92 protein-coding genes, 1 tRNA gene and 1 riboswitch (1 of these 94 running past the window's edge) are annotated in these 115,064 nt (G+C 71.0%); of the genes, 54 read left to right on the top strand and 39 right to left on the bottom strand.

The features are described from left to right. Nucleotides 1-901 carry the 3' portion of a nucleoside triphosphate pyrophosphohydrolase gene (locus tag J2Z30_RS44435; RefSeq protein ID WP_044574186.1) on the top strand. The gene continues 122 nt to the left of window position 1, outside the view, so 901 of the gene's 1,023 nt are visible here — the last part of the coding sequence; its start codon lies beyond the left edge, outside the window; its stop codon occupies nt 899-901. A 134-nt stretch (nt 902-1,035) separates the two neighbouring features. Then, complete coding sequence (locus tag J2Z30_RS44430) at nt 1,036-1,455, top strand: DUF6479 family protein (protein WP_044574189.1); 420 nt, start codon at nt 1,036-1,038, stop codon at nt 1,453-1,455. Between the two features lie 28 nt (nt 1,456-1,483). Here the strand turns inward: J2Z30_RS44430 and J2Z30_RS44425 are convergent, their stop codons facing one another. The 7 genes from J2Z30_RS44425 to J2Z30_RS44395 all read right to left on the bottom strand — a co-directional run bounded on the left by J2Z30_RS44425 (nt 1,484) and on the right by J2Z30_RS44395 (nt 7,527). Next, nucleotides 1,484-2,254: an enoyl-CoA hydratase/isomerase family protein gene (locus J2Z30_RS44425; RefSeq protein WP_044574192.1), complete on the bottom strand. Its 771-nt coding sequence runs from the start codon at nt 2,252-2,254 to the stop codon at nt 1,484-1,486. A gap of 24 nt (nt 2,255-2,278) precedes the next feature. Further along, complete coding sequence (locus J2Z30_RS44420) at nt 2,279-3,415, bottom strand: cytochrome P450 (RefSeq protein WP_044574195.1); 1,137 nt, start codon at nt 3,413-3,415, stop codon at nt 2,279-2,281. Between the two features lie 276 nt (nt 3,416-3,691). After that, on the bottom strand, nt 3,692-5,044 hold the full coding sequence (locus J2Z30_RS44415; protein WP_044574198.1) for a cytochrome P450: 1,353 nt from the start codon (nt 5,042-5,044) through the stop codon (nt 3,692-3,694). Nucleotides 5,045-5,053: 9 nt separating this feature from the next. After that, a complete protein-coding gene (locus J2Z30_RS44410; RefSeq protein ID WP_044574202.1) occupies nt 5,054-5,644 on the bottom strand; it encodes a GTP-binding protein in 591 nt (196 codons plus the stop codon). Then, nucleotides 5,619-5,990 carry a DUF742 domain-containing protein gene (locus tag J2Z30_RS44405; RefSeq protein WP_044574205.1) on the bottom strand — a complete coding sequence of 124 codons (372 nt, stop codon included), beginning with the start codon at nt 5,988-5,990 and terminating at the stop codon, nt 5,619-5,621. Before J2Z30_RS44405 ends, J2Z30_RS44410 begins: the two co-directional genes overlap by 26 nt. Further along, on the bottom strand, nt 5,987-6,388 hold the full coding sequence (locus J2Z30_RS44400) for a roadblock/LC7 domain-containing protein (protein ID WP_044574208.1): 402 nt from the start codon (nt 6,386-6,388) through the stop codon (nt 5,987-5,989). The genes J2Z30_RS44405 and J2Z30_RS44400 overlap by 4 nt, the downstream gene beginning before the upstream one ends. Next, a complete protein-coding gene (locus J2Z30_RS44395) occupies nt 6,385-7,527 on the bottom strand; it encodes a sensor histidine kinase (protein WP_044574211.1) in 1,143 nt (380 codons plus the stop codon). Before J2Z30_RS44395 ends, J2Z30_RS44400 begins: the two co-directional genes overlap by 4 nt. A gap of 651 nt (nt 7,528-8,178) precedes the next feature. Between J2Z30_RS44395 and J2Z30_RS44390 the strand changes: the two genes are divergently transcribed. The 9 genes from J2Z30_RS44390 (at nt 8,179) to J2Z30_RS44350 (ending at nt 18,795) form a co-directional block, all read left to right on the top strand. Then, on the top strand, nt 8,179-9,456 hold the full coding sequence (locus J2Z30_RS44390; protein WP_044574214.1) for a cytochrome P450 family protein: 1,278 nt from the start codon (nt 8,179-8,181) through the stop codon (nt 9,454-9,456). A gap of 185 nt (nt 9,457-9,641) precedes the next feature. Beyond that, nucleotides 9,642-10,643, top strand: coding sequence for a LysM peptidoglycan-binding domain-containing protein (locus J2Z30_RS44385; RefSeq protein WP_044574217.1), 1,002 nt, complete (start codon nt 9,642-9,644; stop codon nt 10,641-10,643). 254 nt (nt 10,644-10,897) lie between these two features. After that, a riboswitch (cyclic di-AMP (ydaO/yuaA leader) is annotated at nt 10,898-11,065 on the top strand. 6 nt (nt 11,066-11,071) lie between these two features. Continuing rightward, on the top strand, nt 11,072-11,758 hold the full coding sequence (locus J2Z30_RS44380) for a LysM peptidoglycan-binding domain-containing protein (protein ID WP_044574220.1): 687 nt from the start codon (nt 11,072-11,074) through the stop codon (nt 11,756-11,758). A gap of 275 nt (nt 11,759-12,033) precedes the next feature. After that, nucleotides 12,034-13,314, top strand: a complete 1,281-nt coding sequence (gene eno / locus J2Z30_RS44375) for a phosphopyruvate hydratase (RefSeq protein WP_044574223.1) — start codon at nt 12,034-12,036, stop codon at nt 13,312-13,314. A 104-nt stretch (nt 13,315-13,418) separates the two neighbouring features. Continuing rightward, a complete protein-coding gene (locus J2Z30_RS44370) occupies nt 13,419-13,901 on the top strand; it encodes an FtsB family cell division protein (RefSeq protein ID WP_044574226.1) in 483 nt (160 codons plus the stop codon). 70 nt (nt 13,902-13,971) lie between these two features. Next, a complete protein-coding gene (locus J2Z30_RS44365; protein ID WP_044574229.1) occupies nt 13,972-14,520 on the top strand; it encodes a DUF501 domain-containing protein in 549 nt (182 codons plus the stop codon). Beyond that, nucleotides 14,517-15,476, top strand: a complete 960-nt coding sequence (locus J2Z30_RS44360) for a Ppx/GppA phosphatase family protein (RefSeq protein ID WP_044574232.1) — start codon at nt 14,517-14,519, stop codon at nt 15,474-15,476. The genes J2Z30_RS44365 and J2Z30_RS44360 overlap by 4 nt, the downstream gene beginning before the upstream one ends. A gap of 394 nt (nt 15,477-15,870) precedes the next feature. Continuing rightward, a complete protein-coding gene (locus J2Z30_RS44355; protein ID WP_044574234.1) occupies nt 15,871-17,250 on the top strand; it encodes an NAD(P)/FAD-dependent oxidoreductase in 1,380 nt (459 codons plus the stop codon). A gap of 231 nt (nt 17,251-17,481) precedes the next feature. After that, complete coding sequence (locus J2Z30_RS44350) at nt 17,482-18,795, top strand: SAM-dependent methyltransferase (RefSeq protein ID WP_044574237.1); 1,314 nt, start codon at nt 17,482-17,484, stop codon at nt 18,793-18,795. A 112-nt stretch (nt 18,796-18,907) separates the two neighbouring features. Here J2Z30_RS44350 and J2Z30_RS44345 read toward each other — a convergent pair whose 3' ends face one another. Together J2Z30_RS44345 and J2Z30_RS44340 are read right to left on the bottom strand one after the other, a co-directional pair. Next, nucleotides 18,908-21,457, bottom strand: a complete 2,550-nt coding sequence (locus tag J2Z30_RS44345; protein ID WP_044574240.1) for an ABC transporter permease — start codon at nt 21,455-21,457, stop codon at nt 18,908-18,910. Nucleotides 21,458-21,541: 84 nt separating this feature from the next. Further along, on the bottom strand, nt 21,542-22,315 hold the full coding sequence (locus J2Z30_RS44340) for an ABC transporter ATP-binding protein (protein WP_107073551.1): 774 nt from the start codon (nt 22,313-22,315) through the stop codon (nt 21,542-21,544). A 412-nt stretch (nt 22,316-22,727) separates the two neighbouring features. Here J2Z30_RS44340 and J2Z30_RS44335 point away from each other — a divergent pair. Together J2Z30_RS44335 and J2Z30_RS44330 are read left to right on the top strand one after the other, a co-directional pair. Further along, a tRNA-Leu gene (locus J2Z30_RS44335) sits at nt 22,728-22,810 on the top strand. Between the two features lie 185 nt (nt 22,811-22,995). Beyond that, entirely contained in the window at nt 22,996-23,892 is an 897-nt protein-coding gene (locus J2Z30_RS44330; protein WP_044574246.1) for a Bax inhibitor-1/YccA family protein, read from the top strand. Nucleotides 23,893-24,046: 154 nt separating this feature from the next. On the opposite strand, the gene J2Z30_RS44325 is transcribed toward J2Z30_RS44330, so the two are convergent. Then, nucleotides 24,047-24,277 (bottom strand): DUF4287 domain-containing protein, encoded by a 231-nt coding sequence (locus J2Z30_RS44325; RefSeq protein ID WP_037954490.1) that lies wholly within the window; start codon nt 24,275-24,277, stop codon nt 24,047-24,049. 119 nt (nt 24,278-24,396) lie between these two features. Between J2Z30_RS44325 and J2Z30_RS44320 the strand changes: the two genes are divergently transcribed. Next, complete coding sequence (locus tag J2Z30_RS44320; RefSeq protein ID WP_044574249.1) at nt 24,397-24,738, top strand: hypothetical protein; 342 nt, start codon at nt 24,397-24,399, stop codon at nt 24,736-24,738. A 216-nt stretch (nt 24,739-24,954) separates the two neighbouring features. On the opposite strand, the gene J2Z30_RS44315 is transcribed toward J2Z30_RS44320, so the two are convergent. The 3 genes from J2Z30_RS44315 to J2Z30_RS44305 form a co-directional block, all read right to left on the bottom strand. Further along, on the bottom strand, nt 24,955-25,887 hold the full coding sequence (locus tag J2Z30_RS44315) for a hypothetical protein (protein ID WP_044574251.1): 933 nt from the start codon (nt 25,885-25,887) through the stop codon (nt 24,955-24,957). Between the two features lie 314 nt (nt 25,888-26,201). Beyond that, complete coding sequence (locus J2Z30_RS44310) at nt 26,202-27,422, bottom strand: acetyl-CoA C-acetyltransferase (protein WP_044574254.1); 1,221 nt, start codon at nt 27,420-27,422, stop codon at nt 26,202-26,204. 734 nt (nt 27,423-28,156) lie between these two features. Further along, the gene (locus J2Z30_RS44305; RefSeq protein ID WP_044574257.1) at nt 28,157-29,188 is read right to left on the bottom strand and encodes an SGNH/GDSL hydrolase family protein; all 1,032 of its coding nucleotides are present in this window, start codon (nt 29,186-29,188) and stop codon (nt 28,157-28,159) included. A gap of 197 nt (nt 29,189-29,385) precedes the next feature. On the opposite strand from J2Z30_RS44305, the gene J2Z30_RS44300 reads away from it, so the two are divergent. Continuing rightward, nucleotides 29,386-30,771, top strand: a complete 1,386-nt coding sequence (locus tag J2Z30_RS44300) for a cystathionine beta-synthase (protein WP_044574260.1) — start codon at nt 29,386-29,388, stop codon at nt 30,769-30,771. Between the two features lie 311 nt (nt 30,772-31,082). Here the strand turns inward: J2Z30_RS44300 and J2Z30_RS44295 are convergent, their stop codons facing one another. After that, nucleotides 31,083-31,532 carry a hypothetical protein gene (locus J2Z30_RS44295; protein WP_044574263.1) on the bottom strand — a complete coding sequence of 150 codons (450 nt, stop codon included), beginning with the start codon at nt 31,530-31,532 and terminating at the stop codon, nt 31,083-31,085. Between the two features lie 123 nt (nt 31,533-31,655). Between J2Z30_RS44295 and J2Z30_RS44290 the strand changes: the two genes are divergently transcribed. Both J2Z30_RS44290 and J2Z30_RS44285 read left to right on the top strand, forming a co-directional pair. Continuing rightward, entirely contained in the window at nt 31,656-33,035 is a 1,380-nt protein-coding gene (locus tag J2Z30_RS44290) for an acyl-CoA synthetase (RefSeq protein ID WP_044574266.1), read from the top strand. Between the two features lie 86 nt (nt 33,036-33,121). Next, on the top strand, nt 33,122-33,397 hold the full coding sequence (locus tag J2Z30_RS44285) for a hypothetical protein (RefSeq protein WP_044574269.1): 276 nt from the start codon (nt 33,122-33,124) through the stop codon (nt 33,395-33,397). A gap of 20 nt (nt 33,398-33,417) precedes the next feature. Here J2Z30_RS44285 and J2Z30_RS44280 read toward each other — a convergent pair whose 3' ends face one another. Continuing rightward, nucleotides 33,418-34,197, bottom strand: coding sequence for a helix-turn-helix domain-containing protein (locus J2Z30_RS44280; RefSeq protein ID WP_044581838.1), 780 nt, complete (start codon nt 34,195-34,197; stop codon nt 33,418-33,420). A 350-nt stretch (nt 34,198-34,547) separates the two neighbouring features. On the opposite strand from J2Z30_RS44280, the gene J2Z30_RS44275 reads away from it, so the two are divergent. Continuing rightward, a complete protein-coding gene (locus tag J2Z30_RS44275) occupies nt 34,548-35,981 on the top strand; it encodes a tetratricopeptide repeat protein (protein ID WP_308280264.1) in 1,434 nt (477 codons plus the stop codon). A 21-nt stretch (nt 35,982-36,002) separates the two neighbouring features. On the opposite strand, the gene J2Z30_RS44270 is transcribed toward J2Z30_RS44275, so the two are convergent. The 5 genes from J2Z30_RS44270 to J2Z30_RS44250 all read right to left on the bottom strand — a co-directional run bounded on the left by J2Z30_RS44270 (nt 36,003) and on the right by J2Z30_RS44250 (nt 41,025). After that, nucleotides 36,003-37,505: a purine-cytosine permease family protein gene (locus J2Z30_RS44270; protein WP_372453408.1), complete on the bottom strand. Its 1,503-nt coding sequence runs from the start codon at nt 37,503-37,505 to the stop codon at nt 36,003-36,005. A gap of 15 nt (nt 37,506-37,520) precedes the next feature. Next, nucleotides 37,521-38,459 carry an ABC transporter substrate-binding protein gene (locus J2Z30_RS44265; protein WP_044574275.1) on the bottom strand — a complete coding sequence of 313 codons (939 nt, stop codon included), beginning with the start codon at nt 38,457-38,459 and terminating at the stop codon, nt 37,521-37,523. A gap of 106 nt (nt 38,460-38,565) precedes the next feature. Continuing rightward, nucleotides 38,566-39,243: an ABC transporter permease gene (locus tag J2Z30_RS44260; protein ID WP_044574278.1), complete on the bottom strand. Its 678-nt coding sequence runs from the start codon at nt 39,241-39,243 to the stop codon at nt 38,566-38,568. A 1-nt stretch (nt 39,244) separates the two neighbouring features. Further along, nucleotides 39,245-39,886: an ABC transporter permease gene (locus J2Z30_RS44255; RefSeq protein WP_020870770.1), complete on the bottom strand. Its 642-nt coding sequence runs from the start codon at nt 39,884-39,886 to the stop codon at nt 39,245-39,247. After that, complete coding sequence (locus J2Z30_RS44250) at nt 39,883-41,025, bottom strand: ABC transporter ATP-binding protein (protein WP_044574281.1); 1,143 nt, start codon at nt 41,023-41,025, stop codon at nt 39,883-39,885. Before J2Z30_RS44250 ends, J2Z30_RS44255 begins: the two co-directional genes overlap by 4 nt. A gap of 161 nt (nt 41,026-41,186) precedes the next feature. Here J2Z30_RS44250 and J2Z30_RS44245 point away from each other — a divergent pair, with 161 nt between their 5' ends. The 3 genes from J2Z30_RS44245 (at nt 41,187) to J2Z30_RS44235 (ending at nt 44,422) form a co-directional block, all read left to right on the top strand. Then, nucleotides 41,187-42,722 carry an aromatic amino acid ammonia-lyase gene (locus J2Z30_RS44245; protein WP_044574283.1) on the top strand — a complete coding sequence of 512 codons (1,536 nt, stop codon included), beginning with the start codon at nt 41,187-41,189 and terminating at the stop codon, nt 42,720-42,722. A gap of 31 nt (nt 42,723-42,753) precedes the next feature. Next, on the top strand, nt 42,754-43,695 hold the full coding sequence (locus J2Z30_RS44240; RefSeq protein WP_245389155.1) for a MurR/RpiR family transcriptional regulator: 942 nt from the start codon (nt 42,754-42,756) through the stop codon (nt 43,693-43,695). Between the two features lie 139 nt (nt 43,696-43,834). Then, nucleotides 43,835-44,422, top strand: coding sequence for a hypothetical protein (locus J2Z30_RS44235; protein WP_044574286.1), 588 nt, complete (start codon nt 43,835-43,837; stop codon nt 44,420-44,422). Nucleotides 44,423-45,025: 603 nt separating this feature from the next. On the opposite strand, the gene J2Z30_RS44230 is transcribed toward J2Z30_RS44235, so the two are convergent. Both J2Z30_RS44230 and J2Z30_RS44225 read right to left on the bottom strand, forming a co-directional pair. Further along, complete coding sequence (locus J2Z30_RS44230) at nt 45,026-46,381, bottom strand: type III PLP-dependent enzyme domain-containing protein (protein WP_044574288.1); 1,356 nt, start codon at nt 46,379-46,381, stop codon at nt 45,026-45,028. A gap of 112 nt (nt 46,382-46,493) precedes the next feature. Further along, nucleotides 46,494-47,510 (bottom strand): MDR family NADP-dependent oxidoreductase, encoded by a 1,017-nt coding sequence (locus tag J2Z30_RS44225; RefSeq protein ID WP_044574291.1) that lies wholly within the window; start codon nt 47,508-47,510, stop codon nt 46,494-46,496. Nucleotides 47,511-47,740: 230 nt separating this feature from the next. On the opposite strand from J2Z30_RS44225, the gene hutU reads away from it, so the two are divergent. The 4 genes from hutU to hutI all read left to right on the top strand — a co-directional run bounded on the left by hutU (nt 47,741) and on the right by hutI (nt 53,410). After that, nucleotides 47,741-49,417: a urocanate hydratase gene (gene hutU / locus J2Z30_RS44220; protein ID WP_078956839.1), complete on the top strand. Its 1,677-nt coding sequence runs from the start codon at nt 47,741-47,743 to the stop codon at nt 49,415-49,417. 158 nt (nt 49,418-49,575) lie between these two features. After that, nucleotides 49,576-50,763, top strand: a complete 1,188-nt coding sequence (locus J2Z30_RS44215; protein WP_107073552.1) for an allantoate amidohydrolase — start codon at nt 49,576-49,578, stop codon at nt 50,761-50,763. After that, entirely contained in the window at nt 50,760-52,187 is a 1,428-nt protein-coding gene (locus J2Z30_RS44210) for a formimidoylglutamate deiminase (RefSeq protein ID WP_044581843.1), read from the top strand. The genes J2Z30_RS44215 and J2Z30_RS44210 overlap by 4 nt, the downstream gene beginning before the upstream one ends. Before the next feature lie 44 nt (nt 52,188-52,231). Then, nucleotides 52,232-53,410 carry an imidazolonepropionase gene (gene hutI / locus J2Z30_RS44205; protein ID WP_044574300.1) on the top strand — a complete coding sequence of 393 codons (1,179 nt, stop codon included), beginning with the start codon at nt 52,232-52,234 and terminating at the stop codon, nt 53,408-53,410. 107 nt (nt 53,411-53,517) lie between these two features. Here hutI and J2Z30_RS44200 read toward each other — a convergent pair whose 3' ends face one another. Next, entirely contained in the window at nt 53,518-54,465 is a 948-nt protein-coding gene (locus J2Z30_RS44200) for an RNA polymerase sigma factor SigF (protein WP_044574303.1), read from the bottom strand. A gap of 253 nt (nt 54,466-54,718) precedes the next feature. On the opposite strand from J2Z30_RS44200, the gene J2Z30_RS44195 reads away from it, so the two are divergent. From J2Z30_RS44195 to J2Z30_RS44170, 6 genes are all read left to right on the top strand, one after another. Beyond that, nucleotides 54,719-55,087, top strand: coding sequence for an STAS domain-containing protein (locus tag J2Z30_RS44195; RefSeq protein WP_020870782.1), 369 nt, complete (start codon nt 54,719-54,721; stop codon nt 55,085-55,087). A 183-nt stretch (nt 55,088-55,270) separates the two neighbouring features. Continuing rightward, nucleotides 55,271-55,798 (top strand): ATP-binding protein, encoded by a 528-nt coding sequence (locus J2Z30_RS44190; RefSeq protein WP_044574307.1) that lies wholly within the window; start codon nt 55,271-55,273, stop codon nt 55,796-55,798. Between the two features lie 170 nt (nt 55,799-55,968). Beyond that, the gene (locus J2Z30_RS44185; RefSeq protein WP_078956840.1) at nt 55,969-56,727 is read left to right on the top strand and encodes an LPXTG cell wall anchor domain-containing protein; all 759 of its coding nucleotides are present in this window, start codon (nt 55,969-55,971) and stop codon (nt 56,725-56,727) included. Nucleotides 56,728-56,753: 26 nt separating this feature from the next. Continuing rightward, the gene (locus tag J2Z30_RS44180; RefSeq protein WP_044574309.1) at nt 56,754-57,791 is read left to right on the top strand and encodes a COG1470 family protein; all 1,038 of its coding nucleotides are present in this window, start codon (nt 56,754-56,756) and stop codon (nt 57,789-57,791) included. Further along, the gene (locus tag J2Z30_RS44175) at nt 57,788-58,855 is read left to right on the top strand and encodes a hypothetical protein (protein ID WP_044574311.1); all 1,068 of its coding nucleotides are present in this window, start codon (nt 57,788-57,790) and stop codon (nt 58,853-58,855) included. The genes J2Z30_RS44180 and J2Z30_RS44175 overlap by 4 nt, the downstream gene beginning before the upstream one ends. A gap of 1 nt (nt 58,856) precedes the next feature. Next, nucleotides 58,857-60,260, top strand: coding sequence for a hypothetical protein (locus J2Z30_RS44170; RefSeq protein WP_044574314.1), 1,404 nt, complete (start codon nt 58,857-58,859; stop codon nt 60,258-60,260). 95 nt (nt 60,261-60,355) lie between these two features. Here the strand turns inward: J2Z30_RS44170 and J2Z30_RS44165 are convergent, their stop codons facing one another. Then, complete coding sequence (locus J2Z30_RS44165) at nt 60,356-61,882, bottom strand: peptide MFS transporter (RefSeq protein WP_044574317.1); 1,527 nt, start codon at nt 61,880-61,882, stop codon at nt 60,356-60,358. 326 nt (nt 61,883-62,208) lie between these two features. Between J2Z30_RS44165 and J2Z30_RS44160 the strand changes: the two genes are divergently transcribed. Next, nucleotides 62,209-62,889, top strand: coding sequence for a response regulator transcription factor (locus tag J2Z30_RS44160; protein WP_020870789.1), 681 nt, complete (start codon nt 62,209-62,211; stop codon nt 62,887-62,889). Between the two features lie 22 nt (nt 62,890-62,911). After that, nucleotides 62,912-64,162, top strand: a complete 1,251-nt coding sequence (locus J2Z30_RS44155) for a sensor histidine kinase (protein ID WP_044574320.1) — start codon at nt 62,912-62,914, stop codon at nt 64,160-64,162. Between the two features lie 24 nt (nt 64,163-64,186). Here the strand turns inward: J2Z30_RS44155 and J2Z30_RS44150 are convergent, their stop codons facing one another. Beyond that, nucleotides 64,187-64,714 carry a GtrA family protein gene (locus J2Z30_RS44150; protein ID WP_044574322.1) on the bottom strand — a complete coding sequence of 176 codons (528 nt, stop codon included), beginning with the start codon at nt 64,712-64,714 and terminating at the stop codon, nt 64,187-64,189. Nucleotides 64,715-64,876: 162 nt separating this feature from the next. Between J2Z30_RS44150 and J2Z30_RS44145 the strand changes: the two genes are divergently transcribed. The 4 genes from J2Z30_RS44145 to J2Z30_RS44130 all read left to right on the top strand — a co-directional run bounded on the left by J2Z30_RS44145 (nt 64,877) and on the right by J2Z30_RS44130 (nt 69,537). Then, nucleotides 64,877-66,019 (top strand): 5-(carboxyamino)imidazole ribonucleotide synthase, encoded by a 1,143-nt coding sequence (locus J2Z30_RS44145; RefSeq protein ID WP_078956841.1) that lies wholly within the window; start codon nt 64,877-64,879, stop codon nt 66,017-66,019. Next, nucleotides 66,016-66,540: a 5-(carboxyamino)imidazole ribonucleotide mutase gene (gene purE / locus J2Z30_RS44140; protein ID WP_044574329.1), complete on the top strand. Its 525-nt coding sequence runs from the start codon at nt 66,016-66,018 to the stop codon at nt 66,538-66,540. The genes J2Z30_RS44145 and purE overlap by 4 nt, the downstream gene beginning before the upstream one ends. 158 nt (nt 66,541-66,698) lie before the next feature. Then, nucleotides 66,699-67,937: a dipeptidase gene (locus J2Z30_RS44135; RefSeq protein WP_044574331.1), complete on the top strand. Its 1,239-nt coding sequence runs from the start codon at nt 66,699-66,701 to the stop codon at nt 67,935-67,937. A gap of 172 nt (nt 67,938-68,109) precedes the next feature. Next, complete coding sequence (locus J2Z30_RS44130) at nt 68,110-69,537, top strand: alkaline phosphatase family protein (RefSeq protein ID WP_044574334.1); 1,428 nt, start codon at nt 68,110-68,112, stop codon at nt 69,535-69,537. Nucleotides 69,538-69,600: 63 nt separating this feature from the next. Here the strand turns inward: J2Z30_RS44130 and J2Z30_RS44125 are convergent, their stop codons facing one another. Together J2Z30_RS44125 and J2Z30_RS44120 are read right to left on the bottom strand one after the other, a co-directional pair. After that, nucleotides 69,601-69,969 (bottom strand): VOC family protein, encoded by a 369-nt coding sequence (locus J2Z30_RS44125; RefSeq protein WP_044574336.1) that lies wholly within the window; start codon nt 69,967-69,969, stop codon nt 69,601-69,603. Between the two features lie 64 nt (nt 69,970-70,033). Next, nucleotides 70,034-71,374, bottom strand: a complete 1,341-nt coding sequence (locus J2Z30_RS44120; RefSeq protein ID WP_044574338.1) for a UDP-glucose dehydrogenase family protein — start codon at nt 71,372-71,374, stop codon at nt 70,034-70,036. Nucleotides 71,375-71,539: 165 nt separating this feature from the next. On the opposite strand from J2Z30_RS44120, the gene J2Z30_RS44115 reads away from it, so the two are divergent. Next, on the top strand, nt 71,540-72,715 hold the full coding sequence (locus J2Z30_RS44115) for an acyl-CoA dehydrogenase (protein ID WP_281062834.1): 1,176 nt from the start codon (nt 71,540-71,542) through the stop codon (nt 72,713-72,715). Between the two features lie 102 nt (nt 72,716-72,817). On the opposite strand, the gene J2Z30_RS44110 is transcribed toward J2Z30_RS44115, so the two are convergent. Further along, a complete protein-coding gene (locus J2Z30_RS44110; protein WP_209469107.1) occupies nt 72,818-74,113 on the bottom strand; it encodes an LCP family protein in 1,296 nt (431 codons plus the stop codon). A 107-nt stretch (nt 74,114-74,220) separates the two neighbouring features. On the opposite strand from J2Z30_RS44110, the gene J2Z30_RS44105 reads away from it, so the two are divergent. Continuing rightward, a complete protein-coding gene (locus J2Z30_RS44105) occupies nt 74,221-74,793 on the top strand; it encodes an acyl-CoA thioesterase (protein ID WP_107073348.1) in 573 nt (190 codons plus the stop codon). 70 nt (nt 74,794-74,863) lie between these two features. On the opposite strand, the gene J2Z30_RS44100 is transcribed toward J2Z30_RS44105, so the two are convergent. Then, nucleotides 74,864-76,321, bottom strand: a complete 1,458-nt coding sequence (locus J2Z30_RS44100) for an LCP family protein (RefSeq protein WP_044574348.1) — start codon at nt 76,319-76,321, stop codon at nt 74,864-74,866. Between the two features lie 222 nt (nt 76,322-76,543). Between J2Z30_RS44100 and J2Z30_RS44095 the strand changes: the two genes are divergently transcribed. Beyond that, entirely contained in the window at nt 76,544-77,560 is a 1,017-nt protein-coding gene (locus J2Z30_RS44095; RefSeq protein WP_044574352.1) for a glycosyltransferase family 2 protein, read from the top strand. A 118-nt stretch (nt 77,561-77,678) separates the two neighbouring features. Here J2Z30_RS44095 and J2Z30_RS44090 read toward each other — a convergent pair whose 3' ends face one another. The 4 genes from J2Z30_RS44090 to J2Z30_RS44075 all read right to left on the bottom strand — a co-directional run bounded on the left by J2Z30_RS44090 (nt 77,679) and on the right by J2Z30_RS44075 (nt 83,470). Then, nucleotides 77,679-79,142 (bottom strand): LCP family protein, encoded by a 1,464-nt coding sequence (locus J2Z30_RS44090; RefSeq protein WP_372453407.1) that lies wholly within the window; start codon nt 79,140-79,142, stop codon nt 77,679-77,681. Between the two features lie 231 nt (nt 79,143-79,373). After that, nucleotides 79,374-81,065, bottom strand: a complete 1,692-nt coding sequence (locus tag J2Z30_RS44085) for an LCP family protein (RefSeq protein ID WP_044574358.1) — start codon at nt 81,063-81,065, stop codon at nt 79,374-79,376. 227 nt (nt 81,066-81,292) lie between these two features. Further along, complete coding sequence (locus tag J2Z30_RS44080) at nt 81,293-82,411, bottom strand: LCP family protein (protein WP_052701529.1); 1,119 nt, start codon at nt 82,409-82,411, stop codon at nt 81,293-81,295. 306 nt (nt 82,412-82,717) lie between these two features. Next, nucleotides 82,718-83,470 carry a TIGR03089 family protein gene (locus J2Z30_RS44075; RefSeq protein ID WP_044574364.1) on the bottom strand — a complete coding sequence of 251 codons (753 nt, stop codon included), beginning with the start codon at nt 83,468-83,470 and terminating at the stop codon, nt 82,718-82,720. 128 nt (nt 83,471-83,598) lie between these two features. Between J2Z30_RS44075 and J2Z30_RS44070 the strand changes: the two genes are divergently transcribed. Both J2Z30_RS44070 and manB read left to right on the top strand, forming a co-directional pair. Then, entirely contained in the window at nt 83,599-85,239 is a 1,641-nt protein-coding gene (locus J2Z30_RS44070; RefSeq protein ID WP_044574367.1) for a peptidoglycan recognition protein family protein, read from the top strand. 71 nt (nt 85,240-85,310) lie between these two features. Further along, on the top strand, nt 85,311-86,417 hold the full coding sequence (manB, locus tag J2Z30_RS44065; protein ID WP_078956842.1) for a mannose-1-phosphate guanylyltransferase: 1,107 nt from the start codon (nt 85,311-85,313) through the stop codon (nt 86,415-86,417). Nucleotides 86,418-87,143: 726 nt separating this feature from the next. Here the strand turns inward: manB and J2Z30_RS44060 are convergent. The 4 genes from J2Z30_RS44060 to J2Z30_RS44045 form a co-directional block, all read right to left on the bottom strand. Next, nucleotides 87,144-88,055: a DNA-3-methyladenine glycosylase family protein gene (locus J2Z30_RS44060; RefSeq protein WP_078956843.1), complete on the bottom strand. Its 912-nt coding sequence runs from the start codon at nt 88,053-88,055 to the stop codon at nt 87,144-87,146. Between the two features lie 368 nt (nt 88,056-88,423). Continuing rightward, nucleotides 88,424-89,785, bottom strand: a complete 1,362-nt coding sequence (locus J2Z30_RS44055) for a coenzyme F420-0:L-glutamate ligase (RefSeq protein WP_044574374.1) — start codon at nt 89,783-89,785, stop codon at nt 88,424-88,426. Beyond that, nucleotides 89,782-90,768 carry a 2-phospho-L-lactate transferase gene (cofD, locus tag J2Z30_RS44050; protein WP_044574378.1) on the bottom strand — a complete coding sequence of 329 codons (987 nt, stop codon included), beginning with the start codon at nt 90,766-90,768 and terminating at the stop codon, nt 89,782-89,784. Before cofD ends, J2Z30_RS44055 begins: the two co-directional genes overlap by 4 nt. A gap of 49 nt (nt 90,769-90,817) precedes the next feature. Beyond that, nucleotides 90,818-91,339 carry a cysteine dioxygenase gene (locus J2Z30_RS44045; RefSeq protein WP_044574380.1) on the bottom strand — a complete coding sequence of 174 codons (522 nt, stop codon included), beginning with the start codon at nt 91,337-91,339 and terminating at the stop codon, nt 90,818-90,820. 714 nt (nt 91,340-92,053) lie between these two features. Here J2Z30_RS44045 and J2Z30_RS44040 point away from each other — a divergent pair. The 3 genes from J2Z30_RS44040 (at nt 92,054) to J2Z30_RS44030 (ending at nt 98,242) form a co-directional block, all read left to right on the top strand. Next, nucleotides 92,054-92,317, top strand: a complete 264-nt coding sequence (locus J2Z30_RS44040; RefSeq protein WP_004952403.1) for a WhiB family transcriptional regulator — start codon at nt 92,054-92,056, stop codon at nt 92,315-92,317. 292 nt (nt 92,318-92,609) lie between these two features. Then, nucleotides 92,610-96,665, top strand: coding sequence for a glycosyltransferase family 2 protein (locus tag J2Z30_RS44035; RefSeq protein ID WP_044574395.1), 4,056 nt, complete (start codon nt 92,610-92,612; stop codon nt 96,663-96,665). After that, the gene (locus J2Z30_RS44030; protein WP_044574397.1) at nt 96,662-98,242 is read left to right on the top strand and encodes a DUF5719 family protein; all 1,581 of its coding nucleotides are present in this window, start codon (nt 96,662-96,664) and stop codon (nt 98,240-98,242) included. Before J2Z30_RS44035 ends, J2Z30_RS44030 begins: the two co-directional genes overlap by 4 nt. 157 nt (nt 98,243-98,399) lie before the next feature. Here J2Z30_RS44030 and J2Z30_RS44025 read toward each other — a convergent pair whose 3' ends face one another. Then, nucleotides 98,400-98,819: a metallopeptidase family protein gene (locus J2Z30_RS44025; protein ID WP_044574399.1), complete on the bottom strand. Its 420-nt coding sequence runs from the start codon at nt 98,817-98,819 to the stop codon at nt 98,400-98,402. Between the two features lie 340 nt (nt 98,820-99,159). On the opposite strand from J2Z30_RS44025, the gene J2Z30_RS44020 reads away from it, so the two are divergent. The 7 genes from J2Z30_RS44020 to J2Z30_RS43990 all read left to right on the top strand — a co-directional run bounded on the left by J2Z30_RS44020 (nt 99,160) and on the right by J2Z30_RS43990 (nt 108,725). Continuing rightward, nucleotides 99,160-99,609 (top strand): DUF3499 domain-containing protein, encoded by a 450-nt coding sequence (locus J2Z30_RS44020; protein WP_020870815.1) that lies wholly within the window; start codon nt 99,160-99,162, stop codon nt 99,607-99,609. A 398-nt stretch (nt 99,610-100,007) separates the two neighbouring features. Continuing rightward, nucleotides 100,008-101,624 (top strand): L-lactate permease, encoded by a 1,617-nt coding sequence (locus tag J2Z30_RS44015; RefSeq protein WP_044574401.1) that lies wholly within the window; start codon nt 100,008-100,010, stop codon nt 101,622-101,624. A 171-nt stretch (nt 101,625-101,795) separates the two neighbouring features. Next, nucleotides 101,796-103,154 (top strand): phosphomannomutase/phosphoglucomutase, encoded by a 1,359-nt coding sequence (locus J2Z30_RS44010; RefSeq protein WP_044574403.1) that lies wholly within the window; start codon nt 101,796-101,798, stop codon nt 103,152-103,154. Between the two features lie 1,583 nt (nt 103,155-104,737). After that, complete coding sequence (locus J2Z30_RS44005) at nt 104,738-104,920, top strand: Trm112 family protein (protein WP_037954286.1); 183 nt, start codon at nt 104,738-104,740, stop codon at nt 104,918-104,920. Nucleotides 104,921-105,019: 99 nt separating this feature from the next. After that, nucleotides 105,020-106,357, top strand: coding sequence for an SIS domain-containing protein (locus J2Z30_RS44000; RefSeq protein ID WP_044574405.1), 1,338 nt, complete (start codon nt 105,020-105,022; stop codon nt 106,355-106,357). Nucleotides 106,358-106,498: 141 nt separating this feature from the next. Then, entirely contained in the window at nt 106,499-107,695 is a 1,197-nt protein-coding gene (manA, locus tag J2Z30_RS43995; RefSeq protein WP_044574407.1) for a mannose-6-phosphate isomerase, class I, read from the top strand. Nucleotides 107,696-107,801: 106 nt separating this feature from the next. Further along, complete coding sequence (locus J2Z30_RS43990; RefSeq protein WP_044574409.1) at nt 107,802-108,725, top strand: cation diffusion facilitator family transporter; 924 nt, start codon at nt 107,802-107,804, stop codon at nt 108,723-108,725. An 884-nt stretch (nt 108,726-109,609) separates the two neighbouring features. Here J2Z30_RS43990 and J2Z30_RS43985 read toward each other — a convergent pair. After that, the gene (locus tag J2Z30_RS43985; protein WP_044574413.1) at nt 109,610-111,772 is read right to left on the bottom strand and encodes a fructose-specific PTS transporter subunit EIIC; all 2,163 of its coding nucleotides are present in this window, start codon (nt 111,770-111,772) and stop codon (nt 109,610-109,612) included. A 617-nt stretch (nt 111,773-112,389) separates the two neighbouring features. Between J2Z30_RS43985 and ahcY the strand changes: the two genes are divergently transcribed. Both ahcY and J2Z30_RS43975 read left to right on the top strand, forming a co-directional pair. Further along, nucleotides 112,390-113,847: an adenosylhomocysteinase gene (gene ahcY, locus J2Z30_RS43980; RefSeq protein WP_044574415.1), complete on the top strand. Its 1,458-nt coding sequence runs from the start codon at nt 112,390-112,392 to the stop codon at nt 113,845-113,847. 136 nt (nt 113,848-113,983) lie between these two features. Beyond that, the gene (locus J2Z30_RS43975) at nt 113,984-114,601 is read left to right on the top strand and encodes a hypothetical protein (RefSeq protein ID WP_044574417.1); all 618 of its coding nucleotides are present in this window, start codon (nt 113,984-113,986) and stop codon (nt 114,599-114,601) included. Nucleotides 114,602-115,064 lie beyond the last annotated feature (463 nt).

Genomic DNA, 115,064 nt, shown 5'->3' with positions numbered 1-115,064 from the left:
GCGCGGTGCCCACCGGGTGCTCGCCGGCGATCCGGACCATCCGCAGCTGCCCTATCTGCGGGATGCGGGCGTCGAGGTGGAGCCGGGCGCCGCGCCGGGCGCGCGCGAGCTGGTCGACTACTGCGTGGCGGAGGGCGGCCGCACGGCCGTCGTGATCACCTCGGCCGAGGGCGAGTCCGAGCTGACCGACGGGCTGGCGCGACTGGCCGGATCCGGCCGCGAGGCGATGCCGGACCTGGAGCTGCTGCCCGGTTCCTACGATCTGCCGGGCGCGCGGCTGCTCGATCTGGTGCAGGTCATGGATCGGGTCCGCGCCGAGTGCCCGTGGAGCGGCACCCGGACCAACGAGGAGCTGGTCAAATACGGCATCGAGGAGGCGTACGAACTCGTCGAGGCCATCGAAGAAGGCGACCGCGAGGCGCTGCTCGAGGAGCTCGGAGATGTGCTGCTCCAGGTCGTCTTCCACGCCCGGATCGCCCAGGACGACCCCGAGCACCCGTTCTCGATCGACGATGTGGCGGGCGGCATCGTGGACAAGCTGATCCACCGCCATCCGCATGTCTTCGGCGACGAGGCCGCCGAGACCCCGGAGGACGTCCGGCGCCACTGGCTGCGGACCAAGGCGGCCGAGAAGCGGCGCGATTCGGTCACCGAAGGGGTGCCGCTCGGTCAGCCCTCGCTCGCGCTGACCGCCAAGCTGGCCTTCCGCGCCCGGATGGCCGGGCTCGACGTGGCCCTGCCGGACGGGGCGGGCATCGGCTATGAGCTGCTGGCGCTCGCGGTGCGCGCCGAGGCGGACGGCGTGGACCCGGAGGCGGCGCTGCGCGCGGCGGCCCGCGCCTACCGTGACGCGATCCGGGCGGCGGAGGGGTCCGCGGCGGAGGGGTCCGCGGCACGGTGACGCGGGGGCTCCCCGGCGGCGCGAGGCTCCCCGGTGACGCGCGGCTCCCCGGTGACGCCCGGCGGTGCCGCGGGGCCGGGTGTGACCCCGAGGGGCCGGAGTGATATCCGGTCGGGTCCGGGTACCCGGCCGCCATGGATACGTACACCGAGGATCTCGCCGTGACCCGGGACCTGCTGGTCGGGACGGGGCCGTTCATCGTCGGGCTGGTGGTCGTGATCCTGTGCTTCGGGGCCGTGTGGTGGGGGATACGGCTACGGGCCCGTGAGCCGGTTCCGCCCCAGCAGCCGCAGCGCCGCGCCGGTTCCTGGCAGAAGGCCCAGGAGGCCGACCACGAGGCGCGGGCGGCGGGCCGTGGCCCGGGGCACCAGGACGACCAGGACAGCGTCGGCTATGTCACCCAGAACCGCGAGCCCGATGAGCTGCAGCGGGACGGCAGCCGCCGGTTCCCGTCCGAGCTGGGCGGCCCCGGGACCCGCGACTCCGGCAAGCGCGGTACCGAGGACCGGCCCAACTGGCGCGAGGGCGGCAGCGGCTCGTTCGGCAATGGTTGAGCGCCGGCCGTGAACCGGCGGCGAATCCCTACCTCCGGCGCTCGGACTTCTCGCGTCCGGCCGCGACCACGGCCGTCAGCAATTCGGCGTCCAGCAAGGTCGTGTCGCCGAGTCGGGAGGCGGCCGAGTAGGAGTTCAACAACGTCTTGGTAGCGCGCAGGGCCGCGGCCGAGCGCCGTATCACGGGTCTGGACCACTCGTCGATCGCGTCGTCCAGTTCGATTTCGGGCACGACTCGGTGGAGAACGGAGAGCTGTTCCGCACGGGCGGCGTCGAAGCTGTTCCCGGTCAGGATCAGCTCGCGGATCCTGGCGGCGCCCGCCTCGTGCAGCAGCCGTGGCAGCGAACCGCCCCAGGCGGCCGGGATGCCGAGGGCCAGCTCGGGCAGGCGGAAGCGGCTGTCGGACGCGCCGATGCGCAGATCGCAGAAGAGGGCGAGGGCCAGACCGGCCCCCATGACCTGTCCGTGCAGCCGGGCGATGGTCACGGCGGTGGTGGTGGCGAGCGCGTCGCATACTCTGCGTGCCTTGCCGCCGATGGTCCGCAGCCTCGATGCGGTGGGGTCGTCGGCCAGTTGTCCGGTGAATTCCCGGCGGTCTCCGCCCAGGCAGAAATCGGGGCCGGCACCGGAGAGTACGACCACCCGTATTTCCGGCCGATCGTGCACTTCCTCCAGCACCGCGAGAAGGTCGTCGAGGATCTCCTCGCTGATGGCGTTGCCAGTTTCCGGACTGTTGAGTTCCACTCGTAGTTCGGGTCCGTTGCCGGTGATGTGCAGGGTCTTGCGGTCCTTGAACATGGCAGTCCTCGCGTTCGGCGTCTTTCAGCGCTCGGTCACATGGAGCGCGGTGAGTCGCCGGAAGGCGACCCGGGGCTCCCAGACCGGAGGAGTGGTGACCCGGAGGGTCGGAAAACGCCTGATGAGGGACTCCAGCAGAACTGTGGCCTCCAAGCGGGCCAGGGCCGCTCCGATGCAGTAATGGATTCCGCCACCGAAACCGAGGTGACTTCCCGCGCGGGTGATGTCGAAGGTGTCGGGGTCGGTGTGGTGGTCCGGGTCGTGATTGGCGGCGGCGAGCATCACGTGCACCACTTCGTCTCTCGATATGCGAAAGCCGGAGAGGACCGTGTCCTCGGTGGCGACCCGGGTGGTCAGATGGATCGGCGGGTCGTAGCGGAGCACTTCCTCGACGGCCTGTGGCACCTGCTCGGGGTGGGACCGCAGCCAGGCCAGGGTCCCGGGGTGCTGATCGAGCAGCCACACCATGTTGGAGAGCAGGGTCGAGGTGGTCTCCAGCGAGGCGATGACGATGAACATCACCAGGTGGTACAGGGTTTCGTCGGCGACGGCGCGGTCCGGCTCGATCTCGTCCCAGACCCGGATCCAGTCGGAGAGGACATCGTTGCCAAGGGCCTTTCGGCGCTCCCGGATGACCGGGGTGAAATACTCGCGTAGACCGCCTGCGGCCTCGTTCGCCTGGGCCAGTTGGCTCTTGGAGGGCAGGAGTTCCTGGGCGTACGCCTGACCGTGCGTCAGGGACTTGAGCAGGTCGTGATCGGAGTGCGGAAGGCGCAGCCAGTGGCTGATTGTCGCCGCTGGCATTTCTTCGCCGACCATGGTAGCGAAATCCGCTTCCTTGGTGGTGCGCAGCTGCTCGGCCAGCCGGTCGAGCAGCGTATCGGCGATGCGTGAGACGGGGCCCCGAAGGGACTCCAGAGTGCTGGTGTCGAAGATGTTCCCCAGGGACCTCCGCTGGAGAGTGTGCAACGGCGGATTCAGCCCCTGGAGAGTTTGGCTGAGCATATGAGCGGCGGGCGCGGTCCAGCGATTTCCAGGGCCTTGCCGCGCCCGCCATTCAGCATCAAAAGTCGCCCATTTCTTGCTGCGCAACACGTGATCGCAGATGTCATGGGAGAGGAGGAGATAGCCGCCCCAGGGTGCGGGTACGACATCTCCCATCGCTTTGAGTTTCGCGTATATGGGGTAGGGGTTCGACTGTCCACGCGATGAGCGCAGGCGGGACATGAGTGAAACCACGGAACGTCGGTCGACCATGGTGCCGGCAGCGACAGATTCCACAATGACTCCTTCAAGTCCACATACCCCGGGTCGCCATTTATCTTATTTCGTGCGGATTACCCAGAGTGATGTATGGATCACGCGAATCCGCGATTGGTTCTACCCCCGTGATTGAACATTCATTCAGGGCGAAATAAGTTCGAATTGTGGACAACATCACACCTTCCACCAGGCCAGGAAGGAGCTCCACCAGCTACCCTTCTCCGGCTTTGTCTGGGGACGGCTGTGCGGGGTGGCCGAAGGAGTCTGCCGCTGTTCGGGCGGGGCTGCGGCGGACCGCTGCGGCTGCACCGGGACGAAGCGGGCGGGCAGTGCGGCAAGCGCTCGGTGGAACGGGCCCGGACGCCAGGTCAGGCTGTCCACCGGCACCGCGAGCTCGATGTCGGGGAGCTGGTTGAGCAGCTTCTCGATGGCCGTCACGGCGATGAGCTGAGCGGGGTCCTTGGCCGGGCAGGCATGCGGTCCCGCGCTCCATGCGAGATGGGCCCGCTTGCTCAGGAACTGGCGGGACGTGGAAAGCTTGGGATCCGTATTTGCCGCAGCGAAGCTGATGAGAATCAAATCACCGGCATCGAGTTGGGCGTTGCCGAATTCCGTGTTCTGTACCGGATAGTGCGGGGCATAGTTCGCCATCGGGGCTTGATTCCACAGGACGTCGTCGATGGCGTCCTCCACCAGCAGCCCACCGCCCGAATACCGTTCGTCGGTCAGTATCAGGCAGAGGCCGTTGGCGATGAGATTCCGCTGTGGTTCGGTACCCGCCGAGATGAGCATGACGAGCTGATGAATCATCTCCTCGTCGCTCAGTTTGGCGGCATGTTGCATCAGCCGGGACGTGACGTCGTTACCCGGCTGTCGCCGCTTGAGCGAAACGAGCTCGATGAGGCCCTGGGTCAACTCTTCGTTGGCCTTTTCCGCGTCGACCCCGCCGTCGAAGATCCCCGAGGTACCGAAGACCAGTCGGTCACCGATTTCCGGCGGACAGCCCAAAAGCTCGTTGAAGACCAGGAGCGGCAGCATCTTGGCGTAGTCGTTGAGCAGATCGACCGTGCCGCGGGCACTGAATTGGGAGATGAGATACGAGGCGACCTGCTCGACATGGCGGCTCAGCCAGTGCGGGTCCACCCCCGCCAGGCTGTCCGTTACCGCCTGGCGTAGCCGCATATGCTCCGCACCGTCGGTAAACAGACAGTTCGGACGATATCCCAGCATGGGCACAACCGGACTGTTCTGGGGGATTTTGCCCTCGTTGAAATCCCGCCAACGTCGGGCATCCTTGGCGAAGGAGTCCGGGTTCTGGAGCACCTGGAGGGCCGCCGAGTAGTCCGTGACGAGCATGGCGTTCACACCGGGGGACAGCTCGACCGGGGCGATCGGCCCATACGACCGCAGATGCGTATAGAAGGCTTCCGGGTCGGCCGCGAACTCGGGCCCGTGCAGCGGTACCCGCTCGCCACCTCGGTGGGCTGGGCAACCCGGTGGCGGTGCCGGGAAGTCCGATTGGGTCATTACTTGCTCCTAGCGGGTACGTTCCTGTAGGTAGCGAACAAGCGCCATCAGCGCATTGGCCGATGACTTCTGGTCACGTGCGTCACAGGTGACGACAGGCGTGTCGGGTAGCAGATCCAGTGCCTCGCGCAATTCGTCGTCGGGGCGGTCCGGCGTGCCGTCGAAGTGGTTGACGGAAATCGCATAAGGCAGTCCGTAGTGCTCCACCAGGTCGATCACCGGGAAGGATTCCTTGAGCCGTTCGGGATCGACGAGGATCAGTGCCCCGAGAGCCCCTCGAGTCATGTCCTCCCACACCTGGACGAAGCGCTCCTGTCCGGGCGTGCCGAAGAGATACAGAACAAGTCTGTCGCTGAGCGTGAGCCGGCCGAAGTCCATGGCCACGGTGGTCGTGGTCTTGCCCCGGGTGCCCATGAGGTCGTCGATATGGGCTCCGGCCTGAGTCATCCGCTCCTCGGTGCGCAGCGGAGGAATCTCGGACATGGTGCCGATGAACGTCGTCTTTCCGACCGCGAAATGCCCCACGACCAGGATTTTGGCCGCGATCTGCACCGCTTCGTTCAGATAGACGTCATCATCCGAAACGGGCCTGGAGCCCATCCAGCACCTCCTGAAGGAGCGAAACGTCGACAAGCTGCGCGGGAGGCGCGGGTGCGCGGGTGACGAGGTATCCGTCCGAGGAGAGGTCGGACAGCAGGACCTTCACGATGCCGATCGGAAGTCCCATGTGTCCGGCTATCTCCGCGACCGAGAGGTAGCCACCCGAGCACAGCTCCAGGAGCCCGCGCTTCTCCGGGTCGAGATGGCTGGGGGGTCTCTCTTCGGAGGCGGTGACCAGCGTGATCAGGTTGAACTGGTCGTTCTCCGGAAGCCCTCGACCGTTGGTGATGACGTACGGTCGCACTAATTGAGCGGATTCGGGCTCCTGCTCGCCTGGCGCCGTCATGCCTGAATTCCGGAGTTTTCGCGAGGTGGTGTGCTCAGCGCCTTGCCGAGCTGCCCGACAAGCTGCTGCATCCGGAAGGTGATGTCGGCCATGTCGACATCCGGCGCCGAGGAGACCGCCAGATACGCGCCCTCACCCGCGGAGATGAGGAAGACCCAGCCACCGTCGAACTCGACCAGGGTCTGGCGCCATGTCATATGGGGGCCACCGCAGAAGCCGGCCATGGTGCGGCTCAGCGACTGGATGCCGCTCATCGCCGCCGCGACGGTGTCGGCCTCGTCCTTTTTGACCTCTTGAGAACGGGCCATCAGCAGACCGTCGGCGGAAACCAGGATCGCATGACGAGCCCCTGGTACTTCCAGGGCGCTCTCAAGCATCCATGACAGGTCGTTGTTCACTGAGGATCATGCCCTTCCCTGTTCGGGGTTGCTGCTGAGCGGCCGGACTGAGTGCCGCGCTGGAACGCGCCCATGATCGATGCGGTTTCCTCGCTCGTCCGGGCCGCGGCATTGGCGTCCGCTCTCGGGACGATGGAAATCGCGCCCTTACGGCGACGCTTGGGCAGGCCCCCGGCGGTGGAACCGCCCACGGTGGAACTGGTCATGGTGGAACCACTCGGCTCCGGCTGCTCGGCCGCTGCGGGAGCTTGGGTCGTCGGCTGCTCTTCCGGCTCGGGCATATTGGTCAGAAGGTCCTCGGGGAGAAGCACGACCGCGCGCACACCACCGTACGGAGAGGCCGAATCGACGGACACCGTGAAGCCATAGCGCGCGGCGAGCACACCGATCACCGCGAAACCGAACTGCGGCGGATTGCCCAGTCCCGTTACACCGGTGGCGTGTGTGGCCGAGAGCAGCTTGTCCGCCCGGTTCTTCTCCTCCTCGTTCATACCGACGCCGGCGTCGTCGATGATGACGCAGACGCCCTTGGGGACGGTGCGAATGGTGATGTCGATGGGCGAGTCGGGCGCGGAGTAACTGGTCGCGTTGTCCAAAAGCTCGGCCAGCGCCAGCGCGACCGGTTCCACGGCCCGGCTGACCAGGGCGAAATTGCTCTGCGAGCGGATTTCCACCCGGGTGTAGTGACGAATGCGGCCCTTGGCGCTGCGCACCACGTCGTAGACGGAGGCGACGGCTCGCTGCCGGCCCAGCCAGCCGTCACAGAGCACCGCGATGGACTGCGCACGCCGACCGAACTGCGAGTTCATGTGGTCGATCTCCAGGAGGTCCTGGAGAAGCAGGTGCTCGCCGTACTTGTCCTGTGTCTTGGAGATGGCCAGCTGCTGCTCGTTGGCGAGGCCCTGAAGGGTACGCATGGCGGACTTCAGCGCGCTCTTGGTGGCCTCTTCGGCACGGTTGTGGGCCTCCTGCACCGCCTCGGCGTAATTGTTCTCGAGGTCGGCCGCACGTTTCTCTAGCTCCGCCTTCTCCTGGCGCAGATTCGCTCTTGCCTTTCGCCCGCGGATAATGGTGGTTGCGGCGAGAGGCGTGCCAGCGATCAGGGCCCAGAGCGCTGGATCCTGTAGATATTGCGTCATTGAGACTCTCTTTAAACGACTAGACCGCCAGGGACTTTAGGGAGGTGTGGTGCGTTATGCGTCTGGAATGGTCGGGGCGGCGGTAAGTCAGCGCCCGTACGGCGCCCGCGGGTTCCGGGGACATCGCACTCGTCTTGCCGACGGCAGCGCACAGGCGTCGGTGCGCCGGAACGGCTCCGTATGCCCGACTGGCGGCATAATGCTCCTCAGAGTGGGGATCCTCTCGGCGTGATGTGCCGGATCGCCGTGTGTCTTACGCGCCCTTGGCTCGCCTGGCAAGCGCGGTGATCGTATCACCGGTATCACTGGGCCCCGTGCATGTGCCCCAGTCCCATTCGATCATCTGACGCCGTTTCAGCCACACCGCCAGTTCACCGCGTTGGCCGACGTCAGGGCGTGTCCCGGGGGTTCGTAACGGGGCGGCGCGGGCATCCGCCGAACGGCGGTCCCAGCCATCAGATATCCGGGCATTCGACCCCGGCTGTGTGTGGGTGGTGAAGGGTGTGTGGAGATGAATTGGGAATTCCACCAGGCATTCATCCCGGTCATGACTCTCTTATTCTCTTTGTTCTGCTTATTCCCTTATTTCTCTTGTCTGCCGTTACTTCCGGCAGACCGGGAGAGAGCGACCCGCGCCGGTATCGTCGGGGGGTGTCGGAACAGCCCCGTGACAGCTCCGCTCCCACCCTCTTCACCTGGGAGTTCGCCAGTGATCCCTACCCCGCGTACGCCTGGCTACGCGACCACGCCCCGGTGCACCGGACCACGCTGCCCAGCGGTGTGGACGCCTGGCTGGTGACCCGTTACGCCGACGCCAGGAGGGCGCTGGCCGATCCCCGGCTCTCGAAGAACCCCCAGCGGCACAGTGCGGCGGCCCACGCCAGGGGCAAGGTGGGCATCCCGGGCGAACGGCGCGCCGAGCTGATGACACATCTGCTCAATATCGACCCTCCCGACCACACCCGGCTGCGGCGGCTGGTGTCGAAGGCGTTCACCCCGCGCCGGGTGGCCGCGTTCGCCCCCCGGGTGCGGACCCTCACCGATCAGCTCATCGACGCCTTCGAAGAGAGGGGAGAGGCGGATCTCATCCATGAGTTCGCCTTCCCCCTCCCTATTTACGCCATCTGCGATCTGCTCGGGGTGCCGCGCGAGGACCAGGACGACTTCCGGGACTGGGCGGGCGCGATGATCCGGCACGGCGGCGGCCCGCGCGGCGGAGTGGCCCGCGCCGTGAAGAGGATCCGGGCGTATCTGGGCGAGCTGATCCACCGCAAGCGCCTGGAGCTCGCGGAGCGGGGGGAGGAAGAGGACGGGGAGGATCTGATCTCGGGGCTGATCCGGGCCGGCGACCACGGTGAGCACCTCACCGAGAACGAGGCCGCGGCCATGGCCTTCATCCTTCTCTTCGCCGGCTTCGAGACGACCGTCAATCTCATCGGCAACGGTGTCTACGCGCTGCTGCGCCATCCGGAGCAGCGCGCCCTCATGCAGCGGGCCCTGGAAGAAGGGGACGAGCGGCTGCTCGCCGCCGGGGTCGAGGAACTGCTCCGCTACGACGGCCCCGTGGAGATCGCCACCTGGCGGTTCGCCACCGAGCCGCTCACCCTCGCCGGGCAGCGCATCGCCGAGGGGGAGCCGGTGCTGGTGGTGCTCGCCGCGGCCGACCGGGACCCCGACCGGTTCGCGGAGCCGGACGTCCTCGATCTCACCCGACGGGACAACCAGCACCTCGGCTACGGCCACGGCATCCACTACTGTCTGGGTGCCCCGCTGGCCCGGCTGGAGGCCCAGACCGCGATCGCCACCCTGCTGCGGCGGCTGCCCGGACTGCGGCTCGCGGAGGATCCGGACGATCTGCGGTGGCGCGGCGGGCTCATCATGCGCGGGCTGCGCACGCTCCCGGTGACCTGGAATTCCGCGGACGGCTGAGACCCCCGAACCGGGCGGCCGGGACCCCCAAGGCCCGTACGGGCGGACATACGTGACGAATGGTCAGCCGTGTGACCATGGCGTGACCTCGGATACATCGCCTTGTGATGATCGAGTGCCCTCGCTATGTTCACCGGCAAACCTTGTCGCCATAGGGCCATAGCGCCATAGGAGAGGTCAATCGCATGCGTTCCGGTAATGGTCGACACCGTCGCCCCCGTCAGGCCCCGGCCATCATCGTCGCGGCGGGGGTCACGGGAGCGGGCCTCGCCATACCCCTCTTCGGGGCGGCCGGCGCACAGGCCGCCCCGACCGCCACATGGGATCACGTCGCCGAGTGCGAGAGCGGCGGTATGTGGAGCGCCAACGAGGGCAACGGCTTCTACGGCGGGCTCCAGCTGACCCTCGACATGTGGAAGAAGTACGGCGGCACGGAGTACGCCCCGCGCCCCGACCTCGCCAGCCGCTCCCAGCAGATATCCGTCGCCGAGACGATCCTCGGCGACCGCGGCCCCGACGCCTGGCCGAGCTGTGCGCTGGGCGCCGGGCTCACCGACGGCGGCGGCGCCCCCGATGTGGACCCCGGCAGCACGGCCACCCCGGACCCGGGGACGGGCCGCGGCGGGGACGGCGACCCGGGAGACCGGGGGCGGGACGGCTCCTCCTCGGACGCGGACCGTTCGGGCGCGTCCGACAGCGCCGACAAGCCGGACGCGCCGGACGCGTCCGGGTCGACCGAGGAGTCGGGGGCGCCCCACACCTCCAAGTCCCCCGACGGTCTTGACGGCTCCGCTTCGGACGACCCGGCGTCGGACGACCCGGCGTCGGACAGCCCCTCGGACTCGGACCGCCCCTCGGCGTCGGACGGCTCCAAGAGCCCCTCGGCGGACTCCTCCGGCCGCCACCGCGGCTCCCCGGACGCCGGGGAGCGGGCCGACGACGCCGACGGGGGGAGCGCACGGCCCTCCGGGCGCCATGCCTCGCGTGGCGCTTCGGACCAGGACGAGGACTCCACGGACGAGGATTACACTGTTCGCCCCGGTGACAACCTGTCAGGGATCGCCGAGCACCAGAATGTGTCCCGCGGTTGGGAAGGGCTCTACGAAACCAACGAGGACCTCATCGGGATCGACCCCGATCTGATCATTCCTGGTCAGCGACTTGACCTCACCATCAGGGAGCGGTGATTCGGGGGGAATTGCCCGATCTGGCCCCGGTGAGACATACATCTCGTCACATTTTCCGGGGCGCACCTCGTGTCCGATCCCTCCTCACCCGGCCCCACCTGCGTGGATGTGGGCCGGGTGAGATCAATTACAGCCCCAATCACTGTCCTTGGGGTGTTTGAACGTTCTTGGAAGGTGTGTTTAACGTCTTTCCGCTCGCCACCGCGGGCACCGTCGATCGTCACGCCGAATCCTGCCGGCGGTCGGGGGGAACCGACGCGTCAGCGCCGAAGGCAGGAGCGGGGGACCCAAGGTAGGTGCCGAGTGGCCTGTGGATACGGGCTTGTCGGCTAGGGGTGAAGCCGGGAGCGACCATCGCGACCGGCCGGGCAACTCACGTCCGAACCCGACAGCTCACCTCGTAGGCGTCGGTGAGGAAACGAACCAAAATGCTGAAGTCCAACGGGAAGCACCGCCGCCCCTCCAAGGCCACCCGTATCGCCGCGCTCACCGGTCTCGCCGGTGCCGCCGTGGCGGCACCGCTCATCGGGGCGACCTCCGCCTCCGCGGCCACCACCTCGCAGTGGGACCAGGTCGCGCAGTGCGAGTCCGGTGGCAACTGGTCGATCAACACCGGCAACGGCTACTTCGGCGGCCTGCAGTTCTCGAGCTCCACCTGGGCCGCCTACGGCGGCACGGCCTACGCCCCCACCGCGGACAAGGCCGGCAAGGCCCAGCAGATCCAGATCGCCGAAAAGGTCCTGGGCAGCCAGGGCAAGGGCGCCTGGCCGGTCTGCGGCAAGGGTCTGACCTCCGGCGGCAGCCCGTCCGCCCCGTCCGCGCCCTCCGGCTCGCAGGACCAGCCCTCGGCGACCACCAAGTCGGCCCCGGCCGCCAAGCCGGCCCAGCCGAAGGCGCAGCCGCACACCGCGCCCGAGCACGCCGCGCGGCACCAGACCCGTGGCCCGATCAAGAAGGGTGACGGCGAGTACAAGGTCAAGTCCGGCGACACCCTCGGCAAGATCGCCAAGGCCCACGACGTCAAGGGCGGCTGGAAGAAGCTCTTCAAGCTGAACAAGGACATCGTGGAGCAGGCCGACCTGATCTTCCCGGGCCAGCAGCTGCACCTCCGCTGAGCCCCGGCCCCGGCCCCGGCCTGAGGACTCCCCGAGGACCTCTCCCGAGGACCTCTCCCGAGGCCGGCCCCCGAGAACGAGCCCCGGCCGGGCGTGCCGCCCCTATGGCGCGCCCCGCCGGGGCTTTCGCAATGCATGCGAAATCTGGATTTCGGATCCCGAATCTGGCTTTTTGTGTCACGCCCCTGTCTCGTGGGGCGGGCGAACGCGGGGCGCAGCCCTCCCGGCCCGTTAGGCTCGTGCTGCTACCGCTGACCCATACGAAGGAGAACCTCGTGCCGTCCATCGACGTCGTCGTAGCTCGCGAGATCCTCGACTCGCGAGGCAACCCCACGGTCGAGGTCGAGGTCGGCCTCGACGACGGCAGCACTGGCCGTGCCGCCGTGCCGTCCGGCGCCTCCACCGGCGCCTTCGAGGCCCTCGAGCTCCGTGACGGCGACAAAAACCGCTACAACGGCAAGGGCGTGGAGAAGGCCGTCCTCGCCGTGATCGAGCAGATCGGCCCCGAGCTGGTCGGCTATGACGCCACCGAGCAGCGGCTGATCGACCAGGCGATGTTCGACCTGGACGCCACCCCGGACAAGTCCTCGCTCGGTGCCAACGCGATCCTCGGCGTCTCCCTCGCCGTCGCGCACGCCGCCTCCGAGGCGTCCGACCTCCCCCTCTTCCGTTACCTCGGCGGCCCGAACGCCCATCTGCTGCCGGTGCCGATGATGAACATCCTCAACGGCGGGTCGCACGCCGACTCCAATGTGGACATCCAGGAGTTCATGATCGTGCCCGTAGGCGCGGAGTCCTTCTCCGAGGCCCTGCGCTGGGGCGCCGAGATCTACCACACCCTGAAGTCCGTGCTGAAGGAGCGCGGCCTGTCCACCGGCCTCGGCGACGAGGGCGGCTTCGCGCCGAACCTCGGCTCCAACCGCGAGGCCCTCGACCTGATCCTCGAGGCGGTCAAGAAGGCCGGCTACCAGCCGGGCCAGGACATCGCGCTCGCGCTGGACGTCGCCGCCTCCGAGTTCTACAAGGACGGCGCGTACCAGTTCGAGGGCCAGTCCCGCTCCGCCGCCGAGATGACCTCGTACTACGCCGAGCTGGTCGCCGCGTACCCGCTGGTCTCCGTCGAGGACCCGCTGGACGAGGAGGACTGGGACGGCTGGAAGACCATCACCGAGCAGCTCGGCGACAAGGTCCAGCTGGTCGGCGACGACCTCTTCGTCACCAACCCCGAGCGGCTCTCCCGCGGCATCGACAGCGACACCGCGAACGCCCTGCTGGTCAAGGTCAACCAGATCGGCTCGCTGACCGAGACCCTCGACGCGGTCGAGCTGGCCCAGCGCAGCGGCTACAAGTGCGTGATGTCGCACCGCTCCGGTGAGACCGAGGACGTCACCATCGCCGACCTGGCTGTCGCCACCAACTGCGGCCAGATCAAGACCGGCGCCCCGGCCCGCTCCGAGCGGGTGGCCAAGTACAACCAGCTGCTGCGCATCGAGGAGATCCTCGACGACGCCGCGGTGTACGCGGGCCGTTCCGCCTTCCCGCGCTTCAAGGGCTGAGCGGACACGTCTGACGCCTGTCCCCGGCCACGGTCCCGTACCGTGGCCGGGGACGGCGTCGCTCGGCGGCGTTACCCAAGCGAAGTCATCACCGGGGAGGCGACGTGCCGGCGGATCGGGAACGGTTCTCCACCGCGACCAGGCTCAAGGCGCTCGGCGAGCACGCCGCCGCCCGGGTCTACCGCGTGCGCACCAAGCGCCGCCGCGGCCGGCTGACCGGCCGGGCCGCCCTGCTCGCGCTGGTCGTCTGCTCCCTCGTCGTGGCGCTCGCCTATCCGATGCGGCAGTACATCTCCCAGCGCTCCGACATCGCCGAGCAGCGGCACGAGGCCCAGCGGGCCCGCGAGGACGTGAAGAAGCTGCGGGAGCGGAAGGCCCGGCTGCGCGACCCCGCCTACACCGAGCAGCAGGCCCGGGAGCGGCTGCACTTCCTGATGCCGGGGGAGACCGGCTACAGCGTGGTGGACGGCGGCGGCTCCACCGAGCGCTCCACCGACCAGGGCGCGGCCGGCCGCCCCTGGTACACCAACCTCTGGGACGCCGTGGACACGGCGGACGCGGCGGGGGCGGGCAGCGTGCGCCGCTGAGGCGCCGCGCTCCGGCCGCCGGCCCAACCCGGCGTTCGAATCGACACGAAGAAGAAGAACTTTCCCACTCATGGATACGCCCCCGCCCCAGACGGAGCCCACAGCGCCCACCGACGCGGACATCCACGCCGTACGGGAGCAGCTGAACCGCGTGCCCCGGGGTCTGCGTGCGATCGCGCACCGCTGCCCCTGCGGCAATCCGGATGTCGTGGAGACCGCGCCGCGGCTCGAGGACGGTACGCCCTTCCCCACCCTCTACTACCTGACCTGTACGCGCGCCGCGTCCGCGATCGGCACGCTGGAGGCCGAGGGCGTGATGAAGGAGATGACGGCCCGGCTGGGCACCGACCCCGAGCTGGCCGCCGCCTACCGCGCCGCCCACGAGGACTACATCGCGCGCCGCGACACCATCGAGGTGCTCCAGGGCTTCCCCAGCGCGGGCGGTATGCCGGACCGGGTGAAGTGCCTGCATGTGCTGGTGGCCCACTCTCTCGCGGCCGGCCCCGGGGTCAATCCGCTGGGGGACGAGGCGATCGCGATGCTGCCGGAGTGGTGGCGCAAGGGCCCGTGTGTGAGCCCCTGCGGGACCGATGCCCCGAGCCGGGAGGAGAGCGCATGACCCGCGTCGCCGCCGTGGACTGCGGCACCAATTCGATCCGGCTGCTGGTGGCGGACGCCGATCCGGCCACCGGGGAGCTGATCGAGCTCGACCGCCAGATGAAGATCGTCCGGCTGGGCCAGGGCGTGGACCGCACGGGCCGGCTCGCCCCGGAGGCGCTGGAGCGCACCTTCGCCGCCTGCCGCGAGTACGCGGAGGTCGTGCGTGAGCTGGGCGCCGAGCGCGTCCGCTTCGTGGCCACCTCCGCCTCCCGGGACGCCGAGAACCGCGAGGAGTTCGTGCGCGGGGTCGTGGAGATCCTGGGCGTGGAGCCCGAGGTGATCAGCGGGGACCAGGAGGCGGAGTTCTCCTTCACCGGGGCCACCAAGGAGCTCACCGGCCATGACCATATGGCCGGGCCGTACCTGGTGGTGGACATCGGCGGCGGTTCGACCGAGTTCGTCGAGGGCGGCGAGGGGGTGCGGGCGGCCCGCAGCGTGGACATCGGCTGTGTCCGGCTGACCGAGCGCCATCTGGTGGTGGACGGCCGGATCACCGATCCCCCGACGAAGGATCAGATCGCCGCCATAAGGGCCGATGTGGAGCGGGCGCTGGACCTGGCCGAGCGCACCGTGCCGCTCCGCCGCGCCTGCCGCCCCGCGGACGGCCACGCACTGGTCGGGCTGGCCGGTTCGGTCACCACCGTGGCCGGGATCGCGCTGGGTCTGAAGGAGTACGACCCGTCCGCGATCCACCACTCCCGGATCACCCTCGGCCAGGTCCGCGAGATCACGGGCAGGCTGCTCGGCTCCGGCCACGCCGAGCGGGCGGAGATCCCGGTGATGCATCCGGGGCGGATCGATGTGATCGGGGCGGGGGCGCTCATCCTGCTTTCGATCATGGAAAGGACCGGTGCCGAGGAGGTTGTGGTGAGTGAGCACGACATCCTCGACGGGCTCGTCTGGAGCATCGCCTGAGCGGCCGGGACAACGCATGAGCGGCTGCGGAACCCCCCTCGGAGGCCCTCCGCGAGCCGCCTCCGAGAAAGTTCGTGAAACTCTTCACATGAAAAAGGCGCCTGGTGGCCGCCCGATGCGGCGCTCAGGGGCGGTTTCGGCGGCCGGGCCCCGTAACTGACCGGATCGTGAGGTGTCAGGGCCGTGTTCGGTGCCGCCGCGCGGACCGCCTGGTCTACTCCCGCGTTCAGTTACAAGCCCTGCTCAGAGGGGTGGGAACGTACCGATCCAGCCAGTGGTTCCGCTGCACGGGTATGGCGTCCGGCACGGGGGCCGCGGAGTGTAGCAGATACTCCCACCATGCTTGTGAAGGGGCTCACGAGGTCCCCCCCAAGGGGTGCTGGATACTCGAATCATGAGCACCACGGAGCGTCCCAGGATCCTCGTTGTAGGCGGTGGGTACGTTGGCTTGTACGCGGCGCGCCGCATTCTGAAGAAGATGCGGTACGGCGAGGCGACCGTCACGGTCGTCGACCCTCGCTCGTACATGACGTACCAGCCCTTCCTCCCCGAAGCTGCGGCCGGCAGCATCTCCCCGCGCCACGTCGTGGTTCCGCTGCGGCGCGTGCTCCCCAAGGCGGAGGTCCTCACCGGCCGAGTGTCGACCATCGACCAGGACCGCAAGGTCGCCGTCGTCCAGCCGCTCGTCGGCGAGACGTACGAGCTGCCCTTCGACTACCTGGTCGTCGCCCTCGGCGCGGTCTCCCGCACCTTCCCGATCCCCGGTCTCGCGGAGAACGGCATCGGTATGAAGGGCATAGAGGAGGCCATCGGCCTGCGCAACCACGTCCTCGAGCAGCTCGACAAGGCCGACTCCACCACCGACGAGGAGATCCGCCGCAAGGCGCTCACCTTCGTCTTCGTCGGCGGCGGCTTCGCCGGCGCGGAGACCATCGGCGAGGTCGAGGACATGGCCCGTGACGCGGCCAAGTACTACCCGAACGTCAAGCGCGAGGACATGCGCTTCGTCCTCGTCGACGCCGCCGACAAGATCCTCCCCGAGGTCGGCCCGAAGCTGGGCAAGTGGGGTCTGGAGCATCTGCAGAAGCGCGGTATCGAGGTCTACCTCGAGACCTCGATGAACTCCTGCATCGACGGCCATGTCGTCCTCAAGAACGGCCTCGAGGTCGACTCCAACACCATCGTGTGGACCGCGGGCGTCAAGCCCAACCCGGCGCTGGCCCGGTTCGGCCTTCCGCTCGGCCCGCGCGGCCATGTGGACACCGCGCCGACCCTCCAGGCCCAGGGCACTGACTACATCTGGTCCGCCGGTGACAACGCCCAGGTCCCGGACCTCGCCACCGGCGAGGGCGCCTGGTGCCCGCCGAACGCCCAGCACGCGCTGCGCCAGGCCAAGGTCCTCGGTGACAACGTGATCTCCGGTATGCGGGGCTTCCCGCAGAAGGAGTACAAGCACGCCAACAAGGGCGCCGTCGCGGGTCTGGGCCTTCACAAGGGCGTCGCGATGATCGTCTTCGGCAAGATGAAGATCAAGCTGAAGGGCCGCCTGGCCTGGTACATGCACCGTGGCTACCACGGCATGGCCATGCCGACCTTCAACCGCAAGATCCGGGTGCTCGCCGACTGGACGCTGGGGATGTTCCTCAAGCGCGAGGTCGTCTCGCTCGGCGCCATCGAGAACCCCCGTGAGGAGTTCTACGAGGCCGCCTCCCCGGTCAGCGCCGCCACCGCGGCCAAGCCTGCGGCCCCGGCCGAGAAGGCCAAGGCGTCCTGACCCACGGGCCGGACCGGCCCGGCCATACGGGCCCGACCCGTACAACAGAACGCCGAGGGCGTCCGCCATCCGTGGGGCGGACGCCCTTACGTCTGCCCTCGGACGCCCTCCGATGGCCCGCTTTTAAAGCTCTTTTGCCGATTCCAGACGTGTCGGCGGGACTGTACGGCGGGTTCCGTGGTGTTTACGTGGTGAGTGAATCTTCCTGAGTCGTCATCACGGAGGTGCGAAATGGCCGACGCCGCTGGGCGGATCGCCACCCTGGCCGAGGAGGTGCTGGGAACCCCTCTCCCGATCCGCGTCCGCGCCTGGGACCACAGCGAGACCGGTCCACCCGGCGCGCCCACCCTGGTCATCCGGCGCCGCCGGGCGCTGCGCAGGATCCTGTGGCGGCCGGGCGAGCTGGGCCTGGCCCGCGCCTGGGTCGCCGGGGACCTCGATGTCGAGGGCGATCTGTACGACGCCCTGGACCGGCTGTCCGGGCTGCTGTGGGAGCGCGGCCCCGCCACCGCGCCGCGGTCCCGGCTCCTCACCGGCCTCCAGGCGCTGCGCGATCCCGGGCTGCGCACCGCCGCCCGGGAGATGATCGCGCTCGCCGGGCCGGGGCTGCCGCCGCCCCCGCCGCGCGAGGAGGCCCGGACCACCCTCGGTCCGCTGCACTCCCTGCGCCGCGACCGTAAGGCCATCAGCCACCACTACGACGTCGGCAACGACTTCTACGAGCTGGTGCTCGGCCCCTCGATGGTCTACTCCTGCGCCTACTGGGACCGGGCGGACTCCACGCTGGAGGAGGCCCAGCGCGCCAAGCTGGACCTGGTCTGCCGCAAGCTGGCCCTGAAGCCCGGCCAGCGGCTGCTGGACGTGGGGTGCGGCTGGGGCTCGATGGTGCTGCACGCGGCGCGCGAGTACGGGGTGCGCGCCGTCGGCGTCACGCTCTCCGAGGAGCAGGCGGCGTACGCCCGTAAGCGCATCGCGGACGCCGGGCTCACCGACCAGGTGGAGATCCGGGTCCAGGACTACCGCGAGGTTCCGGACGGGCCTTACGACGCCATCTCCTCGATCGGCATGGCCGAGCACGTGGGCGCCGTGCGGTACGCCGAGTACACCGCCATACTGCACCGGCTGCTGCGGCCCGGCGGGCGGCTGCTCAACCATCAGATCGCCCGGCGTCCCCAGCCGGACGAAGAGGCGTACCACGTGGACGAGTTCATCGACCGCTATGTCTTCCCCGACGGTGAGCTCGCCCCGGTCGGCCGGACCGTGGCCCAGTTGGAGGAGGCGGGCTTCGAGGTGCGCGACGTGGAGGCCATCCGCGAGCACTACGCGCTCACGCTGCGCCGCTGGGTCGCCAACCTGGAGCGGTCCTGGCCCCAGGCCGTGCGGCTGACCTCCCCGGGCCGGGCCCGGGTCTGGCGGCTCTACATGGCGGCCTCCGCCCTCTCCTTCGAGCGCAACCGGATCGGGGTCAACCAGGTCCTCGCCGTCCGCACCCCCGAGGGCGGGGCCGCGGGGCTTCCGCTGCGCGCCCGCGACTGGCGCGGCTGAAGGCGACCGAAGGCGGCTGAAACCGGCCATAACGCGGACGTCCCCGCCCGCCCCGGGAGAGGGGCGGACGGGGACGTCCCGTGTTCGGCTCGCCGCTAGGCGGCTCGCTCGGCTACTCGGCCTTGATGGCGGCCAGCATGTTGAGCTTGGAGGCCCGCCGGGCCGGCCACAGCGCCGCGATGACGCCCACCAAGGCGGCCATCAGCAGGAACAGACCCATCCGGCTCCACGGAAGCACCAGTTCGTAGCTCGGCAGCTCGGTGGCGATCAGTTCACCGGCCGCCCAGCCGAAGAAGACGCCGAGGCCGAGGCCGAGCACCCCGCCGAAGAGCGAGATGACCAGCGACTCCAGCCGGACCATCCGCTTGATGCCGCCCCGGTCCAGGCCGATCGCCCGCAGCATGCCGATCTCCTTGGACCGCTCGAAGACCGACATCGCCAGGGTGTTGATGACACCGAGCACGGCGACGATCACGGCCATGGCGAGCAGCCCGTAGAGCATGTTCAGCATCAGGGTGAAGGCGCTGGCGATCTCGTCGGAGGTGTCCTGCTTGTTCTGAATCTTGATCGCCGGGTTCTCGCCGAGCGTCTTCTTCAGCAGGTCCTTGTTGTTCTCCGTGGCGCCGCCCTTGGTCTTCAGCATTACCTGGAAGTCCGCGACGGTGGTCATGTGCGGGGTGACCGTGGCGCTGTCGACCATGACGCCGCGGATCATCTGGTTGCCCTTGTAGACACCGCCCACGGTCAGCTTGCCGCTGCGGCCGTCCTCGTAGGTCACCGGGATGGTGGAGCCGGCCTTCCAGTGGTGCTCATCGGCGATCTTGTCGTCGATCAGGGCCTTGGTGCCCCCGAGCGAGGCGAACGAGCCCTCGGTGAAGTCCACCTTCACCAGGTCCTTGATGGCCTTCGGGTCGACGCCCGTCAGGGAGTCGGAGTCGCCGGCGACCCGGGCCGGGGAGGAGCGCAGCGGGCTGATCGAGGTGACCTCGGGCAGCTTCGCCAGGGTCTTGGACACCTCGGGCGACAGCGGCCGCCCGCCGGTCCCGCCGCCCCCGCCCATGCTGACGACGTAGTCGGACCTCAGCCCGTCGGCCGCCATCTTGTCGATCCCCTTCTGCATGGATCCAGCGATCACCGTCATACCGGTGATCAGAGTGAGACCCACCATCAGGGCGGAGGCGGTGGCGGCGGTACGGCGCGGGTTGCGCACCGCGTTCTGCCGGGCCAGCTTGCCGGGCATCCCGAAGATCCGCAGCACCGGGGAGGCGGCCGCGATCAGCGGCCGGGACAGCAGCGGGGTGAGCACGAAGACGCCGATCACCAGGACGGCCGCGCCGAACGCCATCGGGCCCTGGCCGTCCCCGCCCATGCCCGCACCGGCGACCACCAGCGCGGCACCGGCCGCGGCGAGGATCGTGCCGATGGTGTTGCGCACCACCAGACCGCGGGTGGTCGGCGTGGCGTGCACGCTGTTCATCGCGGCGACCGGCGGGATCTTGGCGGCGCGGCGGCCGGGCAGCCAGGCGGAGAGCACGGTCACCACGACGCCCACGACCACCGAGGCCAGCACCGTGGTCGGCGCGACGATCAGCGGACCGTCCGGGACGTTGGCCCCGGTGGAGTTGAGCACCGAGCGCAGTACGGCGCCGATGCCGACACCGGCGGCGAGACCCACCACGGCCGCGACGGCGCCCACGACGGTCGCCTCGATCAGCACCGAGCGGGTGACCTGACGGCGGGTCGCACCCACCGCGCGCATCAGGGCGAGCTCCTTGGTGCGCTGGGCGACCAGCATGGAGAAGGTGTTGACGATGATGAAGATGCCGACGAAGAGCGCGATACCGGCGAACACCAGCATCGCGGTCTGCATGCTGCTCATGCCCTCTTCGATCGCCTTGGCCTGGTCCTTGGCGAGCTTCTTGGCGGTGGTGGCCTTGGCCTGCTCGGGCAGGATCTTGTCGACCGACGACTTCAGGGTGGACTGTGAGGTGCCCGCGGCGGCCTTCACGTCGATCTCGTCGAACTGTCCGGGCTTGCCGAACAGCTTCTGCGCGGTGACCGTGTCGTACAGCGCGAGGGTGCCGCCCGCCGCGACATTGCCGTCGTCGGTGGTGAAGACGCCGACGACCTTCTCGGTGCGCACCGGGCCGTCGACGGAGACCCGGATGGAGTCCCCGGCCTTGTAGTGCCCGCGCTCGGCGGTCCTGGTGTCGAGCGCGATCTCACCGGCGGCCTTGGGGGCGCGGCCCTCGGTCATGTTGTACCGGGGGTCCTTACCGTCGGCGCCCGGGTAGTAGTTGCCGCCGAGGTTGGAGAAGCCGCCGCCGAGCACGTCGCCCTTCTTGTCGGCGAGGGAGGAGGAGCCCTTCACCACACCGTAGGCGGAGGCGGCGCCGGGCGCCTTGGACGCCTGGTCCAGCAGCCGCTGGCTCAGCCGGGGCGCGTCACCGGGGTTGGCGGAGTCGTCGTCCTTCTTGTCGGGGGTGATGGCGACGTCGACGCCCTTGAAGCCCTTCTGGGAGCTCTTCTGGTAGGCGTCGGAGATGGTGTTGGTGAAGACCAGGGTGCCGGCGACGAAGGCCACGCCGAGCATCACGGCGAGCACGGTCATCAGCAACCGGGCCTTGTGCGCAAGCACATTGCGCAGGGCTGTACGGAGCATGAGGTGTCAGTCCTGAGGGGTGGGGTGGGGGAGTGCGAGGCGGCGCTGCGAGCCTTAAGAGGGGAGATGGGCGCGCGCCCCGCGTCAGCTCGTGCGGCCCTTGGCGTCGAAGCGCTTCATGCGGTCCAGCACCGAGTCGGCGGTGGGGCCGCGCAGCTCGTCCACGATCCGGCCGTCGGCGAGGAAGACCACCCGATCGGAGTAGGACGCGGCGACCGGGTCATGGGTCACCATCACGATCGTCTGGCCGAGCTCCCGCACCGAGTTGCGGAGGAAGCCCAGGACTTCGGCGCCGGAGCGGGAGTCCAGGTTGCCGGTCGGCTCGTCGGCGAAGATGATCTCCGGCTGACCGGCCAGGGCGCGGGCCACGGCGACGCGCTGCTGCTGACCACCCGACAGCTGGTTGGGGCGGTGCTTGAGCCGCCCGGCCAGACCGACCGTGGCCACCACCTGGTCCAGCCACGCCTGGTCGGCCTTGCGGCCCGCGATGTCCATCGGGAGGGTGATGTTCTCCAGCGCGTTCAGCGTCGGCAGCAGGTTGAACGCCTGGAAGATGAAGCCGATCTTGTCGCGGCGCAGCTGGGTGAGCTTCTTGTCCTTGAGCGTGGTCAGTTCGACGTCGCCGATCCGGGCCGAGCCGCTGGAGATGGTGTCGAGACCCGCCATGCAGTGCATCAGCGTGGACTTGCCGGAGCCGGAGGGGCCCATGATCGCGGTGAACTCGGCCTGGCGGAACTCCACGGAGACCGAATCCAGGGCGATGACCTGGGTCTCGCCCTCGCCGTAGACCTTGCTCAGGTCCGTGGCGCGGGCGGCCGCCCCGGTGGAGTGGGCGGTGGTTTTGACGCCGAGGGGCATGGTGGTCACGGTGAATGACTCCTGTCGTGCTGTGCGGGAGTGGGCGGGACGTCACTCCATGGTTCCGGTTGTGAAGGGGGACGGGATCAGCCCGTGCTCCCGTTCTCGTGGGGGTCTCGCGATGTAGGTGGTGGCGGCGGAGTCCTCCTTGAGGAGGAGAGGACGCCCCGTCCGGGGCGTCGAGATTGCGTCAATCCCCAGTTAATGGGGGTTCAGGGCATATCGGCAGGTCCAATGGACGTCGGCATCTTCGGGTACCCCGCCCCGCTGCTGATGCACCCTCAGTTGCCAATAAAATAAGACAACCTCGGGTCGAGGATTCACTGTGCGGGGGCATGTCCCCGGATAGGCTCGTGCTGCTCTCTTCCAGGGGAGGGCCGTATGCGCACCGTACGGCCCAGGGGGAACCGCTGCCCGGATGGTGGAATGCAGACACGGCGAGCTTAAACCTCGCTGCCCCTCGCGGGCGTACCGGTTCAAGTCCGGTTCCGGGCACCTTCAGATCCGGTGGCCGCACTCAGCGTGTGTGGATGGTCGCCCCAAGTGCGTGCGCGGGGCCCGCAGGGGCCTCGCGCGGCCTCTTCCTGCGTGAAAAGATCCTCCCTGGGCACTAGGGTGCTTTCTTTGCTTACCCATTACTCTTGAGTCAAGGTCGCGCCCGGCGGCCACGGAGGAGTGAGATGAGGAGCAGCAACCCGGTCTTCTCGCGACGGGGGTTCAGCCGCAGCGGCGGCTACGCCGGTTTCGGCGCGGCGCCGCAGGCCGGGAGTCCCGCCGCCGGTCAGGCCAACCCGTACGCGGGCGGTAATCCGTACGCGCAGACGCAGGCGCCCACGAACCCCTACGCGACGGGCGACCAGCAGAATCTGACCCCCGAACAGCTGCAGCAGATGTACGGCACGCCGCCGGCGGGCCCGCTGCAGACCGGCCGCATGACGATGGACGACGTCGTCATGCGCACCGGTATGACCCTCGGTACCGTCATCGTCGCCGCGGCGGTCGCGTGGATCGCGCAGCTTCCGGTGGGTGTGGGCTTCGGCGCCGCGCTCGTGGCGCTGGTGCTCGGCCTCGTCCAGTCGTTCAAGCGCACGGCCTCGCCCGCGCTGATCATGGGTTACGCCCTCTTCGAGGGCCTCTTCCTCGGCGTTATCAGCCAGGTGTACAACGATCGCTGGTCCGGCATCCCGATGCAGGCCGTGCTCGGCACGATGGCCGTGTTCGTCGGTGTGCTCGTCGCGTACAAGACCCGCCTCATCCGGGTGAACGCGCGATTCCAGCGCTTTGTGCTCGCCGCCGCCATCGGCTTCATCCTGCTGATGGCGGTCAACCTGCTGTTCGCCGCCATCGGCGGTGGGGACGGCCTCGGCTTCCGCAGCGGTGGCCTCGGCATCGTCTTCGGCCTCGTCGGTGTCGTGCTCGGCGCGGCGTTCCTGGCGATGGACTTCAAGCAGATCGAGGACGGTGTCCAGTACGGCGCTCCGCGCGAGGAGTCCTGGCTGGCCGCCTTCGGGCTGACGCTCTCGCTGGTGTGGATCTACCTGGAGCTGCTCCGGCTGATCTCGATCTTCAGGGACTAGCGCCCCTGGGAGTCGCGTAGCGCGCAGACAGCACGGCAGACAGCACGTAGAAGGGCCCGCGGAGGCGAAGACCTCCGCGGGCCCTTCTTCCTATGCGGCTTGAGCCGCTCCGTTCGGTGGGTCTGTCATACACGCTTCTGCCTCCGGGCAGCGGCTACAGCAGCTTGCGTGCCGCACGCCTCAAGTCGTGTTCATGGATGATGGCCTTCGCATGGCCGTAGGCGAGCTGGTGCTCGCCGCGCAGCCAGCTGACCTTCTCCTCGAATCGGAAGAAAGCGGGGCCCTCGTCGACCGTGCGCAGCCAGTCGGCGACTTCACGGCCCGTGCACTGGGGGATGCGGGAGAGTAGGTTCCGGTGAGTCTCGTCGGAGAAGATTTGGGACATCGGCGCCTCCGGACGCTTCCATGCCGGACCCGGGTCCATGGCCCGGGTTTCCTTCAGCTCACCGTGCCTGAGTGTTCGCCCGTTGGCAACAGTCCCTCAGTGGCGCATACGCTCGGAGCGTGGATGATGTCTCCCCCCTCCTGGCCGCCGTCGACCGGCTCGCCGACCGGTTGCGCGCCCTTCCGCAGTCCCGGCTGCGTGCGGGCGCGGCGGCCGAAGGACTGGCCCTGGCTAGGGAATTGTCGGTGCGCGCACAGCGGCTGGAGGAGCCGGGAACCCCGCCGCGGATCATGCCGGACGCGGGGCTGTTCGTGGTCGCCGACCAGGTGGCGGTGGCCGGACATGACTTGGTGCACGCGCTGGAGCGTGCGCCGGGGGGCGCCGGGGGCGGCGAGACGGCGCGGGGGGCCGCCGAGGCGGTGGCGCTCGTGGCGGAGGCGGCGGGGCGCTGCGGCGTCTGAGCGCCCGCTGGCGGCCCGGGGGCCCGCTTACGGCTTGAGGGCCTCGGCTTGTGGCCTTGAGGGTCCGCTTGCGGCTTGAGGGCCCGGCTTGCAGCCAGGGCGTCCGGCTTACAGCCCTGAGCGTCCGGCTTGCAGCCTGACCGTCCGGCGTACAGCCTGAGCGCTCGCCGACAGCGGGGCGGTGTGTCCCTTACGGCGAGGCGATGACGCGGTCGGCTACAGCGAGGCGATGACGCGGTCGGCGAGGACGTACACGTTCTCCTCGCCGCAACCGAACGTGAGCGCATAAGCACCGGAGACGCCCGAGCCGCCCAGCAGCACCGGGGCGGTGCCCTCGCGCAGCGCGTCCGCCAGCCGCTCAGCCGTCTCCCGGTGGCCCGGGGTCATGCAGATCGTGGTGCCGTCGGCGAAGACGTAGACATCGAGGGTGCCGAGGGGTCCGGGCCGCACATCGGACAGCGGGGTGCGGGCGTCGGCCAGCTCGGTGAGCCGGGTCACCGTACGGTCGTGGTCGGCGACCGGTGACGACGGGGTGAAGTCGGGGTGGGACGGGTGGCGACGGCGGGCCGCCGCCAGCTCGGCGGACTCCCGGGGCTCGGCCACGGGCTCCGCCCCGGCACCCAGCTCCAGCTCCAGCCCGGACTCGACCTCGGGCTCCTGGTCCCCGCCGGAGTCCATGGCCTCGGGGCCCAGCGCGTCCAGCCCGAGCAGCGGTTCGAGCCCCGCCAGGTCGGCCTGGCGGGGCACGAAGAGCTGCGCGTCCTGGGAGGCGTCCTCGAACCCGCCCGGCCCGCTCAGCAGCGAGTGGGCGTCGGCCGCTCCGGCGGAGTCCCTGGCCTCCTGGGCGGCCCAGAACGCCCGCGCCTCGGCCAGCTCACGCTCCCGCTCCTCGGCCAGGGCGTCGGCGACGGCCGCGCGTATCTCGGCGGCCGGGGTGGCGCGGGGTGCGGGCACCGTCGCGCCGCACTCCTCGCCGCCGCCTCCGCCTCCTCCGCCGCCCGTCCGGGCATCGGCGGCCACGGTGGCCGCGAGCTCGGCGCGCAGCTCACTGATCTGCCGGCGCACACCGCGCGCGGTGTGCAGGGCGGCCGCCCCTACGGCCGTGGCGGTCACCGCGGCCAGGAGGAGGACAAGACTCGTGGGGCTCACTGACGTACTCCCGGTTGGCTGTAGATCCCCCGAATTCCTACCTCAGCTTGAGGCTTATCGCCTCTCGACGTCAGTGCATACCATCACCAAATGGACAGAATTCGGTACCGGGCGGGCCTTTGGTCACCGGTGCTGAGCTGGGCAGACACTTCTCCCCCAGGACTTTTGTCACATCCTGGGGGAGATTCGGTCACAGCCCGAACCAGTGTCGCAGACGCGTCGCGGCGGGGCCGCGGGGCCCGGGTCGGCTCCGCCGCGGGGCAGGGGCGGGGAGGGGCAGCCCGCCGTAGGCGTCACGACCCGCCGGGCACCTGCTAGCTCAGGCGCTCGATGACCATGGCCATGCCCTGGCCACCACCGACGCACATGGTCTCCAGGCCGAACTGCTTGTCGTGGAACTGCAGCGAATTGATCAGCGTGCCGGTGATCCGGGCGCCGGTCATGCCGAAGGGGTGGCCCACGGCGATCGCGCCGCCGTTGACATTGAGACGGTCCAGGTCGATGCCCAGATCGCGGTAGGACGGGATGACCTGTGCGGCGAACGCCTCGTTGATCTCCACCAGGTCGATGTCGCCGATCGACATCCCGGCGCGGGCCAGCGCCTGCTTGGACGCCTCGACCGGGCCGTAGCCCATGATCTCGGGGGAGAGGCCGGTGACGCCGGTGGACACGATCCGGGCCAGCGGGGTCACACCCAGCTCCCGCGCCTTGGTGTCGGACATGATCACCAGCGCCGCGGCGCCGTCGTTGAGCGGGCAGCAGTTGCCCGCGGTGATCCGGCCGTCGGGGCGGAAGACCGGCTTCAGGCCCTGCACCGCCTCCAGGGTGGTGCCCGCGCGGGGGCCGTCGTCCTGGCTGACGACCGTGCCGTCGGGGGTGGTCACCGGGGTGATCTCACGCTCCCAGAAGCCCTTCTTGATGGCCTCCTCGGCGAGGTTCTGGGACCGCACGCCGAACTCGTCCATCTCCTCGCGGGTGACCCCCTTGAGCCGGGCCAGGTTCTCGGCCGTCTGGCCCATCGCGATGTACGGGTCGGGCAGCAGATCGTCCTCGCGCGGGTCGTGCCAGTCGGAGCCCTCCTGCTCGGCGCGCGCGACCGTACGGGCCTCGGCCTCCGCGAACACCGGGTTGTGGGTGTCCGGCAGCCCGTCCGAGGTGCCCTTCTTCGACCGCGAGACCATCTCGACGCCCGCCGAGATGAAGACGTCGCCCTCGCCCGCCTTGATGGCGTGCAGCGCCATCCGCGAGGTCTGCAGGGAGGAGGAGCAGTAGCGGGTGATCGTACAGCCGGGGAGGTGGTCCATCCCCATCTGCACGGCCACGATCCGCCCCAGGTTGTGCCCCTGCTCACCGCCCGGGAGCCCGCAGCCGAGCATCAGGTCGTCGATGTCGCGGGGGTCGAGCTCGGGGACCTTGGCGAGCGCGGCCTGGATGATCTCGGCGGTGAGGTCATCCGGCCTCAGATCCTTGAGCGAGCCCTTGAAGGCGCGGCCGATGGGAGAACGGGCGGCAGAGACGATCACTGCTTCGGGCATCACGGCTCCATGGGGGCGGGGTGCGGGCGGGACTCCGAGGGAAGTTACCCGTACGTATCGGCAGGGTCACGGGGTGCGGGCTGTGACACCGGACTCTTTTTTCCAAGCGTACGCTCAGCGGCTCGGGACTCGCCCGGGATCGGCCCCCCGGGATCGTGCCCGGGAGCGCCGCCCTCCGGGCGGCACGAGTATCCGTCGGGGCCCGCGCCGTCGCCGGGCGCGGCGCCGTCTCGCGCCTTCGGCGCCATTGAGCAGCGGGGCAGGGGGGCGGGGGCGCGCGGCCGCTGCCGGGCGCCGGGCCGGCGGGAGTGGGCGCCGGGGGCGGCTCCCGTGCTCGGTGGCCGAGGTTCCTCCGGACTGCGGGCGGCGGGGGTTCGGTACGCCCTCTCGAAAACGCTTGATATAGCGCAACTAATACGTCAAGCGATTTCGAGAAGGCACCCCACCCCCGCTGTCCGGCGTCGGCCTCGGCCCCCCGGTCACGGAAGCCGCCCCCGGCGGTCACCACCATCGGCCTGGAGCCCGGCAGCGCATCCCGCACCTCGTCCCCCCTGCCCCGCTGCTCAATTGCGCCGAAGGCGCGAGACGAAAGCCGCACCTGACCGAGCAGATCAGCCCGCACCGGAAGGAGCGGGTCAGCCCGCACCGGAAGGGACGAGTCAGCCCGCACCGGAAGGGGGCGGGCGGCCCCGGCCGACCCGGGACGCAGGCTCCAGGCACGCCCCGGCGGGGCCTCAGCAGCCCGAAGGGGGCGGTGACGTCGGGGACGAGGTGTCGGGGGAGCCGGAGACGGCCGCGGGCTCCTTCTTGGCGGGGCCCTGGCGGCGCAGCAGACGGGCCCATGGGCCGCGGGCCGCGGTGACCTCCGTGCCGCCCTCCGCGGCCGCCTCGGCCGCCGCCGTGGCGACCGGCAGGATGCCCTCGTCGAGCATCTCCGGCGCCTCCTCGGGCCACAGGCCCAGCGAGTCGCACAGGGTCGGCAGAACGGCCATCGCGGCCGTCGCGTACCCCTCCGCCGAGGGGTGGTAGTTGTCCGGGCCGAACAGCTCCCGCGGATTCGCCGCGAACTCCGGGCCCAGCAGATCGCCCAGCGAGACCGTGCGCCCGCCCTGCTCCACCACCCCGATCGTCTGCGCGGCGGCCAGCTGCCGGCTCAGCCGCCGCGCGATCCAGCGCAGCGGCTGATAGACGGGCTCGATCGTGCCGAGGTCGGGACAGGTGCCCACGACCACCTCGCAGCCCGTCTCGCGCAGCCTGCGCACCGCGTCCGACAGCAGCCGCACCGACTTGGCGGGCGGCATCCGCCGGGTGACGTCATTGGCGCCGATCATGATCACGCATACGTCGGGGTGCAGCTCCGGATCCTCCAGCACCAGCGTGACCTGGCGCTCCAGATCGCTGGACTGCGCCCCCGGCAGCGCCACGTTCCGCAGGTCCACCGGGCGCTCCGCGACCGCCGCCAGCCCCGAGGCGAGCAGCGCGCCCGGTGTCTGACTAGGGCGGTGGACGCCCTGTCCGGCGGCCGTGGAGTCGCCGAGAAAGGCCAGCCGCAGTGGTGGCTGGCCGGTCCTGCGGGCGAAGGCGAAGCCATATCGGCCGTCCGCGCGCGGAGGCGGATCGTCCGATCCGCCCACGACCCGCTTCGCATGGGACACCTCGGTGAGCACCAGCACGGCGGTCACCCCGCCCAGCAGCCCGATCCCGCCGCCCCCGTACGCCGCCGCGGCGGCGATCCGCCGCGCCACCCTCGCCCTCGACATCGACATGGGTCCAGGCCACCTCCGTCCGCACGCGCACGCGCTTCTTTCTCCTTTGTACGCCTTGCTAACAACTTGTTGCCCCGTGCAGGCTTCCTCCCAACGCGCCGGTTGGAGGGCGGCAGCGCGCAATAAGCTGACAGCAAGGCCCCACGAGGGCGGCCGCCCCGACGCGGAGACCCCGCGGAACCGGACCAGGAGCAGGTGTGCAGTACTACGAATCGATGATTGAGCTGGTCGGCAACACCCCGCTGGTGAAGCTCAACACCGTGACCGAAGGCATCCGGGCGACCGTCCTGGCCAAGGTCGAATACTTCAACCCCGGCGGCTCGGTGAAGGACCGGATCGCGGTCCGGATGATAGAGGCCGCCGAGCGCTCAGGTGAGCTGAAGCCGGGCGGCACCATCGTGGAGCCGACCTCCGGCAACACCGGTGTGGGCCTCGCCATGGTCGCCCAGCGCAAGGGCTACAAGTGCGTCTTCGTCTGCCCGGACAAGGTGTCCACGGACAAGATCAACGTGCTGCGGGCCTACGGCGCCGAGGTCGTGGTCTGCCCCACCGCGGTGGACCCCGAGCACCCCGACTCGTACTACAACGTCTCCGACCGGCTGGTCCGCGAGACGCCGGGCGCCTGGAAGCCCGACCAGTACAGCAACCCGAACAACCCGCTCTCCCACTACGAGACCACCGGCCCCGAGCTGTGGGAGCAGACCGAAGGCAAGATCACCCACTTTGTGGCGGGCGTCGGCACCGGCGGCACGATCTCCGGCACCGGCCGCTATCTGAAGGAGGCCAGCGAGGGTCGCGTCCAGGTGATCGGCGCCGACCCCGAGGGCTCGGTCTACTCCGGCGGCTCCGGCCGCCCGTATCTGATCGAGGGCGTCGGCGAGGACTTCTGGCCGACCGCCTACGACCAGACCGTCGCGGACGAGATCGTCGCCGTCTCCGACAAGGACGCCTTCCAGATGACGCGGCGGCTGGCCAAGGAGGAGGGGCTGCTGGTCGGCGGCTCCTGCGGGATGGCCGTCGTGGGCGCGCTGAAGGTCGCCGAGCGGCTCGGCCCGGACGATGTGGTGGTCGTCCTGCTGCCCGACAGCGGCCGCGGCTATCTCTCCAAGATCTTCAACGATGAGTGGATGGCCGACTACGGCTTCCTCGAGGAGGACGGCCCCTCGGTGCGGGTCGGCGATGTGCTCCAGGGCAAGGAGGGCGGACTGCCCTCGCTGGTCCATATGCACCCGGAAGAGACGGTGGGCGAGGCCATCGACGTACTGCGCGAGTACGGCGTCTCGCAGATGCCGATCGTCAAGCCGGGCGCCGGTCACCCCGATGTGATGGCCGCCGAGGTCATCGGCTCGGTGGTGGAACGCGAGCTGCTGGACGCCCTGTTCGCGCGGCGCGCGGAGCTGACCGACCCGCTGGAGAAGCACATGAGCCCGCCGCTGCCGCATGTCGGCTCCGGCGAGCCGGTCGAGGACCTGATGGCGGTGCTGGGCGCGGCGGACGCGGCGATCGTGCTGGTGGAGGGCAAGCCCAAGGGTGTGGTGAGTCGGCAGGACCTGCTGGCGTACCTGGCAGGCGGCCCGAAGTGAGGGCCCGTAAGGGTCCCGACCGATCCCAACTGCCCTTCGGGCAAGTGGTACGAACGTGTCACGCGCCCGCAGCACAGGGTTAACACGGCTCCGGCAGATTAGTGGGTGTCGGAAGGACGACACCGACACCCGAGATGAGGCGACAGGACCTCCGGAGCGGCTCCCGGACCTCCATGTTCGCCTGGACGCGGAATTCCGGCCCTGACCCGGCCCGCGTCCCCGCGGGGACCGCCGTCGTCCCGCCCTCGGTGGCTTGCCACCGGGGTGCGGCGGTCCCCGCGCAGACTTCTCTAGTCCCCGCGCAGACTTCTCTAGTCCCCGCTCTCCTCCCGCCCACGGCCTCGGCGGAGCCGGGAGAAGGCCCCCATGGCGTGGACCGCGTTGACGCCGAAGATTCCGGCCCAGGTGATCAGCAGGCCGGGCAGGCCCTCGTTCACGACGCCGATGGCCGACAGCGGGATGGCCAGCACCAGGGAGACCCCGACGAAGGCGAAGCGCTCGCCGACGCCCAGCCCGTGGGCCTGGTCCGCGGGCGCGCCGGTGGCGTACGGGCGGCTGCCGCGGGCCGTCGCCATCTGCTGTTCGGCGAGCTGGCGGCGGACATGGCGGTCCGCCGTATCGTTGAAGCGCTGCTCGACCTTCTCCATGAAGGAGTCGACCAGCTCCGACTCGTACTCCGCGCCCAGCTCCTTACGGGTCTGCAGGGCCGCGTCGAGTTCCTTTTTCAGATCCGGTTTCAGATCCGGGTCACGGGCGTCCATGCTTAAGGACGGTACGGTCGCGGGGACGCTTTGTCGGTAGGGCTAGCCCCCGAAACCAGCCCCCCGGAAGACGAGCGGGCCCGGGAAGCACCACCCCCGGCCCGCTGTGGAAGGAGTCAGTCCGTGACCGCACCTCTCCTCACGTCCCTCGCCGCGCCCCGCGACGACCGCCCCGACGCGCTGAGCGTCGGCGGCCGCGCGCTCTCGCGCGAGGAACTGCTCGGTGCCGCGGGCGCGGTGGCGGCTCGTATCGCCGGTGCGCCGGTCGTCGCGGTCCGGGCGACCGCGACCCCGGAGACGGTGGTCGCGGTGGTCGGCGCGCTGCTGGCCGGAGTGCCGGTGGTGCCCGTACCGCCGGACTCCGGCCCGGCCGAACGCGACCACATACTGCGGGACTCGGGCGCCACCCTGCTGCTCACCGGGGAGGCTGTGGACGCCCCGGTCGAGACCGTTCCGGTGGACCTGACCGAGCGCGCGGCGTGGACGAAGGCGGAGCCGGACCCGGAGTCCACGGCGTTCATCCTGTACACCTCGGGCACCACGGGGGCGCCCAAGGGCGCGCTGATCTCCCGGCGGGCGGTCGCCGCCGACCTGGACGGACTCACCGCGGCCTGGGCCTGGACTCCGGAGGACACCCTGGTCCACGGGCTGCCGCTGTTCCATGTGCACGGGCTGGTGCTGGGCGTCCTGGGCGCGCTGCGGACGGGCAGCCGCCTCGTCCACACCGGCAAGCCGACCCCGGCGGCGTACGCGGCGGCGGACGGCAGCCTCTACTTCGGCGTCCCCACCGTCTGGAACCGCATCGTCCAGGACCCGGCCTCCGCCCGCGCCCTGGCCTCCGCCCGGCTGCTGGTCTCCGGCAGCGCCCCGCTCCCCGCCCCCGTCTTCCGCGAACTGGAACGGCTCACCGGTCAGCGCCCCATCGAGCGCTACGGCATGACCGAGACCCTCATCACCATCAGCACCCGCGCCGACGGCGAACGCCGCCCCGGCTATGTCGGCACCCCGCTCTCGGGCATCCGTACCCGGATCGCCGCCGAGGAGGGCGCCGAGATCGGCGAGCTCCAGCTGACCGGCCCGACCCTCTTCGACGGCTACCTCAACCGCCCCGAGGCCACGGCCGGTTCGTACACCGAGGACGGCTGGTTCCGCACGGGCGACATCGCCGCCATCGACCCCGACGGCTTCCACCGCATCGTGGGCCGCGCCTCCACCGACCTGATCAAGTCCGGCGGCTACCGCATCGGCGCGGGCGAGGTCGAGAACGCCCTGCTGGACCACCCGTCCGTCCGCGAGGCCGCGGTCGTCGGCGCCCCGCACGAGGATCTGGGCCAGGAGATCGTCGCGTACGTCGTGGCCGACGGCATCGGCGAGCGGGAGCTGATCGACTTCGTCGCCTCCCAGCTCTCCGTCCACAAGCGCCCCCGCAAGGTGCGCTTCCTGGAGGCGCTGCCCCGCAACGCCATGGGCAAGCCCCAAAAGAAGCTCCTGCCCCCGGCCTGACCCCGGCCTCGGGCTTCCCGCGCCGTTGCCATTCGTGACGCCGGTACCTACCTTCAGCGGCAACGGACCGACGAAGGGAGAGACCGATGGCCCGCGCGTGGGAAGCCGACCCGTCCGCCTCGTTCGCGCGCCGATTGGGAAAGTCGGCGCGCGAACTCGGTACCACCGGAGGGCGCGACGGATGCCCCGACATCTGGCAGCTCGACAACGGTGACATCGCGGTCATCGGCCGCGACCTCACCGATGCCTATCGCGCCAGGCTCCCGGAGGACGCCAGCATCGCCCCTGACGAGCGCCTCGTCGTCATCCCGGGCTCCACCCTGAGCGCGGCGAAGCCGGACATACCCGATGCCGGGGCTTGACGGCCCCCGCGTCCCGCCGGTCACTCCGGCGGGACGCTGTATCGCTCCAGGGCCGCTTTCGATGTCGAGGTGTCCATCAGACGCAGTTCCCACGGTCCCGTGTTGACGTCGAAGTCCTTGCCGAACCCGACCCACTTGCCGGCCATGCGGCGACTGGTCGGCTCCACGAGCAGCTGAATCGCGCCGTGGTAACTGGCCCCCTGGTAGTAGCCATCCGTGGCTGTCTGCTCGGTCCAGGTGCCGGTGACCACGCTGCGGTCGACCGTGAGATCCAGGCTGAGTGGGGAATCAGGGTTCACGGACGCCCCGTCCAGCGACCGTCCCGTCAGGCGATTGCCGTGCTGGACGAGCACCACGTAATGCCTGCCTTCGTAGACGTCGTCACGGCCTGACGAGTAGTACTCGTACCGGGAGAGCCAGACGCCGTTGTAGTTGTCTCCCGCCGTCTGCCGACCCGCCCGGGTGTCGGCGGATGCGGGGGTGATCCCCTCCGTGCCCGGTGCCGTGTCATGGCCTCCTGCCCCATCGCCCTGGACTCTCGCCATGGGCACCTGCGGGGCGAACCCCAGCGACTCGGCCCGCAGCCCCGTGACCCTCTCCAGCGCGCGGATGTAGACCGGCCTCGGCGACCTGCTGATACCGGATTCCCAGCGTTGGACCAGCCGTTTGCTGGCCTCGTTCGGTTCACCCAGCTCAACTCCCGCTCGGCGGAGTGCCTTTGCCAGGTCGTCCTGGCTCATCCGCAGGCCGATCCGTACGGCCCGCAGTGCGTCATTCGGTGCGTGCACCTCGGTCGTCATGACGTCCACGCTAGCCTCGAATACCCGCTAATGACACCTAAATGACGCCTTTTGGGGGACGTCCGAACAACGCCTCTTCTGTCGTCGCGACGGCCCGGACGCCGACGGCACCATCACGACCGAACGCGACGGAAGAGGCGGATCGTGATGGACAGGGCAGCAAAAGGACAGCGGCTCATGAGCATGCGCGTGTCCCGTGACAGTGGCCGGACGTGGGACACCGAAGTGGTGGTCATCAGCAGCGACCCGCTGGCTCCCCTGCTCACCTCGGCGTGGCCGCCATGCCAATGCTCACGCTGCATGACCGGATTAGCTCCGGTGTCCGGCCGTCTCACGGGTGGAACAGCCCAGTGAATGGGGAACCGTCGGCTGTCCCCGGGCCCGGCCGCCACGAGGCCTACGCCGAGTTCCACGACCTGCTGCGCGCCTACGCGGCCGATCAGGCGCGGCGTGAGGAGGCGCCGGAGGAGCGCGGGGTGGCGCTGCGTCGGGTGTTGGTCTGGTATCTGCACTCCGCGGACGCGGCCCAGACCTGGATCAACCCGCAGGAGGCCCATATCCCGCTCGATCCGCCGGGCGACGGCCTCACCCCCGCGTCCTTCGCGGACTACGACGAGGCCATGCGGTGGTACGAGACGGAGCGCGGCAATCTGCTGGCCGCGACCCGCGCGGCCGAGGAGGCCGGTCTCGATGTGATCGCCTGGCAGCTTCCCGCGGTGTTGCGGAGCGTGCATATGCTCCTGAACCCGTTCGAGGAATGGCTCGCCATGGGCCGTATCGGACTGCGCGCCGCTCGCAGGCTGGGCGACCGCACCGCGGAGGCCGAGCTTCTGGAGAGTCTCGGGATGGCCTGTACACAGTCCCATCGCCTCGCCGAGGGTGCCGAGTACCACCAGGGCGCCCTGGCCGCCCGCCGGGAGACCGGCGACCGGCTCGGGGAGGCGCTGTCGCTCAACGACATCGGGCTGATCCACTTGCGGGGACGCGGGCTGGAGTCGGCGAAGGACCGGTTCGAGCAGGCGGCGGCGCTCTTCCGGGAGTTGGGCGCGACCCACTGGGAGGCTGTGGTGACGGCGAACCTCGCCGAGGTCACGTACGAGCTGGCCCGGCCGGAGGAGGCGTCCGGCTTTGTGCTGCGGGCCCTGGAGATGCACCGCGCGCTGGGCAACCAGGGCGGTGAGGGCAACGCGCTGCGCATCCTGAGCGCCATTCAGCGGGACCGTGGGCGGCCGGAGGAGGCGCTGCGGTCCGCACGGGGCGCGCTGGACATCGCGCTCACCCACCGCAACCACATGTGGGAGGGGTACTGGCTGCTGGAGCTGGGCCGGGCGCAGCAGGCCAACGGTGCGTTCGACGCCGCCCTGGTCTCGTTCCAGCGGGCCGCCTCCCTCCAGCGACGCCTCGGCGACCGGGCGCGGGAGGCTCGGGCGTGGGACGGCGCGGGGGAGACGTACCGGCGGCTCGGGCGGCCCGGCGAGGCGGCCGATTTCTACCGTCGCGCCGCGGCGGCCCACCGGGAGTTGGACGACCTGTGGCATACGGCGCTCTCCCTCGACGGTCTCGCCGGTGCGCTGCGCGAGGCCGATGAGGCCGATGAGGCTGACGGGGGCGACGGGGCCGACAGGCCCGACGGGTCCCACGGGGCCGAGGAGGCGCGGGGGCACTGGGTCGCGGCTCTGAGGGCGCTCACCTCGTACGACGACCCCCGGGCGGTCGCGCTGCGCGAACGCGTTTCCGCCGCCCTCGCGCAAGAGGGCCATCCGCACGGGAACGGCCGGACGTGACAACGCCTTTGTGGGGCCCGCTCACCCGGACTCGGTGACGTACGGGCGGCCCGACGGCGGATCCGGGGTGACGATCATGCGGTCCGGGACGTGGGCGGTGTCGCGGTGGGCCAGGAGCCAGTAGACGGCGGCGGGGACGGCGAGGCCGATGAGCCAGGAGATGTCCGCGCCGCCCAGTGGGGCGACGAAGGGGCCGGTGTAGAAGGCGGTGGACAGGAAGGGGAGCTGGGCGAGGACGCCGAGGGCGTAGGTGGTCAGCGCCTTCCAGCGCCAGGCGCCGTAGCGGCCGTTCGGGTCGCTGAGCGCGGGGATGTCGTAGCGCTCCTTGGCGATGGCGTAGTAGTCGACGAGGTTGATCGCGCTCCACGGGGTGAAGAAGGTCAGCAGGAACAGCAGGAAGTCCTTGAAGGAGGACAGGAAGCTGTCCTTGCCGAGCAGCGCGACCGCCGTGCCCGCGACCATGATCCCGGCGATGTAGGCGGCCCGGCCGCGTGGGGAGAGGGTGGCGCGGCCGCGGAAGCCGCTGACGCTGGTCACCATCGACATGAAGCCGCCGTAGGTGTTGAGGACGTTGATCGTCAGCTTGCCGAGGGCGATGACGAAGTAGAGCAGCGAGGTGATCAGGGCCGCGCCGCCGCCGAGGCCGACGATGTAGGAGACCTCGTGGCCGACGAAGGCGTGGCCGGCCGCGGTGGCCGCGAGGGCGCCGAAGGTCATGGACCACTGGGAGCCGAGGACGGTGCCGGTGAGGGTCCAGGAGAAGGTGGCCTTGGCGGAGGTGGCGCGCGGCAGATAGCGGGAGTAGTCGGCGACGTACGGGCCGAAGGCGAGCTGCCAGGAGGCGGACAGCGACACCGCGAGGAGGAAGAGCGGGAAGTCGAAGGTCCGGTCGTGGAGGAGGGTGGCCAGGTCGGTGCGGTCGAGCAGCCGGATGCCCAGATAGACGAAGGCCAGGGCGCAGACGACGCCCGCGATCCGGCCCAGGGTGTGGATCAGGCGGTAGCCGACGGCGGCCGCCACGGCGGTGACGAGGGCGAAGAGGACGATCCCGGTGGTGTCGCCGAGATGGGTGAGTTCGCCGACCGCCTGTCCCGCGAGCACGCTGCCGCTGGCGAAGAAGCCCACGTACATGACGATGACCAGCAGCAGCGGGACGATCGCGCCCCGGACCCCGAACTGGGCCCGGGAGGAGATCATCTGAGGGAGGCCGAGCCGCGGTCCCTGCGCGGAGTGGAGCGCCATGACGGCTCCTCCGAGCAGGTTGCCGATCAGCAGGGCGATGATCGCCCAGAAGGCGGCGGCGCCGAAGACGACGGCCAGGGCGCCGGTCACGACGGCGGTGATCTGGAGGTTGGCGCCGAGCCACAGGGTGAACTGGCTGAAGGCGGTGCCATGGCGCTCCGTGTCCGGGACCACGTCGATCGAGCGCTTTTCGACCAGGGAGTCCAGGGAGTCCAGGGAGTCCAGGGAGTCCGGGGAGTCCGGGGAGTCCGGGGAGTGCAGGGAGTCCGGGGAGTCGGGCATACGGTGCTCCTACCGCTACTTCTTGGCGAGGCCGTTCTTGGCGGCCCAGTCGGCGGCGACCCGGTCCGGGTCCTTCTTGTCGTTGCTCACCAGCTTGTTGAGCCGGGCCAGTTCCCGGGTGGTGAGGGCGCCGCCCAGGCGGGCCAGGGCCTTGCGGACCTTGGCGTCGGCCTTGGCGGCGCGGACCACGGGCACGATGTGCTGGGCCGGGATGAGGGCCTTGGGGTCGGCGAGGATCACCCAGTCGTTGGCCTCGATGTCGGGGTCGGTGGAGAAGAGGTTGGCGACGTCCACGTCGCCCTTCTTCAGCGCGCCCTTGACCAGGGGCCCGGAGGCGTCGAGGGCCTTGAACTCCTTGAAGGTCACGCCGTAGCGGTCCTTGAGACCGACCAGGCCGACCACGCGGTTCTTGTCCTCGGCCGGGCCGCCGAAGACCAGCTTGCCGTTCCGCTTGGCGAGGTCGGCGAAGCTGCGCAGCCCGTACTTCCGGGCGGCCTCGCGGGTGACGCAGAAGACGTCCTTGTCCTCGGCGGCCGCGTAGGACAGGGCCTCCAGACCGCTGGGGAGGGCGACGGTGAGGGCGTTCTGGAGGTCGCCGGCCTCGGTCTGGGGGGCCTTGTCGTCGAAGTGGAGCAGCAGATTGCCCTGGTACTCGGGGAGCAGATCGATATCGCCCTGCTGGAGGGCGGGTATGACGATCTCTCGGGAGCCGAGGTTGGGCCGCACGCTGGCCTTGATGCCCGCGCCTTTCAGCGCCTCGGCGTAGAGGTAGCCCAGCAGCTGGTTCTCGGTGAAGTTGGCGGTGCCGATGACCAGCCCGCCCAGGCTGCTGCCGCCGCCCGAGCCGCCGCTGCCGCCGTCGCCCTTGAGCGAGGTGACGCCGCCGCTACAGGCGGCGAGCGTGGGCACGGAGGCGCCGGCGAGCAGGCCGCCGAGCAGTTTCCTGCGGTTCATGGGGTCGTCTCCTCGGATCGGAGTGAAGTCGCTGAGTCGGTGGGGCGCTGAGGCGCTGAGGGCTGAGCCGCTGGGGCGCTGAGGCGCTGTGCCGCTGGTGCTGCGCTCAGTGCGCGTGGGCGCGCGGCGGGCGGTTGCGGAACAGCAGGCGCTGCACTCCGGCCAGCGCCAGATCCAGGGCGATGGCCAGCACGGCGACCAGCACCGCCCCGCCCAGCACCTGCACCAGATCGCGCTGGGCGAGCCCGTCGAAGACATAGCGGCCGAGCCCGCCGAAGCTCACGTACGCGGCGATGGTGGCGGTGGCCACGACCTGGACGCAGGCCAGTCGCAGCCCGGTCATGACCAGCGGCAGCGCGAGCGGCAGCTCGACCTGGAACAGCACCTGGTACCAGCGCATGCCCTGGCCTCGCGCCGCGTCCCTGACCTCGGGGTCCACGGCGGCCATGCCCGCGTACGTATTGGTGACGATCACCGGGATCGCGAGGGCGACCAGCGAGACGTACACCGGCCACATGCTCAGCCCGCTGGCCAGGAAGACCAGCGTGACCAGGCCGACGGTCGGCAGGGCGCGCCCGAAGCCGGAGAGGTTGATGGCGAGGAACGCGCCGCGTCCGGTGTGCCCGATGAGCAGCCCGACCGGGAGGGCGATGGCGGCGGCGACCAGGGTGGCCAGCAGCGAGTACTGGAGGTGCTCCAGCAGGCGGGTGGCGATGCCGTCGGGCCCGGACCACTGGGAGCCGCTGGTCAGCCAGCGGAGGAGGTTCTGGAGTAGTTCGAGCATGTCAGGCACGCCTCCTCAGCCACGGGGTGCACAGCCACTGGATGGTGACCAGCACGGCGTCCGCGACCAGCGCCAGCACCAGGGACAGGATGACTCCGGCCACGACGGGGGTGGGGTAGTTGCGCTGGAAGCCGTCGGTGAACAGCTGGCCGAGGCCGCCGTATCCGATGTAGCTGGCCACGCTGACCAGCGATATCGCCATCACCGTGGCCACCCGCACGCCCGCCATGATCACCGGGAAGGCGAGCGGCAGCTCGACGGTGAGCAGGGTGCGCAGCGGGCGGGCGCCCATCGCGGTGGACGCCTCGCGGACCTTGGTGGGGACGCTGTCGAGCCCCTCGACGGTGTTCCGCAGCAGCACGACCAGGGTGTAGATGGTCAGGCCGGTGATGGCGGTGGTGCGGGTGAGGCCGGTGACAGGCAGCAGCAGGACGAAGATCGCGATGGAGGGGATCGTGAACAGGATGTTCGAGAGCCCGAGCAGGAGTCCGCGCAGCGGGCGCACCCGGTGGGCGATCACGGCCAGCGGGAGCGCGATCAGCAGACCGAAGAGGACGGCGGGGACGGCGGTGGAGAGGTGGTCCAGGGTGAGCGTGACCAGGGTGCTCCGATGGTCGGGGAACCAGCCCCAGTCGATGGTCATGCGGTCACGCTCGTATCGGAGCTCTTCGGGTCCTCGTCGGCGTCGGAGGCGGTTTCGGGGTCCTCGTCGGCGTTCTTGAGGGCGGCCGCGCGGCCCGCCTCCGCGTGGCGCTGCCCCGCGTACTCGTGGATCGCGTCGCGCCCGGTGACCCCGGTGAGCACCCCGTCGGCGTCCACGCGGGCCACCAGCCCTGCGGGGGAGGCCAGCGACTCGTCCAGGGCGGTGAGCAGCGAGTCGCCGTCCCGCAGCGGGCGCACCGGCAGCAGCGGGGCCCGGTCGCCCTCCGGCCCCTCGGTGTCGCGCCAGCCCAGCGGCTCCCCGCGCTCGGAGGTGACCAGCCGCCAGCGCTGCCCGTCGGCGGGTACGGGCTCCCGCTCCACGTCGGCGAGGGTGGACAGGGAGAGCAGCTTCAGCCCGCGCTCGGCGCCCAGGAAGCCCGCCACGAAGTCGTCGGCGGGGCTCGCCAGCAGCTCGGCGGGGGGTGCGCACTGGACGAGATGGCCGCCGGTGCGGAAGATCGCGATACGGTCGCCGAGCCGTACCGCCTCGTCGATGTCGTGGGTGACGAAGACGACCGTCTTGCGCAGCTCGCTCTGGAGCCGCAGCAGCTCGTTCTGGAGCTGGGTCCTTACGACCGGGTCGACCGCCCCGAACGGCTCGTCCATCAGCAGCACCGGCGGGTCGGCGGCCAGCGCGCGGGCGACCCCGACGCGCTGCTGCTGACCGCCCGAGAGCTGGTGCGGATAGCGCTTGCCGGAGTCGGCGGGCAGCCCGACCAGCTCCAGCAGCTCGGCGGCGCGGGCCCGCGCCTTGCGGCGGCCCCAGCCCAGCAGCAGCGGGACGGTGGCGATGTTGTCGAGGATCGTGCGGTGCGGGAAGAGCCCGGCCTGCTGGATCACATAGCCGATCCCGCGCCGCAGCTCGGCGGCGTCCGCTCGCAGGACATCACGCCCGCCCACGCTCACCGTGCCGCTGCTCGGCTCGACCATGCGGTTGACCATGCGGAGGGTGGTGGTCTTGCCGCAGCCCGAGGTGCCGACAAGAACGGTGATGCCCCCTTCCGGGAGCTCGAGACTGAGGCGATCCACCGCTGTGGTGCCGTTCGGGTAGTGCTTACTGACGTCCTTGAAGCTGATCATCCGCTTCCCCTTGCCCTGTCTGCATATAGTCATGCACAGTCATAGTCGAGTGAATAGAAGTCAAGAGGTCTGCGTTAATCACCGGTTACTTCTGCTCGCGATGTGGACGGAGTGCTGGGCGGTTGGCCCAGAAAGGGCGCGTTCGAGAGGGGTTGCCCTGGATGTTGTCTCACATGCTGGATGCTGATCACGCGGCGGCCGACGGCCCCGACGGCGCCGACGGCGCCGGCCCGCGGATCACGCTGGACGGCCGGAGCCTACGCGTCGTGGATGTCGCGCGTCTGGCCGACCGTCTCAGCCGGCCCGCCGCGCCCGATCCCACCGCGCTCGCCCTGGCCGAGCGCGCCTGGGAGACCGCGGACCGGCTCGCGGCCACCGGCCGCGTCTACGGGCGCAGCACCGGTGTGGGCGCCAACCGCACCGAGGACGTCGGCCCGGCCGACTCCGATCACGGGCTGCGGCTGCTGCGCAGCCACGCCGGCGCGATCGGCGCACAGCTGCCCGGCCGCGAGGTGCGCGCCATGATGGCCGTCCGCGCCAATCAGCTGCTGGCGGGTGGCGCCGGGCTGCGCCCCGCCGTCGTCACCGCGCTCGTCGAGGGCCTCGACAGCGGCGCCCACCCGGTGATCAACGAATACGGCGCGGTCGGCACCGGGGACCTCGCCGCGCTCGCCCAGACCGGTCTCGCGCTCGTCGGCGAGCACCCCTGGGACCTCACCGAGGCCGCCCCGGGCCGGCGCGCCCCCGACCCCATCACGCTCGACAGCAATGACGCCCTCGCGCTCATCAGCAGCAACGCCCTCACCCTCGGCCAGTCCGCGCTCGCCCTCGCCGAGCTGCGGCGGCTGCTGTCCGCCTCGCTCGCCGTGGCCGCGCTCTCGCTGATCGCGGTCGGCGGCTCGTACGAGGCGTACGCCGAACCCGTTCACGCGTCCCGGCCGCACCCCGGCTCCGTCGCGGCCGCCGCCCGGATGCGCGCCCTGCTCGGCGCCCCGCCCCGGCCCACCCCGCCGCTGGGCCGCATACAGGACCCGTACGGCTTCCGCTGTCTGCCGCAGATCCACGGACCGGCGCTGGACGCGGCGGACGCGCTGGAGCGGGTGCTGGCCGTGGAGTTCAACGCCGCCGCCGAGAACCCGCTGATCAGCTCCACCGACGAGGCCGCCTACCACCACGGCAACTTCTACGCCGCGCACACCGCCCTCGCCCTGGACCACTTCCGGCTCGCCGCGCTCCAGACCGCCCGGCTCTCCACGGCCCGGCTCGCCGCGCTCAGCGAACCCGACTTCACCCGGCTGCGCCCCTTCCTCGGCGACGCCGCGCCCGCGAGCTCGGGCGTGATGATCCTCGAATACGCGGCGGGGGCGGCCCTCGGCGAGATGCGCGCGGTCTCCCACCCCGCCTCGCTGGGCCACGCCGTGCTCTCGCGCGGGGTGGAGGAACAAGCCAGTTTCGCCTCGCTCGGCGCCCGCCACACGCTCCGGGTGGCCGACCACTACCGGCTGGTGCTGGGCTGTGAACTCGTGGCAGCCATACGGGCGTTGCGCCAGCGCGGTCTCGAGCCGGACCCGGAGCTCCCGGCCGGTGTGGCCTTCGCCCTGGCGTCGGAAGTGCTCGATCCCCGGATGGAGGACCGGCCGTTGACGGAGGATGTGGCGGTGGCCGCGCGCCTGCTCGACCGGCTGGCGGGGGCCTGAGGGACGAGGGTACGAGGGTCAGGAGGACGTGATGAGTACGGAGCACGGGGTGAGTGGTGGGCAGATGACACCGGTGGGCGAGGACGTCGCCGGGGCGTCGGCGGGGGTGGCGGCCGGCTCCGGCGTCTCGCCCGCTTCCGGCGCCTCGACCGCCGCCCGGCTGCAGGCGCTCTTCGAGGGCCACCGGCTGACCCCGACCCAGCGGCGGATCGCCCACTGCATGGTGCGGCGGGCCGCGGACGCGCCGTTCCTCTCCAGCGTCGAGCTGGCCGAGCTCGCGGGCGTCAGCCAGCCGTCCGTGACCCGCTTCGCGGTCGCCCTCGGCTTCGACGGCTATCCGGCGCTGCGCAAGCATCTGCGCGATGTCGCCCCCGCCGAGCCGGAGGCGGACGAGGGGTCGTACAACGAGTACCAGCAGGCCGTGCAGTCCGAGATCGACAATCTGCGCCATCTCGCCGCGCTGCTGGCCGACCCCGCCCCCGTCGTCCGCGCCGGCCGGCTGCTCGCCGACTCCCGGCCGCTGCCGGTCCTCGGGCTGCGCGCCGCCTCCGCGCAGGCCCGTGGCTTCAGCTACTTCGCGCGCAAGGTCCATCCGGACGTCCGGCTGCTCGACGAGGGCGGCACGATGCTCGACGACCGCGTGGACGCGGCGAAGCGCGCGGGCGCGACGGCGCTGCTGTGCTTCGCGCTGCCGCGGCATCCGCGCGAGGTCGTGGAGGGTCTGGAGTACGCCCGGGAGGCGGGCCTGACCGTGGTCACCGTCGCCGACAGCGCCTTCGCCCCGGTCGCCCGCCACAGCGATCTGCTGCTGCCCGCGGCGGTGGGCACGGGCCTGGCCTTCGACACCGCGTGTGCGCCGATGCTGCTGGGGCGGGTGCTGCTGGAGGCGATGTGCGACGCGCTGCCGGACGCGCAGGCGCGGCTGGAGGAGTTCGACGCGAAGGCGGCGGAGCGGGGCCTGTTCGTGGAGTGAGCCGGGCTTCCGGGCCGGGCTTCCGGGCCGCTCTGTGTGCCAACCCCCGTTCCTCTCACCGAATTCTCAGGCACCCTGGCTAGATTCCTCGAATCGACAGGGATTTCTTCCGGGATTCACCAGGGTGAGGAGGTCGGTCGTGGGGCGCGGGGCGTATGCGCTGGTACGGGTGGCGGTGATCGTGAGGGCTCCCGCGGGGTGGCTGTGGTGGCCCGGTGTGCTGGCCGCGGGGATCGGAGTGCTGGTGCCGGGGCTGACCGGGCGCCGGATCGGAGCGCTCGCCGGGGCGGCGCTCTTCCTGATCGCGGGGGTCGTGGTGTTCGTGGTGCGCCGTAAGCGGTATCTGGAGCTGGCGCGCGACGCCTCGCGCGCGGGCAAGGCGGTCTTCCTCCAGGACCGCGCGGTGACCGTGAGGACCCGGCGGCGCGCCCTGCGGTGGTGGCTGCTGGCGGCCTTCCTCGCCGCGGTGGGCTCGTCCTTCGCCGTTCCGGCGGCGGGCGGAATGCTGCTGGCTGGGCTCGGTGCCGGGCTGTGGGCCAAGGCGCTGTGGCTGGGCCGCTGGGAGCGCGCGCACGACGCGTTGCTGTGGGTCCGCACGGAGCGGGTCCCTCGGGGGCGGCCCGCGGGCAAGGCGGTGGACGGCTACCGGACGACGGGGATCGTGGCCGGTGACGCGGGGCCGGGCGGCGCCCGGCGCTCCCGCGCGATGGCGGCTGCCGCGCGCTGAGGGGTGCCGCGCGCTGAGGGGTGCCGTGCGCTGAGGGGTGCCGTGCGCTGAGGGGTGCCGTGCGCTGAGGGGTGCCGCGCGCTGAGGGGTGCCCCTGGCTCTTCGGCCCAACCCCGGTGGGTTGCGCGGCGTGGGTTTGTGCGGCGCCGTTTCGCGCCTTCGGCGCATTTGAGCATGGGGCCGGGGGTGCCCTGGCGGGGGCCCGTCGCCGGCGGTCGGCCGGTGGGGGCGGGCCCGGTCGCGGCGCCCCTCCGGCCCGGGGCTCCGCGTCGATCCGGACTGCGGGGGGTACCCCTCTCGAAAACGTTTGACAAATTAGTTGCGTCAGATCAAGCGTTTTCTTGGTACCCCACTCGGCGCGACGCGTGACGCGCCCAGCCATCCGGGGCGCGCGGCCTGGGCAGCGACCGAGATCGCCCAGTCCGGAAGGGCCTCGGCTCCAGGCCACAGAGGCCGCCACCGGGCTTCGCCCCCACCGGCCGGTGGTCGGCGATGTGGCCCGCGCCCGCCCCCACCTGCCCCGATGCTCAATCAACGCCAGCCCGGACGAGAGCGTCACTTGTACGGCGGACTTCGGAGCCCCACAGCTGGGCGCCCCGCGCCCTACCGCAACCGGCTGAGGCCAAGCGCGTGCTTCGCGCCGCTCTCGGCCACGATCTCGTCCACCGTCTGCGGCTCCCGTACCGTCGCGAAGCGCACATCGGCGCTCGTCGCGTCGAAGCCGTAGATCCCCGGGCGGGGCAGGCTGTTGTACGCGAAGTGGTTGGAGAAGTAGTACGCGCCGGTGTCCAGCAGGGCGACCAGGTCGCCCGCCGTCAGCTCCGGCAGCGGCCGGTCGCGCGCGACCAGGTCGCCCGCGAAGCAGCAGGGACCGGCGATGTCCTGGGGGACCGGGCCGTCGCCGGTCTCCGTCTTGGGGCGGCCCTCCGCGTCGTAGGCCAGGACGCGCAGCGGCCAGGCCTCCGGGGCGAAGACCGTACGGGTGGCGAGCTGGGCGCCCGCGTGGGTGACCGCGATCGGGCGGCCGCCCGCGGACTTGGCGTATTCCACCCGGGCCAGCACCAGGCCGGACTTGGCGAGCAGGGACCGCCCGAACTCGGTCACCAGCTTGTACCGCCCGTCGAAGAGCCCCGGCACGGTGGCCCGCAGCAGCTGGGCGTACTCCCGGTAGCCGGGGGTGGTCTCGTCGGAGGTGAAGTTCACGGGGAGGCCGCCGCCGATGTCGAGGGCGTCGATCTGCTGCCGGCCGGCCGCCTCGTTGATCTCCTCGGCCAGTTCGTAGGCCGCCCGTATGCCCGCCGCCATCAGCTCCAGCGGACAGCCCTGGGAGCCGACGTGTGCGTGCAGCCGCGTCAGCCAGGGGCGCTCGGTGAAGGCGCGCACGACCCACGCGCGCGCCCCCGGGTCCTGGAGGGCCACGCCGAACTTGGAGGTCGTGGTGGCCGTGCTCATCGCGTCGATGCTGCCGCCGCCCACCTGGGGGTTGACCCGCAGGCCCAGGGGTGAGGGCGGGGCCGCGCGGTGCCCCACCAGCGCGTCGAGCCGCTCCAGCTCCTGGGGGTTGTCGGCGTTGACGGCGATGCCCAGGTCGAGGGCCTCGCGCAGCTCCGCGGCGGTCTTGGCGGGGGAGTCCAGGACGATCCGGTCGGGCGTCACCCCCGCCGCGCGGGCCAGCGCCAGCTCGCCGGGGCTGGCCACCTCGCAGCCCAGGCCCTCGTCGGCCAGCAGCCGCAGGACGGGGACGAGCGCGGCGGCCTTGACCGCGAAGGCGTGCAGGACGGGGGTGCCGGGCGCGACGACCTCCTCGAAGGCCGCGCGCAGCCCGGCGGCCGCGGAGCGGATCCCGGCCACGTCCAGCAGCCCCACGACGGGCTGGTCCGGGCCGAGCAGCCGCTGCTCCACGGCCGCCCGTACGGCCTGTTCGCGCCGGGTGGCCATCGCAACCGCTTTCGATGTCATGCTTTCAGCCAACCATCCGGAACGGCCGCGGACCAGCTCCGCGGGGGGCGCTCCGGGGGCGGGGCCGTGCGGTCGCGGGGAGCGCGGCCCCCCGAGCCGGGCCGACCTGGCCCTACAGCTCCACCAGCACCGCCCCGAGGTGGCGGCCCGCCACCAGTTCGCACAGCGCGCCAGGCGCCTGGTCGATCCCCGTCAGGCGGGTGTACGGGTAGGTGAGCGCGCCCTCGCGCAGCGCCCGGCCGAACTCGCTCAGGTACGCGGGCATGGCGTCCTGGTGGTCCACCGCGCTGATGCCGCGCAGCGTGATGCTCCGGGCGATCAGGGCCAGGGTGCTGATCGCGGTCGGGGCCAGCGCGTCGTCGGACAGCTGCGCGGCCAGCGCGCCGACCAGGGCGAACCGGGCGTTGCGGCGGGCCAGCGCCAGGGCGGCCCGCAGCTGCTCGCCGCCGACGGTGTCGAAGAGGACGTCGATGCCCTCGGGGGCGGCCGCGCGCAACTGCTCCTCGATCGATCCGGCGCCGCGGAGGACGACCGCGTCATAGCCCAGCTCCCGCGTCAGCCGGTCGGCCTTGTGCCGGGAGCCGGTGGAGCCGATGACCCGCTTGGCACCGTGCAGCCGGGCGAACTGCCCGGCCAGGGAGCCCACTCCGCCCGCCGCGCCGGTGACGAACACCGTGTCGCCGCGCCGCACCCCGGCCCCCCGCACCACCCCCAGCCAGGCGGTGAACCCCTGCGAGAGATGGGCGGCGGGGTCCGGCAGCACCTCGGGGTCGACGGGCGACACCTCGGGGGCGTTCAGGACCGCGTACTCGCGCCAGCCCGCGCGGTGGCGGACGAGGGTTCCGGGGGCGAGATCCGTGCCCGGAGCCCGGACCACCTCGCCGAGGGCCGCGCCCCGCATCACCTCGCCGGCCTTGTGCAGCAGCTGGGGCAGGCCGAGGGCGTCCGGGTCGGCCAGCGTGAGCGGGCGCATCACGGCGGCGACGCTCATCAACCGGTTGCGCACCAGCACCTGACCGGGGCCGGGGGTGGGGACGGGAGCGGTGACGACCTCGAAGTGACCCGGGGTGAGCTCCCCATCGGGCAGGGCCGCCAGACGGACCTCGCGGTGGGTGGCGGGGAGGGACACGACGGGCTCCTCGGCGGGCGTGGGGACACGACCTGGTGACGCTACCCCGTGGCCCCGGGCGGGTCGGCCGCGACCAGCACGGTGAGCCCGCGCCGCTGAACCACCTGGCCGTATGCGGAGCCCCACGGTATTGACTAGTCATATTCATCGGCATCAAGATGTGAATAAGTCGATCCAGCCGATGTGGTCGACGCAGTTGAACCAGTTGATGGCACAGGGAGGCTTGGCCCATGACAGGACCGCGACCCGTACGGGCGCCGCGTGGTGCAGAGCTCAGCGCCCGGGGGTGGCAGCAGGAAGCCGCCCTGCGGATGCTGCAGAACAACCTCGATCCGGAGGTCGCCGAGCACCCCGACAAGCTCGTCGTCTACGGCGGCACCGGTAAGGCGGCCCGTGACTGGCGTTCGTTCGACGCCATGGTCCGCACTCTGCGCACGCTGAAGCAGGACGAGACGATGCTGGTCCAGTCGGGCCGCCCCGTGGGCGTCATGCAGACCCACGAGTGGGCGCCGCGGGTGCTGATCGCCAACTCCAACCTCGTCGGCGACTGGGCCAACTGGGAGGAGTTCCGCCGCCTGGAGGCGCTGGGTCTGACCATGTACGGCCAGATGACCGCGGGCTCCTGGATCTACATCGGCACCCAGGGCATCCTCCAGGGCACATACGAGACCTTCGCGGCCGTGGCGGCGAAGCTGCATTCAATGGGTAAAGGGGTCGGCGGCACCCTGGCCGGGACCATCACCCTCACCGCGGGCCTCGGCGGCATGGGCGGCGCCCAGCCGCTGGCGGTCACCATGAACGACGGCGTCGCGATCTGCGTCGACTGCGATCCGCGCGCCATCGAGCGCCGTATCGACCACCGCTACCTGGACGTCCGAGCCGACAGCCTGGACCACGCGCTCCAGCTCGCGACCGAGGCCCGGGACGCCCGGCGCCCGCTGTCGATCGGCGTTCTGGGGAACGCGGCCGAGCTGGTCCCGCAGCTCCTCGCGATGAACGCCCCGATCGACATCGTCACCGACCAGACCAGCGCCCACGACCCGCTGTCGTACCTGCCGGTCGGCGTGGACTTCGACGAGATGGCCTCGTACGCCGCCGAGAAGCCCGCCGACTTCACCCAGCGGGCGCGCGAGTCGATGGCCAAGCATGTGGAGGCCATGGTCGGCTTCATGGACGCGGGCGCCGAGGTCTTCGACTACGGCAACTCCATCCGCGGCGAGGCCAAGCTGGCGGGCTTCGAGCGCGCCTTCGCCTTCCCCGGTTTCGTCCCCGCCTACATCCGGCCGCTCTTCTGCGAGGGCAAGGGCCCGTTCCGCTGGGCGGCCCTGTCCGGCGACCCGAAGGACATCGCGGCCACCGACAAGGCGATCCTGGAGCTCTTCCCGGAGAACGAGTCGCTGGCCCGCTGGATCAAGATGGCGGAGGAGCGGGTCCACTTCCAGGGACTGCCCGCCCGGATCTGCTGGCTCGGCTACGGCGAGCGCGACAAGGCGGGCGAGCGCTTCAACGAGATGGTCGCCGACGGCACCCTCGCCGCACCGCTGGCGATCGGCCGCGACCACCTGGACTGCGGCTCGGTGGCCTCCCCGTACCGCGAGACCGAGGCCATGCTGGACGGCTCGGACGCGATCGCCGACTGGCCACTGCTCAACGCCATGGTCAACGTCGCCTCGGGCGCCTCCTGGGTCTCCATCCACCACGGCGGCGGCGTCGGCATGGGCCGCTCGATCCACGCGGGCCAGGTCACGGTCGCCGACGGCACGGCGCTCGCGGGCGAGAAGATCCGCCGCGTCCTGACGAACGACCCCGGCATGGGCGTCATCCGCCACGTGGACGCGGGCTACGACCGAGCGGACGAAGTGGCCGCCGAACGCGACGTCCGCATTCCCATGAGGGAAACAGAGTGACTGTTGTGGGCAATCGTCCCGCGGAGGGGGCACCTCCCAGCGGTAGCTGGGGGAGGGACGGGTGGGCACAACCCACCCACCGGGCCGCACCCGCACACGAAACGGAGGCTCAGACCGCAGTGGGCGCACCCCGCACGACCGGCGCGTCGTTCCACGACATGTGGCGCGACCTGGCCTCCATCGGCCGCGACACAACAACGAACGGCTACCGCCGCTACGCCTGGACAGACGCGGACGCCGACTGCAGAACGTGGTTCAAGGAGCAAGCCCAGAACCGCGGCCTCACCTACGAAGTGGACCGCAACGGCAACCAATGGGCCTGGCTGGGCGACCCCACCGCGGGAGACGCCGTCGTCACCGGTTCCCACCTCGACTCCGTGCCCGACGGCGGCGCCTTCGACGGCCCGCTGGGCGTGGTCTCCTCCTTCGCCGCCCTGGACGAGCTCCGAACTCGCGGCGTCGCGCCCACAAAGCCGCTCGCCATCGTCAACTTCGGCGACGAGGAGGGCGCCCGCTTCGGCCTGGCCTGCGTAGGCTCCCGGCTCACGGCGGGGCAGCTCACCCGGGACCAGGCCCACGCCCTCCGCGACGCGGACGGGCGGAGCCTCCCCCAGGCGATGGAGCTGGCCGGATACGACCCGGAGGCGATCGGCCCCGATCCGGAGCGGCTGGCCCGTATCGCGGCGTTCGTGGAGCTGCACATCGAGCAGGGGCGTGCCCTCGACGACACAAACAACCCCGTGGGCGTCGCCTCCGCGATCTGGCCGCACGGCCGCTGGCGGTTCGACTTCCACGGCGAGGCCAACCACGCCGGGACGACGCGGATCGAGGACCGCCGCGATCCGATGCTCACCTACGCCAACACCGTCCTCGCCGCCCGTAAGAAGGCGAAACTCGCCGCGGCGCTGGCGACCTTCGGCAAGGTCAGCGTCGAGCCCAACGGAGTCAACGCGATCGCGAGCCTGGTCCGCGGCTGGCTGGACTCGCGCGCGGCCGACGAGGAGACCCTGGCCGCCGTGGTCGGCGAGATCGAGCGCGCCGCGGTCGAGCGCGGACAGCGCGACGGGGTGGACGTCCGGGTCACCCGGGAGTCCTTCACCCCGGTCGTGGAGTTCGCCCACGACCTGCGTGACCAGCTCTCGGGGCTGCTCGGCGGCGTCCCGATCCTCCCCACCGGGGCCGGGCACGACGCCGGCATTTTGTCCGCGTCGGTTCCGACGGCCATGCTGTTTGTAAGGAACCCCACCGGCGTCTCGCATTCACCCGCGGAGACGGCGGGCGAGGACGATTGCCTCGCCGGTGTGGCCGCACTCGCGGAGGTACTGGAGGGCCTGGCGTGTCACTGACGGCGCAGACGTACTGGGCGGAGCACGCCTGGGTGGACGGAAGCGTGCGGTCGGACGTGGTGATCGTGGCTGCGGCCAATGGGCGGATCACGGCGGTGGTGCCCGGGAGTCCGCGGCCGCCCGCCGGGTCCGTCACCCTCCGTGGTCTGACGCTCCCCGGCCTGGCCAACGCCCACAGCCACGCCTTCCACCGGGCCCTGCGCGGTGTCGTCCAGGCGGACGGCAGGGCGAACGGCGAACCGGGAGGCCAGGCGGAAGACGAGGCGAACGGCCAGGCCGACCGGCAGCGCGATGGCGGCGCGCCGGACTCCTTCTGGACCTGGCGCGAGGTGATGTACGACGTCGCCGACCGGCTGACCCCGGACAGCTACTTCGAGCTGGCCCGTGCCGTCTACGCCGAGATGGCCATGGCCGGGATCACCTGCGTCGGGGAGTTCCACTACCTCCACCACGCGCCCGGCGGCCCCCGCTACGGCAACCCCAACGCGATGGGGGAGGCCCTGATCGCGGCCGCGGCCGAGGCCGGTATCCGGATCACCCTGCTCGACACCTGCTATCTCTCCTCCGGTTTCGGGGCCGAGCCCAACGAGCACCAGCTGCGCTTCTCCGACGGCACGGCCGAGGCCTGGGCCGAGCGGGTCTCCGGGCTGAAGGGCGACGGCAACACCCGCATCGGCGCGGCGATCCACTCGGTGCGGGCCGTCCCCGTCGACCAGCTGGCGACCGTGTCCGGCTGGGCCGACGAGCACACGGCGCCGCTGCACGTCCACCTCTCCGAGCAGACGGCGGAGAACGACGCCTGTGTGGAGGCACACGGCTTCACCCCCACCCGGCTGCTCGCCGACCACGGGGTGCTGGGCCCGCGGACCACCGCCGTGCACGCCACCCACCTCACCCCGGGCGACATCCGGCTGCTGGGCCAGGCCGCCACCGGAGTCTGTATGTGCCCGACCACCGAGCGTGACCTCGCCGACGGGATCGGCCCGGCCGTCGAGCTGCAGAGCGCGGGCTCACCGCTCTCGCTGGGCAGCGACAGCCATGCCGTGATCGACATCCTGGAGGAGGCCCGCGCCATGGAGCTGGACGAGCGGCTGCGCACCCGCGCCCGGGGCCACTGGACCGCGGCCCAGCTGCTGCGGGCCGCCACCGCGGACGGTCATGCGGCGCTCGGCTGGGGCGCGGAGGCGGGCCGGATCGAGGTGGGCGCGCTCGCCGACCTCACCACGATCGCGCTGGACTCGGTGCGCACCGCGGGGCCGCCGCCCCGGCTGGGCGCGGAGACCGCCGTATTCGCGGCGACCAGCGCGGACGTCCGGCACACCGTGGTCGGCGGCCGCCATGTCGTACGGGACGGCGCCCATCAGCTCGTCCCGCGTGTGCCGCAAGCGCTGGCCGAGGCCATCGAAGCCCTGCACGGACCGTGACCCGGCCGCTACCGGCACGGCCGACGAAGGAGAGCACCCCCACGATGACGACCGCGACGCCCACGACGGCCATCACCGACATCGCCACTCTGGTCACCAATGACCCCTCCCTCGGTGAAGGCCCCCTCGGTCTGATCCGGGACGCGGCCGTCGTCATCGACGGCGACCGCATCGCCTGGGTCGGTGAGTCCAGCAAAGCACCCGCCACCGACAACCGGGTCGACGCCGGTGGCCGGGCCGCCATTCCGGGCTTTGTGGACTCCCACTCCCATCTGGTCTTCGCGGGCGACCGGACCGAGGAGTTCAACGCCCGGATGTCCGGCCGCCCGTACAGCGCCGGCGGGATCCGCACCACCGTGGCCGCCACCCGCGCCGCCTCGAACAACGTGCTGCACGCCAACGTCGGCCGCTATGTGGCCGAGGCGCGCCGCCAGGGCACCACGACCGTCGAGATCAAGTCCGGCTACGGGCTGACCTCGCAGGACGAGGCCCGCGCCCTGACCATCGCCGGTGCCCACACCGACGAGGTGACCTTCCTCGGGGCGCATATCGTCGCCCCCGAGTTCGCCGACGACCCGGCCGCGTACGTGGATCTGGTCACCGGCCCGATGCTGGACGCCTGCGCCCCGCATGCGCGCTGGATCGACGTCTTCTGCGAGCAGGGAGCCTTCGACGGCGACCAGGCCCGCGCCGTCCTGACCGCGGGCAAGGAGCGCGGGCTGATCCCGCGGGTCCACGCCAACCAGCTCTCCTACGGCCCCGGGGTGCGACTCGCGGTCGAGCTGGGCGCCGCCTCCGCCGACCACTGCACCCATCTGACCGAGGAGGACGTCGACGCGCTGGCCCAGGGCGAGACGGTGGCCACCCTGCTCCCCGGGGCGGAGTTCTCCACCCGCTCGACCTATCCGGACGCGCGCCGGCTGCTCGACGCGGGCGTCACGGTCGCCCTGTCCCCGGACTGCAACCCGGGCTCGTCCTTCACCAGCTCCATGCCGTTCTGCGTCGCCCTGGCCGTACGGGAGATGGGGATGACGCCGGACGAGGCGGTGTGGGCCGCGACGGCCGGTGGGGCGCGGGCCCTGCGCCGTACCGACGTGGGCCGGGTGAGTCCGGGCGCCCGCGCCGATCTGGCGCTGCTGGACGCCCCGTCCCATGTGCATCTCGCCTACCGCCCCGGCGTGCCCCTGGTCTCGGCGGTGTGGCACGAGGGCACTCTGATCTGACGGCCCTGATCTGACGGCACGGCAGAGCCGCGTACGAACGCGGGGCACACGGATAAGGGCCCGTCCCGGGTGATCCGGGGGCGGGCCCTTATCCGTCTGCGGAGGCGTCACTCCTCGATCATCAGACCCTTGCGGAGCCGACGGAGGGTGCGCGACAGCAGCCGCGAGACATGCATCTGGGAGATGCCCAGCTCCTCACCGATCTCCGACTGCGTCATATTGGCCACGAAGCGCAGGGAGAGGATCTTCCGGTCACGGGCAGGCAGATCGGCGATCAGCGGCTTCAAGGACTCGACGTACTCGATGCCTTCGAGCCCGTGGTCCTCGTATCCGATCCGGTCCGCCAGCGCGCCCTCGGAGTCGTCCTCCTCCGGCTGGGCGTCCAGCGAGCTCGCGGTGTACGCGTTGCTCGCGGCCATGCCCTCGATGACCTCGGCCGGGCTGATGTCCAGCCGCTGGGCCAACTCGCTGACGGTGGGGGCGCGGTCGAGCCGCTGGGCCAGCTCGTCGCCGGCCTTGGCCAGGTCGAGACGGAGCTCCTGGAGGCGCCGCGGCACGCGCACCGACCAGCTGGTGTCGCGGAAGAAGCGCTTGATCTCACCGACGATCGTCGGCATGGCGAAGGTCGGGAACTCCACGCCACGGCCGGGCTCGAAGCGGTCGATGGCCTTGATCAGGCCGATCGTGCCGACCTGGACGATGTCCTCCATCGGCTCGCTGCGGGAGCGGAACCGGGAGGCGGCGAACTTGACCAGCGCCAAGTTGAGCTCGACCAGGGTGTTACGCACATAGGCGTACTCGTGAGTGCCTTCCTCCAGCACCTCGAGACGTTCGAAAAGGGTCTTCGACAGAGCCCTCGCGTCTACCGGTGCTACCGTGTCATAAGGAGGTATCTCCGGCAGATCGGACAATTCCGGCAGTTCATCGAAGAGGTGGCCAACGGTCGCCGAGGCGTCAACGTCGGGGGTGAACTGCTCGGGCAGGGGAGCCGACGAAACGGTGGTCCGAGTGCTCCCCGAGGGTTCGGTACGCGTGTCGTCGAGGCGGGGTGACATAGTCTCCTCCATCGTTCTTCGGCATATGGCTGCCGGTGCCATAACGTGCTGCTCCGGTGAGCGGCGCCTCCAAAGCCGGGCCGTAAGCGGGTGTGACCCTCTACGCCTACCTGCATCGGCCACCAAGTGGCAAGTCCACGTTGTCCATATTTGCCGAACTATGCGAAATGTTCGGCTACCAGAGCAGCGGGTAGAAGGCGTAGGGTTCGATGCGCGCAATCGAAAGCAACGAGACGCCAGAAGAGGTGCGCAGATGGACCGCGGGATGGTCGGCAGCGCCAGCAAGGGCCGACTTCAGGTCGAGGTTCGGCACCACGGGGCGAGTGCGGTCGTCACGCCGGCGGGTGAGCTGGACCACCACACCGCCGAGGTGCTGCGCGAGCCGCTTGAGAAATGCGTGGAGGGGGGACGTGTCCGGCTGGTGGTGGACTGCTCGAAGCTGGAGTTCTGCGACTCCACCGGGCTCAATGTCCTCCTCGGCGCGCGGCTCAAGGCCGAGGCCGCGGGCGGCGGCGTCCACCTGGCCGGAATGTTGCCGATCGTTGCCCGGGTGTTCGAGATCACGGGCGCGGACGCCGTCTTTACCGTGCATGAGTCGCTTGATGCCGCTCTTGTCGAGTGACATAGCTCACTCCTGTTTCCGGCGTGTCATCGATGGGTCATCGATGCGTTGCCCGCGTCACATCGATGGGGCGGAAGTAGTGGGTGTTCTCACGCTATGGCCGGGCAGGAGACAGGCTGAAACTGTTGAAGAGATCAGGTATTCCTTGTCCCTGAATCGGTGAATCGGTGAGGTGAAGCGCTGATGAGCACCACGCGGCCGTACCCGCCGGGCGACCGCGGCCCGGACCCGGACGGCCCCGCCGCTTCGGCCTCCCCACCGGCCCCCCCGACCGCCGGCGCCCCTCCGGCCGCCGGCCCGACCCGCCAGATCCGCAGACTCCATCTGATCGATGCCAGCGGGGCCGTGCCGCGTGCCCGCGACTTCACCCGCCAGGCGCTGCGCGACTGGGGGTGGCTTCCGGCCGCGACCGCCGACCACCGGGCCGCCGCCGAGGATGTGCTGCTCGTCGTCTCCGAGCTGGTCACCAACGCCTGTCTGCACGCCGAAGGCCCCGAGGAGCTGCGCGTCAGCTGCAACGCCAAAGTGCTCCGTCTCGAGGTCGTGGACCTCGGCACGGGTACGCCCGCGCCGCGCACCCCGCACCGCGCCGGGCGGCCCGGCGGCCACGGCATGTTCATCGTCCAGCGGCTGTGCCTGGACTGGGGGGTCGTGCGGAACGTGGAGGGAACCGGCAAGACGGTCTGGGCCGAACTCGCCGCGCCGGGCTGAAGAGCACGGCTCCGGCGCCACGATCCCGCTTTCGCTCACCCCTTCCCCGCCCCACGCCGATCCGGCGTGCTCTTTGTCTTCCCTTGACAAGGTCCCCGGCGTACCGTCAGCGCCCAATCTGATGTGCCGTCAGTTACATCCGGCTGCGGCGCTTGACGAGAGGGGATCTCGTGGTGTCCCACAACCAACGCCGTCCGGCCGGCCGTGGCGGCGCCCTCACGCTCGCGGCGGCCCTGGCCGGCTCCGTGGTACTGCTCACCGCCCCGGCCGCACACGCCGACACCGTGGACGTCGACTACAAGTGCAAGACGCCGATCGGCGACAAGAGCGCCGTATCGCCCATCGACATCAAGAGCGTCGCGAGCGGCGGCTCCTACAAGCTCACGATGTCCTTCCAGAAGGGCGTCTCCTCCAGCCCCGTCGAGCTCGGCAAGGGCGCCATGCACCCCAGCGCGCTCATCAAACTGGGCGGAGCGGAGAGCGGCACGGTATCGGTGTCGGGGCCCGCCAACGACAAGGCCATCCCCGCCAACACCCCGATCAAGATCAGTGACCTGTCGGGCACCTACACCCCCAAGAAGAGCGGAAAGGTCACCTTCACCGCCTCCACCCTCACCATCAAGGCGCTGGGCACGACCACGACCTGCACCCCCGGCAACAGCCCCAAGCCCTCGCTGACGCTGGACGTCAAGGCCGCGGGCGGCGGCGGAGACTCCGGCTCCACCGGCGGTACGGGCAGTACAGGCGGTACGAGCACGGGCGGATCGGACGGCTCCGGCGGTGCGCAGGGCGGCTCCGGCAACGACCAGCTGCCGCAGACCGGACCGACGGACTCCGCCGTCGCGCTCGGCACCCTCGGCGGCACGGTGCTGCTCGCCGGAGTGGCCGGGGCGCTCTGGCTGACCCGCCGTCAGCGTCCCACCTCCTGACGCGCGCGGCAGCCGAGGAGCCGCCGATGCCGTCGCGTATCCGTGCAGCGGTCCATGCCGTCATCCCCCCGGCCGTGCGGGCAGCCGTACGCAGGGCCGGGCGGGCAGCCGTACGTCCGGCGGTACGTCCGCCCGCCCGCCCGGCCGTCCGCCGAGCCGTCCGCGCCTGTGCCCCGGTCCTGCTGGCCGCGTCCCTGGTGAGCCCCGTGCCGTGGGCCTCCCCGGCGGCCGCCGCCGGGCCCGACTGGTCGGCGGCTCCCGCCGCCGGGGGCGGCGGCGCACCGGGCGCGGGCGACCGGCCGTACATCTACCTCGAAGGCGGGCCCGGCGCCGTGCTCGAGGACAAGCTCTCGGTCACCAACCGGGGCGAGCACCCCCGCACCGTCCGGCTGCGCGGCGGCGACGGCGCCCGGATCGCGCTCGCCGAGCGGCGGGTGACGGTGCCGCCCCGCACCCGCGCCGACATCCCCTTCACCGTCACCGTCCCCTCCGACGCGGCGCCCGGTGAGCGCCCCGGCGCCGTCATGGTGTCCTCCGGCGGCCGGGAGATCGCGGTCCGGCTGCGGCTGCGGATCAGCGGCGCGACGCTGTCCGCCCTCTCCGTCGAGGACGTGACGGTCCAGGACCACGGCGGCGGGGCGGCCATCCGCTACGCCCTGGTCAACCGCGGCAACACCGTGCTCACCCCGCGGCTGGCCGTACGCGCCGACGGGCTCTTCGGCCAGGTGCTGCGCCGGGACCCCCGCACCCTGCCGGTCGAGCTGCCGCCGGGCAAACGCGTGCGGCTCACCGAGAGCTGGCCGGACCCGCCCGCCCTCGACTCGGTGGACGTCACGCTCACGGCCACCGCGGGCGGGGGCGCGCATGCCACGGCGACCGCCGGCTACACGGCCGTTCCCTGGTGGCTGCTCGCACCGGTGGCGACCGCCTTGGCGGGCGCCGGGGGAGGCGTCTGGCTGCTGCGCGGACGACGCCGCCGACGCCGCACACCGCGATCGCAGCCGCAGCCGGAACCGCAGCCGGAGCCGCAACCGCAGCGCACAGGGGCAGGAGCGACCACGTGAACGCACGCCGACACCCAGGCACCCCGGCCCGGCCCTCCGCCGTGCTCACCGTGCTCGCCCTGGTCCTCCTCACCCTCGGCGCGCCCCTTACGGGCGGCGCCGCGGCGGCCGAGAGCCCGGCCGCGAAGGTCTCCAAGGCCGAGGCGGGCACGGGCGGCACGGTCACCGTGACCGGCACCCGCTGGCGGCCGCGCGCCCTGCTCACCCTGCTCATCTGCGGGCAGAACATGATCGGCGGCACCAACTCGTGCGCCAATGGCGACGGCAGGGCGGTCACCGTCGGCAAGGACGGCACCTTCACCAAGAAGCTGCCGGTGTCCGAGCCGCCCAAACCCTGCCCCTGTGTCATCCATATAGCGACCGTCACCGGCGAGGCCGCCGCCGCGGACGTGGCGTTCAAGGTCGCCGGGCACCCGGTCGCGCCGCTGCCGAAGGAGCGGACCGGAGGCGAGCGGCTGAGTGTGCTCTCGGCCCGGCTCGACGGCTCCAGCGGGCTGCTGACCTGGTTCGGCGCACCGCCCAGGCGAAAGCTCGTGGTCACCGTCGGCAATCTCGGCTCGACCCCGGCCCGCGACCCGGTCTTCGAGGTGGGCGGCTCGCACGGCGTCTTCGCCCCTTCCTGGGAGGAGCAGCGCTGGCGGGGGACCATCCAGCCGGGGAAGAAGGCGCAGGTCAAGCTGGACGTCGAACTGTCCGCCGGGGCCCATGGCGACTATCTGGTCTCACTGCGCTACGGCCACAAGCTGCTTGTCGAACAGCCGTGGGCGGTGGGACGGCCCTGGGGCGTCACGCTGTTCTGGGTCCTGCTGTGCGTGGTGGTCTCGGCGACGGTCTTCCGGATCGGCATGGCCGTCGTGGACAAGGTACGGCCCCGTACGGCCCGGACCGCGCCACCACCGCCCCCGTTCCCGCCCTCGTCGCCGCCGTCCGGACCGGCAGCGGCGGACGGCGCACCGCCGGCGCTGCCCTGGTTCACCCCGGACACCGCGCCGGAGGCTCGGCCGCACCACCAGATTTCCGCACCGACCGAGGAGATCCGACCGACCCCGAAAGGAACCACGTGAGATGCGACCAAGAGTGAGTGCGGCCGCCGTCGCGCTGCTGCTCGGCGGTGCGGGCGTGCTGCTCGGCGCGGGCAGCGCGGAGGGCGCCGAGGTCTCGTACCAGACCGAGTGCCTACCGCCCCCCATCTCCGGGCTGCCCCCGGTGGAGGGCACCACGACCGTGGCCGTGACGGCACCGGAGACGGCCAAGGTCGGAGACGAGGTCGAGGTGGTGTGGAAGACGGTGCAGGCCGCCTCCAAGAACCCGCCCATCCTCGACCTGGAGGCCAACACCGTGCTGCCGACCGGCACCGTCACGGTGGGCGGCGCCCAGACCGGCGAACTGGCCATGGAGGGGCCGCGGGAGAACCCGGCGATCCCCAAGGGCGGGGAGATGAAGCTCTCCGATATGAAGGGGAAGCTGAAGCTCACCAAGGCGGGAGAGGTGACGCTGACGCCCGGCGGCTACAACATCAACGTCAGCAAGCCGCTGCCCACGGACACCAAGTGCTCGGCGAAGGAGGACGTCAAGGCAGCCGCGACCATCAAGGTGACGGACGGCGGCAGCGGTCCGGGCGGCACGACGAGCGGTACGACGAGTGGCACCACGAGCGGGACGACCAGCGGTACCACGAGCGGCACCACAAGTGGTACGACGAGCGGTACGACCAGCGGCACCACAAGTGGCACCACGAGCGGGACGACCAGCGGGACGACCAGCGGCACCACCGGTGGCGGGGACGGCGGTGGCGATTCGTACACCGGTAAGGAGGTTCAGGTCGCGTACGCCTGCAAGACCCCCATCGGCGACAAGAACGCGACCTCCCCGGTGCAGATCAACGCCACCAAGAGCGGCGGGAACTTCGAGCTGACCGTGAAGTTCGGCAAGTCCGTGATGGACAGCCCGGCCGACATCCCCGCCGATTCGGTCAAGCCGTCGATGGCCGTCAAGGTCGGTGGCGCGGACAAGGGCACCGTCGCCGTGGCGGGGCCCACCAACAAGGAGCCCATCAAGTCCGGCGAGCCGATCGAAATCCCCGACCTCACCGGCACCTACAAGCCGGGCGCGAGCGGCAAGTCGACGCTCACCCCCGGCGTGCTGACGGTCAAGGCGCTCGGCACGACCACCACCTGCACCCCGTCCAAGGACCCCGGCGCCTCGCTGGAACTGGACACCACCGGCCAGCCCGGCGGCACCACCGGCGGTGACTCGACCGGCGGCGGCAGCGGCTCCGGGGGCGGCACCTCCGGCGGCGGTTCGGGCAGCAGCGGCGGTTCGGCCACCAGCGGCGGGCTCGCCGACACCGGTGCCGGCGACCACGGCGGGCTGAAGGCGCTCGCCCTGATCGCCGGTACCACCGTGCTGCTCGGCGGCGCCATCTTCACCCTCACCCCGTGGCGCAAGCTGCGCGGCACCACCCGCTGAACCCGTAAAGCGCCCGTACGGAACGGCGAAGGGCCCGGCGCGGATCTCCCCGCGCCGGGCCCCTCGTGACCCTCTTCCTGACGTCCTTACGGTCGTCAGTGGACGTCGGCCATCAACGCCACGACCTTCCGCCGGTACATGAAGACCGCGAAGCCCGCGAGCGCCGCCATCGTCGCCTCCAGTGCGATCACCCCGACCCCGCTCAGGTCGACCCCGGCGATGGACAGCAGGCCCGTGACGCAGTCGCCCGCGGTCACGGCCAGGAACCACACGCCCATCATCTGGCTGGCGTACTTCGCCGGTGCCATCTTGGTGGTCACCGACAGGCCGACCGGCGACAGGCACAGCTCACCCATCGTCTGGATCATGTAGATCGACACCAGCCACAGCGGGCTGACCTTGGTCCCGTCCCCGGCCATCCCCATCGGCACGACGAAGACGAAGAACGAGGCGCCGACCAGGACCAGGGCCATCGCGAACTTCAGCGTGGTGTTCGGCTCCCGGTCACGCCGCGCCAGCCACAGCCACAGCCAGGCGAAGACCGGCGCCAGCGCCATGATCATCAGCGGGTTGACGGACTGGAACCACGAGGACGGGAAGTGCAGCCCGAAGATCGTGTCCGCGGTCTTGGAGTCGGCGAAGGCCGACATCGTCGAACCGCCCTGGTCGTAGATCATCCAGAACACGGCGGCGGCCACGAAGAACCAGATGTAGCCGCTCACCTTGGTCTGCTCGACCGCCGAGAGCTCCCGGTCGCGCTTGATCCGGATCAGCACCCCGGTCGGGATGATCAGGCCGAGGATGGTGATCGGGATCAGCACCCAGTTGAGGGTCCAGCTGCCGCTGAGCACCACGCCGGTGTAGAAGACCGCGGCCACGATCAGCCAGATCATCGCCTTGCGCAGCCAGGAGCGGCGCTCCTCGGCCGCCAGCGGGGTCGGGACGGTGCTGCTCTCCGCGCTCAGGTGGCGGGTGCCGATCAGGAACTGGACCAGACCCAGCGCCATGCCGAGGGCGGCGAGCGCGAAGCCCAGGTGCCAGTTGTACGACTGGCCGACGGTGCCGATCACCAGGGGAGCGGCGAAGGCACCGAGGTTGATGCCCATGTAGAAGATGGTGAAGCCGCCGTCCCGGCGCGGGTCCTGCGGACCGTCGTAGAGCTGGCCCACCATCGTCGAGATATTGGCCTTGATCAGACCGGAGCCGAGTGCCACCAGGCCGAGGCCGGCGAAGAAGGTCGCCTGGCCGGGGACGGAGAGCGCCAGATGCCCGGCCATGACGACGCCGGACGCGATCACCACCGTCTTGCGCGGACCCCAGACCCGGTCGCCGAACCAGCCGCCCGGCATGGCCAGCAGATAGACCATGGCCAGGTACACCGAGTAGATGGCCACCGCGTTGCCCTCGGTCATCCCGAGTCCGCCGCCCTGCCCGCCGTCCTTGGCGTCGGGGCCACCGGAGATCAGATAGACCACGAGGAGGGCCCGCATGCCGTAGAAGCTGAACCGCTCCCACATCTCGATCATGAAGAGAGTGGCCAGGCCGCGGGGGTGGCCGAAGAAGGTTTTGCCGCCGGCAGGGGTCCCCTGCGCGGTGGCGCCCTTCGTCAGGCTGGACGCCATGGTGGTTTCCTTGTGTGCTCAGAGAGCGCTGCCAGGCGGGGCCAGCGCCCTGTGGGGGGATGGCTGAGCGACTGAGCGGCCGGGCGCGGCCGGGCCGGTTGTGCCGACCTCGTCCCGTTCCGGACATGACAGAGACCTTTGGGTGCGTCGTCGCCACCAAAGGCCCCGGAGGAGTGCTGCAGACGTTGTTTCACCATACGACACGTTCTTGACACCTTTGGAGACGGTGAGAGATACCTCACGAGCGAGGCGTGCAACGTTCCGTGCTCCGTCCGTCGCGCCGTACGCGCCCCGTGCTCCGACCTCAGCGGACTACCATCACCCCCATGACCCGAGTACTGCTCGCCGAGGATGACGCATCCATCTCGGAGCCGCTCGCCCGCGCCCTGCGCCGCGAGGGGTACGAGGTCGAGGTGCGTGAGGACGGACCCACCGCGCTCGACGCCGGTCTGCAAGGAGGCGTCGATCTGATCGTCCTCGACCTCGGTCTGCCCGGGATGGACGGGCTCGAGGTCTGCCGTCGGCTCCGTACGGAGGGCCATGGCTTTCCGGTGCTGGTGCTCACGGCCCGCGCGGACGAGGTGGACACGGTGGTCGGCCTGGACGCCGGTGCCGACGACTACGTGACCAAGCCGTTCCGGCTCGCCGAGCTGCTCGCCCGGGTCCGGGCGCTGCTGCGGCGCGGTGCCGTCGAGACGCAGCAACAGCAGCCGGCCACCCACGGGGTGCGGATCGACGTCGAGTCGCACCGCGCCTGGATGGGCGACGAGGAGCTGCAGCTGACCGCCAAGGAGTTCGATCTGCTGCGGGTCCTGGTGCGGGACGCCGGGCGGGTGGTCACCCGCGATCAGCTGATGCGCGAGGTGTGGGACACCACCTGGTGGTCCTCCACCAAGACCCTCGACATGCACATCTCCTGGCTGCGCAAGAAGCTCGGTGACGATGCGGCCAACCCCCGCTATATCGCCACCGTCCGCGGTGTCGGCTTCAGATTCGAGAAAAGCTGACCAGAGCTGACACGGTAGGGCAATGCGCCGTCGCTTGATCAACTCCACTCTGGCCGTGGTGCTCGTCGTCATCGCGGTCTTCGGCCTGTCGCTGGTCATCGTCGAGACGCGGACCATCGAGAACAGCGCCCAGGAGAGCGTGAGCTCCGACGCCGTGCGCCTGGTCAGCATCGTCGACAGCAGGCTGCTGGGCGGCGAGGGGGTCACCCCCAGGGTGCTGCGCGAGCAGATCGAGCCCGGCCGCTACGCCGTGATCAGGATGCCCGACCACCGCACGGTGGAGATCGGCAAGCGCCCCACGGGCAGCGTCATCTCCGCCGAGGAACCGGGGGAGCAGGGCGAGGTCGTCCGGGTCGAGGCGTCCCGCTCCACGGTGAGCCGCGAGATCGGCCGCACCATGCTGATCATCCTGGCGGTGGCGCTGCTCGCCGTGCTCGCCGCGGTGGCCCTCGCCGTACGCCAGGCGCACCGGCTCTCCGCCCCGCTCACCGATCTCGCGGAGACCGCCGAGCGGCTGGGCTCCGGGGACCCCCGGCCGCGCCACCGGCGCTACGGGGTGCCGGAGCTGGACCGGGTCGCCGATGTCCTGGACGCGAGCGCCGAGCGCATCGCCCGGATGCTCACCGCCGAGCGGCGGCTGGCCGCCGACGCCTCCCACCAGCTCCGTACGCCGCTGACCGCGCTGTCGATGCGGCTGGAGGAGATCACGCTCACCGACGACCCGGAGACGGTCAAGGAGGAGGCGACGATCGCGCTGGGCCAGGTGGAGCGGCTCACCGATGTCGTCCAGCGGCTGCTGACCAATTCGCGCGATCCGCGCAGCGGCTCCGCGGTCGCCTTCGACCTGGACGAGGTCGTCAAGCAGCAGATCGAGGAGTGGCGCCCGGCCTCGCGCAGCGAGGGCCGCGCCATCGTGCGCTCGGGCAAGAAGGGGCTGCGCGCGGTGGGCACCCCGGGCGCGGTCGCGCAGGTGCTGGCCACGCTGATCGAGAACTCGCTGATGCACGGTGACGGCACCGTCGCGCTGCGTACGCGCGTCACCGGCAACCAGGCCGTGGTGGAGGTCTCCGACGAGGGGCCGGGAGTGTCGCCGGACCTGGGGGCGCGGGTCTTCGAGCGGACGGTCAGCGGACGCAACTCCACGGGGCTCGGGCTCGCCGTGGCGCGGGACCTGGCGGAGGCGGACGGCGGCCGGCTGGAGCTGCTCCAGCAGCATCCGCCGGTGTTCGCGCTCTTCCTCAGCCGGGAGGCCGAGGACCCCTCGGCCTCCTGAGCGGCCCTGCCGTCCCGCGGGGCGCTACTTCCGGACCGTCTGTTTCCGGGTGGCCTGGGCGGGCGGCGCCTCGGACAGGAAGGCCTCCGCGCGCTCGACGGCCTCCCGCGCGGGCAGCGTCCGGAACACCCAGGTCCGGTAGGACCAGAAGCGGAAGAGGGTGCCCAGGCCGATGCCGAGGAACTTGAACACATTGCTCTGGAGTGAGCTGTCCCACCCGAAGCCATATGTGGCGGTGTAGAGCACACCGTTCTCGATGATCAGGCCGATGGCGCTGAACAGCAGAAAGAGGCTGAGCTCCTTGGTGCGGCCCTGCTTGTCGCGGTCCCGGTAGGTGAAGTACCGGTATCCCAGGTAGTTGAAGCAGGTGGCGACCACCGTGGCCACGATGCTGGCCCGCACCACGGGGAGTTCGGTGACCCCGCGCACCAGGTTGAACACCGCGAGATTGACGAAGACGCCGGCACCGCCGACCACCCCGAACTTCGCGATCTCGCGGGTCAGTTGCCCCATCCGGGCACGCAGCCCACCGAGTGTGCTCCGTCCACTCATGGTGATCGTTCAGCCCCGTCCCGTCGGCGTCGTCAATCACCCCATGCTAACCAGCGGCCGCGCCCCGCGCCCTTCAGGCCGCGATGCTGGGCCCGGCGGAATATGTGGAGGTTCCTCCAACGCAGGTCAGGGCCGGTCGAACGGGGAAGTTACCCTGGGAGGGTGACATTCCCGGTAGTCGGCATGGTCGGCGGCGGCCAGCTCGCCCGTATGACCCATGAGGCGGGCATCCCCCTCGGTATCAGGTTCAAGCTGCTCAGTGACACCCCCCAGGACTCGGCGGCCCAGGTGGTCAGCGATGTCGTCATCGGCGACTACCGCGACCTGGACACCCTTCGTGCCTTCGCACAGGGCTGTGAGGTGGTCACCTTCGACCACGAACATGTCCCGGCCGAGCATCTGCGCGCCCTGGAAGCGGACGGCGTGGTCATCCGCCCCGGGGTCGAGGCGCTGCTGCACGCCCAGGACAAGGGCGTGATGCGCGAGCGGCTGCGTACGGCCGGTGTGTCGTGCCCCCGCCACCGCATCGTGGCCGACCCCGAGGACGTGGCGCGATTCGCGGAGGAGGAGGGCGACGGATACCCGGTCGTCCTCAAGACGGTGCGCGGTGGCTACGACGGCAAGGGCGTCTGGGTCGTCCGCGGCGTGGCGGAGGCGGCCGAGCCGTTCCGCGCGGGCGTTCCCGTCCTCGCTGAGGAGATGGTCGACTTCGCCCGCGAGCTCGCCGCCAATGTCGTACGGTCCCCGCACGGCCAGGCCGTCGCCTACCCGGTCGTGGAGTCGATCCAGGTGAACGGGGTCTGTGACACCGTGATCGCCCCCGCCCCCGGCCTCTCCGAGGAGCTGTCCGGCCAGGCGCAGGAGATGGCGCTGAAGATCGCCGCCGAGCTCGGGGTGGTCGGCCATCTCGCGGTCGAGCTCTTCGAGACCCGCGACGGCCGGCTGCTGGTCAACGAGCTGGCCATGCGCCCCCACAACTCCGGCCACTGGACCCAGGACGGCGCCGTCACCTCCCAGTTCGCCAACCACATACGCGCCGTGCTCGACCTCCCGCTGGGCGACCCGCGCCCGCGCGCGCGGTGGACGGTGATGACCAATGTGCTCGGCGGCGACTACCCCGACATGTACGGGGCGTATCTGCACTGCATGGCGCGCGACCCGGCGCTCAAGATCCATATGTACGGCAAGGACGTGAAGCCCGGACGCAAGGTCGGCCACGTCAACACCTACGGCGACGACCTGGCCGACGTCCGCGAGCGCGGCCGCCACGCCGCCGACTACCTCCGAGGGACCATCACCGAATGAGCGCTCCTGTGATCGGCATCGTCATGGGCTCCGACTCCGACTGGCCCGTCATGGAAGAAGCGGCCAAGGCCCTCGACGAGTTCGAGGTCCCGTACGAGGTGGATGTCGTCTCGGCACACCGCATGCCCCGCGAGATGGTCGCCTACGGCGAGAACGCGGCGGACCGCGGCCTCAAGGCGATCATCGCCGGCGCGGGCGGCGCCGCCCACCTCCCGGGCATGCTCGCGTCCGTCACCCCGCTGCCGGTCATCGGGGTGCCCGTACCGCTGAAGTACCTCGACGGCATGGACTCCCTGCTGTCGATCGTCCAGATGCCCGCGGGCGTGCCGGTGGCCACCGTCTCCGTGGCCGGAGCCCGCAACGCGGGTCTGCTCGCCACCCGCATCCTGGCCGCGCACGACGCCGGGCTCCAGTCCCGGATGCGCGAGTTCCAGAGCGAACTCAACGCCCAGGCCACGGAGAAGGGCAAGCGCCTGCGGGCGAAGGTGGGCGGGGCGGGTTCGTTCGGCTTCGGCCACTGAACCGTATTCAAGCTCCAGCGGGGTAATTCAAGCCCCTCCGGCGATTGAGGAGCGGGGTCCGGGGGCGGAGCCCGCGGCGGGGGTCCGGGGGCGGAGCCCCCACCCCACACACGCCCACAACACGTGACTTCCGCCGCGCCCCACGCGAAACTACGAGGATGACCGATCACCTCGCGCAAGCCCACGACCTGCTGGCCACTCACCCCATCGTGGACGGCCACAACGACTTCCCCTGGGCCCTGCGCGAGCAGGTCCGCTACGACCTCGACCAGCGCGACATGGCCACCGACCTCACCGCCTACACCCACACAGACCTGTCCCGCCTCCGGGCGGGCGGCGTAGGCGCCCAGTTCTGGTCGGTATTCGTCCGCTCCGACTTCCAGGGCGACACGGCGGTCAGCGCCACCCTCGAACAGATCGATGTCGTCCGCCGGTTCACCGACCGGTACGCGACCGACCTGCGCCCAGCCGTCACCGCCGACGATATGGAGGCGGCCCGGACCGAGGGCCGCATCGCCTCCCTCATGGGCGCCGAGGGCGGCCACAGCATCAACTGCTCCCTGGCCACCCTGCGCACCCTCTACGACCTCGGCGTGCGCTATATGACGCTCACCCACAACGACAACGTCCCCTGGGCCGACTCGGCGACCGACGAACCGAAGGCACACGGCCTCACCCGCTTCGGCGAGGAGGTGGTGCGCGAGATGAACCGCCTGGGCATGCTCGTCGACCTCTCGCATGTCTCGGCCGACACCATGCGGGACGCGCTCCGGGTGACCGAGGCGCCCGTGGTCTTCTCGCACTCCTCCGCGCGCGCCGTCTGCGACCATCCGCGCAACATCCCGGACGATGTGCTGGAGTCGCTGCCCGCCAACGGGGGCGTGGCGATGGCCACCTTCGTGCCCAAGTTCGTGCTACCCGAGGCGGTCGCCTGGACCCGGGAGGCGGACGAGAACATGCGCGCCCACGGGCTGCATCCGCTGGAGATGACGCCCGCCGCGATGAAGGTGCAGCGCGCCTTCGAGGAGGCCAACCCGCGCCCCATGGCCACCGTGTCGACCGTCGCCGACCACCTCGACCACATGCGCGAGGTGGCGGGCATCGACCACATCGGCATCGGTGGCGACTTCGACGGCACCGCCTTCACCCCGGAGGGCCTGGGCGATGTCGCGGGCTATCCGAACCTGGTGGCCGAGCTCCTCGACCGCCGCTGGTCACCGGCCGACCTGGCCAAGCTGACCTGGCAGAACGCGGTCCGTACGCTGCGCGGCGCAGAGGACGCGGCACGCGCGGCACAAACCACACGCGGCCCGTCCATCGCGACGATCGACCAACTGGACGCCGCCGAGCCGGATGCCGCCAAGTCGGACGCCGCCGAGCCGGACGCCGCCGAGTAACTGAACGGCATCGACACCACCTGACACACCAACAGCCCCTTTAGCGGCCCTTGGTGCCTTTGCGATGCCTTGATGCATCGTTCACGTAATGCTCCTCTTCCTCGTTGCCTTGCGGGCGAGACAGTCGAAGCGGTCTGACGATCTCTCACGCGCTCAACGAGAAAGAGGCGTTATGCCCGACTTCACCCGCCGTAGACTCCTCGGTGCCGCCGCCGGCACGCTCGGTGCGGGCGCGGCGGCGTCGCTGCTGCCGCCCAGTGTGCAGCAGGCGATAGCCGCCGGCCCGGCCAAGGGCGGCTCCCTCCACGACATCGAGCACGTCGTCCTGCTGATGCAGGAGAACCGCTCGTTCGACCACTACTTCGGCACCCTCAAGGGGGTCCGCGGCTTCGCCGACCCGGACGCCCTGACCCTCTCCACCGGCAAGTCCGTCTTCTACCAGCCGGACGAGGAGAACCCGGACGGCTATCTGCTCCCGTTCCACCTGGACACCCACTCCACCAGCGCCCAGGCGATCCCCTCCACCAGCCACGCCTGGTCGGTGCAGCACGAGGCGTGGAACAACGGCGCCATGGACAAGTGGCTGCCCGCGCACCGTAAGGCCGACGGCGAGAACGGTCCGTACGTCATGGGCTACCACACCCGTGCGGACATCCCGTTCCAGTTCGCGCTCGCCGAGGCGTTCACCATCTGCGACAACTACTTCTGCTCGGTCTTCGGCCCCACCTGGCCCAACCGGCTGTACTGGATGACGGGCACCATCGACCCGGCCGGCGTCAAGGGCGGCCCGGTCCTGGAGAACAAGGCGCCCAAGCCGTACCGCTGGACGACGTACGCCGAGCGGCTTCAGAACGCCGGGATCAGCTGGAAGGTGTACCAGGAGGAGGACGACTACGGCTGCAACCTCCTGGAGCAGTTCCAGCAGTTCCGGGATGCGGGGCCCGGCGATCCGCTGTACGACCGCGGCATGACCGTCAGCCCCGCCGGGACCTTCGAGGAGGACGCCCGCAACGACCGGCTGCCGACCGTCTCCTGGATCATCCCCACCAGCACCCAGTCCGAGCACCCGGACTATCTGCCCGCCGCCGGCGCCGACTACGTCGCCTCCAAGATCGAGGCGATCGCCTCCAACCCCGAGGTGTGGCGCAAGACCGTCTTCATCCTCAACTACGACGAGAACGACGGGCTGTTCGACCATGTCCCGCCGCCCACTCCCAAGGCCGGGACCGTGGACGAGTTCGTGGGCGGTCTGCCCATCGGCGGCGGCTTCCGGGTGCCCTGCCTGATCGTCTCGCCGTGGACGGTGGGCGGCTGGGCCGCGGGCGAGGCGTTCGACCACACCTCGGTGCTCCGCTTCCTGGAGCGGCTGACCGGCGTCGAGGAGCCCAACATCAGCCGGTGGCGCCGCCGCTCCTTCGGCGACCTCACCTCCGTCTTCGGCTTCTCGCACGCCGCGCCGAAGCCGCCGAGGCTGCCGGATGACACGGCCGAGCAGCTGGAGCAGGCGAAGAAGGACGTCGAGAACCTGCCCAAGCCGACCCTCCCGGGCGCCGGCCAGACCCCGCCGAAGCAGGAGAAGGGCCGCCGCCCCCGCCGTTGAGAGCATCCCTCTCCGCTCCCACCGGACGCCCTCCGGCGGGAGCGGAGGGTTTTCAGGGACGGGTCAGGGATGAATCAGGCAGAAGGGGTGCCCCGCCGGGTCGGCGAAGACGCGGAAGTCCCGCTTCCCGCCCTCGTCGTCGAGGTCCAGCGGCCGGGCCCCCAGCGCCAGCACCCGCTCCTGCGCCGCTGCCATATCGGTCACCCGCAGATCGAAGTGCAGCTGCTGCGACTCCTTCGCCGACGGCCAGCTCGGCGCCACGAACCCGGGCGCCTCCTGGAAGGCCAGCCGTGCCCCGTCGGGCAGGTGGAGATCAACCCAGGGCTTCCCCTCGTTCTTGATCTCACCGCCCAGCACCCGCTGGTAGAAGTGGGCGAGCGCGGTGGGGTCGGGGCAGTCGACGGCGGTGACGATCAACTTGGCGATGGCCATGGCTCCTCCTCGGGTCCCGTCCCGGGTTGACCGAACGGGCCCCGTCAAACGGGAAGCCTTGGTCCTACGCCATCGGGCGCCCGAGCGCCCGGTACGTCCATCCGGCGTCCCGCCAGACGTCGGGGTCCAGCGCGTTGCGCCCGTCGAGGATGCGGCGCTCGGCGACGACCTTGCCGAGGCTCGCCGGGTCCAGCTCGCGGAACTCGCGCCACTCGGTGAGGTGCAGCACCGCATGGGCGCCCTCCGCCGCCGCGGCCGCGGTCGGGGCGTAGGCGAGGGTCGGGAAGAGGGCTCGGGCGTTCTCCATGCCCTTGGGGTCGAAGACGGTCACCTGGGCGCCCTGGAGCTGTATCTGACCGGCCACGTTGAGCGCGGGGGAGTCCCGGACGTCGTCCGAGTCCGGCTTGAAGGTCGCGCCCAGCACCGCGACCCGCTTGCCCAGGAAGGCGCCGCCGACGGCCTCGCGGGCCAGCTCGACCATATGGCCGCGGCGCCGCATGTTGATCGAGTCGACCTCGCGGAGGAAGGTCAGCGCCTGGTCGGCGCCGAGCTCACCGGCGCGCGCCATGAAGGCCCGGATGTCCTTCGGCAGACAGCCGCCGCCGAAGCCGATCCCGGCCCGGAGGAACTTCTTGCCGATCCGCTCGTCGTAGCCGATGGCCTCGGCGAGCTTGACCACGTCGCCGCCCGCGGCCTCGCAGACCTCGGCCATCGCGTTGATGAAGGAGATCTTGGTCGCCAGGAAGGAGTTGGCCGCGACCTTCACCAGCTCGGCGGTCGGGAAGTCGGTCACCACGAAGGGCGAGCCCTCGCCGATGGGCGTCTGGTACACCTCGCGGAGCAGCTTCTCGGCCCGGTCGCCCGCGACGCCGACCACGATCCGGTCCGGGTGCAGGGTGTCCTGGACGGCGAACCCCTCGCGCAGGAACTCCGGGTTCCAGGCGAGCTCCGCGTCCGCCCCCACCGGGGCCAGCTCGGCCAGCCGGGCCGCGAGCAGGTCGGCGCTGCCGACCGGCACCGTGGACTTGCCCACGACCAGCGCGGGGCGGCGCAGATGCGGGGCCAGCGACTCCACCGCGGAGTTCACATAGCTCATGTCACAGGCGTACTCGCCGTGCTTCTGCGGGGTGTTCACGCAGATGAAGTGGATGTCGCCGAACTCCCCGGCCTCCTCGTAGGAGGTGGTGAAGCGCAGCCGCCCGCTGGACCCCTCGATCCCCACGGTGTGGCGCCGCAGCAGCTCCTCGAGCCCGGGTTCGTACATCGGCACCCGGCCCTGGGTGAGCATCGCGATCTTCTCGGGCACGACGTCGAGGCCCAGCACCTCGAAGCCCAGCTCCGCCATGGCCGCTGCGTGGGTGGCGCCGAGGTAGCCGGTGCCGATCACGGTGATCTTGAGGGCCATGCAGTGCTCCAGAACGGTCGATCGCAGATGCGGTGCCTGAGCATAGTCGGGACCGGGGGACGGGCTCAGCCGACTCTGTCAGGTAGCTCACGTATACCTATCGGGGCCTCGCCCCTAGAATTCAGTTACTTAACGGTAGTTAGCGCTCTATGGGGAGTGAGAGGCTTGACGTCCTCGGTGAACGACTTCGACCTGTACCGGCCGTCCGAAGAGCACGACATGCTCCGGGACGCCGTCCGCTCTCTCGCCGAGGCGAAGATAGCCCCGTATGCCGCCGAGGTCGACGAGGAGGCCCGCTTCCCCCAGGAGGCGCTGGACGCCCTGGTCGCGAACGACCTCCACGCGGTGCACGTCCCCGAGTCCTACGGCGGCTCGGGCGCGGACGCGCTGGCCACCGTGATCGTCATCGAGGAGGTCTCCCGCGTCTGCGCCTCCTCCTCCCTGATCCCCGCGGTGAACAAGCTGGGCTCGCTGCCGGTCATCCTCTCCGGCTCCGAGGAGCTGAAGAAGAAGTACCTGGCCCCGCTCGCCAAGGGCGACGCGATGTTCTCGTACTGCCTCTCCGAGCCGGACGCGGGCTCGGACGCGGCCGGGATGAAGACCAAGGCGGTCCGCGACGGCGACTTCTACGTACTCAACGGCGTCAAGCGCTGGATCACCAACGCCGGGGTCTCCGAGTACTACACGGTGATGGCCGTCACCGACCCCGAGAAGCGCTCCAAGGGCATCTCCGCCTTCGTCGTCGAGAAGTCCGACCCGGGCGTCTCCTTCGGCGCCCCGGAGAAGAAGCTCGGCATCAAGGGCTCCCCGACCCGCGAGGTCTACCTCGACAACGTCCGCGTCCCCGCCGACCGGATGATCGGCGCCGAGGGCACCGGCTTCGCCACCGCCATGAAGACCCTCGACCACACCCGGATCACCATCGCCGCCCAGGCCCTCGGCATCGCCCAGGGCGCGCTCGACTACGCCAAGGGGTACGTCCAGGAGCGCAAGCAGTTCGGCAAGCCGATCGGCGACTTCCAGGGCGTCCAGTTCATGCTCGCCGACATGGCGATGAAGCTGGAGGCCGCCCGGCAGCTCACCTACGCGGCGGCGGCCCGGTCCGAGCGGGTGGCACTCGGAGGCGGCAAGGAGGATCTGACCTTCTTCGGCGCCGCGGCCAAGTGCTACGCCTCCGACGCCGCGATGGAGATCACCACGGACGCCGTCCAGCTGCTCGGCGGCTACGGCTACACCCGCGACTACCCGCTCGAGCGGATGATGCGCGATGCCAAGATCACGCAGATCTACGAGGGCACCAACCAGGTCCAGCGCATCGTGATGGCGCGCAACCTTCCGTAGTCCTCCCTTCCGTAGTCTTGTCTTCCCTTCCGTAGCCCTCGAAGACAGAAGACCGCTGCCGGGCCCGACGGGCCCGGCAGCGGTCTTCTGTGGTGGTCCGGATCAGTTGCTGGAGACGGTGACCTTTTCGTCGTTCTTCAGCTCGCCCACCAGCTGCTTGACCTTGGCCATGTCCCACTGCACCGCGCTCCCCTTGGAGGTGGCCAGGCCGGGGTTGGAGATTGGCATGTTCATCTGCTTGCCCTCGCCGCCGGAGACGCTCTTCATCGCGAAGAACATGTCCTTCACGTCCCACAGGCTCATGTCCTTGTCGACGACCAGGTTGTCCAGGCCGGCGCCCATCGTCGGGTAGAGCTTGAACGGGTTCATGATCGTGCTCGGCGAAGCCGCCTTGTTGGCCAGCGCGGACAGGAACTTCTGCTGGTTCTTGGTGCGGTCCAGGTCGCCGCCCGCGAGGCCGTAGCGCTGCCGGACGAAGGCGAGCGCCTGCTGGCCGTTCAGCGTCTGCTTGCCCTTCTTCAGGTCATTGCCGGACTTCTTGTCCTTCATGTCCTGCGGGATGTCGATGTCGACGCCGCCGACGCCGTCCACCAGGTTGGCGAAGCCGTCGAAGCCGATCTCCGCGTAGTGGTCGATCTTCAGACCGGTGTTGTACTCGATCGTGCGGACGAGCAGTCCCGGGCCCTCGGAGGAGAACGAGGCGTTCAGCTTGTTCTGGCTCTGCGGGATCCGCCGGCCGCTCTCCGAGCCGGTGAAGGCCGGGATGGTGACCCAGGAGTCACGCGGGAGGCTGACCATGGTGTTCCCGTTCTCACCGACATGGAGAAGGATCATGGAGTCGGTGCGGCGGCCGTCGGCCGAGCCGGTGTGCAGCTTCTTCTTGTCCTCGTCGGACATGCCCTCGCGGCTGTCCGAACCCACGATCAGGTAGTTGGTGCCCTTGCCGCCGCCCGGCCGGTCCTCGACCTTGCTCAGGTCCACCTCGTTGCGGAGCTTGGAGTCGGCCCAGAGGTAGGTGCCGATGCCGACGGCGAGCAGTAGGACGATCAGGGTGACCAGGCCGATGGTTATCCGGCGCTTCCAGTTCTTCGGCCTCACCGGGCGCGGGCCGGGGCCGCCGGGGCCACCGGGGCCGTTGCCGCCGCCGTAGACCTGACCGGTGTTGTAACCGTCGTCGTAGTCGTCATAGCCCTGGGACGCCTGCTGCCGCGGAACGGTGCCTTGGGGCGAGAGGTCGGGCGGCAGCGGTGGCTCGTCGTACGGCGGCGGCGCGCCCGCACCGGGCGCGCCGCGCCTCACCTGTGGCATGGCACGAGCCCCTTCCGGCTCGGCGCTGCCGCTACCACGTCCGTACCGGCCGCTACCGTCGCCGGACCATCCCTGGGGCCATTCGCTCATGCAATGCAGTGTGCCTGGTCGGGTGGGTCGCATTACAGGGCGGGTGCCGGATCGCGGCAGGGCTGTTGCAGACCTGATAAGAATGTGGTCCGCATAAGGTGGACGACATGACCAAACCGGCCCAGGGTGCGGAACCGGAGCTTCCGGGAAAGCCCACCTCCGCCTCTCGTACCACGCTGTCACACATCATGACCGGCAGTGACACCAATCTCCTCGGGACCGTCCACGGCGGCGTGATCATGAAGCTGGTGGACGACGCCGCCGGAGCGGTCGCCGGCCGCCACTCCGAGGGGCCCGCGGTCACCGCGTCGATGGACGAGATGGCCTTCCTCGAACCGGTCAGAGTCGGCGACCTCGTCCATGTGAAGGCCCAGGTCAACTGGACCGGCCGGTCCTCCATGGAGATCGGGGTGCGGGTGCTCGCCGAGCGGTGGAACGAGTCCACGCCCGCCACCCAGGTCGGCAGCGCCTATCTGGTCTTCGCCGCCGTCGACGCCGACGGCAAGCCCCGGCCCGTGCCCCCGGTCATCCCGGAGAGCGAGCGGGACAAGCGGCGCTGCCAGGAGGCCGAGATCCGCCGGACCCACCGGCTGGCCCGCCGCCGCGCGATCAAGGAGCTCCGCGCCCAGCGCACCGCCGGGCGCGCCGACCACGCCACCGAGGGCGCCGACCGGCCGTGACCCCCGGGGTCAGCGCCGACCGGCCGTGACCCCCCGGGGCGCAGCGCCGACCGGCCGTGACCCCCCAGGGTCAGAGGGAGCGGGTGGCGCCGCCCTCAGGGCAGACGACCTCGTCGCCGGTGACGGTCCCGAACCCGGCGGTGTCGGTCTTCGGCACCTCGACCCGCACCGGCCGTACGCCCTTGTAGTCCCCGCCGATCGTGATCTGCATCACCGCGCCCTGCCCGACCACCGGCTTCAGCCGGGCCCCGGGCAGCGCCGCCGCCAGCGAGCGCACCGAGCGGTCCCAGACGGGGTCGTACGCGATCACCGTGTGCCGGACGTCGGGGGTCGCGGCGTCGGCGGGGGAGCCGGTGGTGGCGAAGCCGGTGGCGTGCAGCGCGCGGTCCGCGCGGCGGGCGAGCCCCGTCGTATTGGTGCCGTTGAGCACATGCACCCGGATCCGGGCCGGGTCCACGTCGACCGGGGTGGCCCGGACACGCTTCGGGCGGTGGGTGACGAGCGGCCGGTCCTCGCGGAGGGTGGTGAAGAGCCGCTCGGCCTTGGCCTGGTTCCAGCGGAGCGTGGAGCCGACCCCCTTCACCGGCACACCGGGCAGCACCACCGGGACCGAGGCGAACTCCGAGGACTCGGGGGTGACCCCGCTCATGGCCCGCCCCAGGGCGACCATGTCCTCCGCGCTGAAGCCGTGGTCGGCACGGACCGAGCCCAGCAGCGCCCCGGCCACCCGGTTGAACCGCACCGGGTTGAGCAGGATGCCCCCGGCGGTGGTCTGGTGGACCACGGCCGCCATGAAGCGCTGCTGCCGCTGGATCCGGCCCAGGTCGGAGGTGCCGTCCACATGCCGGGAGCGGACGTACTGCAGCGCCTGGCCGCCGTTCAGCACATGGGTGCCGGCCGGCAGGTCAAGACCGGTGTGGTCGTCCTTGAGCGGTCGCGCGGTGCAGATCTTCACCCCGCCGAGTACATCGACCGTCTTCATGAAGCTGGTGAAGTCCACCTCGAGGTAGTGGTCGATATGGACGCCGGTCAGATGCTCCACGGTGCGCACGGTCAGGCTCGGCCCGCCCTCGGCGTACGCGGCGTTGAGCTTCCGCGGATGGCTCGGATGGCGCTTGCCGGTGGCGTCGGTGTACGCGGGGATCCTGGCGTACGAGTCGCGGGGCAGGCTGACCGCGCTGACCCGGCGGTGGTCGCCCGACAGATGCATCAGCATGATCGTGTCCGTGCAGCGGCAGGGGGCTCCGCCCAGCCGGTACAGCGCCTTCTCCCGAGGCGTGATCTTCTCCCGTCCGTCCGTGCCGACCACGAGGAAGTTGACGCCCCCGCCGGTGCTCTTCGGCCGGTTGTCCAGGCCGCCGAAGGCGTCCACCCGGTGGATCCCGGAATCGAGCTCCCTGACCAGCAGATGCCCGATGCCGCTGACCGCCAGCACCAGACAGGCGCCGCCCGTGGCCAGCCGCAGCCCCCAGCGCGGGCGGCGGGAGCGGGGGCGCGACGGGCGCGGCGATCGGGCCGGTGCACTCACTGAAGGGGACCTCCGTGAACTTCGGCGGGCTGGGCGGAATCGCCTCACCGTAGGCCCATACGACGATCGACTTGGCGGCCCCACGCCGCCCGTACGGGGCGCTGCCACCCGGGCGGCGCGTTCCGGCGTCCCCCATTCGCGGTAACGTGGCCCGGAAACCGCAGTCTTTTGGGGCTCCCGCCGCCAGTCTCCTGGGGCCCGGCCCCCGAACCCCGAGGTGCCATGCCCCCGCATCAGCTCCCGGCCGTCTCCGTGATCATGCCGGTGCTCAATGAGGAACGCCATCTGCGCAATGCCGTACGGCACATCCTGGAGCAGGAGTACGACGGTGAGACGGAGGTGGTGATCGCGCTCGGCCCGTCCACGGACCGCACCGACGAGATCGCCGCCGAACTGGTGGCGGAGGACCCCCGGGTGCATACGGTCCCCAACCCCACGGGCCGCACCCCCGCCGCCCTGAACGCGGCGATCAAGGCGTCCCGCCATCCGGTGGTGGTCCGGGTCGACGGCCACGGCATGCTCTCGCCCGACTACATCGCGACCGCCGTACGGCTCCTGGAGGAGACCGGCGCGCAGAACGTCGGCGGGCTCATGCACGCAGAGGGCGAGAACGACTGGGAGAAGGCCGTCGCCGCCGCCATGACCTCCAAGATCGGGGTGGGCAACGCGGCCTTCCACACCGGTGGTGAGGCGGCCCCCGCCGAGACCGTCTATCTGGGCGTCTTCCGGCGCGAGGCGCTCGAACAGCAGGGCGGGTACAACGAGGAGTTCATCCGCGCCCAGGACTGGGAGCTGAACTTCCGGATCCGCGAGGCCGGCGGGCTGATCTGGTTCTCGCCCGAGCTGAAGGTCTCCTACCGGCCGCGGCCGAGCGTGCGGGCCCTGGCCAAGCAGTACAAGGACTACGGTCGCTGGCGCCATGTCGTGGCCCGCTTCCACCAGGGCTCGATCAATCTGCGCTATCTCGCCCCGCCGACCGCCGTCGTCGCCATCGCGGCGGGCATCGTGCTGGGCGTGGCCGTCACCCCGTGGGGCTTCGTGATCCCCGGCGGCTATCTGGCCGCGATCGCCGCGGGCTCGCTCCCCGCGGGCAAGGGGCTTCCGGTGACGGCCCGGCTGCGGATCCCGGTGGCGCTCGCGACCATGCACATGTCGTGGGGCTGGGGCTTTCTGACCAGCCCGCGGGCGCTCGCCAAGAAGGTCATCGCCAGCCGCCGCCCGGCGGTCATGGCCCAGTAGCCGCGCCCGTACGCCACGTACGCCACGTACGCCGGAGGGGCCGGACCCGCATCGGGTCCGGCCCCTCCGCATGCCGTGACGGGGCGTCCACGGGAGCGCCTTACGGGGGCAGGGGCCGTCAGAAGGCGTAGCCCGGGTTGACCTTCATACAGCCCTTCTCCTCGCCGTTGAGCGCGTCCGCGCTCTTGGGCGTCTTGTCGCCGTCGTCCGCCGCCGCCGCCTTCGGATAGGCGGTGCCCTCGCGCCAGTCGTTGCCGACCACCAGGGTGATCTCCCGCACCGACTTCGACGACTTCACCGCGGACTTCGGCAGCTTCAGCGCCTTGGCCACGGCCAGGGCGTCGCCCTGCCGGGGCTCGTCCGGGTAGAGGACGGTGGTGTCGGCCTGCGAGATGAGCACCGTGTTCGCGGTGGCCTTGGCGTAGCCCAGCCGCGCCAGCTCGGAGGTGATGACCCCGGCCCGGCCGGAGACCGGCCCCAGGACGGTGCTGGCGGTGCCGTTCTGCACCACCACCGGGGTCTGCTCCTTGGGCGCGGTGGGTGCCGGGGTGGCGTCGGGTTTCTTCTTGTCCTTGCCGTCCAGGCTTATGTCGTTGCGCAGCAGCGAGAAGGTCTGCTCGGCGTCGCCCGGCTTGGGCAGTACGTACTCCCCGCCGCCGCCGTACTCCCAGGGCATGGTGATCATGGTGGTGCGCTTGGTCGGCACCCGCTTGAGGTCATTGCCCAGGTCGTAGAGCTTCTTGACGGTGCCGAGGCCGTGGTCGACGGTCAGCGCGTCGGTGGCGGCCTCCGCGAGGTCCATCAGCTTGCCCGGGTCGCTGAGCTTGGTGCCCGACTTCAGCTGGCGGATCATCGACGTCATATACATGTGCTGGGCCTTGGCCCGCCCGATGTCGCTGTTGTCCTCGAAGCCGTAGCGGGTGCGCAGCCACTGGAGGGCCTGGACGCCCTTGACGTTGTGGGTGCCCTTGGTCAGCTTCAGCCCGGAGCCATGGCCCTTGCTGTCATGGGAGTAGACGTTGTTGTCCACGCACACCGGGACGCCGCCGATGGCGTCCGCCATGGAGACCACCCCGGAGAAGTCGATCATCATGAAGTGATCGATGTAGACGCCGGTGAGCTCCTTCCAGGTGGCGACCGTGCAGCCCGGACCGCCGTGCTGGAGCGACTGGTTGATGGCCCCCTCGGTCTTCGGATACACCGTGCCGTCATGCGGATCGGTGCACCGGGGGATGGTCACCCGGGTGTCGCGCGGGATGCTGACCACCGACATGTTGCCGCGGTCGGCGGAGACGTGCACCAGCATCTGCACATCGCCCAGCGGTTTGCGGTCCGCGTCCTGCTTGGCGCCGCCCAGCTTGACGTTCTCCGCGGTGTTCCGGCTGTCGGAGCCGATGAGCAGGATGTTGAGGGGGGTCTGTCCGTCGGCGTTGGGCTCGGGCTTGCCGATCTTGCTGTCGCCGAGGTCCAGATCCTCCTTCTTCAGATTGCCGTTCAGGTGTTCGTAGTAGAAGTATCCGGCGCCGGCCGCGCCGAGCACCAGCACGGCCAGCGTCAGGGCGGTCCAGCGCAGGATCCGCACCCCGCGGCTCCGCTTCGGCCGCCCCTGACCGCCCCGTCGGTGCCCCGCGCCGTGCGACGCGGGGCCCTCCCCTTTCGGCGGGCTGTCGTCCTCACCGCGCTCACGTGGTTCGGGAACGGTGGCCCGCCGCCCTCTCTCCCCCCGCACACTGCTCTGCCGCATCGGGCCCTCCCCGCAGTCTCTCGGTCGTCCGGCCCGATGGACGAGGGTGGATCCGCTGGCCGGCGACGGTCACTTGGCGCAGACGTCCTTGTCGTCGGCCTCGACCCTCTGAATGTCCTTCGGCGCCTTCGACGGGGCGGAGATCGGTGTGCCGGCGCCCTTGAAGTCCGCGCCCAGCGTCAGGGTCATCTCCGCCATCGGCTCGGCGTCCTTCGTGCCTTCCTTCATGGCGGAGGCGGGCAGCCCCATGCTGTCGGCCAGCCGACGCGCCTGGTCGGCCTGGTTGGGAGCGTACTCCAGCGTCGTCTTCTTCAGTTCTGACGGAGCGTTTCCGCCGTTGCTGGTGCGGGACATCCCCTCGGTGTTCTGCATCCAGTCGACGGTCTCCTGGGCGGCGCCGAACTGTCCGCTGCCGTTGAGCACCTTGACCCGGACGTCGGCGGGATCGGCCTTCGGCCCCTTGAGCCGCTCCGCCTGCTTGTCCTTGGCCGCCTTCTCCTTCTTCTTGACCTCGGTCAGCGAGACGTCCTGCCGGACCATGGAGAACAGCGGCTCGGCCTTGGTCTTGTCGAGCAGCACGGTCGCACCGTCGGTGTTGTCGACGACCGGAACCGTGGCGAAGGTGACGTTCTTGAGATCGACCTTGCTCAGGTTCTTCCCCAGCGAGGCCAGCTTGGAGACGGTGCCGATCCCGGTGTCCACGGTGAGCGCCTTGGTGGCGGTCTGGGCCAGGTCCCACATCTTGCCCGGACTGGAGAGCGTCCCGCTGGACTTCATCTTGCGCATCAGCGAGCTCAGGAACTGCTGCTGGAGCTTGATCCGGTCCAGGTCACCGCCGAAGCCGACGGCGTGCCGGGTCCGGACGAACGCCAGGGCCTGTTCGCCCTTGACCGTATGCCGCCCCTTCTTCAGGTTCAGGTGCGACTTGGGGTCGTTGATGTCCTTGCCGAGGCAGATGTCCACCCCGCCGACCGCCGTGGACATGCTCTTGACCGCGTTGAAGTCGGCCATCATGAAGTGGTCGACCTCCAGCCCGGTGATCTTCTCCACCGTCTGCCAGGTGCAGCCGGGGTCGCGGCCCTCCTGCCCCAGACTGGTGTTGAACCGCACCTCGTCCTCGCCCTGGATCTTCTTCCGCCGGCCGTCTTCCTTCACGGTGCAGTCCGGGATGTCGGTGATCATGTCGCGCGGGAAGCTCAGCACCGTCGCGTTCGACCGGTCCGCGGAGACGTGGAACAGCAGGGTGGTGTCGGCGTGGCCGACGCTACCCGCGTCGCCATAGCCCTCGTTCCCCTTGCCGTCCCGGCGGTCGGTGCCGATCAGCAGGATGTTCATCGGGCCGTCGGAGACCGCGGCGTTGTTCTCGCCGACGTCGACCTTGCTGATGTTGTTGTTCAGGTGCTGATAGACGAAGTACGCCGCGGCCGAACCGCCCACCAGCAGGAAGGCCAGGGTGCCGCTGCCCCAGTAGAGCGCCTTCTTCGTCTTCGACTTCTTCGGCTTCGGCTTGCGACGGCTGACCGGGCCCGTCGCCTTCTCCTTCTCCGCCTCCCGTTTGGCCGCGCGGCGGCGCCCTCTGGGCTCGGAACCGGTGGTGCCGTCATCGCTCGACGATCTGGAGACCCGTCGCAGCTCCGTGGTGTCGTCCGCCGATGTCTCGGCGGGATTCAGCCGCAGCTCGTAGTTGCCCGTATTCGGGTCGAACACCCACTGATCGGCTGGGTCGAAGTCACCCGCCCCGCCAGGGCCTTGCGCGTCCACGGTCGCCTGTGTCCTCCGTCGGTGCCACGCGGCGCCTCCCCCTCAAGGCGCTCCATCTGTCTTCATGCAGTGCGCGGCCACCTCGTAGAGCGCACCGGATCGCTCACACTATCCGTCCAGATCAGCGTCAAGCGACGCCGGTGACAAATTCCACTTCCCTACAACTGGGCAATCTGCCCAATCCTTATCTGATCCTTCACGAATCATGGGCCGCCCTTATGGTCCTTTTACTCGCAGATGCCGCGCGCCGCGGTCGTCCCCTGGTACCCGGTGAGGTCGGCGGCCTTCGGTCCGCCGCCCGCCGAGGCCGTGACGGCGTGGGACACCGGCACCGGCCGATCCAGCCGCAACTGCCGGAACAGGCGGTCGGCATCGGGTTGGACGAGCTCATCGCGGTTCTTGTTGTACGTGTAGGGCTGCCGCGGGATCGTGAGGAAGCGGATCTTGTCCCGGGGGATGTCCCGCACCCCGCGCACCAGAGCGTACAGATCTTTGAGCGAATCCAGGCCCGGATCCGTGGTCAGCGAGGACGTCGCGGCGTTGAGCACCGGATACAGCTTCGCGGGATTGAGCAGCACACCATTGCTCTGCACTTTCTTCACAAGCGAGCTCATGAACTCCTGTTGCCGCCCGATGCGCTCCGTGTCGCTGCCGTCGCCGATGCTGTACCGGGCGCGCACATAGCCGAGGGCCTGCTCGCCGTGGAGGACCTGACGGCCCGCGGGCAGCTTCAGATGCGCGTCGGTGTCGTCCACGGGCTCCTTCAGGCACATCTCCACCCCGCCGACCGCGTTCACCAGCCGCTTGAAGCCGCTGAAGTCCACGATCATGTGGTGGTCGACGCGGATGCCGGTCAGCTTCTCGACGGTGCGGATCGAACAGGCCGCGCCACCGGCTTCGAACGCCCAGTTGAACTGGGCGAACCGGGCCTGGGTGCGCTTTCCGTCCGGCCCCTCGCAGGCCGGGATGTCCACCATCAGGTCGCGCGGGATGGAGACGGCGGTGGCGCTCTTCCCGCCGGCCTGCAGATGCAGCAGGATCGTGGTGTCCGAGCGCTGGGTGCCGGTGTCCTTGCCGTACTTGCCGTTGCCCCTGCCGCCCCGGTTGTCGGAGCCGATCAGCAGGATGTTCTGCGCGTCCCGCACCACCGACACCGGCCGCTCGGCCTCGTACTTCTTCAGCTCGTTCGCGGTCCGGGTATCGGTGCGGATATTGCCGTCGAGGCGCTCGTAGAACCACCACCCCGCCCCGGCGACCGACAGCACCAGCAAGGCCACGCCCAGCGCGAGGACGCGCGGCCAGCGGCGCCTGCGTCTCGGCGCAGGCTCAGAGCTGTCGGTCGTCACGTCCGCGTCCTCCCACCCGTCTTCCGCCCGGGGGGCGGAGCGGCATCGCATGCCGGGATACCGATTAACGGAACAGACATGCGAAGCCCGTACATGGTTGTACGTATCCGTAGATCATCGCGCGGGGTGGGCGGCGCGGCCCGTGGACTCGGCTCTCGGTCCGCCGGACGGGTCAGGGGAGGGATTGAGGCTGGGTTGGGGGCGGCCGTGGTCTCAGGGCGTGGTGGGTGTGGGTGTGGGTGTGAGCTCAGGGCGTGGTGGGTGTGAGTGTGGGTGTGGCGTCAGGAGGTAGTGGCGGCCGTGGTCTCAGGGCGTGGTGGCGGTGACGCGCTCGCTCTCCTTGCGCCCGGCCAGCCCCTTCTCGTCCAGCCGGTCCAGATGGCGGCAGAGCACCACCGAGCCGCCACTGGCCAGGGGCGCGTACAGCCCGTACGACAGCCCCTCCCAGGTGCCGTACGACAGCCCCGACAGGATCCGCGAACCGGGCCCGAGCCCCCGCCCGGCGGCGTCGGCGCCCGCCCGCTCCACCACCTCGGCGCTCGTCAGCTCCACACCGCCGACGGCCAGCGCGGGCGTATACGGGTCCGCGGGGGAGTACGGGGCGAAGCGGTCGCCCTGGCTGGGCACCTCCACGGCGTAGTCCGCGAACCCCTCCGGCAGCTGGGGGAAGCGGCCGCCCAGCGGCTGAAGCGACAGCGCCACCCGCTCCCCGGAGCACTCCCGTGCCTCCTTGAGGCTGTCCGGGCCGCTGACGACGAGGTCGGCGGAGGCCGGGTCGCCCCCGATGTCCACGAGGACCCCGACCGAGGAACAGGCCACCAGCCACACGGCGGTCTGCCAGTGGGCGGGGAGCAGTAGCGCGCATCTGTCGCCGGGCGCGGCGGCGAGATCGTCCTGGAGGAGATTGGCGGTCTTCGCCACCCAATTGGCGAAGGTGGCCACGGAGAGTTCGACGCGTTCGCCCGTGGCGTCGTCGTAGAAGGTCACGAGCGGGCGGGAGGGATCCGCGTCGAGCGCGGATCCCAGCAGGTCGGCGGGGGTGCGATCGGTGGCGTTCACCCGCGCAAGCCTACGCGCCGAAGATGCGGCGCGGATGGGGTCGGTGGGGTCCGGGTCACCGAACGGTCCGCGACGTGCGCGCTCTTCCGAATGGACAGGTTTGTCCCCTTATGTAGACGATTTCAATCATGCGTGCATACCTGGCATCCTCGATCGGCGTCGCGTGCACCGCTGCCCTCGCCCTTCCCCTCGCCCTGCACCCCGGCCCCGCCCACGCCCGGACCGAGCGGACCGTCGCCGCCGGCTCCACGCAGTCGCTGCCGCTGCGCCCGTCGCACTCGCTGCACTCGCTGCACTCGCTCGTGGGCGGCGGACCGGACCGGGGTGTGGCCGCCGGGCGCGGAGACGCCGCGGTCGAGCGGGGCGTCACCGCGTCGGGCGTGCGGCCGTTCTCGCTCGTCGGCGTCGTCTGGGACCGGCCCGCCGCGGAGCTCCGCGGCCGGGTGCAGGTGCGTACCCGTGCGGTCGGGGGCGCGTGGTCGCCGTGGCGCGAGCTGTTGCCGTACGGGGACGAGGCCCCCGACCCGGACTCGCCCGAACTCCGCGGCGCACGGGCCCGCGGTGGCACCGCGCCGCTGTGGGTCGGCGCCTCGGACGCCGTCCAGGCGCGGGTGCGGCCGGAACGGTCGGCGACGGCGGATGCGGGGGCGGGGGGCGCGGGGTCGGCGACGGCGGATGCGGGGTCGGGGGACGCGGGGTCGGCGACGGCGGATTCGGGGTCGGCGACGGCGGACGCGCGGGCGGGGGGCGCGGGGTCGGCGACGGTGGGCGCGGGGTCGGCGGCGCTGCCGTCCGGGCTGCGGCTGGAGCTGGTCGACCCGGGTGAGCCCCCGGCGCCGCCGCCGGGGCCGGGCCGGGCCTCACTCCGCGCGCTTCCCGGGCATCCGGTGCCGACGGCCGGGGGTGGGGCGTCGGCGGGTGCGAGGCCGGGTTCGAGGCCGGGCGCGAAGCCGACGGTGGTGGGTTCGCCGGGACGGCCGTCCTGGGGGGCCTCCGGGTCGTCGCGGCCGTCCGCCAGGCCATCCTTGCCCCCTACGTCGTCCGCGAAGCCGACCCCCGGACCCTCCTCATCCTCCGTATCCACTACCCCGCCGCCCAGCGCGCTCGATGCCGATGCCGACGCCGAGGCCGACGCCGAGGCGGTCAATGCGGGCGCTGCCCGCTACCGCGCGCCGCGGCCCGGCATCGTCACGCGCGCGGGCTGGGGTGCCGACGAGAAGATCCGCGAAACGGGCCATGTCTACAGCAAGACCGTGAAGGTCGCCTTCATCCACCACACCGTGACGGGCAACAACTACAGCTGCTCACAAGCGCCCTCCGTTTTGCGCAGTATCTACCGCTACCACGTGAAGAGCCTGGGATGGCGTGACTACGGCTACAACTTCACCATCGACAAGTGCGGAAAAATCTACGAAGGCCGCTCCGGCGGGGTGACCAAAGCCGTACGCGGGGCGCACACGCTGGGCTTCAACACCAACAGCATGGGCGTCGCCGTCCTCGGCACTTTCACCTCCAAGAAGCCCTCGGCCAAGGCCGTGAAGGCCGTCGCCAAGCTCACCGCGTGGAAACTGGGTCTCTTCAAGCGGAATCCGCGCGGTACGACACATCTGGTGTCGGGCGGCGGCAACAAGTACAAAAAGGGCGCCAACGTAAAGCTCCATGTGATCGCAGGTCACCGCGACGGCTTTGCCACCGAGTGCCCCGGCAAGCGTCTCTACAAGAAGCTCGGTTCGGTGCGGAAGACAGCCGCCCGCCTCCAGGGGCGCTGACCGGGCGCGGTCCGGGGATCTGCATACACTGGCCGCCGACCGGCGAGCCCCAGCAGGAAGCAGAGACGTACGTGACCAATGCGCCAGCAACGCCATCGCCAGAGGCGATCCTCCTGGTCGGCGGCAAGGGAACCCGGTTGCGCCCGATGACGGTGCACACCCCCAAGCCGATGGTCCCGGCGGCCGGCGTTCCGTTTCTGACCCACCAACTCGCCCGCGCCCGCGCCGCCGGGGTCGAGCACATCGTGCTCGCCACGTCCTATCTGGCGGAGGTCTTCGAGCCGTACTTCGGTGACGGCTCCTCGCTCGGTCTGCACCTGGAGTACGTGACGGAGGAGGAACCGCTCGGCACCGGCGGCGCCATCCGCAATGTCGCCTCCCGGCTGCGCTCGGGCCCCGACGACCCGGTGCTCATCTTCAACGGAGACATCCTCACCGGCCTCGACATCCGCGCCCTCGTCGACAACCACCGCACGACGGGCGCCGATGTCTCCCTGCACCTCACCCGGGTCCCGGACCCGCGCGCGTACGGGCTGGTGCCCACGGACGAACGGGGCAGGGTCACCGCCTTCCTGGAGAAGCCGCAGACCCCCGAGGAGATCGTCACCGACCAGATCAACGCGGGCGCGTACGTCTTCAACCGCTCGGTCATCGACACGATCCCCGCCGACCGCCCCGTCTCCGTGGAACGCGAGACCTTCCCCGGTCTGCTGGCGGAGGGCGCCCACCTCCAGGGCATGGTCGACTCCACCTACTGGCTCGACCTGGGCACCCCCCAGGCGTTCGTCCGCGGCTCCGCGGACCTGGTGCTGGGCCGTGCCCCCTCCCCGGCCGTGCCGGGCCGCTGCGGGGACCGCCTCGTCCTGGACAGCGCCTTGGTCGCGGTCGACGCCAAACTGAGCGGCGGCACGGTCATCGGCCGCCAGGCCCGGGTGGGCGCGGGTGCGCGCATCGACGGCAGCACGGTGCTGGAGGGCGCCATCGTGGAGGAGGGCGCCCAGGTCCACGACTCCCTCGTCGGCGCCGGCGCCCGAATCGGCGCCCGCACGGTCCTCCAGGGCGCGGTAGTCGGCGACGGCGCCCTCGTCGGCCCCGACAACGAGCTACGAGACGGCGTCCGGGTGTGGTGCGGAGCCGACATCCCGGCTGGCGCGGTCCGCTTCTCGTCCGACCAGTGACGCCCTGACGGCTAGGGCATGTCCGACGGATCGTGACGCCTGCGGCGGGCTGCTCCCCTCCCCGTCCCTTCCCGAAACTGGGCCCCAGTCCCAGCCCCCGGACCGCCACGCGCCGGAGCCGCAACTCGATCTGCGGGGAGGGGAGGGGAGGGAAAAGATCCGCCGTGCACCCCATAGCCGCCCCCACCCCCCCGGCCACCACCTCAGCCGCCTACGACGGGAACCCAGCCCATTGGCGCGACTTCAGCCGCCTACGACGGGAACCCAGCCCATTGGCGGGACCTCAGTCGGCCCGGCGGGAACGTGGCCCCCGGCGGGACCCAGTCTGCACGGCAGGAACGCGGCCCATTGGCGGGAACTCAGCCCGCCCGGCGGGAACCTGGCCGGTGGGAACTTGACCCCGGCGGGACCCCAGCCTCTCCGGCGTTTGGGAGCGGAAACTCAGCCCCTCCGGCGTTTGAGGAGCGGGGTCCGGGGCGGAGCCCCGCAGCCCCAGCCCCTCCGGCGCTTGAGGAGCGGGGCCGGGGGCGGAGCCTCGCATTCCAGCCCGTCCGGCGCTTGAGGAGCGGGGCCGGGGGCGGAGCCCCGGCGGGGGCCGAGGGGGCGTAGCCCCATCGTTTCGGGAAGGGGCGGGGTGGGGGCTCACCGCCGGAGGCGCCCACGGCCCCGCACCCGGCGACGGCGACGGCGACGGCGACCGCGCCCAAGAGCCCTATCCCCCAGGCCCTACATCCCCCGAAAGTCCCGCACCGCCAAGCGAGGCGCCCGCCGAGGCGGCGTCCGCCCGGACAACAAAATCAGCCGCGCCGCCCGATACCGCTGCCCCGCATAAGGGGCCAAAAGCTCAAGCATCGCCTCATCATCCGCCCCCCGCACCCCCGTAAGCGCATACCCGACAATCCCCGGCAAATGCAGATCACCAACCGTAACGGCATCCGGCATCCCATTACTGCGCTGCAACGTCTCCGCCGCCGTCCAAGGCCCAATACCCGGTATCACCTGCAGCCGGGCCAAGGCAGCGGCAAGGTCCATGGACGTGGCCTCCTCCAGCCGCCGAGCGACCCGCACCGCCCGCAGAATCGTCGAGGAGCGCTTGACGTCCACGCCCGCCCGATGCCACTCCCATGACGGGATCAGCGCCCAGCCCCGCGGATCGGGCATGACCCGCATCCGCATCTCCTCCGCCGGGCCGGGCGCGGGCTCGCCATGGCGTTGGAGCAGCAGCCGCCAGGCCCGGTACGCCTCAACGCCGGTGACCTTCTGCTCCAGGATCGAGGGGATCAGGGATTCCAGGACCAGCCCGGTCCGGATGAGCCGGAGGCCGGGGTGACGCCGGTACGCCTCGTGGACAAGCCGATGGCGGGGCACGAACGCCGACGGATCGTCGTCCGCCCCTAGCAGGGCGGGCAGCCCGTCCAGCAGCCACTCCGCCCCCGGCCCCCAGGCCCGCCCCTCGACGTCCGCGCCCTTGCGCGCGATCCGTAGGGTCCCGGGCCCGGCCGGAGTCCGACTCGCCCGCCAGAACGCGCCGTCCGCGCCGACCTGGAACGCGGGATCCCCGGGCCCTCGCTGCAGCACACCGAGGTTACGCGCGAGATCACAGGGGCCCGGGGGACTCCAGATACGTCTCACACACACGCGGCCACCCTACGACCCACCCCCGCCCGACCGGTTCGGCACCCACCACACACCGGCAGCGCACCCGCCACACCACCGACCGCACACCCCACCCCACAGCACCCAGCCACCCCCATCCACCACCTCAGCCACCCCCGGCCAACCCCAAGGCGCACCCCAGCAACCGCCCCCGCACCCGCACTCCCACTCCGCACAACGCGCGCCCCCAACCCCCGCGCACGCGACCCCACCGCGCAACCGGCCCGCACAACCCCAACCCCAGGCAACCCCAACCCCAGAGAACCCGACGCCAGAGAACCCAACCCCAGACATCCCCAACCCCAGACACCCCGCCCCCAAAGCCCCCAAAGCCCCCCACCCCCCCACACCTACCGCACCACCACGAACCCCTCGACCCCCCGCTCCGGCCGCGCCACCGGCGGCACCGCCGCCTGGCCGACCGCGACCGTGCCCATCGGGTCCCAGTCGTCCGGCAGGCCCAGGACCTCGCGTACCACCGGGCGGCAGAACATCGTGGACGACACCCACCCCGAGCCCAGCCCCTCACCCGCCAGCGCGACCAGCAGGTTCTGCACCCCGGCCCCGGCCGCGACCACGAACATCTCGCGCTCCGCCGTGTTCCGCCGCGGATCGGGATACGTGTGGGCGCCGTCGGCGACCAGGCACGGGACCACCAGGTACGGAGCCTTGCGCAGGACATCCCCGCGCCGCACCCGCTTGGTGATGCTCTCCTCCGAGAAGCCGTCCCCGCGCAGATCGGCGATCCAGGCGTCCCGCATCGCGTCCAGCAGCCGCGTCCGCGACTCCTCCGACTCCAGCAGGACGAACCGCCACGGGGTCGTATGGTGCGGCGCCGGCGCCGTGACGGCCGCGGCGACCGCGCGCCGCACCGCCGCGCCGTCCACCGGCTCATCGGTGAACTCCCGCACCGTACGGCGCAGCGTCACCGCCTCCCGTACGGCCTCGGAGGTGCCCAGCCGGAACATGTCGTCCGCGGCCCCGCGCACCAACGCCCGCGCGCCCCCGTCCTCATCGACCCCCCGCCGATCGGACCCCTCGACCCCGTCCAGCCCCTCGAACGCCACCACCTGCGGAAGCCCCCGCAATACGGCCACCGGCAGCCCTTCGGCCTTGCCCTTGACCAGGTCGCCCGCGGCGGCCAGCTCGTCGGCGGTGGCGACGATGGTCGCGCTCAGCGCGTTCCCGTACGCGTCGACTCCGCCGCGCAGATCGTCCAGGACCCGCACCCCGGCCGCGCCGATGGCGACGTCGGTGACCCCGGTCCGCCACGGCCGCCCGAATGTGTCCGTGACGATGACGCCGACCTCCACGCCGAGCACCTCCCGCAGCCCGGCCCGGATCGCCCGCGCCGAGGCGTCGGGGTCCTCGGGGAGCAACAGGACGGTCCCGGAGGGGGTGTTGGAGGCATCGACCCCGGCGGCGGCCATGACCAGACCGTGGCGGGTCTCGACGATCCGCGTACGGCCGCGCCGCGCCACGACCCGTACCGTCTCGGCGTCTATGGCCGCCTCGCGGTCGGCCGCCTCGACGACGCGTCCCTCCGCCTTGCTGACGATCTTGGAGGTGACCAGCAGCACATCGCCGTGCGCGAGCCCCGGCAGACCGCCCGTGGTCGCGGCGTCGGCGATCAGCTTGGCGAGGTCGTCACCGGGCCGCACCTCGGGCATCCCGGGCAGGGCCCACACCTGATACGACGCGTGTTCCGTCATCCCCGCACCTCTTCCGCCAGTGCCAGCGCCTCGGCCGCCATCGCCGCCGTGGCCTTGAGGTCCGCCATCATCAGCGGGATCGCCCGGCAGCGGATCCCGGCGGCCTCGACCTCCTCGACCGCGCCCGCGTCGACGGTGTCGACGAGCCAGCCGTCCAGCAGCCCGGAGCCGTAGTGCTTGGCGACGGCGGCGGCGGTGGACTCCACGCCGACGGCGGCGAGCACCTTGTCGGCCATGCCGCGCACGGGCGCGTCGCCCACGATGGGGGACAGGCCCACGACCGGGACCCCGGCGTCGGCGATGGCCTCGCGCACGCCGGGTACGGCGAGGATCGTGCCGATGCTGACCACCGGGTTGGACGGCGGGAAGAGGACGACATCGGCGTCGGCGATGGCCTCCAGGACGCCGGGCGCCGGTTTGGCCTGGTCGGCGCCGACGGGCACGACGGCGTGGGCGGGCACGGAGGCGCGCAGCCGCACCCAGTACTCCTGGAAGTGGATGGCCTTACGGCCTTCACCGTCACCCGCGGCGGAGCCGCCGATGTCCGCCGTGTCGATCAGGACGTGGGTCTCGACGCGGTCGTCCGTCATGGGCAGCAGCCGCACCCCCGGCTGCCACCGGGCGCACAGCGCCTCGGTGACGGCGCTCAGCGGATAGCCGGCGCCGATCATCTGCGTACGGACTATGTGCGTGGCGAAGTCGCGGTCGCCGAGACCGAACCACTCGGGCCCCACCCCGTACGCCGCCAGCTCCTCCTTGACGGTGAAGGTCTCGTCGGCCCGGCCCCAGCCCTGCTCCTCGTGGATGCCACCGCCGAGGGTGTACATCACGGTGTCGAGGTCGGGGCAGACCTTGAGGCCGAAGAGGTGGATGTCGTCGCCGGTGTTCCCGATGACGGTGATGTCGGCGTCCGGAGCCGCCGACATCAGACCGCGAAGGAAACGGGCGCCGCCGATACCGCCTGCCAGAACCACAATGCGCATGGAGGACAGTCTTGCAGCAGCCCCGGACATCGGGGGCGTTCGGGGCGGCTCAGCCGCCGAGGGCGCCCAGCGCGTCCGCCCCGGCCCCGGCGGGCAACTCGGCGCTCTGGGTGGGGTGCAGCGGCATCTCGGTCAGCCCGGGGAAGTAGATGTGCAGGCTGACGGCAGGTTCGAGGGCGTCGTTGACCACGTCGTGCACATAACCGGGCGCGAAGACGCGCTGCGCGCCGGCGCGCAGCGTATGCCGCGCGCCGCGCGTCCCCACCCGCTCGGTGAGCTCGCCCTGGAGCACGGTCAGCACCCCGGAGGAGCGGCCGTGGTCATGGGCCCCGCTGCCCTGTCCGGGCACCCAGCTGAGCAGCCACACCTCATAGCCGGGGCCGGTGCGCAGCCGGTGGTACCAGCGGCTGGTGGCGTCGTACTGGACGAGGGGCGCCCAGCCGTCGCGGTCGGCCGCGATGGTGCGGGCCAGGCCCGCGAAGGCGGAGACGGTGGAGGGGTGCGCGGGTACGGGCGGCAGCAGATGCGGGATGGCGAGCGGGTCACCGGCGATCTGGACGTCGCTGTTCATGCGGTGGGGTTCCTCGGGCGGGAAGGGCGCGGAAAGAGCGCCGTAAGGACGCGGTGCGGCGGGAGGGGCGCGGTAAGGACGCGAGGTGCGATCTGGACGCGGTGTGCGGTCTCAGTACGAGACGCCGCGTGCGGAACGCGGAGAAGGCTGGAGCTCAGGAGGCATCAACAGCTCGAACAGCGACAGCGAGCCCGCACAGCGCAGCGGAACCCGTGGTCACGGGTCGGCAGGGGCGCGTGGGTCACTGACATGCGACCAAGGAGACCCGGATCGCCGCGCCGCTGTCAACTTCATCTCACGTTTCAGGTCAAGGTTCACCTCATCCGGTCGCTGTGGAGGCAGAAAGGTTTGTGCGCGCGTTGTATTGGTCACACGGCGCATCAACGCGTATCACTCCCGCACCATCCCGCCCACTCCCGCACCATCCCGCCCACTCCGCACCATCTCCCGCGCGATGCAACGGGACCGGCGCCGATGGCGTCCTCCTCAGTGAGTGAGAGGAGGGATCCCAGGCAATGGATGGGGAAGGTGTCGCGTTTAGGCCGATTTGAACACTTTCCGCGCAGCCTTGGTTCTGCAGAGTGAATAAGAGGTCCAATAGCAGATCTCGGCTTGACTGGCCTGGATCGGCACACTTGTAATTTCACTCGTGTCGTTCTGCCGCTTCACCAACGGCATCAGGCACGGGGACGCAAAGACAGACGAGGGGCGCACATGACCGAGTTGTTCCAGCAACTGCTGGTCGAAGAGGCGGACGAGGAGCTCGGTTGGCAGGAGCGCGCGCTGTGCGCCCAGACCGATCCCGAGTCGTTCTTCCCGGAAAAGGGCGGGTCCACCCGTGAGGCGAAGAAGGTCTGCCTCGCCTGCGAGGTCCGTTCCGAGTGCCTCGAGTACGCCCTCGCCAACGACGAGCGCTTCGGCATCTGGGGCGGTCTGTCCGAGCGCGAGCGCCGCCGCCTGAAGAAGGCCGCCGTCTGACCCACGGCGTCTGGGATCCGCCAGATCCGCCAGATCCGACGTGCCCGCCTTCAGGGCCGTCGGACCCGCCGGACCCGCCGGACCTGGCAGAACCGCATGACCCGCGCTGACATATCCGCACAGTTCACGGCGGAGTGAGCCACCGCGACCGGTCCGCCCCCGAGCCCATGGCGACGGGAGGCGGACCGGTCGCATACGCAGCCGTTAGTGTGGGGCCCCGTCCGAGACGCTCCAACGCCCCCATGGGGCGCGCGCGTCCACCGCAGTCCAGCGAACCGGGGCCCGTACCTCGATGTCCGTGCACAGCCACCCGGCGGCCCAATACCCGGCCGCCACCGCCGCGTTTGCGCCCGCTCAAGAACCGGTTCAGACACCGGCCTATCCGCGTCATGTCGTCACCGCCGTACTGGTCGCCCACGACGGCGCCCGCTGGCTGCCCGACGCGCTGTCCGGTCTGCTCGGCCAGGAGCGCCCGGTCCAGAGCGTCATCGCGGCCGACACCGGCAGCGCCGACGACTCCGCCCGGCTGCTCACCGAGACCCTCGGCGAGGAGCGGGTGCTGCACATGGCGCGCCGCAGCGGCTTCGGCACGGCCGTCGCCGAAGCGGTCCGTACGGCCCCCGTGCTGGGCCCCGAGGAGCTCACCTACCTCAAGCGCCCCAGCGGCTGGGATCCCGTCAACCGCACCTGGCGCGACGACGCGTACGACATGCCGGAGCTGCCGCACGGCGAGCCCGTCCAGTGGCTGTGGCTGCTGCACGACGACTGCGCCCCCGAGCCCGATGCCCTGGCCGAGCTGCTGCGGGTGGTCGACGCCGAGTTCACCGCCAACCGCGAGCCCGCGATCGTCGGACCCAAGCTGCGCGGCTGGTACGACCGCCGGCAGCTGCTCGAAGTCGGCGTCAGCATTGCCCGCAGCGGGCGCCGCTGGACCGGCCTGGAGCGGCGCGAGCAGGACCAGGGCCAGCACGACCAGGTGCGCCCGGTGCTGTCGGTGTCCAGCGCGGGCATGCTGGTGCGCCGCGATGTGTGGGAGCAGCTGAGCGGTTTCGACTCCCGGCTGCCCCTGATGCGCGACGACGTCGACCTGTGCTGGCGCGCCCAGGCGGCCGGGCACCAGGTGCTGGTGGCCCCGGACGCCGTACTGCGGCACGCGGAGGCGTCCGCGCGCGAGCGGCGGCCCATCGACTGCGTGGGGCGCTCCGTCGCGAATCCGCATCGCGTGGACAAGGCGGGCGCCGTCTACACCCTGCTGGTCAACACCCGGGGCGCGGTGCTGCCCTACGTGATGCTCCGGCTCCTGTTCGGCACGCTGCTGCGCACCCTGGCCTACCTCGTGGGCAAGGTGCCGGGACAGGCCCTGGACGAGGTCGCCGGTCTCTTCGGCGTGCTGCTGCGGCCGGGGCGGATCCTCGCCGCCCGTAAGCGCAGAGGCCGCCCCGCGACGGAGCCGAGCGAGCTGCGGCCGCTCTTCCCGCCGCCCGGCGCGACCGTAAGGGCGACGGTCGAGCAAGTCGCCAGCAATATTGGTGGCCGTTCCGAGCCCGAGCTGTCCTCCGGGGGGCGGCATGGCGCGGTCGAGTCCGGGCCCGGCGGCGACGACGCCGACTTCCTGGAGATCGAGCAGTTCGCCCGGCTCAAGCGGATCGCGCGCAAGCCCGGCCCGATGCTCTTCCTCGTGCTGCTGGTGGTCTCGCTGGTCGCCTGCCGGGATCTGCTCGGCGCCGGCGCGCTCGCGGGCGGGGCCCTGCTGCCCGCGCCCGCCCATGTCTCCGAGCTGTGGTCGAGCTATGTGGACGGCTGGCATCCGGTCGGCACCGGCGGCACGCAGTCCGCGCCGCCGTATCTGGCCGCCCTCGCCTCGCTGGCCACGGTCTTCCTGGGCTCCACGGGCTTCACGCTGACCCTGTTGCTGGTGTGTTCGGTGCCGCTGGCCGGATTCATCGCGTACTTCGCCTCCCGGCCGCTGGTCGAGTCCCGGCTGCTGCGCGCCTGGGGCAGCGTCGCGTACGCCTTCCTCCCGGCCGCGACCGGGGCGCTCGCGGGCGGGCGGCTGGGCACCGCCGTGCTCGCCGTACTGCTGCCGCTGATGGCTCGGGCGGCGGCCGCCGCGACGGGCTTCACCGGCAACGGAACGCGGCTGCCGAGCTGGCGGGCGACGTGGGCGTACGCGCTGCTGCTGACGTTCACCATGGCCTTCACCCCGGTCGTCTGGCCGATGGCGCTCCTCCTGGGCGCCGGTGTGCTCGTGCTGCGCCACCGGCAGGGCGGTACCGAGCAGCTCATGGGGTACGGGCTGCGGTTCCTGAGCCTCGTCGTCACCCCGCTCATCGTGCTCGCCCCCTGGTCGCTGGACCTCGTCACCGACCCGGCCCGCTTCCTCGAGGAGGCCGGGCTGGACCGCGGTGCCGGGTCCGCGTCCGCCCTGGACCTGCTCGCGCTCAGCCCCGGCGGCCCCAACGGCGGCGGCACGCTGCTGCTGCTCGGCTTCGTCCTGGCCGCGCTCGCCGCCCTGATGCGCGGGGAGCGGCAGACCGTGGTGCGCACCGCGTGGGCCGTGGCGCTCACCGGCTTCCTCTTCGCGGCGCTCACGAGCGGCTCCGGCTGGGCCGGGCCCGCGACCCTCGTCTACGGCCTGGCGCTGCTGACCGCCGCCGTGGTCGGCGCCGAGGACGCGCGGGAGCGGGTGGCGGCGCAGAGCTTCGGCTGGCGCCAGCCGGTGGCGCTGCTGATCGCGGTCGCCACGGTCGTCGCGCCGCTGTACGCCGCCGTCACCTGGATGACGGGTGGCGCGGACGGCCCGGTGGGACGGCGCGACCCCTCGCAGGTCCCGGCGTTCGTGGCGGCCGAGAGCGCCACCGAGGACCAGGCCCGCACCCTGGTGCTCGGCGACGACAGCAGCGCCGCCCACGCCGACTACGCCCTGGTGCGCGGCTCCGGCGCCCGGCTGGGCGACGGTGAACTCGCGGCGGCGGGCGGCTCCGATACCCGGCTCGACGGTGTGGTGGCCAATCTGATCGCGGGCTCCGGCGCCGACCAGACCCGTCAGCTCGGCGGCTACGCGGTGCGCTATGTGTACGTCCAGAAGGGCACGCCGCCCGAGATGGAGCGGGTGCTGAACGCGACCCCGGGCCTCACCCAGCTCAGCCGGGAGCACGGCGGCGTGCTGTGGCGGGTCGACCAGCGGGTCTCGCGGGTCTCCATCGTCCCGGCCGAGTCCTCGGGCCGCCCGGCGGGCGGGGCGGCGGCCAAGCCGGTGCACGTGGCCTCCGGCCCCGTCGAGGCGCACACCACGGTGCCGGACGGCGCGGCCGGGCGCGTGCTGCGGATCGCCGACCGGTCCGCGCCCGACTGGCAGGCCACGCTCGACGGCAAGCCGCTGAAGCCGACGACGGTCGACGGCTGGGCGCAGGGCTTCGAACTCCCGGCGAGCGGCGGCCGGTTGGACCTCACCTACGACACGCCCATCACACACACCGCATGGGTGTGGGCGCAGGGGCTGCTCGCGGTCGTGCTGCTGGTGCTCGCGCTGCCGGGCCGCCGCCGGAACGTGGACGACGACATGCCGGACGCGGAGGGCGCGGCAGCCGCCGTCACCGCCGACGACCTGGCGGGCGACGGCCGCCGGGCGCGGCGGCTGCGGGCCGCCGCGGAGGCGCAGGCGGCGCAGGCCGCGCAGGACGGGGGCGCCAAGGGGCGGCCGGAGACGGACCCGGCCACCGTGGATGCCATGCCGGGGCAGCCGGGCGAGATTCCCCCGCTGCCGGGTGAGCCGCCGATGCCGGGTGAGCCGCCCATGCAGGGCGGGCCGCCGATGCCGCCGATGCCGGGTGAGCCGCCGCTGCGGCCGACCGCCGAGCCGGCCGCCATGGGCGACCCTTACGGCGACAACGCGATGGCGAACGCCCCTTACGGCGATCAGACGGCCGCCGGTGACCCGTACGCGGCGGTGCCGCAACAGCAGCAGTACGGGCAGCAGTGGGACGCGCAGACGTACGCCGACGCCGGATACGGCCAGTACCCGGCCGGTCAGTACCAGGGCGAGCAGTACGCGGGGGACCAGTACCAGGGCGAGCAGTACCAGGGCGAGGGCTACGCGGGCCAGTACTCCACCGGCCAGTACCCGGCCGGTGGCTACCAGGGCGGCTATCAGGAAACCGGCTATCCGGCCGGCTACCAGGAGGGCCAGTACCCGGCGGACCCGTACGCGGGCGGCCAGTACGCCGACCCTTACGGCTACGACCAGCAGCAGCCCTATGCCGACGGCGGCTACCCCCCGCAGGGCGACACGACGTACGGCGGCGCCGACCCCGAGGACCGCCGCGACGGGAGCGATCAGCAGCGATGAACCGCACCACCCTGTCCCTGATCGGCGCCGCCACGGCGCTGGCCGCCATCACCGGCGTCGCGGCCCTCACCGGGGGCTCCTCCGACGACGCGGACGCCTCCGCGAAGGCCGCCACCCGGCTGCCCGTGCAGCGCTCGACGCTGCTGTGCCCGACGCCCTCCTCCTCGGACGTGAGCAACACCACCTACACCGCGTACACGCCCAAGCGGGACGGCGCGGACGCCAAGGACGGCGGCGCCGAGCTGCTGCCCGCCCAGAACCCCGCTGACGACACAACGGATCCCGGCGGCGACGACGGCGGTAAGGACGACGGCAAGAACGGTAAGGACGGTAAGGACGGCGGGAAGGGCGACCGGACGGCGCCGGGCGGCGACAAGCCCGTGCTGCCCCTGAAGGAGCCCGGCAAGCCCGTCACCACCGAGGAGAGCAGCGCGGGCGCGCCAGCGCTCATCGGCACCGCCGACGGCCGCTTCGCGCCCGGCTGGACCGTCCAGCAGACCACCACGATCGACGCGGGGAGCGGGCGCGGCCTCCTGGGCACCGCGTGCACCGCGCCCGACACGGACTTCTGGCTCCCCGGCGTCAGCACCGACCGGAACCGCCAGGACTTCGTCCATCTCACGAACCCTGACGACGCCGCGGCCGAGGTGGACCTGAAGCTCTACGGACCCAGCGGCCGGCTGAAGCCCTCCACCGACGAAGCGATCACGGTCCCGCCCCGCTCCACGGTCCCGGTCCTGCTCTCGACCCTCACCGACCAGCGGGCGGCCGCCGCCTCGCTCCATGTGACGGCCCGCACCGGCCGGATCGGGGCGGCCGTGCAGGCCGTGGACCAGAAGGCCGGCGGCGACTGGCTCCCCGCCTCCGCCGTGCCCTCGACGAGCGTCGCGATCCCCGGCATCCCCAAGGACGCCACCTCGGCCCGCCTGATCGTCTTCGCGCCCGGGTCCGACGACGCGGACCTCAAGGTGCGGCTGGCCGGGCCGAACAACGCGATCACCCCGGCCGGACATGAGTCGCTGCACGTCAAGAGCGGGATGACAACCGCGATCGACCTCGGCGACGTGACCAAGGGCGAGCCCGGCTCGCTGCTGCTCACCCCCGAGGGCGGCGGGGGCCCGGCCACACCGGTCGTGGCCGCGCTCCAGGTGACCCGGGGCAAGGGGAGCGACCAGGAGACGGCGTTCATCCCCGCGACCGCCGCGATCGAGCGCAGCGCCACCGCGGCCGACAACCGCACCAAGGGCTCCACGCTCTCCCTGGTAGCGCCGCGCGCGTCCGCCAAGGTGCGCGTCACCGCCTCGGCGGGCGCCGGGGGCGGCAGCCCGGTCAGCAAGACCTACGAGATCAAGGGCGGCACCACCAAGGCCCTGGAGCCACCGCGCCCGGCCTCGGGCAAGGGCCCGTACGCGGTGACGGTCGAGCGGCTCTCCGGCGGCCCGGTGCACGCCTCGCGGATGCTGGCGCTGTCGCAGGACGGGGTGCCGATGTTCACGATCCAGTCGCTGCCGGACGACCGGGGCACGGTCGCGGTGCCCGAGGCGGGCCAGGACCTGTCCCTGCTCAACGACGACTAGGGCGGAGCCGGGGGCCCCAACGACGACTGGGCCGGGGCTGGGGCCTCGGCTGCCCGCCCTGGGGCGCGTAGTGTCCCGGGGCATCACCGCTGCCCGCTACGGGGTGCCCGCTGCCCCGCCCGTATACGGGGCCCGCTGCCCCCGCCCGTACCGCGGGCTACTCCTGCCCGTACCGCGGGTCCACGGACTCCGGCGCCAGCCCCAGCAACTCCGCCACCTGCTCGACCACGACCTCGTGCACCAGCAGCGCCCGCTCGTCCCGGTTCTTCGCCCGGATCTCGACCGGGCGCCGGTAGATCACGATCCGGTCCGGCACGTCCCCGCGGGCCGCGATGAAGCGCCCGAGCGGCACGGACTCGCCGTCCCAGCCGTCCGTCCCGCCGTGCCCGTCCGGGCCACCGCCCGACCCCGGGCCGCCGAGCCCCGACGTGGGCACCTCGAGCACCGTGAAGTCGACCCCGGACAACTGTGGCCAGCGTCTCTCCAGCCGCTCCGCCGAGTCCTGCACAAGATCGACGAAGGACTCCGCGCGGCTGACCGAGAGCGGCACCTGGGGAGGCGCGATGGGGCCGCGCATACCTCGTCCGTGGCGATCGCGACGACGGGGACGCGGCTCGGACTGGTGGGGGTGTACGGGCCTGGTCATCACTCCGAGGGTAGCCGTCGCCGACCCGCCCTCATGCGCTTACCGGACAGCCGTGCCGGATGTCGTCAAATGAGCATTCCAGCCATGCTTGGGTCCAAAAACGGACGTCTCTTGAGTCGCTTCCGTGGCTCAGGATGATCTCTCTCGGTTCGAGTGCTGACCGGATTCGTTGTCGGCGGTTCTGGCCGCGTCGGAGGTCAACGCTGGTCAGCCAGTAAGTTCACGTTTCGGGTGCACGGTGCGAACCGGGACGACACGGCGGAGTGAGCTGGTGGAGAGTCGTCGCGGCCCGCTCAAGAGTGCGGTACCGTCCAACGTCGTGAGCCCTGTACGTCGCTGTTCGCGCACCGCCTGCGGCCGCCCCGCCGTCGCGACGCTGACGTACGTCTATGCGGATTCGACCGCCGTTCTCGGGCCGCTCGCCACCTACGCCGAGCCCCACTGCTACGACCTGTGCTCGGAGCACTCCGAGCGGCTGACCGCCCCGCGCGGCTGGGAGGTCGTCCGGCTCGCCGTCGACAGCGGTCCGCCCCGGCCCAGCGGTGACGATCTGGAGGCGCTGGCCAACGCGGTCCGCGAGGCCGCCCGCCCGCATGAGCGCGCGGCGGGGGCGGCGGCCGGTTCCGGGGGCTCCGGAGGCGGTCACGGCGGCCGGGAGGGCGATCCGCGTGAGGTCGCGCGCCGGGGCCATCTGCGGGTCCTGCGGTCGCCCGAACCCTGATCGGCCTTCGCTCCGGCGGTCTCCCGCGATCTTCCTCAGCCCTCCCCGCGGTCTCCCGCGACCTTTCCCGCGATCTTTCCCGCGATCTCCCGCGATCTCCCGCGATCTCCCGCGATCTCCCGCGATCTCCCGCGATCTCCCGTGACCGTTCCCGTGATCTTCCCGCGGCCCTTCCCGTGATCTTCCGCGACCTTCCCGCGATCTCCCGTGCCCCTCGCGCGTACCCTGACCCGCTTTCTCCGCGATCTTCCCGCGTTCCGCGGCGTTCCCCGGGATCACTTGCTGACGGAGCATTGACTGCGACTTGGCGCGGACACGACCATGCCTGCACCCCAGGGTCCTCCGTTTCCGCATCACGGATGTGACCTTCCAGGGATGGCCCATGCCGGGAGGCCCGTGTGTTCGTGCAGCAGTTGGACCCCGTCGCCGATTCACTCTCCCTGTCCGCCTTCGTCGCCGCCCTTCCCCTCGTCACCGTCCTCGTCCTGCTCGGCGGGGTGCGGATGCGCGCCCACTACGCGGGCCCCATAGGGCTCGTCGTCGCCGCCCTCGTCGCCTGCCTCCCGTACGGGATGCCCGTCGGCCAGACCGTCTCCAGCGCCGCCCAAGGGGCGCTCTTCGGCCTCTTCCCGATCCTGTGGATCGTCGTCAACGCCCTGTGGGTGTACCGGATGACCGTCCGCACCGACCATTTCGACGTGCTGCGCCGCTCCTTCGGCCGGCTCTCGGACGACCCCCGCGTCCAGGCCCTCGTCATCGCCTTCTGCTTCGGTGCGCTCCTGGAGGCGCTCGCCGGGTTCGGCGCGCCGGTGGCGATCTGCTCGGTCATGCTCGTGGCGCTCGGCTTCGACCCGGTGCGCGCCGCCGTCGTGGCGCTCGTCGCCAACACCGCGCCGGTCGCCTTCGGCGCCATGGCCACCCCGGTGGTGACGCTCGCTCAGGTCACCGGGCTGCCGCTGGACTCCGTGGCCTCCGTCGTGGGTCGGCAGACCCCGCTGCTCGCCCTCGTCGTCCCGCTGCTGCTGGTCGCGATCGTCGACGGGCGGCGCGGGCTGCGCGAGACCTGGGTGCCCGCGCTCGCCTGCGGGGTCGCCTTCGCCATCGCCCAGTTCACCGTCTCCAACTACCTCTCCGTCCAGCTCGCCGACATCGCGGCGGCACTGGTCGGCGCGGCCGTGCTGATGGCCGTGCCCGCCGCCCGCCGCCCGGCCGAGGAGCCGGTGCGCGCCGCCGTGCTCACCGGCGTACGGAGCGACGACCTGGACCGTGAGGACCCGCGCCGGGAGGTGGTGCGCGCCTACGCCCCGTACGCGCTCATCGTCGCGATCTTCTCCATCGCTCAGATCGGCCCGGTCAAGGACTTTCTGGCCAAGGCCACCCGCACCTTCGACTGGCCCTTCCTGGACGTCGCCGACCCCGGTGGAAAGGCGGTGGGCGCCAATGTCTTCTCGATGCCGCTGATCGCCACCGGCGGCACCCTGGTGCTGGTGGCCGGGGTGGCCACCGCGGCCGTGCTGAAGGTGACCGCGGGCGACGCCCTGCGGGAGTGGACGGCCACGGTGCGCGGACTGCGTCATGCGATCCTTACGGTCACCTCGGTGCTCGCGCTCGCCTATGTCATGAATCTCTCCGGGCAGGCCGCCACCATCGGTCACTTCGTCGCGGCCGCCGGGGCCGGGCTGGCCTTCCTCTCCCCGGTGCTCGGCTGGTTCGGTGTCGCCGTCTCCGGCTCGGACACCTCCGCGAACGCCCTCTTCGGCGCCCTCCAGGTGACCGCCGCCCGCGAGTCCGGGCTCTCCCCGGATCTGCTGGCCGCCGCCAACAGCTCGGGCGGGGTGCTCGGCAAGATGATCTCCCCGCAGAACCTCACCATCGCGTGCGCGGCGGTCGGGCTGAAGGGGCGCGAGGGCGATCTGCTCCGTAAGGTGCTGCCGTGGAGCCTCGCGCTGCTCCTGGTGATGTGTCTGATCGTCGTCGCGCAGTCGTCGTTCCTGCTGGGCTGGATGCTGCCGTGAGCCGGGCCGGGGACGGCCCGCGGCAGGCCGCGCAAGTTGGCCGACAGCACGCCGCGCGACGGGGCTCACAGTTCCGGCCCAGGTCCTGCGGGTAGGTTTTGAGGTCCGCAGGGACGTACGCAGAGACGTCCGTAGAGACATCTCCACCAGGACCTCCAGAAGGGGTTGGCTGTGCCCGACTTGTCGCAGATCGTGAAGGCGTACGACGTGCGCGGTGTGGTCCCGGACCAGTGGGACGAGTCGCTCGCCGAACTCTTCGGCGCCGCTTTCGCCCGGGTGACCGAGGCGGACGCGATCGTCGTCGGCCATGACATGCGCCCCTCCTCGCCCGGTCTGGCGCGGGCCTTCGCACACGGCGCCTCCTCGCTCGGACTGGATGTGACCGAGATCGGACTGTGCTCGACCGATCAGCTCTACTTCGCGAGCGGATACCTCGACCTGCCCGGCGCGATGTTCACCGCCAGCCACAACCCCGCGCGGTACAACGGCATCAAGATGTGCCGCGCGGGCGCCGCCCCCATCGGCCAGGACAGCGGGCTCGCCGAGATCCGCGCCCTGGTGGAGGGTTGGGCGGAGGGGGGCGCGCCCGAGCCCGCCGCCGAGGCCGGCACCATCACCCAGCGGGACGTCCTCGACGACTACGCCGCCCATCTGCGCTCGCTGGTGGACCTGACCGCCATCCGGCCGCTGAAGGTCGTCGTGGACGCGGGCAACGGCATGGGCGGCCACACCGTCCCGACCGTCTTCGAGGGCCTCCCGCTCGAGCTCGACGCCCTCTACTTCGAGCTGGACGGCACCTTCCCCAACCACGAGGCCAACCCGCTCGACCCCAAGAACATCGTGGATCTTCAGGCCCGGGTCCGGGAGACCGGCGCCGACATCGGGCTCGCCTTCGACGGCGACGCCGACCGCTGCTTCGTCGTGGACGGGCGCGGCGAACCGGTGTCCCCCTCCGCCATCACCGCCCTGGTCGCCTCCCGCGAGCTGGCCAAGCACCCGGGCGGAACGGTCATCCACAACTGCATCACCTCCTGGTCGGTCCCCGAGGTCGTCAAGGAGAACGGCGGCACCCCCGTCCGCACCCGCGTGGGCCACTCCTTCATCAAGGCCGAGATGGCCCGCTCCGGCGCGATCTTCGGCGGCGAGCACTCCGCGCACTACTACTTCCGCGACTTCTGGAACGCCGACACCGGCATGCTGGCCGCCCTGCACGTCCTGGCCGCACTCGGCGGCCAGAAGGGCCCGTTGTCGGACCTGGTCGCCCAGTACGACCGGTACGCGGCCTCCGGCGAGATCAACAGCACCGTCGACGACCAGGCCGGGCGCATGGAGGCCGTCAAGGCGGCATACGAGCGCCGCGAGGGCGCCGAACTCGACGAACTCGACGGCCTTACGGTCACCACCCCCAACTGGTGGTTCAACCTCCGCCCCTCCAACACCGAGCCGCTCCTCCGCCTGAACGTCGAGGCCCGAGACCAGGAGACGGCAGCCGAGGTCCGCGACGAGGTTCTCTCCATCGTCCGCGCCTAGGGGGTGGCCGACGGGGCTTGACGCCTGCGGCGGGCTGTTCCCCGCCCCTTCCCCCAACTGGGGCTCCGCCCCAGACCCCGGCCTCCTGACCGGTGGGCTGATCGCGGCCGACGGTCGGTTCGTCAACCCCCGGGGTTCGGTGGCGGGGCGAACCCCGAGGCCCAGGGGCGAAGCGCACCCGGAGCTCTGTCCCGGACCCCGGCCGGGCGACCGGGATATGCGCGGCCATCCGCCGCACCGGCGTACCGACCGCGACCAGCCCGTCGGCGCAGGTGCTCACGATGCGACGGTCGGTTCGTGACCCCCGGGGGTTCGGTGGCGGGGCGAGCACTGGGGCCCAGGGGCGAGGCGAACCTGGGGCTCTGTCCCGGACCCCGGCCGGGCGACCGGGGTGTGTGCGGCCATTCGCCGCACCGGGGTACGGACCGGGACCAGCCCGTCGGCGCAGGTGCTCACGATGCGACGGTCGGTTCGTCAACCGCCGGGGTCCAGGGGCGAAGCCCCCTGCCACGCGGCGGAGCCGCGTATCGACGCTGCGGGAAGGGGCGGGGTTGGGGAAAGCATCCATTTGCGGCTCCGCCGCGTGGTCCGCCGGACACCCTGTAGCCCTTACGGCTGTCGGCGCGGGGCCATCCGCCTCCCGAGAGAGGCGGACGGGGCCGTAGGGAGAGGCCCGCACGCCCTTACGGCTGTCCGCGCGGCCGTTAAGGGCTACGCGGGGGCGGCCGCAGCGTCCATAGGTGTCCCGATGTCCTTACGGGGGTCCGCGTGCAGCTGTCCGCCTCCTCGGGCAGGTCCGCGGCTCCGCGGGGAGGCCCGCAGGGCCTACGGGGTGTCCGTGCGCGGCCTCTGCGGCCCTCCGCCTCTTAAGGGGGCCTGCGGGAGGTTCGCGGTGTCCTTGCGGAGATCCGTGCGCGGCCTCTGCGGTCGTCCGCCTCCTGCTGGAGGCTCCATGGCGTCCGTCGGGTCTGCGGCGCCCTTGCGGACGTCTGCGGGTCCTACGGCAGTCCCGCGCGGCCTCTGTGGCCGTCACGGCTCGGTCCTTACGGTCGTCCCCGCGTCCTCAGGGAGGTCTGCGGCGTCCAGGCGTCCATGCGGGTGCCCGCGGGGCCCCCGCAGCCGTCCGTCCACCTCCTTACATCCGTACAGAGGCCCGCAGGGCCCACGGCTGCTGCGCGTGGCCCCTGCGGCCGGTCCGCGTCCTACGGCGTCCTACGGCGTCCTACGGCGTCCTACGGCGACGGCGTCCTACGGGGGCCGCAGGAGGTCGCGGCGCCCCTGCGGAGGTCACGGCCGTCAGCGTGCGGCCCGCGCAGCCGTGTGCGCCCTTGCGGAGGCCCGCAGGGTCTGCGGCTGTCCGCGCCGGCCCCCGCCGGCCGTCGGCGCCCTTACAGAAGCCCCCGCGCCCCGTACAGAAGCCCTGGCGCCCATACGGAGGCCCGTGCGCGGGACCCACCCCGCTACTGGAGCCCGGGGGAGCCCCGGGCTCCGGTGTACACCGGCCGCGCCCCGGCCCCGCCCGGCGGTACGCTGACCTCGCCGGACCGATGTCCGGCTGGACCCATACCCGAAGGGACGACCCCATGCCGCTCGAAGCCGGTCTTCTGGAGATCCTCGCCTGCCCGGCGTGCCACGCCCCGCTGCGCGAGGAGCAGTCCCCGGAGACCCTCGAGCTGGTGTGCACGGGCGAGGGGTGCGGTCTCGCGTACCCCGTGCGGGACGGCATCCCCGTGCTGCTCGTCGACGAGGCGCGCCGCCCGGCCTGACCCGCCGGCCCGCCGGGCCCAGCCCCGCGCGGTCCCACGCGTAAGCCCCGCGCGATCCCACGCGTACCGCCCGCCACGGCGATCGGAGGCCGAAGCACGATGCTCGACGAATCCCTCCTCGACGCCCCCGAGGCCCTCGCCCGCGCCGATACCCGCGGGCTGCTGCGCGGGGCCGCCGAGGCCGGCGCCCGCGTCCGTACCGCCGCCCGGCACGCCACCGAGGCCGGGATAGGCGACCTCAAGCCGGACGGGCGCCCGCGCGCCGTCATGGTCGCGGGCCCGGGGGCGGCCGGAAGCTGCACCGCCGACCTCCTCGGCGCGCTCAGCGGAGGCAATTGCCCGGTCAGCCTGATCGCCCCCACCGGCGTGGCCCCCGCGCCGGGCGCGCTGCGCTGGACGCTGCCCGGCTGGGCGGGCCCGCTGGACCTGCTGGTCGTCGCGACCCCGGACGGCACGGAACCGGGCCTTCCGCGTCTGGTCGAACAGGCTTACCGCCGCGGCTGCGCGATCGTCTCCGTCGCCCCGGGCCAGTCCCCGCTGGCCGACGCGGTCGCCCAGGCCCGCGGCCTGATGGTGCCGCTGGCCACGGCTCCGAACGGCTCGGCCCCGTACGCCACAGGCGGGTACGCCGCCCGCGGGTACGCCGCCGGCGGGTACGGCACCGACCCGTACCGCGGGGACCCGCACGCGCCCGGCGCGCCCGGCACCGAGGACACCGCCCTCGCCGAGGGCGCCCTGGGCGACGCCCCCGCCCCGTACGGGACGCCTTCCACCCCGCAGCCCGTCGAGCCGCCCGGCACCGCCCCCGACGAGATGACCGGCCCCGCGCTGCCCGGCACGCTGTGGGCCCTGCTCACCCCGCTACTCCTGCTGGTCGACCGGATCGGCCTGGTGTCCGCGCCGCCCACCGCGCTGCAGCAGGTGGCCGACCGGCTCGACCAGGTCGCCGAGCGCTGCGGCCCGGCCATCGCCACCTACACCAACCCCGCCAAGACGCTCGCGGCCGAGCTCGCCGGGGCGCTTCCGCTGCTGTGGACCGAGGGCCCGGTGGCCGCCGCGACCGGACGGCGCTTCTCGGGGCTGCTCGCGGCGCTCGCCGGGCGTCCCGCGCTCGTCGCCGAGCTCCCCGGGGCGCTCGCGGCGCATGGCGCGTTGCTGACCGGGGCGTTCGCGGGCGGGGCCGACCCGGACGACTTCTTCCGCGACCGGGTGGAGGAGCCCGAGGCGCTCCGCGCCCGGATCGTGCTGCTCCACGACGAGCCGGTGGGCCCCATCTCGGCCGTGCCGACCGCCCGGGAGCTCGCGCTGGCGCACGAGACCGCGTTCAGCGAGCTGGAACCGGCCGAGGGCACCCCACTGGAGAGCGCCGCGGAACTTCTCGCCATCACGGATTTCGCCGCCGTTTACCTCGCGCTCGCTTCGCCGGATAGAACTTGAGGCCGTCATCGACCTTGAGCACGACCGTAAGGCCCGAGGCCGTAAAGCCTAAGGCCGTAAAGCCGTAAAGCCGTACTCAAGGCCGTAAGGCACGCACCACCTGCCCCACGTCCCTCACTGCACAGTCAGGAACCGCACCGCATGGACCGCCTCGTCAACACCGTGCGCCCCTACGCCTGGGGCTCCATCACCGCCATCCCGGAGCTGCTGGGCGTCCGGCCGACCGGGGAGCCTCAGGCCGAGATGTGGATGGGGGCGCACCCCGGTGCGCCGTCCCGGGTCGACCGGGGCGCGGGCTCCGTCGCGCTCTCCGAGGTGATCGCCGCGGACCCCGAGGGCGAGCTCGGCGCGGACGCCGTAAGGCTCTTCGGGCCCCGGCTGCCGTTCCTGCTGAAGGTGCTGGCCGCCGCCTCGCCGCTGTCGCTCCAGGTCCACCCGGACCTCGCGCAGGCCAAGGAGGGCTTCGCGGACGAGGAGGAGCGCGGCGTCCCGGCCGACGCCCCGCACCGCAACTACAAGGACGCCAACCACAAGCCCGAGCTGATATGCGCGCTCACGCCGTTCAACGGGCTGTGCGGCTTCCGCGATCCGAACGAGGCGGCCGGGCTGCTGGCCGCCCTCGAGGTCGACTCGCTCAAGCCGTACGTCGACATCCTGCACGCCCACCCGGAGTCGCACGCCCTGCGCGAGGTGCTGACCGCTGTCCTTACGGCCGACCCGGAGGCGATGGCGGAGACGGTAAGGCAGGCCACTGCCGCCGCCGAGCGGCTCGGCGCGCAGGACGGGCCGTACGCCCCGGCGTACGCGGCGTACGCCTCCATCGCCCGGCACTACCCGGGCGATCCCGGCGCGATCGCCGCGATGCTGCTCAACTTCGTGACCCTCCAGCCCGGCGAGGCCCTCTACCTCGGCGCCGGCGTGCCGCACGCCTACCTCGACGGCCTGGGCGTCGAGATCATGGCCAACTCCGACAATGTGCTGCGCTGCGGGCTGACGCCCAAGCATGTGGACGTCCCCGAGCTGCTGCGCGTCGTCCGCTTCGAGAGCGCCGCCCCCGCCGTGCTGCGCCCCGAGGCGGATCCCTCCGGCGAGGAGCTCTACACCACCCCGATCGACGAGTTCCGGCTCTCCCGCCACGTCCTCGCCGACGGCGCCGCTCCCCGCCCGCTGCCGGCGACCGGCCCGCAGATCCTGCTCTGTGCCTCGGGTGAGGTGTCCCTGCGCGGCGCGGACCGCGAACTCCCGCTGACGCGCGGGGCGTCGGCCTTCGTACCGGCCGGCGAGGAGGCCGCCCTGAGCGGCGACGGCACTGTGTTCAGGGCCACAGTGACCGCCTGAGGTACGGCCCGTTCGAGGGGCTGGAACAATGGCCCGCCGTGAGGCGGTAAAGCACTGGCAAAGCCGCCATGAGCTGCCATGTAAGCGGAAGGGAAATTCGGCACATATGAGTGCATCAGGCGGAACCAAGGCGATTGTTGCCGCGCTGGGCGCGAACCTGGCTATCGCCGCAGCCAAGTTCGTGGCGTTCGCCTTCAGCGGCTCGTCGTCGATGCTCGCCGAAGGCGTGCACTCGATCGCCGACTCGGGCAACCAGGGGCTGCTGCTCCTCGGCGGGAAGAAGGCCAAGCGCGAGGCCACCCCCGAGCACCCCTTCGGCTACGGCCGCGAGCGCTACATCTACGGCTTCCTCGTCTCCATCGTGCTGTTCACCATCGGTGGTGTCTTCGCGCTGTACGAGGGCTACGAGAAGATCCAGCACCCCCATGAGCTGGAGCACTGGTACTGGCCGGTCGGGGTGCTCATCTTCGCGATCATCGCCGAGGGCTTCTCCTTCCGTACGGCCATAAAGGAGTCCAACGAGATCCGGGGCAAGCAGAGCTGGTCCCAGTTCGTCCGCCGCGCCAAGGCCCCCGAGCTCCCCGTCGTCCTCCTGGAGGACTTCGGCGCCCTCGTCGGCCTGGTCCTCGCGCTCGGCGGCGTCGGCCTCACCCTGCTGACCGGCGACGGCGTCTGGGACGGCATCGGCACCCTCTGCATCGGCATCCTGCTGGTGGTGATCGCCCTGGTGCTCGCGGCCGAGACCAAGTCGCTGCTGCTGGGCGAGGCGGCCGACGCCACGGAGGTCGCCAAGATCCGCGAAGCCGTCGTGGACGGCGAGACCGTCACCAGCGTGATCCACATGCGCACCCTCCACCTCGGCCCCGAGGAACTGCTGGTCGCCGCCAAGGTCGCGGTCCAGCACGACGACACGGCCGCGGAGGTCGCCCGCGCGATCGACGCCGCGGAGGCCCGTATCCGGGAAGCGGTCCCGATCGCCCGAGTCATCTACCTGGAACCCGACATCCTCCGAACCTCGACGTCGGCCTGAGCGAATCCGGCAGAGCCGCCCCGCCGTCGGCCCTTCGAACCCGAGATCGCGGGTTCGAAGGGCCAACACGTATCACCCGGTCTGTATGCATCTGTTCCGCCGCCAGCCACCGCTGGCAGGCGCCCCCTGGCGCTGGAACGGGTGGGCAGGCCCTCCACCGTCCCGTACGTAATCGGCAACCTCGGCAACGCACCTCGATCCGGACGGCGTGCGCCGGACAGGCCACCGGGACGGCAGACCAGTGGCGGAGCCATCGGAACCGAGCCTCCGAGCCCCAGAGACCGGGCGGAGCGCCGGGGCCGGGGGTGCCGGGGTAGAGCCCCGTGCCGGACCCCCGGGCGGAGAACCTGAACCGGGGCCCCAGGGCAGCGCCCCAGGGCGGACTGGGGAGCGGAGTCCCCATGCTGGGCGCCCCGGGGTGGGCGCCAGACAGTGGCGGAGCCTCCGCATCGGGTCTCGGGTCGGAGCGCCTGACCGGGTCCCGGGGCGGAACCGCGAGGCCGGGGCCCCCGAGCCCCCGAGCCGCGGAATCCGAGGCAGAGCCCCTGAACCGGTGGCCGGGCGTAAGCCTGAGGTCGGGGTCCAGGCTGTAGCCCCCGAGCGCCAGGGATCCGAGGCAGAGCTCCTGAACCGGTGTCTGGGGCGCGGAGTTCGGGCTGGGGCCCAGGTACAGCCCTGAACCGGTGTCTGGGGCGTAAGCCTGAGATCGGGGTCCAGGCTGTAGCCCCCGAGCGGCAGGGGCCCGAGGCAGAGCTCCTGAACCGGCGCCTGGGGGCGGAGCACTCGGCTGGGGTCCGGGGCGGAGCCCCGGTGGGGGGCCGGGGGCTTGCCCCCGGTTTCGGGAAGGGGCGGGGTGGGGGAGAAACCCACCCCCAACCCCCGCCCTACTCAATCTCCCCAAGCACCCCCAAAATCCCCTCCACATCCCCCGCCCCCAACAACCGCTCCCGAAACTCCTCAGCCATCAACTTCCGCGACAGCAGCGCCAGAATCCGCAGATGCTCATCCCCCGCATCCGCCTCCGGCACCGCGATCATGAACACCAGCCGAGCCTTCGTCCCATCCGGCGCACCCCACTCGATCCCCTCAGGGGAACGCGCGAAGCCGACGACCGGGGCGGTCACCGCATCCGTCTTGGCATGCGGAATCGCGATCTCCTCGCCGAGCCCGGTCGTGCCCTGGTCTTCCCGGGCAAACGCGGCCCGCACCAGCTCCTCCGCATCTGCGACCTTGCCGGTCGCGGCCAGCAGCTCGGCCATCTCACGGATAGCGGCGTCCTTACCGTCGGCCGCCAACCGCTCCTTCACGGTCTGCTCGGTGAGATACCCGGACAGCACCTGACCCGCAGGAGCGGCCTCGACCTCGCCGGTCTCGGCGGCCACCCCTGGGGAAGCGACCGCCTTACGGGCACCCGCAGCACCACTCGCCGCACCACTCGTCTCCCCGGTACGGCCACCGCTGCCCACCCCGGCAAGGACGGGCTCAGCCGCGACCGACGACGCCCCGGAGCCACCAACCGAACCACCCACACCAACCGCAGCACCCACACCAACCGGAGCACTCCCCGAATCCACAGCACCTCCACCCACCGACATCAACCCAATCGTCACCAACGCCGTCACCGCCGTACCCACCACCACCGCGACAAAGAACATCGGCACCCCACCAACCGCACCGAGCACCGCCACAATCGGCCCCCCATGCGGCACGTTGTCCTCAACCGACGCCACCCCGGCTATCGCCCCGGCGACCGCGCCGCCCACCATGTTCGCCGGAATGACCCGCGCGGGACGCGCCGCCGCGAACGGAATCGCGCCCTCCGTGATGCCGAAGAAGCCCATGAAGAGCGCCGCGAGCCCGGTCTCCCGCTCCTGGTCGTCGAACATCCGGCGGCGCAACAGCGTGGCCAGTCCCTGGCCCAGCGGCGGCACCGGAATGGCCGCCGCACACGCCCCCATGACCTCGGGGTTCTTGGACACCAGCCCGGCACCGAAAAGGAACGCCGTCTTATTGACCGGACCACCCATATCGAACGCGATCATCAGCCCGAGAATGATGCCGAGCACCGCCGCACTCGTACCGGTCAGGCCGCCGAGCCAATCAGTGAGCTGCTCGAAGACCCAGGAGATCGGCTCGCCGAGGACATAGATGAAGAAGAGGCCGAGCGCCGAGGTCGCCACGATCGGGATCACAATGATCGGCATGATCGGCTGGACGAACTTCGGAACCTTGACCCGCTTGATCCACAGCACCAGATAACCGGCCAGGAAGCCGGTGACGATCGCCCCGATGAAGCCGGCGCCCGCCTCACTGTCGTACAGCTCGCCGTGCGCCGCGATCCAGCCGCCCACCATGCCGGGCACCAACGCGGGCCGGTCCGCGATGGCGTAGGCGATATAGCCGGACAGCGCCGGGATCATCAGCTCGAAGCCGATGCTCCCGATGTCGTTGACCGTCTTCCAGAAGGAGTCGTCGGGGATGACGATGCCCTTGGACGTCGTATCACCGCCCAGGGCCAGCGAGACCGCGATCAGCAGACCGCCGACCACCACGAACGGGATCATGTACGAGACACCGTTCATGAGCGCCTTATAGGTGACGCTGCGCCCCTTACTGCCGCCACCGCCGCCACCCCCGGAAGCCGCCGCCCCCGAGACACCACCGCGCCCGGCACCAGAGCCGTCGCCCTCGTACACCGGCGCGTCCAGTACCTGCTCGATCAGCCGCTGCGGCCGGTGAATGCCATCGGCGACCCCGACGACAAGCACTCTCTTACCGACGAAACGACTGCGGTCGACGTCCTTGTCGGCGGCGATGATGATGCCGTCAGCCTCGCTGACATCGTTGTCAGACAGTACGTTCTCGGCCCCGATCGAGCCTTGGGTCTCCACCTTCATGCTGTGGCCGAGCGACTCCGCCGCCTGGGCCAGCTTCTCAGCGGCCATATAGGTATGGGCGATACCAGTGGGACACGCGGTCACCGCGAGCAACTTGAGCCCCGGTCCGCTGGCCCCCGCACCGTTGGGGGGATCGGCTGGACTGGTCACGTGGTTCTCCTTAACGCGTTGAGCGGGCGCGGGAAGCTGCCAGCGTCCCCGCGCTCGCGGCATCGTGCAATACATCCGGCCGGGATCAAAGCGACGGGCTGAACCCCCGGCTCCGGAAACGGCACGGCCGTCGGCCCCCGAACGACGCGACCGCCGGCCCCGAAGCGACATGGCCGCGCGCGTCGCAGGCCACCACGGTGGCCGTGGCGCCCAGCGGCGCCCCCGAACGACGCGACCGTCGACCTTCGAAGCAACGCACCCCTCGATCCCCAAGCCGGGAGCCGGCGCACCCCTCGCCCCAAAGCAGCGCGGCCGACGCGCCCTCAAAGCAGCGCGCCTGTCGCCCCTGGTCATAGCCGTACGGCCGAAGATGACCGATGGGGGCTGGGGTTCGCTCCGCCGATCGGTGTAGATTCGTGACCGAGCCAGACGTCGCTGCTGATGGCGGTCGGGCGGCCCGCACCCCGGGTCGGCCGAGGGAGAGAGGGCCTCCGACGGACTGCGCACTGTGAGGTAGAAGGGACAGGTGTGCCCGCTGTCGCGGGGGCCCTGCCCGACATCTCGCATGCCCAGCCGAGCCACTCTCGCTCGCACACGATCGAGGAGGAGCAGCACTCATGACGACAGCCGTCTCCGGTCAGGATTTCAAGGTCGCGGACCTCTCTCTGGCTGCCTTCGGCCGTAAGGAGATCACCCTCGCCGAGCATGAGATGCCCGGCCTGATGTCGATCCGTAAGGAGTATGCCGAGCAGCAGCCGCTGGCCGGCGCCCGTATCACCGGCTCCCTGCACATGACGGTGCAGACCGCCGTGCTGATCGAGACCCTGGCCGCCCTCGGCGCCCAGGTCCGGTGGGCCTCCTGCAACATCTTCTCCACCCAGGACCACGCAGCGGCCGCGGTCGCCGTCGGCCCCGAGGGCACCCCGGAGAACCCGCAGGGCATCCCGGTCTTCGCCTGGAAGGGCGAGACCCTGGAGGAGTACTGGTGGTGCACGGAGCAGGCGCTGACCTGGCCCGGCACCCCCACCGGTGGGCCTAACATGATCCTGGACGACGGTGGCGACGCCACCCTCCTCCTCCACAAGGGCGTCGAGTACGAGAAGGCCGGCGCCGCCCCTGACGTCGCCACCGCCGAGAACGACGAGCACCGCGTCATCCTCGAGCTGCTGAACCGCACCATCGCGGAGAGCCCGCAGAAGTGGACGCAGCTGGCCTCCGAGATCCGCGGGGTCACCGAGGAGACCACCACCGGCGTTCACCGCCTCTACGAGATGCAGCGGGACGGCACGCTGCTCTTCCCGGCGATCAACGTGAACGACGCGGTCACCAAGTCCAAGTTCGACAACAAGTACGGCTGCCGCCACTCCCTGGTCGACGGCATCAACCGCGCCACCGACGTGCTGATCGGCGGCAAGGTCGCGGTCATCTGCGGCTACGGCGACGTCGGTAAGGGCTGCGCCGAGTCGCTGCGTGGCCAGGGCGCCCGGGTGATCATCACCGAGATCGACCCGATCTGCGCGCTCCAGGCCGCGATGGACGGCTACCAGGTCGCCACCCTGGACGACGTGGTGGAGACCGCCGACATCTTCATCACCACGACCGGCAACAAGGACATCATCCTGGCCTCGGACATGGCCAGGATGAAGCACCAGGCGATCGTCGGGAACATCGGCCACTTCGACAACGAGATCGACATGGCCGGGCTCGCCGCCCTTCCGGGCATCGTGAAGGACGAGGTCAAGCCGCAGGTCCACACCTGGACCTTCTCCGACGGCAAGAAGATCATCGTGCTCTCCGAGGGCCGTCTGCTGAACCTCGGCAACGCGACCGGTCACCCGTCGTTCGTGATGTCCAACTCCTTCGCGAACCAGACCATCGCCCAGATCGAGCTTTTCACCAAGCCGGAGTCGTACCCGACCGACGTCTATGTGCTCCCCAAGCACCTGGACGAGAAGGTCGCCCGCCTCCACCTGGACGCGCTCGGGGTCAAGCTGACCACGCTCCGGCCCGAGCAGGCTTCTTACATCGGCGTCCCGGTGGAGGGCCCGTACAAGCCCGACCACTACCGCTACTGATCGCATCCGCTGATCGCACCGGCGCCGCCGACCACCCCGTCGGCGGCCGCTGACCCGGCCCCCGCCCCGGCGGGGGCCCCAGGGCCCGTCCGCGCCATCCGGCCGGGCGGGCCCGACGCTCGTCAAGGACCTCACCATGCCCCGCGGCCGCTACTCCCTCCACGACCCGCACGATCATGCCCCCCTGGGCGAGGAGCACTTCCAATGCGCTCCCGGCCCCAGCGGATGGCGCTATGTCGCGCAGCGGACCTCACCCTCCGGCGATCACACCGGATCCGTGGATCTCACCCTCGACGAGCTCGGCCGCCCGCTCAGGGTGGAGCTGCACGCGTCCAGCTGGCAGGTCAGGGGCGCCGCCCTGGACGGGGTCACCTGGGTCCGCACGGACCCCACCGGGGAGCACGCGACCGAGGGCAACGTCCGCGCCCACTCCTTCACCGGCGCCTCCCCGGCCTTCCTGGTCGCCGTCTCCCGACTGCTGCGCCTGGAACCGGGCGCCGGGGCCGTCCGCGTACGCCTCGTGGCCTTCACCGATCCGGTCCTCGCGCCTCTCACCCTGGATCAGTCCTGGGCACTTCTCGACAGAGCCGGTCACGCCACCGACACCGGACCACTCGTTGTGGACGAGTACCAGGTCAGCGAGGTGGACACCGGAGAGGTCCGGACAGTCCACATCGCCGGCGACGTGGTGCTCGCCGCCCCCGGCATCGAGCTGGAACACCTGGAGAGCCCACCGTCGTCCTTCGCGGCCTGATGGCCGCCCCACCTTCTCTGACCTGCGGCGTTGGGAAACTTCCGGGAATCTATTGACTGGGGGAGCACCGGTGCGTATGTTGAAAGGTCGGGGTGAACGGAGTGTGTAGACGCTCCGGCCGGACCGTACAAAGAATCTTGCCCGGAGTCCTTGACCAAGGTAGTCCGGGGAGGTAGGTTTAAACGGTTGTGGCGAGCAGGGTCTGCTCGCCCCCCAAAGCGCATCTGAACCGCTCTGCAGACGGATGGAAATCCAAACGGAGCACCTTTTGACACCCGCAGGCATCACACGAAGCCGATTAGGTTCGGCGGATGATCGTCTGCTAAAGTCGAAAACACGCCGAAAGGCAAGGCCTTCCAGCGGCCACTGGAAACGGAATTCGGATCGGAAACGACCGGAAATCGGATCTGGTAAGGTTGGAAACACCGAAGGGAAGCGCCCGGAGAAGCCGGTGAAACGGTTT

The sequence above is a fragment of the Streptomyces iranensis genome (assembly GCF_017874715.1).
Lineage (GTDB): Bacteria > Actinomycetota > Actinomycetes > Streptomycetales > Streptomycetaceae > Streptomyces > Streptomyces iranensis.
The sequence above is the reverse complement of the archived record's forward strand: the minus strand, read 5'-3'. Positions and strand labels throughout refer to the sequence as shown.

What these genes read in the sequence shown, in the direction of transcription:
- J2Z30_RS44430 (WP_044574189.1), top strand. Translation starts at nt 1,036, where the DNA reads ATGGATACGTACACCGAGGATCTCGCCGTGACCCGGGACCTGCTGGTC.
- J2Z30_RS44425 (WP_044574192.1), bottom strand. Translation starts at nt 2,254, where the DNA reads ATGTTCAAGGACCGCAAGACCCTGCACATCACCGGCAACGGACCCGAA.
- J2Z30_RS44420 (WP_044574195.1), bottom strand. Translation starts at nt 3,415, where the DNA reads ATGGGAGATGTCGTACCCGCACCCTGGGGCGGCTATCTCCTCCTCTCC.
- J2Z30_RS44415 (WP_044574198.1), bottom strand. Translation starts at nt 5,044, where the DNA reads ATGACCCAATCGGACTTCCCGGCACCGCCACCGGGTTGCCCAGCCCAC.
- J2Z30_RS44410 (WP_044574202.1), bottom strand. Translation starts at nt 5,644, where the DNA reads ATGGGCTCCAGGCCCGTTTCGGATGATGACGTCTATCTGAACGAAGCG.
- J2Z30_RS44405 (WP_044574205.1), bottom strand. Translation starts at nt 5,990, where the DNA reads ATGACGGCGCCAGGCGAGCAGGAGCCCGAATCCGCTCAATTAGTGCGA.
- J2Z30_RS44395 (WP_044574211.1), bottom strand. Translation starts at nt 7,527, where the DNA reads ATGACGCAATATCTACAGGATCCAGCGCTCTGGGCCCTGATCGCTGGC.
- J2Z30_RS44385 (WP_044574217.1), top strand. Translation starts at nt 9,642, where the DNA reads ATGCGTTCCGGTAATGGTCGACACCGTCGCCCCCGTCAGGCCCCGGCC.
- J2Z30_RS44380 (WP_044574220.1), top strand. Translation starts at nt 11,072, where the DNA reads ATGCTGAAGTCCAACGGGAAGCACCGCCGCCCCTCCAAGGCCACCCGT.
- J2Z30_RS44365 (WP_044574229.1), top strand. Translation starts at nt 13,972, where the DNA reads ATGGATACGCCCCCGCCCCAGACGGAGCCCACAGCGCCCACCGACGCG.
- J2Z30_RS44360 (WP_044574232.1), top strand. Translation starts at nt 14,517, where the DNA reads ATGACCCGCGTCGCCGCCGTGGACTGCGGCACCAATTCGATCCGGCTG.
- J2Z30_RS44355 (WP_044574234.1), top strand. Translation starts at nt 15,871, where the DNA reads ATGAGCACCACGGAGCGTCCCAGGATCCTCGTTGTAGGCGGTGGGTAC.
- J2Z30_RS44350 (WP_044574237.1), top strand. Translation starts at nt 17,482, where the DNA reads ATGGCCGACGCCGCTGGGCGGATCGCCACCCTGGCCGAGGAGGTGCTG.
- J2Z30_RS44345 (WP_044574240.1), bottom strand. Translation starts at nt 21,457, where the DNA reads ATGCTCCGTACAGCCCTGCGCAATGTGCTTGCGCACAAGGCCCGGTTG.
- J2Z30_RS44340 (WP_107073551.1), bottom strand. Translation starts at nt 22,315, where the DNA reads ATGCCCCTCGGCGTCAAAACCACCGCCCACTCCACCGGGGCGGCCGCC.
- J2Z30_RS44330 (WP_044574246.1), top strand. Translation starts at nt 22,996, where the DNA reads ATGAGGAGCAGCAACCCGGTCTTCTCGCGACGGGGGTTCAGCCGCAGC.
- J2Z30_RS44325 (WP_037954490.1), bottom strand. Translation starts at nt 24,277, where the DNA reads ATGTCCCAAATCTTCTCCGACGAGACTCACCGGAACCTACTCTCCCGC.
- J2Z30_RS44310 (WP_044574254.1), bottom strand. Translation starts at nt 27,422, where the DNA reads ATGCCCGAAGCAGTGATCGTCTCTGCCGCCCGTTCTCCCATCGGCCGC.
- J2Z30_RS44305 (WP_044574257.1), bottom strand. Translation starts at nt 29,188, where the DNA reads ATGTCGATGTCGAGGGCGAGGGTGGCGCGGCGGATCGCCGCCGCGGCG.
- J2Z30_RS44295 (WP_044574263.1), bottom strand. Translation starts at nt 31,532, where the DNA reads ATGGACGCCCGTGACCCGGATCTGAAACCGGATCTGAAAAAGGAACTC.
- J2Z30_RS44285 (WP_044574269.1), top strand. Translation starts at nt 33,122, where the DNA reads ATGGCCCGCGCGTGGGAAGCCGACCCGTCCGCCTCGTTCGCGCGCCGA.
- J2Z30_RS44280 (WP_044581838.1), bottom strand. Translation starts at nt 34,197, where the DNA reads ATGACGACCGAGGTGCACGCACCGAATGACGCACTGCGGGCCGTACGG.
- J2Z30_RS44270 (WP_372453408.1), bottom strand. Translation starts at nt 37,505, where the DNA reads ATGCCCGACTCCCCGGACTCCCTGCACTCCCCGGACTCCCCGGACTCC.
- J2Z30_RS44265 (WP_044574275.1), bottom strand. Translation starts at nt 38,459, where the DNA reads ATGAACCGCAGGAAACTGCTCGGCGGCCTGCTCGCCGGCGCCTCCGTG.
- J2Z30_RS44260 (WP_044574278.1), bottom strand. Translation starts at nt 39,243, where the DNA reads ATGCTCGAACTACTCCAGAACCTCCTCCGCTGGCTGACCAGCGGCTCC.
- J2Z30_RS44255 (WP_020870770.1), bottom strand. Translation starts at nt 39,886, where the DNA reads ATGACCATCGACTGGGGCTGGTTCCCCGACCATCGGAGCACCCTGGTC.
- J2Z30_RS44250 (WP_044574281.1), bottom strand. Translation starts at nt 41,025, where the DNA reads ATGATCAGCTTCAAGGACGTCAGTAAGCACTACCCGAACGGCACCACA.
- J2Z30_RS44245 (WP_044574283.1), top strand. Translation starts at nt 41,187, where the DNA reads ATGTTGTCTCACATGCTGGATGCTGATCACGCGGCGGCCGACGGCCCC.
- J2Z30_RS44240 (WP_245389155.1), top strand. Translation starts at nt 42,754, where the DNA reads ATGAGTACGGAGCACGGGGTGAGTGGTGGGCAGATGACACCGGTGGGC.
- J2Z30_RS44230 (WP_044574288.1), bottom strand. Translation starts at nt 46,381, where the DNA reads ATGACATCGAAAGCGGTTGCGATGGCCACCCGGCGCGAACAGGCCGTA.
- hutU (WP_078956839.1), top strand. Translation starts at nt 47,741, where the DNA reads ATGACAGGACCGCGACCCGTACGGGCGCCGCGTGGTGCAGAGCTCAGC.
- J2Z30_RS44215 (WP_107073552.1), top strand. Translation starts at nt 49,576, where the DNA reads ATGTGGCGCGACCTGGCCTCCATCGGCCGCGACACAACAACGAACGGC.
- hutI (WP_044574300.1), top strand. Translation starts at nt 52,232, where the DNA reads ATGACGACCGCGACGCCCACGACGGCCATCACCGACATCGCCACTCTG.
- J2Z30_RS44200 (WP_044574303.1), bottom strand. Translation starts at nt 54,465, where the DNA reads ATGTCACCCCGCCTCGACGACACGCGTACCGAACCCTCGGGGAGCACT.
- J2Z30_RS44195 (WP_020870782.1), top strand. Translation starts at nt 54,719, where the DNA reads ATGGACCGCGGGATGGTCGGCAGCGCCAGCAAGGGCCGACTTCAGGTC.
- J2Z30_RS44190 (WP_044574307.1), top strand. Translation starts at nt 55,271, where the DNA reads ATGAGCACCACGCGGCCGTACCCGCCGGGCGACCGCGGCCCGGACCCG.
- J2Z30_RS44180 (WP_044574309.1), top strand. Translation starts at nt 56,754, where the DNA reads ATGCCGTCGCGTATCCGTGCAGCGGTCCATGCCGTCATCCCCCCGGCC.
- J2Z30_RS44170 (WP_044574314.1), top strand. Translation starts at nt 58,857, where the DNA reads ATGCGACCAAGAGTGAGTGCGGCCGCCGTCGCGCTGCTGCTCGGCGGT.
- J2Z30_RS44165 (WP_044574317.1), bottom strand. Translation starts at nt 61,882, where the DNA reads ATGGCGTCCAGCCTGACGAAGGGCGCCACCGCGCAGGGGACCCCTGCC.
- J2Z30_RS44160 (WP_020870789.1), top strand. Translation starts at nt 62,209, where the DNA reads ATGACCCGAGTACTGCTCGCCGAGGATGACGCATCCATCTCGGAGCCG.
- J2Z30_RS44155 (WP_044574320.1), top strand. Translation starts at nt 62,912, where the DNA reads ATGCGCCGTCGCTTGATCAACTCCACTCTGGCCGTGGTGCTCGTCGTC.
- J2Z30_RS44150 (WP_044574322.1), bottom strand. Translation starts at nt 64,714, where the DNA reads ATGAGTGGACGGAGCACACTCGGTGGGCTGCGTGCCCGGATGGGGCAA.
- purE (WP_044574329.1), top strand. Translation starts at nt 66,016, where the DNA reads ATGAGCGCTCCTGTGATCGGCATCGTCATGGGCTCCGACTCCGACTGG.
- J2Z30_RS44135 (WP_044574331.1), top strand. Translation starts at nt 66,699, where the DNA reads ATGACCGATCACCTCGCGCAAGCCCACGACCTGCTGGCCACTCACCCC.
- J2Z30_RS44130 (WP_044574334.1), top strand. Translation starts at nt 68,110, where the DNA reads ATGCCCGACTTCACCCGCCGTAGACTCCTCGGTGCCGCCGCCGGCACG.
- J2Z30_RS44125 (WP_044574336.1), bottom strand. Translation starts at nt 69,969, where the DNA reads ATGGCCATCGCCAAGTTGATCGTCACCGCCGTCGACTGCCCCGACCCC.
- J2Z30_RS44120 (WP_044574338.1), bottom strand. Translation starts at nt 71,374, where the DNA reads ATGGCCCTCAAGATCACCGTGATCGGCACCGGCTACCTCGGCGCCACC.
- J2Z30_RS44110 (WP_209469107.1), bottom strand. Translation starts at nt 74,113, where the DNA reads ATGAGCGAATGGCCCCAGGGATGGTCCGGCGACGGTAGCGGCCGGTAC.
- J2Z30_RS44105 (WP_107073348.1), top strand. Translation starts at nt 74,221, where the DNA reads ATGACCAAACCGGCCCAGGGTGCGGAACCGGAGCTTCCGGGAAAGCCC.
- J2Z30_RS44095 (WP_044574352.1), top strand. Translation starts at nt 76,544, where the DNA reads ATGCCCCCGCATCAGCTCCCGGCCGTCTCCGTGATCATGCCGGTGCTC.
- J2Z30_RS44070 (WP_044574367.1), top strand. Translation starts at nt 83,599, where the DNA reads ATGCGTGCATACCTGGCATCCTCGATCGGCGTCGCGTGCACCGCTGCC.
- J2Z30_RS44055 (WP_044574374.1), bottom strand. Translation starts at nt 89,785, where the DNA reads ATGACGGAACACGCGTCGTATCAGGTGTGGGCCCTGCCCGGGATGCCC.
- cofD (WP_044574378.1), bottom strand. Translation starts at nt 90,768, where the DNA reads ATGCGCATTGTGGTTCTGGCAGGCGGTATCGGCGGCGCCCGTTTCCTT.
- J2Z30_RS44045 (WP_044574380.1), bottom strand. Translation starts at nt 91,339, where the DNA reads ATGAACAGCGACGTCCAGATCGCCGGTGACCCGCTCGCCATCCCGCAT.
- J2Z30_RS44040 (WP_004952403.1), top strand. Translation starts at nt 92,054, where the DNA reads ATGACCGAGTTGTTCCAGCAACTGCTGGTCGAAGAGGCGGACGAGGAG.
- J2Z30_RS44035 (WP_044574395.1), top strand. Translation starts at nt 92,610, where the DNA reads ATGTCCGTGCACAGCCACCCGGCGGCCCAATACCCGGCCGCCACCGCC.
- J2Z30_RS44030 (WP_044574397.1), top strand. Translation starts at nt 96,662, where the DNA reads ATGAACCGCACCACCCTGTCCCTGATCGGCGCCGCCACGGCGCTGGCC.
- J2Z30_RS44025 (WP_044574399.1), bottom strand. Translation starts at nt 98,819, where the DNA reads ATGCGCGGCCCCATCGCGCCTCCCCAGGTGCCGCTCTCGGTCAGCCGC.
- J2Z30_RS44005 (WP_037954286.1), top strand. Translation starts at nt 104,738, where the DNA reads ATGCCGCTCGAAGCCGGTCTTCTGGAGATCCTCGCCTGCCCGGCGTGC.
- J2Z30_RS44000 (WP_044574405.1), top strand. Translation starts at nt 105,020, where the DNA reads ATGCTCGACGAATCCCTCCTCGACGCCCCCGAGGCCCTCGCCCGCGCC.
- manA (WP_044574407.1), top strand. Translation starts at nt 106,499, where the DNA reads ATGGACCGCCTCGTCAACACCGTGCGCCCCTACGCCTGGGGCTCCATC.
- J2Z30_RS43990 (WP_044574409.1), top strand. Translation starts at nt 107,802, where the DNA reads ATGAGTGCATCAGGCGGAACCAAGGCGATTGTTGCCGCGCTGGGCGCG.
- ahcY (WP_044574415.1), top strand. Translation starts at nt 112,390, where the DNA reads ATGACGACAGCCGTCTCCGGTCAGGATTTCAAGGTCGCGGACCTCTCT.
- J2Z30_RS43975 (WP_044574417.1), top strand. Translation starts at nt 113,984, where the DNA reads ATGCCCCGCGGCCGCTACTCCCTCCACGACCCGCACGATCATGCCCCC.